This is a genomic window from Pseudomonas sp. 43NM1 (assembly GCF_002836905.1).
GTDB classification, from domain to species: domain Bacteria; phylum Pseudomonadota; class Gammaproteobacteria; order Pseudomonadales; family Pseudomonadaceae; genus Aquipseudomonas; species Aquipseudomonas prosekii.
The window spans coordinates 1-112,987 of sequence record NZ_MKGS01000173.1 but is presented as its reverse complement, the minus strand read 5'-3'; the positions used below and the strand labels follow the sequence as shown (position 1 = coordinate 112,987).

Annotated in this window: 106 protein-coding genes and 1 riboswitch (1 of these 107 cut by a window edge); of the genes, 50 read left to right on the top strand and 56 right to left on the bottom strand. The window is 60.6% G+C overall.

The window, feature by feature from the left end; translation table 11 throughout:
- A protein-coding gene (locus BI292_RS22290; RefSeq protein WP_101209183.1) for an L-cystine transporter crosses the window boundary here: on the bottom strand, positions 1–1,322 show its 5' portion. It extends 70 nt beyond the left edge of the window; 1,322 of the gene's 1,392 nt are visible here — the first part of the coding sequence; the start codon lies at positions 1,320–1,322; its stop codon lies beyond the left edge, outside the window.
- 254 nt (positions 1,323–1,576) lie between these two features.
- Between BI292_RS22290 and BI292_RS22285 the strand changes: the two genes are divergently transcribed.
- Positions 1,577–2,644 carry a phosphorylcholine phosphatase gene (locus tag BI292_RS22285; RefSeq protein ID WP_092276682.1) on the top strand — a complete coding sequence of 356 codons (1,068 nt, stop codon included), beginning with the start codon at positions 1,577–1,579 and terminating at the stop codon, positions 2,642–2,644.
- Between the two features lie 56 nt (positions 2,645–2,700).
- Here BI292_RS22285 and ilvD read toward each other — a convergent pair whose 3' ends face one another.
- The 6 genes from ilvD to BI292_RS22255 form a co-directional block, all read right to left on the bottom strand.
- Entirely contained in the window at positions 2,701–4,542 is a 1,842-nt protein-coding gene (ilvD, locus tag BI292_RS22280; RefSeq protein WP_101209182.1) for a dihydroxy-acid dehydratase, read from the bottom strand.
- Between the two features lie 258 nt (positions 4,543–4,800).
- Complete coding sequence (locus BI292_RS22275) at positions 4,801–6,006, bottom strand: multidrug effflux MFS transporter (protein WP_101209181.1); 1,206 nt, start codon at positions 6,004–6,006, stop codon at positions 4,801–4,803.
- Entirely contained in the window at positions 5,999–6,970 is a 972-nt protein-coding gene (locus BI292_RS22270) for a diiron oxygenase (RefSeq protein WP_101209180.1), read from the bottom strand. Before BI292_RS22270 ends, BI292_RS22275 begins: the two co-directional genes overlap by 8 nt.
- Positions 6,967–8,043: a SagB family peptide dehydrogenase gene (locus BI292_RS22265; protein WP_101209179.1), complete on the bottom strand. Its 1,077-nt coding sequence runs from the start codon at positions 8,041–8,043 to the stop codon at positions 6,967–6,969. Before BI292_RS22265 ends, BI292_RS22270 begins: the two co-directional genes overlap by 4 nt.
- Positions 8,044–8,480: 437 nt before the next feature.
- Positions 8,481–9,677: a class I SAM-dependent rRNA methyltransferase gene (locus BI292_RS22260; protein WP_092276696.1), complete on the bottom strand. Its 1,197-nt coding sequence runs from the start codon at positions 9,675–9,677 to the stop codon at positions 8,481–8,483.
- Between the two features lie 164 nt (positions 9,678–9,841).
- Positions 9,842–10,381 (bottom strand): type 1 glutamine amidotransferase domain-containing protein, encoded by a 540-nt coding sequence (locus BI292_RS22255; protein ID WP_092276699.1) that lies wholly within the window; start codon positions 10,379–10,381, stop codon positions 9,842–9,844.
- 229 nt (positions 10,382–10,610) lie between these two features.
- Here BI292_RS22255 and BI292_RS22250 point away from each other — a divergent pair, with 229 nt between their 5' ends.
- The 3 genes from BI292_RS22250 to BI292_RS22240 are packed head-to-tail and all read left to right on the top strand — an operon-like array spanning position 10,611 to position 12,659.
- Positions 10,611–11,426, top strand: coding sequence for an HDOD domain-containing protein (locus BI292_RS22250; protein WP_167370473.1), 816 nt, complete (start codon positions 10,611–10,613; stop codon positions 11,424–11,426).
- Between the two features lie 42 nt (positions 11,427–11,468).
- Positions 11,469–12,281 (top strand): bifunctional DNA-formamidopyrimidine glycosylase/DNA-(apurinic or apyrimidinic site) lyase, encoded by an 813-nt coding sequence (mutM, locus tag BI292_RS22245; protein ID WP_092276705.1) that lies wholly within the window; start codon positions 11,469–11,471, stop codon positions 12,279–12,281.
- A gap of 54 nt (positions 12,282–12,335) precedes the next feature.
- Complete coding sequence (locus tag BI292_RS22240) at positions 12,336–12,659, top strand: multidrug transporter (protein ID WP_101209178.1); 324 nt, start codon at positions 12,336–12,338, stop codon at positions 12,657–12,659.
- A 123-nt stretch (positions 12,660–12,782) separates the two neighbouring features.
- Here BI292_RS22240 and BI292_RS22235 read toward each other — a convergent pair whose 3' ends face one another.
- From BI292_RS22235 to BI292_RS22215, 5 genes are all read right to left on the bottom strand, one after another.
- Positions 12,783–13,034 carry a YfhL family 4Fe-4S dicluster ferredoxin gene (locus BI292_RS22235; RefSeq protein ID WP_048722619.1) on the bottom strand — a complete coding sequence of 84 codons (252 nt, stop codon included), beginning with the start codon at positions 13,032–13,034 and terminating at the stop codon, positions 12,783–12,785.
- 102 nt (positions 13,035–13,136) lie between these two features.
- On the bottom strand, positions 13,137–13,616 hold the full coding sequence (gene coaD, locus BI292_RS22230) for a pantetheine-phosphate adenylyltransferase (RefSeq protein WP_045059801.1): 480 nt from the start codon (positions 13,614–13,616) through the stop codon (positions 13,137–13,139).
- Between the two features lie 115 nt (positions 13,617–13,731).
- Positions 13,732–15,327, bottom strand: coding sequence for a GMC family oxidoreductase (locus tag BI292_RS22225; protein ID WP_101209177.1), 1,596 nt, complete (start codon positions 15,325–15,327; stop codon positions 13,732–13,734).
- Between the two features lie 159 nt (positions 15,328–15,486).
- Positions 15,487–16,032 carry a twin-arginine translocation pathway signal protein gene (locus BI292_RS22220; protein ID WP_101209176.1) on the bottom strand — a complete coding sequence of 182 codons (546 nt, stop codon included), beginning with the start codon at positions 16,030–16,032 and terminating at the stop codon, positions 15,487–15,489.
- Positions 16,033–16,060: 28 nt separating this feature from the next.
- Positions 16,061–17,491: a coniferyl aldehyde dehydrogenase gene (locus tag BI292_RS22215; protein WP_101209175.1), complete on the bottom strand. Its 1,431-nt coding sequence runs from the start codon at positions 17,489–17,491 to the stop codon at positions 16,061–16,063.
- 148 nt (positions 17,492–17,639) lie between these two features.
- On the opposite strand from BI292_RS22215, the gene BI292_RS22210 reads away from it, so the two are divergent.
- Both BI292_RS22210 and BI292_RS22205 read left to right on the top strand, forming a co-directional pair.
- Positions 17,640–18,311, top strand: a complete 672-nt coding sequence (locus BI292_RS22210) for a TetR/AcrR family transcriptional regulator (RefSeq protein ID WP_092276720.1) — start codon at positions 17,640–17,642, stop codon at positions 18,309–18,311.
- Between the two features lie 33 nt (positions 18,312–18,344).
- Entirely contained in the window at positions 18,345–19,199 is an 855-nt protein-coding gene (locus tag BI292_RS22205) for a sulfurtransferase (protein ID WP_101209174.1), read from the top strand.
- Positions 19,200–19,330: 131 nt separating this feature from the next.
- Here the strand turns inward: BI292_RS22205 and BI292_RS22200 are convergent, their stop codons facing one another.
- The 6 genes from BI292_RS22200 to BI292_RS22175 form a co-directional block, all read right to left on the bottom strand.
- Positions 19,331–20,329, bottom strand: a complete 999-nt coding sequence (locus BI292_RS22200; protein ID WP_101209173.1) for a hydrolase — start codon at positions 20,327–20,329, stop codon at positions 19,331–19,333.
- A 74-nt stretch (positions 20,330–20,403) separates the two neighbouring features.
- Positions 20,404–21,864 carry a pitrilysin family protein gene (locus BI292_RS22195; RefSeq protein ID WP_101209172.1) on the bottom strand — a complete coding sequence of 487 codons (1,461 nt, stop codon included), beginning with the start codon at positions 21,862–21,864 and terminating at the stop codon, positions 20,404–20,406.
- Positions 21,861–23,222, bottom strand: coding sequence for a pitrilysin family protein (locus BI292_RS22190; RefSeq protein WP_101209171.1), 1,362 nt, complete (start codon positions 23,220–23,222; stop codon positions 21,861–21,863). The genes BI292_RS22195 and BI292_RS22190 overlap by 4 nt, the downstream gene beginning before the upstream one ends.
- Before the next feature lie 127 nt (positions 23,223–23,349).
- Positions 23,350–23,964, bottom strand: coding sequence for a 16S rRNA (guanine(966)-N(2))-methyltransferase RsmD (gene rsmD, locus BI292_RS22185; RefSeq protein ID WP_092276733.1), 615 nt, complete (start codon positions 23,962–23,964; stop codon positions 23,350–23,352).
- A complete protein-coding gene (locus BI292_RS22180) occupies positions 23,964–25,454 on the bottom strand; it encodes a pitrilysin family protein (RefSeq protein ID WP_092276736.1) in 1,491 nt (496 codons plus the stop codon). The genes rsmD and BI292_RS22180 overlap by 1 nt, the downstream gene beginning before the upstream one ends.
- On the bottom strand, positions 25,447–26,802 hold the full coding sequence (locus BI292_RS22175) for a pitrilysin family protein (RefSeq protein ID WP_092276739.1): 1,356 nt from the start codon (positions 26,800–26,802) through the stop codon (positions 25,447–25,449). Before BI292_RS22175 ends, BI292_RS22180 begins: the two co-directional genes overlap by 8 nt.
- A gap of 345 nt (positions 26,803–27,147) precedes the next feature.
- Between BI292_RS22175 and ftsY the strand changes: the two genes are divergently transcribed.
- From ftsY to rpoH, 4 genes are all read left to right on the top strand, one after another.
- Positions 27,148–28,773, top strand: a complete 1,626-nt coding sequence (gene ftsY / locus BI292_RS22165) for a signal recognition particle-docking protein FtsY (protein ID WP_101209170.1) — start codon at positions 27,148–27,150, stop codon at positions 28,771–28,773.
- Positions 28,770–29,441, top strand: coding sequence for a cell division ATP-binding protein FtsE (gene ftsE, locus BI292_RS22160; RefSeq protein ID WP_025215982.1), 672 nt, complete (start codon positions 28,770–28,772; stop codon positions 29,439–29,441). Before ftsY ends, ftsE begins: the two co-directional genes overlap by 4 nt.
- A complete protein-coding gene (ftsX, locus tag BI292_RS22155; RefSeq protein ID WP_092276751.1) occupies positions 29,438–30,460 on the top strand; it encodes a permease-like cell division protein FtsX in 1,023 nt (340 codons plus the stop codon). Before ftsE ends, ftsX begins: the two co-directional genes overlap by 4 nt.
- A gap of 112 nt (positions 30,461–30,572) precedes the next feature.
- Positions 30,573–31,427, top strand: coding sequence for an RNA polymerase sigma factor RpoH (rpoH, locus tag BI292_RS22150; RefSeq protein ID WP_007897890.1), 855 nt, complete (start codon positions 30,573–30,575; stop codon positions 31,425–31,427).
- Between the two features lie 184 nt (positions 31,428–31,611).
- Here rpoH and mtgA read toward each other — a convergent pair whose 3' ends face one another.
- On the bottom strand, positions 31,612–32,334 hold the full coding sequence (mtgA, locus tag BI292_RS22140) for a monofunctional biosynthetic peptidoglycan transglycosylase (protein WP_101209169.1): 723 nt from the start codon (positions 32,332–32,334) through the stop codon (positions 31,612–31,614).
- A 74-nt stretch (positions 32,335–32,408) separates the two neighbouring features.
- Between mtgA and BI292_RS22135 the strand changes: the two genes are divergently transcribed.
- The 4 genes from BI292_RS22135 (at position 32,409) to trmB (ending at position 34,651) form a co-directional block, all read left to right on the top strand.
- Positions 32,409–32,789, top strand: coding sequence for a DUF423 domain-containing protein (locus tag BI292_RS22135; RefSeq protein ID WP_101209168.1), 381 nt, complete (start codon positions 32,409–32,411; stop codon positions 32,787–32,789).
- Between the two features lie 71 nt (positions 32,790–32,860).
- Positions 32,861–33,061, top strand: a complete 201-nt coding sequence (gene thiS, locus BI292_RS22130; RefSeq protein WP_167370430.1) for a sulfur carrier protein ThiS — start codon at positions 32,861–32,863, stop codon at positions 33,059–33,061.
- A 60-nt stretch (positions 33,062–33,121) separates the two neighbouring features.
- Entirely contained in the window at positions 33,122–33,916 is a 795-nt protein-coding gene (locus BI292_RS22125) for a thiazole synthase (RefSeq protein ID WP_092276760.1), read from the top strand.
- 9 nt (positions 33,917–33,925) lie between these two features.
- Positions 33,926–34,651, top strand: coding sequence for a tRNA (guanosine(46)-N7)-methyltransferase TrmB (trmB, locus tag BI292_RS22120; RefSeq protein WP_092276763.1), 726 nt, complete (start codon positions 33,926–33,928; stop codon positions 34,649–34,651).
- Positions 34,652–34,775: 124 nt separating this feature from the next.
- Here trmB and BI292_RS22115 read toward each other — a convergent pair whose 3' ends face one another.
- From BI292_RS22115 to BI292_RS22075, 9 genes are all read right to left on the bottom strand, one after another.
- Complete coding sequence (locus BI292_RS22115) at positions 34,776–35,099, bottom strand: DUF3392 domain-containing protein (RefSeq protein ID WP_101209167.1); 324 nt, start codon at positions 35,097–35,099, stop codon at positions 34,776–34,778.
- A gap of 22 nt (positions 35,100–35,121) precedes the next feature.
- On the bottom strand, positions 35,122–36,327 hold the full coding sequence (hemW, locus tag BI292_RS22110; protein WP_101209166.1) for a radical SAM family heme chaperone HemW: 1,206 nt from the start codon (positions 36,325–36,327) through the stop codon (positions 35,122–35,124).
- Positions 36,324–36,920: an RdgB/HAM1 family non-canonical purine NTP pyrophosphatase gene (gene rdgB, locus BI292_RS22105; protein ID WP_101209165.1), complete on the bottom strand. Its 597-nt coding sequence runs from the start codon at positions 36,918–36,920 to the stop codon at positions 36,324–36,326. Before rdgB ends, hemW begins: the two co-directional genes overlap by 4 nt.
- Positions 36,917–37,354, bottom strand: a complete 438-nt coding sequence (locus tag BI292_RS22100; RefSeq protein WP_092276778.1) for a DUF4426 domain-containing protein — start codon at positions 37,352–37,354, stop codon at positions 36,917–36,919. Before BI292_RS22100 ends, rdgB begins: the two co-directional genes overlap by 4 nt.
- Positions 37,355–37,380: 26 nt before the next feature.
- Positions 37,381–38,001, bottom strand: a complete 621-nt coding sequence (gene metW / locus BI292_RS22095; RefSeq protein WP_092276781.1) for a methionine biosynthesis protein MetW — start codon at positions 37,999–38,001, stop codon at positions 37,381–37,383.
- A gap of 7 nt (positions 38,002–38,008) precedes the next feature.
- The gene (locus BI292_RS22090) at positions 38,009–39,148 is read right to left on the bottom strand and encodes a homoserine O-acetyltransferase (protein WP_101209164.1); all 1,140 of its coding nucleotides are present in this window, start codon (positions 39,146–39,148) and stop codon (positions 38,009–38,011) included.
- 635 nt (positions 39,149–39,783) lie between these two features.
- Complete coding sequence (locus tag BI292_RS22085) at positions 39,784–40,371, bottom strand: YggT family protein (protein ID WP_092276787.1); 588 nt, start codon at positions 40,369–40,371, stop codon at positions 39,784–39,786.
- 24 nt (positions 40,372–40,395) lie between these two features.
- Positions 40,396–41,214, bottom strand: coding sequence for a pyrroline-5-carboxylate reductase (proC, locus tag BI292_RS22080; protein ID WP_101209163.1), 819 nt, complete (start codon positions 41,212–41,214; stop codon positions 40,396–40,398).
- A gap of 34 nt (positions 41,215–41,248) precedes the next feature.
- On the bottom strand, positions 41,249–41,959 hold the full coding sequence (locus BI292_RS22075) for a YggS family pyridoxal phosphate-dependent enzyme (protein WP_092276793.1): 711 nt from the start codon (positions 41,957–41,959) through the stop codon (positions 41,249–41,251).
- Between the two features lie 57 nt (positions 41,960–42,016).
- On the opposite strand from BI292_RS22075, the gene BI292_RS22070 reads away from it, so the two are divergent.
- Complete coding sequence (locus BI292_RS22070; protein ID WP_092276796.1) at positions 42,017–43,051, top strand: type IV pilus twitching motility protein PilT; 1,035 nt, start codon at positions 42,017–42,019, stop codon at positions 43,049–43,051.
- A 129-nt stretch (positions 43,052–43,180) separates the two neighbouring features.
- Here the strand turns inward: BI292_RS22070 and BI292_RS22065 are convergent, their stop codons facing one another.
- The gene (locus tag BI292_RS22065) at positions 43,181–43,801 is read right to left on the bottom strand and encodes a C40 family peptidase (RefSeq protein ID WP_092276799.1); all 621 of its coding nucleotides are present in this window, start codon (positions 43,799–43,801) and stop codon (positions 43,181–43,183) included.
- Between the two features lie 250 nt (positions 43,802–44,051).
- Here BI292_RS22065 and BI292_RS22060 point away from each other — a divergent pair, with 250 nt between their 5' ends.
- Entirely contained in the window at positions 44,052–44,486 is a 435-nt protein-coding gene (locus tag BI292_RS22060) for a TM2 domain-containing protein (protein WP_092276802.1), read from the top strand.
- A gap of 140 nt (positions 44,487–44,626) precedes the next feature.
- Here BI292_RS22060 and BI292_RS22055 read toward each other — a convergent pair whose 3' ends face one another.
- The 7 genes from BI292_RS22055 to gshB form a co-directional block, all read right to left on the bottom strand.
- The gene (locus tag BI292_RS22055) at positions 44,627–45,898 is read right to left on the bottom strand and encodes a dihydroorotase (protein ID WP_101209162.1); all 1,272 of its coding nucleotides are present in this window, start codon (positions 45,896–45,898) and stop codon (positions 44,627–44,629) included.
- Positions 45,895–46,899, bottom strand: coding sequence for an aspartate carbamoyltransferase catalytic subunit (locus BI292_RS22050; RefSeq protein WP_101209161.1), 1,005 nt, complete (start codon positions 46,897–46,899; stop codon positions 45,895–45,897). Before BI292_RS22050 ends, BI292_RS22055 begins: the two co-directional genes overlap by 4 nt.
- Positions 46,900–46,926: 27 nt before the next feature.
- Complete coding sequence (gene pyrR, locus BI292_RS22045; protein WP_101209160.1) at positions 46,927–47,430, bottom strand: bifunctional pyr operon transcriptional regulator/uracil phosphoribosyltransferase PyrR; 504 nt, start codon at positions 47,428–47,430, stop codon at positions 46,927–46,929.
- 82 nt (positions 47,431–47,512) lie between these two features.
- The gene (gene ruvX / locus BI292_RS22040; protein ID WP_005792259.1) at positions 47,513–47,950 is read right to left on the bottom strand and encodes a Holliday junction resolvase RuvX; all 438 of its coding nucleotides are present in this window, start codon (positions 47,948–47,950) and stop codon (positions 47,513–47,515) included.
- Positions 47,950–48,522: a YqgE/AlgH family protein gene (locus tag BI292_RS22035; RefSeq protein WP_092276814.1), complete on the bottom strand. Its 573-nt coding sequence runs from the start codon at positions 48,520–48,522 to the stop codon at positions 47,950–47,952. The genes ruvX and BI292_RS22035 overlap by 1 nt, the downstream gene beginning before the upstream one ends.
- A 219-nt stretch (positions 48,523–48,741) precedes the next feature.
- Entirely contained in the window at positions 48,742–49,641 is a 900-nt protein-coding gene (locus tag BI292_RS22030) for an energy transducer TonB (RefSeq protein ID WP_101209159.1), read from the bottom strand.
- A 105-nt stretch (positions 49,642–49,746) separates the two neighbouring features.
- Complete coding sequence (gshB, locus tag BI292_RS22025) at positions 49,747–50,718, bottom strand: glutathione synthase (protein WP_092276821.1); 972 nt, start codon at positions 50,716–50,718, stop codon at positions 49,747–49,749.
- Between the two features lie 225 nt (positions 50,719–50,943).
- On the opposite strand from gshB, the gene pilG reads away from it, so the two are divergent.
- From pilG to BI292_RS21995, 6 genes are all read left to right on the top strand, one after another.
- On the top strand, positions 50,944–51,348 hold the full coding sequence (gene pilG, locus BI292_RS22020) for a twitching motility response regulator PilG (RefSeq protein ID WP_008152601.1): 405 nt from the start codon (positions 50,944–50,946) through the stop codon (positions 51,346–51,348).
- Between the two features lie 60 nt (positions 51,349–51,408).
- Positions 51,409–51,774, top strand: coding sequence for a twitching motility response regulator PilH (gene pilH, locus BI292_RS22015; RefSeq protein ID WP_101209186.1), 366 nt, complete (start codon positions 51,409–51,411; stop codon positions 51,772–51,774).
- A gap of 10 nt (positions 51,775–51,784) precedes the next feature.
- Positions 51,785–52,339: a chemotaxis protein CheW gene (locus tag BI292_RS22010; protein WP_092276824.1), complete on the top strand. Its 555-nt coding sequence runs from the start codon at positions 51,785–51,787 to the stop codon at positions 52,337–52,339.
- Positions 52,340–52,472: 133 nt separating this feature from the next.
- Positions 52,473–54,530, top strand: a complete 2,058-nt coding sequence (locus tag BI292_RS22005; RefSeq protein ID WP_101209158.1) for a methyl-accepting chemotaxis protein — start codon at positions 52,473–52,475, stop codon at positions 54,528–54,530.
- Between the two features lie 38 nt (positions 54,531–54,568).
- The gene (locus BI292_RS22000; protein WP_101209157.1) at positions 54,569–60,544 is read left to right on the top strand and encodes an Hpt domain-containing protein; all 5,976 of its coding nucleotides are present in this window, start codon (positions 54,569–54,571) and stop codon (positions 60,542–60,544) included.
- Complete coding sequence (locus tag BI292_RS21995; RefSeq protein ID WP_092276833.1) at positions 60,537–60,992, top strand: chemotaxis protein CheW; 456 nt, start codon at positions 60,537–60,539, stop codon at positions 60,990–60,992. Before BI292_RS22000 ends, BI292_RS21995 begins: the two co-directional genes overlap by 8 nt.
- A 169-nt stretch (positions 60,993–61,161) precedes the next feature.
- On the opposite strand, the gene BI292_RS21990 is transcribed toward BI292_RS21995, so the two are convergent.
- A complete protein-coding gene (locus tag BI292_RS21990; RefSeq protein ID WP_101209156.1) occupies positions 61,162–61,542 on the bottom strand; it encodes a DUF6124 family protein in 381 nt (126 codons plus the stop codon).
- A gap of 445 nt (positions 61,543–61,987) precedes the next feature.
- On the opposite strand from BI292_RS21990, the gene mdcA reads away from it, so the two are divergent.
- From mdcA to madM, 9 genes are all read left to right on the top strand, one after another.
- A complete protein-coding gene (mdcA, locus tag BI292_RS21985; protein ID WP_101209155.1) occupies positions 61,988–63,658 on the top strand; it encodes a malonate decarboxylase subunit alpha in 1,671 nt (556 codons plus the stop codon).
- The gene (locus BI292_RS21980) at positions 63,659–64,510 is read left to right on the top strand and encodes a triphosphoribosyl-dephospho-CoA synthase (protein ID WP_101209154.1); all 852 of its coding nucleotides are present in this window, start codon (positions 63,659–63,661) and stop codon (positions 64,508–64,510) included. It abuts the gene before it with no gap.
- Positions 64,510–64,809, top strand: a complete 300-nt coding sequence (locus BI292_RS21975) for a malonate decarboxylase subunit delta (protein WP_101209153.1) — start codon at positions 64,510–64,512, stop codon at positions 64,807–64,809. Before BI292_RS21980 ends, BI292_RS21975 begins: the two co-directional genes overlap by 1 nt.
- Positions 64,802–65,656 carry a biotin-independent malonate decarboxylase subunit beta gene (locus BI292_RS21970; protein ID WP_101209152.1) on the top strand — a complete coding sequence of 285 codons (855 nt, stop codon included), beginning with the start codon at positions 64,802–64,804 and terminating at the stop codon, positions 65,654–65,656. The genes BI292_RS21975 and BI292_RS21970 overlap by 8 nt, the downstream gene beginning before the upstream one ends.
- Positions 65,653–66,441: a biotin-independent malonate decarboxylase subunit gamma gene (gene mdcE / locus BI292_RS21965; RefSeq protein WP_101209151.1), complete on the top strand. Its 789-nt coding sequence runs from the start codon at positions 65,653–65,655 to the stop codon at positions 66,439–66,441. Before BI292_RS21970 ends, mdcE begins: the two co-directional genes overlap by 4 nt.
- Entirely contained in the window at positions 66,435–67,055 is a 621-nt protein-coding gene (locus tag BI292_RS21960) for a malonate decarboxylase holo-ACP synthase (protein ID WP_101209150.1), read from the top strand. Before mdcE ends, BI292_RS21960 begins: the two co-directional genes overlap by 7 nt.
- Complete coding sequence (mdcH, locus tag BI292_RS21955; protein ID WP_101209149.1) at positions 67,052–67,963, top strand: malonate decarboxylase subunit epsilon; 912 nt, start codon at positions 67,052–67,054, stop codon at positions 67,961–67,963. The genes BI292_RS21960 and mdcH overlap by 4 nt, the downstream gene beginning before the upstream one ends.
- Positions 67,964–68,029: 66 nt before the next feature.
- The gene (madL, locus tag BI292_RS21950; RefSeq protein ID WP_092276860.1) at positions 68,030–68,446 is read left to right on the top strand and encodes a malonate transporter subunit MadL; all 417 of its coding nucleotides are present in this window, start codon (positions 68,030–68,032) and stop codon (positions 68,444–68,446) included.
- Position 68,447: 1 nt separating this feature from the next.
- On the top strand, positions 68,448–69,212 hold the full coding sequence (gene madM / locus BI292_RS21945) for a malonate transporter subunit MadM (protein WP_092276863.1): 765 nt from the start codon (positions 68,448–68,450) through the stop codon (positions 69,210–69,212).
- Positions 69,213–69,590: 378 nt separating this feature from the next.
- Here madM and BI292_RS21940 read toward each other — a convergent pair whose 3' ends face one another.
- Complete coding sequence (locus BI292_RS21940; RefSeq protein ID WP_101209148.1) at positions 69,591–70,511, bottom strand: LysR substrate-binding domain-containing protein; 921 nt, start codon at positions 70,509–70,511, stop codon at positions 69,591–69,593.
- A gap of 137 nt (positions 70,512–70,648) precedes the next feature.
- On the opposite strand from BI292_RS21940, the gene BI292_RS21935 reads away from it, so the two are divergent.
- Positions 70,649–71,266: a hemolysin III family protein gene (locus tag BI292_RS21935; protein WP_101209147.1), complete on the top strand. Its 618-nt coding sequence runs from the start codon at positions 70,649–70,651 to the stop codon at positions 71,264–71,266.
- Positions 71,267–71,376: 110 nt separating this feature from the next.
- Here the strand turns inward: BI292_RS21935 and BI292_RS21930 are convergent, their stop codons facing one another.
- Entirely contained in the window at positions 71,377–72,096 is a 720-nt protein-coding gene (locus BI292_RS21930; protein ID WP_101209146.1) for a 16S rRNA (uracil(1498)-N(3))-methyltransferase, read from the bottom strand.
- Between the two features lie 63 nt (positions 72,097–72,159).
- Positions 72,160–73,566, bottom strand: coding sequence for an adenosylmethionine--8-amino-7-oxononanoate transaminase (locus BI292_RS21925; protein ID WP_101209145.1), 1,407 nt, complete (start codon positions 73,564–73,566; stop codon positions 72,160–72,162).
- A gap of 237 nt (positions 73,567–73,803) precedes the next feature.
- Here BI292_RS21925 and BI292_RS21920 point away from each other — a divergent pair, with 237 nt between their 5' ends.
- The 3 genes from BI292_RS21920 (at position 73,804) to BI292_RS21910 (ending at position 77,079) form a co-directional block, all read left to right on the top strand.
- Positions 73,804–75,579: a flavin monoamine oxidase family protein gene (locus BI292_RS21920; protein ID WP_092276878.1), complete on the top strand. Its 1,776-nt coding sequence runs from the start codon at positions 73,804–73,806 to the stop codon at positions 75,577–75,579.
- 322 nt (positions 75,580–75,901) lie between these two features.
- Positions 75,902–76,453 (top strand): cytochrome b, encoded by a 552-nt coding sequence (locus BI292_RS21915; protein WP_092276881.1) that lies wholly within the window; start codon positions 75,902–75,904, stop codon positions 76,451–76,453.
- A gap of 32 nt (positions 76,454–76,485) precedes the next feature.
- The gene (locus BI292_RS21910) at positions 76,486–77,079 is read left to right on the top strand and encodes a YceI family protein (RefSeq protein ID WP_101209144.1); all 594 of its coding nucleotides are present in this window, start codon (positions 76,486–76,488) and stop codon (positions 77,077–77,079) included.
- Between the two features lie 657 nt (positions 77,080–77,736).
- On the opposite strand, the gene BI292_RS21895 is transcribed toward BI292_RS21910, so the two are convergent.
- The 4 genes from BI292_RS21895 to ahcY all read right to left on the bottom strand — a co-directional run bounded on the left by BI292_RS21895 (position 77,737) and on the right by ahcY (position 83,260).
- Complete coding sequence (locus BI292_RS21895) at positions 77,737–79,617, bottom strand: DEAD/DEAH box helicase (RefSeq protein WP_092276886.1); 1,881 nt, start codon at positions 79,615–79,617, stop codon at positions 77,737–77,739.
- Positions 79,618–79,840: 223 nt separating this feature from the next.
- Positions 79,841–80,656 (bottom strand): ABC transporter substrate-binding protein, encoded by an 816-nt coding sequence (locus BI292_RS21890; protein ID WP_101209143.1) that lies wholly within the window; start codon positions 80,654–80,656, stop codon positions 79,841–79,843.
- Positions 80,657–80,825: 169 nt separating this feature from the next.
- The gene (gene metF, locus BI292_RS21885; protein WP_101209142.1) at positions 80,826–81,671 is read right to left on the bottom strand and encodes a methylenetetrahydrofolate reductase [NAD(P)H]; all 846 of its coding nucleotides are present in this window, start codon (positions 81,669–81,671) and stop codon (positions 80,826–80,828) included.
- 179 nt (positions 81,672–81,850) lie between these two features.
- Positions 81,851–83,260 carry an adenosylhomocysteinase gene (gene ahcY / locus BI292_RS21880; protein WP_101209141.1) on the bottom strand — a complete coding sequence of 470 codons (1,410 nt, stop codon included), beginning with the start codon at positions 83,258–83,260 and terminating at the stop codon, positions 81,851–81,853.
- Between the two features lie 23 nt (positions 83,261–83,283).
- Positions 83,284–83,384: riboswitch (S-adenosyl-L-homocysteine riboswitch) on the bottom strand.
- Positions 83,385–83,583: 199 nt separating this feature from the next.
- On the opposite strand from ahcY, the gene BI292_RS21875 reads away from it, so the two are divergent.
- Positions 83,584–83,988, top strand: coding sequence for an acyl-CoA thioesterase (locus BI292_RS21875; RefSeq protein ID WP_092276898.1), 405 nt, complete (start codon positions 83,584–83,586; stop codon positions 83,986–83,988).
- Positions 83,989–84,171: 183 nt separating this feature from the next.
- The gene (locus BI292_RS21870) at positions 84,172–85,059 is read left to right on the top strand and encodes a formate/nitrite transporter family protein (RefSeq protein ID WP_092276901.1); all 888 of its coding nucleotides are present in this window, start codon (positions 84,172–84,174) and stop codon (positions 85,057–85,059) included.
- 64 nt (positions 85,060–85,123) lie between these two features.
- Here the strand turns inward: BI292_RS21870 and BI292_RS21865 are convergent, their stop codons facing one another.
- Together BI292_RS21865 and BI292_RS21860 are read right to left on the bottom strand one after the other, a co-directional pair.
- Positions 85,124–86,389 (bottom strand): sodium:proton antiporter, encoded by a 1,266-nt coding sequence (locus tag BI292_RS21865; RefSeq protein WP_101209140.1) that lies wholly within the window; start codon positions 86,387–86,389, stop codon positions 85,124–85,126.
- A 531-nt stretch (positions 86,390–86,920) separates the two neighbouring features.
- The gene (locus BI292_RS21860) at positions 86,921–88,090 is read right to left on the bottom strand and encodes an MFS transporter (RefSeq protein WP_101209139.1); all 1,170 of its coding nucleotides are present in this window, start codon (positions 88,088–88,090) and stop codon (positions 86,921–86,923) included.
- 409 nt (positions 88,091–88,499) lie between these two features.
- On the opposite strand from BI292_RS21860, the gene BI292_RS21855 reads away from it, so the two are divergent.
- A complete protein-coding gene (locus BI292_RS21855; protein ID WP_101209138.1) occupies positions 88,500–89,333 on the top strand; it encodes an EamA family transporter in 834 nt (277 codons plus the stop codon).
- Positions 89,334–89,373: 40 nt separating this feature from the next.
- On the top strand, positions 89,374–89,757 hold the full coding sequence (locus tag BI292_RS21850) for an MAPEG family protein (protein ID WP_092276924.1): 384 nt from the start codon (positions 89,374–89,376) through the stop codon (positions 89,755–89,757).
- Positions 89,758–89,912: 155 nt separating this feature from the next.
- Here the strand turns inward: BI292_RS21850 and BI292_RS21845 are convergent, their stop codons facing one another.
- Positions 89,913–91,091: a murein transglycosylase A gene (locus tag BI292_RS21845; protein ID WP_101209137.1), complete on the bottom strand. Its 1,179-nt coding sequence runs from the start codon at positions 91,089–91,091 to the stop codon at positions 89,913–89,915.
- A gap of 128 nt (positions 91,092–91,219) precedes the next feature.
- Between BI292_RS21845 and BI292_RS21840 the strand changes: the two genes are divergently transcribed.
- Entirely contained in the window at positions 91,220–91,669 is a 450-nt protein-coding gene (locus tag BI292_RS21840; RefSeq protein ID WP_101209136.1) for a cytochrome c, read from the top strand.
- Positions 91,670–91,845: 176 nt separating this feature from the next.
- Here BI292_RS21840 and BI292_RS21835 read toward each other — a convergent pair whose 3' ends face one another.
- From BI292_RS21835 to BI292_RS21820, 4 genes are all read right to left on the bottom strand, one after another.
- Positions 91,846–92,241 (bottom strand): DUF1090 domain-containing protein, encoded by a 396-nt coding sequence (locus tag BI292_RS21835; protein WP_092276933.1) that lies wholly within the window; start codon positions 92,239–92,241, stop codon positions 91,846–91,848.
- Positions 92,242–92,338: 97 nt separating this feature from the next.
- Positions 92,339–94,018, bottom strand: coding sequence for an NAD-dependent DNA ligase LigB (ligB, locus tag BI292_RS21830; protein ID WP_101209135.1), 1,680 nt, complete (start codon positions 94,016–94,018; stop codon positions 92,339–92,341).
- 262 nt (positions 94,019–94,280) lie between these two features.
- Entirely contained in the window at positions 94,281–95,471 is a 1,191-nt protein-coding gene (metK, locus tag BI292_RS21825; protein WP_092276939.1) for a methionine adenosyltransferase, read from the bottom strand.
- An 18-nt stretch (positions 95,472–95,489) separates the two neighbouring features.
- Positions 95,490–96,485, bottom strand: coding sequence for a metalloregulator ArsR/SmtB family transcription factor (locus tag BI292_RS21820; RefSeq protein WP_101209134.1), 996 nt, complete (start codon positions 96,483–96,485; stop codon positions 95,490–95,492).
- Between the two features lie 261 nt (positions 96,486–96,746).
- Between BI292_RS21820 and tkt the strand changes: the two genes are divergently transcribed.
- The 6 genes from tkt (at position 96,747) to fba (ending at position 103,125) form a co-directional block, all read left to right on the top strand.
- Positions 96,747–98,744, top strand: coding sequence for a transketolase (tkt, locus tag BI292_RS21815; RefSeq protein WP_101209133.1), 1,998 nt, complete (start codon positions 96,747–96,749; stop codon positions 98,742–98,744).
- Positions 98,745–98,916: 172 nt separating this feature from the next.
- A complete protein-coding gene (gene epd / locus BI292_RS21810; protein WP_101209132.1) occupies positions 98,917–99,984 on the top strand; it encodes an erythrose-4-phosphate dehydrogenase in 1,068 nt (355 codons plus the stop codon).
- Positions 99,985–99,996: 12 nt separating this feature from the next.
- Positions 99,997–101,160 carry a phosphoglycerate kinase gene (locus BI292_RS21805; protein WP_092276951.1) on the top strand — a complete coding sequence of 388 codons (1,164 nt, stop codon included), beginning with the start codon at positions 99,997–99,999 and terminating at the stop codon, positions 101,158–101,160.
- Between the two features lie 34 nt (positions 101,161–101,194).
- Complete coding sequence (locus BI292_RS21800) at positions 101,195–101,419, top strand: hypothetical protein (protein WP_101209131.1); 225 nt, start codon at positions 101,195–101,197, stop codon at positions 101,417–101,419.
- 56 nt (positions 101,420–101,475) lie between these two features.
- A complete protein-coding gene (locus BI292_RS21795; RefSeq protein ID WP_092276957.1) occupies positions 101,476–101,808 on the top strand; it encodes an MliC family protein in 333 nt (110 codons plus the stop codon).
- Positions 101,809–102,060: 252 nt separating this feature from the next.
- Positions 102,061–103,125 (top strand): class II fructose-bisphosphate aldolase, encoded by a 1,065-nt coding sequence (gene fba, locus BI292_RS21790; protein ID WP_054044249.1) that lies wholly within the window; start codon positions 102,061–102,063, stop codon positions 103,123–103,125.
- A 173-nt stretch (positions 103,126–103,298) separates the two neighbouring features.
- Here the strand turns inward: fba and BI292_RS28820 are convergent, their stop codons facing one another.
- The 3 genes from BI292_RS28820 to BI292_RS21775 all read right to left on the bottom strand — a co-directional run bounded on the left by BI292_RS28820 (position 103,299) and on the right by BI292_RS21775 (position 105,565).
- On the bottom strand, positions 103,299–103,589 hold the full coding sequence (locus tag BI292_RS28820; protein ID WP_146198988.1) for a hypothetical protein: 291 nt from the start codon (positions 103,587–103,589) through the stop codon (positions 103,299–103,301).
- Between the two features lie 300 nt (positions 103,590–103,889).
- Positions 103,890–104,183 (bottom strand): fructose-bisphosphate aldolase, encoded by a 294-nt coding sequence (locus BI292_RS21785; protein WP_101209130.1) that lies wholly within the window; start codon positions 104,181–104,183, stop codon positions 103,890–103,892.
- A gap of 713 nt (positions 104,184–104,896) precedes the next feature.
- Positions 104,897–105,565, bottom strand: coding sequence for a polysaccharide lyase family 7 protein (locus tag BI292_RS21775; RefSeq protein WP_092276969.1), 669 nt, complete (start codon positions 105,563–105,565; stop codon positions 104,897–104,899).
- Positions 105,566–105,887: 322 nt separating this feature from the next.
- Here BI292_RS21775 and BI292_RS21770 point away from each other — a divergent pair, with 322 nt between their 5' ends.
- Genes BI292_RS21770 through BI292_RS21760 form a run of 3 tightly spaced genes read left to right on the top strand, consistent with a single transcriptional unit; the run spans position 105,888 to position 108,863 of the window.
- Entirely contained in the window at positions 105,888–108,011 is a 2,124-nt protein-coding gene (locus BI292_RS21770) for a bifunctional diguanylate cyclase/phosphodiesterase (RefSeq protein ID WP_101209129.1), read from the top strand.
- Positions 108,012–108,055: 44 nt separating this feature from the next.
- The gene (locus BI292_RS21765; protein WP_101209128.1) at positions 108,056–108,553 is read left to right on the top strand and encodes a M48 family metallopeptidase; all 498 of its coding nucleotides are present in this window, start codon (positions 108,056–108,058) and stop codon (positions 108,551–108,553) included.
- A gap of 13 nt (positions 108,554–108,566) precedes the next feature.
- Positions 108,567–108,863 carry a helix-turn-helix domain-containing protein gene (locus BI292_RS21760; RefSeq protein WP_101209127.1) on the top strand — a complete coding sequence of 99 codons (297 nt, stop codon included), beginning with the start codon at positions 108,567–108,569 and terminating at the stop codon, positions 108,861–108,863.
- Between the two features lie 126 nt (positions 108,864–108,989).
- Here the strand turns inward: BI292_RS21760 and BI292_RS21755 are convergent, their stop codons facing one another.
- Entirely contained in the window at positions 108,990–109,442 is a 453-nt protein-coding gene (locus tag BI292_RS21755; protein ID WP_092276982.1) for a GNAT family N-acetyltransferase, read from the bottom strand.
- A gap of 257 nt (positions 109,443–109,699) precedes the next feature.
- Here BI292_RS21755 and BI292_RS21750 point away from each other — a divergent pair, with 257 nt between their 5' ends.
- Positions 109,700–110,437, top strand: coding sequence for an ABC transporter substrate-binding protein (locus BI292_RS21750; RefSeq protein WP_101209126.1), 738 nt, complete (start codon positions 109,700–109,702; stop codon positions 110,435–110,437).
- Between the two features lie 155 nt (positions 110,438–110,592).
- Here the strand turns inward: BI292_RS21750 and yccS are convergent, their stop codons facing one another.
- Complete coding sequence (yccS, locus tag BI292_RS21745) at positions 110,593–112,776, bottom strand: YccS family putative transporter (protein ID WP_101209125.1); 2,184 nt, start codon at positions 112,774–112,776, stop codon at positions 110,593–110,595.
- Between the last annotated feature and the right edge of the window lie 211 nt (positions 112,777–112,987).

The following is a 112,987-nucleotide window of genomic DNA, read 5'->3' as shown; positions in this document are numbered from 1 at the left end:
CTGGTAATCGCCCCGGCGGTAATCGAACCGCTGACGTTCAACGCCGTGCGGCCCATGTCGATCAGCGGCTCGACCGAAATCAGCAACGCCACCAGTGACACCGGCAAACCCATCGCCGGCAGCACGATCAACGCGGCAAACGTCGCGCCGCCACCCACGCCCGCCACACCGGCCGAACTCAAGGTCACAATCGCCACCAGCGTCGCGATCCACAGCGGATCCAGCGGGTTGATGCCAACCGTCGGCGCGACCATCACCGCCAACATTGCCGGGTACAAACCGGCGCAACCGTTCTGGCCAATCGTGGCGCCAAACGAGGCAGCGAAACTGGCGATCGATTGCGGGATGCCCAGACGCGTGGTCTGCGCTTCGATGCTCAGCGGAATGCTCGCCGCGCTGGAACGGCTGGTGAACGCAAACGTCAGCACCGGCCAGATCTTGCGGAAGAAGCGCAGCGGGTTGATCCCGGCCGCCGACACCAGCAAACCGTGGACCACGAACATCAGGCCCAGACCGATGTACGACACCACGACAAAACTGCCGAGCTTGATGATGTCTTGCAGGTTGGAGCCGGCGACCACTTTGGTCATCAGCGCCAGCACGCCGTACGGGGTCAGCTTCATCACCAGACGCACCAGACGCATCACCCAGGCTTGCAGGGTGTCGATGGCGTTGATCACTTTCTGACCTTTTTCGACGTCATCCTTGAGCAATTGCAGCGCCGCGACCCCGAGGAAAGCGGCGAAGATCACCACGCTGATGATCGACGTCGGTTTGGCCCGCGCGAGGTCGGCGAACGGGTTCTGCGGGATGAACGACAGCAGCAACTGCGGCACATTCAGGTCAGCAACCTTGCCCGCGTAATCGCTTTGAATGATTTGCAGGCGGGCCATTTCCTGGGTGCCGGCGACCAGGCCTTCAGCGGTCAGGCCAAAGAGGTTGGTCAAACCGATACCGATCAGCGCCGCGATGGCGGTGGTGAACAGCAGCGTGCCGATGGTCAGGAAACTGATCTTGCCCAGCGACGAAGCGTTGTGCAGACGGGCCACGGCGCTGAGGATGGAAGCGAACACCAGCGGGATCACGATCATTTGCAGCAACTGCACGTAACCGTTGCCGACTAGATCGAACCAACTGATCGAGGCTTTGAGCACCGGGTTGCCGGCGCCATAAATCGTGTGCAGCGCCACACCGAACGCGACGCCGAGCGCCAGCGCGAGCAGGACTTTTTTCGCCAGGCTCCACGAGGTGTGACGGGTTTGTGCCAAGCCAAAGAGCAGGGCGAGGAACACCAGCAAGTTGAGAATCAGTGGCAGATTCATAAAAACTCCGAAAGCGACTTGTGCCAGCTACCTTCCGGGGCAGCTGCGAACCGGCAAGCCTAACAGCTTGATATCTAATGAATTAATACCGAAATCGGAGGTTGACTGTCGTTTTTGGAATAAGCGCATGTCGCTGTCAGGGATGCAGCTGGCGCGATGGGGACGCAAGCGGTCGCGGGCAGGCGAGAACTGTCACGGTTTTTTGCTAGCGTCGATGTCTTTGAATCAGCGTCTCTTCACAAGGAAGCACGCACATGAAGTTCGCACCGAAAATGCTGGCTGTCGCGCTGGGACTTGGTTTGGGCTTGAGCCTGGCCGCGCAGGTCTCCGCCACTGATCTGAAACACTGGCCGCTCGATCAGGCCAAGGCGCTGGACGCGATGATCGCGGCCAACGCCAACAAGGGTAACTTCGCGGTGTTCGACATGGACAACACCAGTTACCGCTACGACCTCGAAGAGTCGTTGCTGCCGTTCATGGAAAACAAGGGCCTGATCACCCGCGACACCCTCGACCCGTCGCTGAAACTGATCCCGTTCAAGGACACCGCCGAGCACAAGGAAAGCCTGTTCAGTTACTACTATCGCCTCTGCGAAATCGACGACATGGTTTGTTATCCGTGGGTCGCCCAGGTGTTTTCCGGCTTCACGCTCAAAGAGCTCAAGGGTTATGTCGATGAGCTGATGGCCTCCGGCAAACCGGTGCCGAGCACGTATTACGAGGGCGATGTGGTCAAGACCATCGAGGTCCAGCCACCGAAAGTCTTTACCGGCCAGGCCGAGCTGTACAACAAGTTGATGGAAAACGGCATCGAGGTTTACGTGATGACCGCCGCGTCCGAGGAACTGGTGCGCATGGTCGCGGCCGATCCGAAGTACGGCTACAACGTCAAACCGCAGAACGTCATTGGTGTGACCACACTGCTCAAGGACCGCAAGACCGGCGAATTGACCACCGCGCGCAAGCAGATCACCGCCGGCAAATATGACGAGAAAGCCAACCTCGATCTCGAATTGACCCCGTACCTGTGGACCCCGGCCACCTGGATGGCCGGCAAGCAAGCGGCGATCCTGACTTACATCGACGAGTGGAAAAAACCGATTCTGGTCGGCGGCGATACTCCGACCAGCGACGGTTTCATGCTGTTCCACGGCGTGGACGTGGCCAAGGGCGGCATCCATTTGTGGATCAACCGCAAGGACAAATACATGACCCAGATAAACGGCATGATGGCCAAACACGCGGCGGCGCAAGCGAAAGAAGGCTTGCCGGTGACGGCGGACAAGAATTGGGTGATCGTCAAACCGGAAGAGATTCAGTAACAGGCAAAAAAATACCCCGCACTGGGCGGGGTATTTTTTTGTTCGACGGTTAAGCGTTACAGGCCGTCGAGCATGGCTTTGTTACGCACCGCGCCCTTGTCGGCGCTGGTGGCCAGCAGGGCGTAGGCTTTCAGCGCGGTAGTGACTTTGCGTGGGCGTTTTTCCACTGGTTTCCAGCCTTTCTGATCCTGCTCGACCCGGCGTGCGGCCAGTTCTTCGTCGCTGATCAACAGGTTGATCGAGCGGTTCGGAATGTCGATCAGCACCTTGTCGCCGTCCTGCACCAGACCAATCGCGCCGCCGGCAGCGGCTTCCGGCGATGCGTGACCGATGGACAGGCCCGAGGTGCCGCCAGAGAATCGGCCGTCGGTGAGCAGGGCGCAGGCTTTGCCCAGGCCTTTGGATTTCAGGTACGACGTCGGGTAAAGCATTTCCTGCATGCCCGGGCCGCCCTTCGGACCTTCGTAACGGATGATCACGATGTCGCCGGCCTTCACTTCGTCAGCGAGGATGCCGCGTACGGCGCTGTCCTGGCTTTCGAAGATTTTCGCGTTGCCTTCGAACACGTGGATCGACTCGTCGACGCCGGCGGTTTTCACCACGCAACCGTCCAGCGCGATGTTGCCGTACAGCACGGCGAGGCCGCCCTCTTGCGAGTAGGCGTGCTCGACGCTGCGAATGCAGCCGTTTTCACGGTCGTCGTCGAGGGTTTCCCAGCGGGTCGACTGGCTGAACGCAGTTTGCGTCGGGATGCCCGCCGGACCAGCCTTGAAGAAATGGTGCACGGCTTCGTCGGTGGTCTGGGTGATGTCCCACTTGGCGATGCCTTCGGCCATGGACGTGCTGTGCACGGTCGGCAGGTCGGTGTGCAGCAAACCGCCGCGCGCCAGCGAACCGAGGATGCTGAAGATCCCGCCGGCGCGGTGCACGTCTTCCATGTGGTACTTCTGGATGTTCGGCGCGACTTTGCACAGTTGCGGTACGTGGCGCGAGAGGCGGTCGATGTCCTTCAGGTCGAAGTCGATCTCGGCTTCCTGGGCGGCGGCCAGCAAGTGCAGGATGGTGTTGGTGGAACCGCCCATGGCGATGTCCAGGGTCATGGCGTTCTCGAACGCCTTGAAGTTGGCGATGTTGCGCGGCAATACCGACTCGTCGTTGTCGGTGTAGTAGCGCTTGCACAGCTCGACGATGGTGCGGCCGGCTTGCAGGAACAGTTGCTCGCGGTCGCTGTGGGTGGCCAATGTCGAACCGTTGCCCGGCAACGCCAGGCCCAGGGCTTCAACCAGGCAGTTCATCGAGTTGGCGGTGAACATGCCGGAGCACGAACCGCACGTCGGGCAAGCGCTGCGCTCGTACTCGGCGACTTTCTCGTCAGAAGCGCTGGAGTCGGCGGCGATGACCATGGCATCGACCAGATCGAGGCCGTGGCTGGCCAGTTTGGTCTTGCCGGCTTCCATTGGGCCGCCGGAAACGAAGATCACCGGGATGTTCAGGCGCAGGGACGCCATCAGCATGCCAGGGGTGATCTTGTCGCAGTTGGAGATGCAGACGATGGCGTCGGCGCAGTGGGCGTTGACCATGTACTCGACGGAGTCGGCGATGATCTCGCGGCTCGGCAGCGAATACAGCATGCCGTCGTGGCCCATGGCGATGCCGTCATCCACGGCGATGGTGTTGAATTCTTTGGCGACGCCGCCGGCGCGTTCGATTTCGCGGGCGACCAGTTGGCCGAGGTCCTTGAGGTGGACGTGGCCCGGTACGAACTGGGTGAACGAGTTGGCAATGGCGATGATCGGCTTTTTGAAGTCGTCATCTTTCATCCCCGTGGCGCGCCACAGTGCGCGCGCGCCGGCCATGTTGCGACCGTGGGTGGATGTTTTCGAGCGGTAATCAGGCATGGAACACTCCGGGCGGCTAATCAGGTGCTAAAGGGGAAGTGAGCTTCTATGAACGTCTGGAACACTCAGAAATGGCCGTGTGTCCGGAAGTTGCCGATGACTTTGCGGGATCGCCGCTTGCCTCAGCCTGAACTCATAAACCCGCCGGGGGATGAATGGCGATGAATCCCGCGATTCTACACCGCTGGCGTCAGGAGGGAATGCCGGAAAGTACCGATCCAGCGCTGACGCCGTGTGTGGAATGACGACCGGCAGTGTTCACCCGGCCGTCAGCGCCCGATACCGCCGGGTGATCAGCGCATTCAAGATGATCGCGCTAGCGCTCAATAGCAGAAAGCTCACCGCCAGAGTGGTCTGCAAATCAGTCGCGCTGAGGTTGATCAACGCGCTGATCAGTCCGCCGAAGATGAACACCAGTGTGTTGCCCGCCGACGCCGACGTGCCGGCCCTGCCCGGGAATATCTCCATGGCTTTCGAGGTCGCGACCGGCCGCGCAATGGTGGTGCCGGCAGTGCAGATGATCATCGGAACCAGCACCGTCGGCGTCGACAACCCGAGCAGTTTCGACAATATCAGCATGACCAGCCCCGAAAAGAAGATCAGGCCAAGGCCGACGATGATCAGCGTGTTCGGCGCGATCCGGCCGCCGAGGATCCGCGCGATGATCCCGCCAATGATGTACGCCAGCCCGTAAAGCAGCAGCGTCAGCGAGAATTCGTAGGGCGAGAGCTGCAATTGATCCATGAAAATCAGCGGCGAGATGACGATGAAGGAGAAATGGCAGGCGAATGCAATGGCGGCAATCAACCAGTAACCGGTGAAACCGACGTCGCGGTAAACCACCCGGTATGACTGGACGATACCTCGGTGCATAACGTTGGTCGGGCGCTGGTTCTCAAGGAAGAAGCAGGCTTTGAGGAACACCGCGCCGGCCAGCGCGATGAACACGACAAAACTTCCAGGCCAGTCGAGCGCTTGTTGCAGCAACGTGCCGGCCAGCGGCGATATGGAAATGAAAATTCCGCTGGCGGTGACCATGAGGATTCTCAGCCGATCGCGCTCCTTGCCCGCGAACAAGTCCTGAACCAGCGCCTGGGTCAGCACAAAACATCCGCAACCGATGGCCTGGATCATCCGGAACAGCAGGAACCAGGAATAATCGGTGGCTAACAGGCAGCCTGTCGCGCCGATTATCGATACCGCCATGCCCGCCAACAGCAAGCCCTTGCGCCCCATGCGGTCCGACAGCGGCCCGATCAGCAGTTGCGACAACGAAATGCCGACGGCGAACAGGCTGATGGAAAACGCGATGTCGGCGGGGCTGGTGCGGAAGTGTTCAGCCAATGCCGGAAATGAAGGCAGCAGCACGTCCAGCGGAAAGACCCCGAGCAACACCATGGTCATCAGCAGAATGACCGCGACACGGCGTTTTTTAACACTCACAGCGGCGTTGTCTTCATTCATCAATGAGCCCTGCCTGCGCGAAAAGTTGTCGATTGCCGGGCAGGTCAAAAAATCCCGCCGTGTGCAGTGCCTTAAGCGTGGCGCCCGCCCCTGAACGCGCACGCGCCACAACGGCGTTCATGCCCGTCAGGCCACCGAGGATGTCGGTGATGCAAACGGCATCCAGTTCGGCGCTGAGCAGGCTTTCTCTGAGCCATCGATCATCGATTTCAAAAAACAGCAGGATGATTTCCACCAGCCAATGGGCGGCGAGGGTGCGCCGGGTGCCGGGCAGGTTCAGCCACACGTAATGGAACACTTGCGCAAAATAGCGACTGTGCCGAGCCTCGTCCGTGAGGTGATCCCTGAGCATTTCCTGGACGCCGGACACCAGCAGGTCGCGGCACAGATCAAGCAGTTCGCGGGCGATGATCGTTTCCGAGACGAAACCGACCAGGAACAGCGCCAGCGCTTTGTGTTCGTCAGGGGCTCGGGCGAGCAGGTCGTTGAGCCGGGTGATTCGCCGTGGCATCAACGGCCGCGAGGTGATCCGGTACAGGTCGGCAATCTGCTCGGCGACGCTGTTGGAGAACAGCGCATGAAAACCTTCGTCGGTGTAGAGCTGCAACCCGGCGGTTTTCATCTGCTGCGGGATAGCGACACCGAGTTCGTCGTGGACGATGGTTTCCACCGCGCGATTGACGATGCGGTGTTCCAGCAACGTGGTGTAGTCGAGGAAATACACCAAGTGATTGGCCGTCAGGCGATGAACCACCGCTGGGCCGGCAGCCTGGATACTCGGGTGATCGAGATAGGGCAGAAAACCCGGCGGAAACCAGTGCCGGTTTAGCAATTGCCGCTCCAGTTCCGGCGGTGATGGCAATAGATAGGTGTTGCCGCTCGTGCGCACTGACGCGCGGTTGTTCCAGTCGCCAAGGGTAAAGTGCCCGACCGGGAACTCCGCCGCCGCAGGGTTGGTGGTCATTGTTGCTGTCTCTGGTTCAGCAACGCTTTCAGTTCCCTGCACATCACTTGCCCGTCGCTGCGGCCACAACCGACGAAAAACAACGGTTGTTCAGCATTGTCTTCAAGTCCGAGCAGCGCTTCGACCTGATCGTCTTTCAGCGCGCCGGTCAGCCAGGTCCCCAAACCGAGGGAAGTGGCGACCAGTTGAAAGGTCTGGGAGATATGCCCGGCCTCGACGTAGGCCATTCGGTAGGCGCGCGAGTGTTGGTACTTCCACCACAACTTGTCGAAACGCGCGCTGATAAACAGACCCACCGGCAAGTTGTTGATGAAGTGTTGTCCGCACAAGAGTTGGCCGAGCGGCGCGACCGGCAAGGGATTGACGAAGCTCAGGGCGTGATCGGCTGCGTGGTAGGCGTAGAGTCCGGGTTCCAGGCACTCGACGTTTTGCACGTGCACAAACCCTTCGCAGGCATTCAGTCCTCCACCCGAAGGGCTGCTGCGGCGTGCACCGAGGCCGTCGGCGACTGAGTCGTCGAGATCGTCTTCACGCTCTTTCAGATGGCCGAGCGACAGATAGAGCAGGGTGCTGAGGTGGTCGAGCGATACCGCGTCTCCAGTGAAAGAGCGGCAGGTTTTCCGATTGACCAGGGCATCGGCCAGATAACCTTCCGGCAGGCGAGCAGGGGCGGGCAGGGCAATCAGCTTGCCGGTCGCGTGGCGGGTGTTATCCGCACCTGAGCCGCTGGAGGCCAATACTTCGTTGCAATGGTCCAGATAATGTCTCGACCATTCATGAATGTTCTTGGGTGTATATTCGCAAGGTATGTTTTTAGTGCCGATATGAAATATCTTTGATAGTTCATCCCAGCCCCATTCGATTGCTCGCTGGGTGGACGTTATCAATATTCCAGTATTGAGAAACTGTGTGTCGATTATATTGTTGGTGTCGAACGCTCGGGGGTTGTCGATAAGTTGCGCGAGTCGCGTCGAGTATTCGAGGTTGAGTTCAAATTGCTTGTGGTTGCGGTAATCCCAGACTATTTGACCGGGCGTGCGGGGAAGCATGAAGAGATGTGGGTTTATCTGCATGAAGGGCTGTTCGCTCTGGCGGGGCCATAGAAAACGCTGGGTAAGCCGGCACTCCCCAGCGTCTCATTTACTTATCGGGCTTTCGGTGCAACCAGAAAAGCCAGGTTAGCGATTTTGTTGGTTTCCAGAGTAACTGCTTTCATGTTGTGAACTCCTTGTAAGTAATAGTGAGTGCCACTCCTTGGTGACAACTCAATCATAGTTTGTAATGAGTTCTTATCAAGGAGAATATCAGTAGGAAATATCCAGTAATTTTGTGGGAGCTATCTTATGGGAGGTAAGTGCGTGTAAGTCTAATTCTTCAATTTGGAAGATATAGCGAAACTTCCTGCACGTTAGTAGGACGGCAAGTGTAAGACGCAGAGGATAACTGGAAGGGGATTTCGATGGCGGCGAATGAGCGGGGAGCCTGCTGGCCCCCCGTCAAACCCGCGTAATCAGCTGTTTGGCAGCAGGCGGCAGGTGATGCTTTTGATGTAGCGGGTTTCGGCGATGGCTGGGTGAACCGGGTGGTCCGGACCCTGGCCGCCACGTTCGAGCATCTGGATGTTGCGATCCAGGTGACGGGCGCTGGTCAGCAGGATGTTCTGCAGGTCATCTTCCGGCAGGTGCATCGAGCACGAAGCGCTGACGAGAATGCCGTCCTTGGTCAGCAGGCGCATGGCTTGCTCGTTCAGGCGACGGTAAGCGCCTTCGCCGTTCTTCATGTCTTTCTTGCGTTTGATGAAGGCCGGCGGATCGGCAACGATCACGTCGAAACGTTCTTCGCTGGCCTTCAGCTCTTTCAGGGCTTCGAACACGTCGCCTTCGATGCAGGTCATTTTCTCGGCGAAGCCGTTCAGCGCAGCGTTGCGCTCGACGCCGTCGAGAGCGAAGGCCGATGCATCGACGCAGAACACTTCGTTGGCGCCGAAAGCGGCAGCCTGCACGCCCCAGCCACCGATGTAGCTATAGAGGTCGAGGACGCGTTTGCCTTTGACATACGGTGCCAGGCGCGCGCGGTTCATGCGGTGGTCGTAGAACCAGCCGGTTTTCTGGCCCTGAATGACCGGCGCTTCGAACTTCACGCCGTTCTCTTCCAGCGCAACCCATTCCGGCACCAGGCCGAACACGGTTTCGACGTAGCGGTTGAGGCCTTCGGCGTCGCGCGCGGCGGAATCGTTCTTGAACAGAATGCCGCTTGGCTTGAGCACTTGGGTCAACGCGGCGATCACGTCTTCTTTATGCGCTTCCATGGTCGCCGAAGCGATTTGCACCACGAGGATGTCGCCGAAACGGTCGACTACCAGGCCCGGCAACAGGTCGGAATCACCGTAGACCAGACGATAGAACGGCTTGTCGAACAGGCGATCGCGCAGCGACAACGCGACGTTGATGCGGTGCACCAGCAGCGATTTGTCCAGCGGCAACTTGATGTCGCGCGACAGCAGGCGCGCACAAATCAGATTGTTCGGGCTCATGGCGACGATGCCCAGCGGCTTGCCGCCGGCAGCTTCGAGGATCGCCTGATCGCCGGCCTTGAAGCCGTGCAAAGGAGTCGCGGCTACATCGATTTCGTTGCTGTAGACCCACAAGTGGCCGTTTCGCAGGCGACGGTCGGCGTTGGCTTTGAGGCGCAGGCTAGGCAGGGACATGACGTCGCTCCGGAAAAAAGAGCGGGAGTATAGCGTGTTGTGCCGGGCGGGTGGCCGGGTGGCGATGAAACGCTGATGACGCCGTCGCCGGCAAATCTCACCCCTACAGGGAAATGCATTCCAAATGTAGGAGCGAGGCTTGCCCGCGAAAGCGATTCAGGAGGTTACGCCGACAGCGCGCCGATCAACTCGCGGTTGAACGCCGGGATGTCATCCGGCTGGCGGCTGCTGATCAGGTTGCCGTCCTTGACCACTTCCTGATCAACCCAATGCGCGCCGGCATTGACCAAATCGTCCTTGAGGGTTTTGAAACTGGTCATGGTTTTGCCATTGACCAGCCCGGCCGAGATCAGCAGCCAGCCACCGTGGCAAATCACTGCGATTGGCTTGCCCGCCGAGGCACCGGTCTTGACCAAGTGCTGGGCATCTTGATCGATACGAATTGTGTCGGAATTTTGCACGCCGCCGGGCAGCACCACGGCATCGTATTGCTCGATATGGGCAGCCTTGAAGGTCAGATCAACCTTGAAATCGTCCGCCGGTTTGTCGTGGTTCCAGCCTTTGACCTGGCCTTCCTCGGCCGAGAGGATGTCCACTTTGGCGCCCGCCTGCTCCAGCGCCTGCTTGGGTCCGGTCAGTTCGACTTGCTCGAAACCGTCGGTGACCAGAATCGCGACGCGCTTGCCATTCAGGGAATTGGACATTGGGTAAGCTCCTGACTTGAGTGGGAATTTGTCGCTGGCCGAAGCGCAATCGCCTCGCCGGCATTACAAACTCCGAAGCCTTATCGCAAATGAAAGTTCCGACGATGTGCCCACCGGTGTGTCGGGTGGTGGTTTTTAAAGGTTAGAATCCCCGCCTGTCCAAGAGTGTGTACTTATGTCCCAAGAGCTGACGTCCGAACAGATCCAACAGTCCCTGCAAGGGATCAGCGTGCCGGCCCAGCCGCAGATCATGGTGGATCTGCAGATGGAGCAGTACATGCCCGATCCGGACCTGGAAGTGATCGCGAAGTTGATCGCCCAGGACCCGGGCCTCTCCGGGGCGTTGCTGAAAATCGTCAACTCGCCGTATTACGGCTTGAGCAACAAGATCGCCTCGATCCAGCGTGCGGTGAACCTGCTGGGCAGCCGTTCGATCATCAACCTGATCAACGCGCAATCGATCAAAGGCGAGATGAACGACGACACCATCGTCACGCTCAACCGCTTCTGGGACACCGCGCAAGATGTGGCGATGACCTGCCTGACGCTGGCCAAACGCATTGGCTCGCAGGCCGGCGACGAGGCGTATGCGCTGGGCCTGTTCCACGATTGCGGCGTGCCGCTGATGCTCAAGCGCTTCCCCGAATACATGAAAACCCTGGAAGAGGCCTACGCCAACGCGAGCCCTGAGTGCCGGGTGGTCGACACCGAAAACCGCGTGTTCAACACCAACCACGCCGTGGTCGGGTACTACACGGCCAAATCCTGGCGCCTGCCGGAACACATCACCGCCGCCATCGCCAATCACCACAACGCGCTGGCGATTTTCAGCGACGAGTCGGCGCGCAACACGCAACTGAAAAACCTGCTGGCGATCCTGAAAATGGCCGAGCACATTTGCGCGTCGTACCGGGTGCTGGGCAACCAGAACGAAGACCACGAATGGAACAGCATCGGCCCGCTGGTGCTCGATTACGTCGGCCTCTCGGACTACGATTTCGAAACCCTCAAGCAAACCATTCGCGACCTCGGTGCTCATCACTGAGGCGCAGCATTTTTGCTCAAAAGCGTCTGATCCGAGAGCCCCATGCCTGAATTGCCGGAAGTCGAAACCACCCGCCGCGGCATCGCCCCGCACCTCGAAGGCCAGCGCGTCAGCCGGGTGATCGTGCGTGATCGACGCCTGCGCTGGCCGATCCCCGAAGACCTCGACGTGCGCCTGTCTGGCCAGCGCATCGTGCTGGTGGAGCGCCGCGCCAAATACCTGTTGATCAACGCCGAAGTCGGCACGTTGATCAGCCATTTGGGCATGTCGGGCAATTTGCGTCTGGTGGAAGTCGGCTCGCCGGCGGCCAAGCATGAGCACGTCGACATCGAACTCGAATCCGGCCTGGCCCTGCGCTACACCGACCCGCGCCGGTTTGGCGCGATGCTTTGGAGCCTCGACCCGCTCAACCACGAATTACTGATTCGCCTGGGCCCGGAGCCGTTGACCGAGCTGTTCGACGGCGAGCGCCTGTTCCAGCAATCGCGCGGGCGCTCGATGGCGGTCAAGCCGTTCATCATGGACAACGCGGTGGTGGTCGGCGTCGGCAATATTTACGCGACGGAAGCGTTGTTCGCCGCCGGCATCGATCCGCGTCGCGAAGCCAAGAGCATTTCCCGCGCGCGTTATCTGAAACTGGCAATCGAGATCAAACGCATCCTCGCCCACGCCATCGAACGTGGCGGCACAACGCTGCGCGACTTTATCGGCGGCGACGGTCAGCCGGGGTATTTTCAGCAGGAGCTGTTTGCTTACGGGCGCGGCAGCGAACCGTGCAAAGTCTGCGGCACGCTGCTGCGCGAGGTGAAGCTCGGCCAGCGCGCCAGCGTGTTTTGCCCGCGCTGCCAGAGCTGATTCGCCCGACGGTCTATAGTCAGTGTTCTCACTGCCTAGCCGAAGGACCGTGCCATGATTTCGTTTCGCACCTTTTTCGTTGCCCTGCTGCTGAGCGTCGGCCCGCCCGCGCTGGCGGCTGAACACGGCAGCGGCGACCCGCGCTACACCATCCAGAACCCTCCGGCGTTTGCCATGATCGGCGACTTGCTGATCGCCCGACCCTTGCTGGTCGCGGCGACGGTGATTGGCGCGGGGGTGTTTGTGGTGTCGCTGCCATTTACCGCGCTGGGCGGCGGCGTGGGGGATGCGGGGCAGGCGTTGGTGGTCGATCCGGCGAGAGCGGCGTTTGTCAGGTGCCTGGGGTGTATCGGGGAAGGGTTCGAGCAGCGCGAGTGAAGGCAGTTGGATTTCAGGTGTGGCGGATGGCCTCATCGCGAGCAAGCTCGCTCCCACAGGTATAGCGCGGTCCATGTGGGAGCGAGCTTGCTCGCGATGGCGCCCTGACAGACGCCAAAAGCCTCAAGCCTTACCGGTAATCACCCGATATTTCGCCATCAACTGTTCTTCAGTCTCCGGATGCGCTTCATCCAGCGGGATGCAATCCACCGGGCAGACTTGCTGGCACTGTGGCTCGTCATAGTGGCCGACGCACTGTGTGCACAGGTTCGGGTCGATGACATAGATTTCTTCGCCCTGGGAAATGGCGGCGTTCGGGCACTCGGGTTCGCAGACGTCGCAATTGATGCAATCGTCGGTGATGATCAGGGACATGCTAACTCCAGCCGGGGCGGCAGGCCCGGGCGCAATAAACCAATGCGCGCAATTGTGCCGCATTGGCGCCCGCAGTGCACGCGGGCGCCGCTTGAGCGGTCGTTACTTCTTGAAGCGTTCGGTGAGGGCGTCGGCCACCGCAGGGTGGACAAACTTGGTGATGTCGCCGCCCAGCGCTGCAATTTCACGCACCAGCGTCGAGGAAATGAACGAATAACGCTCCGAAGGCGTGAGAAACAGACTTTCCACATCCGGCGCCAATTGGCGGTTCATGTTGGCCAGCTGAAATTCGTACTCGAAGTCCGAAACCGCACGCAAACCACGCAGGAACACGTTGGCGTTCTTTTCTTTGGCAAAGTGCGCGAGCAGTGTCGAGAAGCCGACGACTTCAACGTTGGGCAGATGTTTAGTGACCTCGCGGGCCAGCTCCACACGCTGTTCCAGGGGAAACAACGGGTTTTTCTTCGGGCTGGCAGCGACGGCAATGATCACGTGATCGAACAGGCGCGAGGCGCGTTCGACCAAGTCGCCATGGCCCTTGGTAATAGGGTCGAAGGTACCTGGGTACAACACTCGGTTCATCGCGTCGTCCTGGCGGGAGTCCGTTGGGGACTCGGATGGTATCGCAGCCTTCCCGGTCGGGAAAGCCGCCTGTTCAGTAAGAAAGCACTATAGACGACGGCCAACTTTGGTTTTTTCACGGGTTTTTCAGGCGTTCGGCCAGCGCTGTGGCCAGTTGCGCGGTCAGGCCGTAGACCGACAATTGCGGGTTCGCGCCAATGCTGGTGGGGAACAGCGAGCCATCGTGGATCGACAGATTGCCGAGCTGATGATGGCGGCCAAGACTGTCGGTTACCGCGTACTTGGGGTCTTCGCCCATCGCGCAACCGCCCATCACGTGCGCGCTGCCGAGGCGTGTGCGGTACAACTCAAGGCCCAAGCCGTCGATCAAACTGCGCGCCTCGGCAAACGTTTTCACGTAGCGCGCATCGGTGTGCATTGGCATCACCGCTTTCGCGCCACCGGCGAACTGGATCTCGGCCATGCTGTGAAACGCCCGGCGCAAACCGTCCCAGGTGTAGGGCGAGACCTGATAGTCGAGCACTGGCGTGCCGTCGCCGCGCAGCTCGACGCTGCCGCCGACGCTGTCCGGGTGGAAGCCGTCGCGCAGCAAGGCGAGCATGGCGTGGGTGTGCGGCAGGTTCTCCATGTGTTGCGAATTTTCCTGGCCGAAGCCGCCAAGCAACGTCGCCGCCAATGCCGGTTGCAGCGGCGGCACTTCGAGCTTGTAAGACATTTTGCCGGTGGTGCCGTCCTGCCATTGAAAGTGGTCGGTATAAATTGACTGCGGCGCGCCGTAAAACGGGTTGATCACCTCATCGAACAGCCCGGCCGACATATTCACCAAGTGCAGAAACGTGCGTTTGCCGAGCCGCTCGTGCGGGTCCGGCGCCTCGGAACGCCGCAGCAGCGCCGGGCTGTTGATCCCGCCGCCGGCCAGCACGTAATGCCGCGCCTTGACCGTGATGGTGCGCCCGGTTGGCGCGACGCAGCGCTCATCCATCGCCGCGCATTCGAGGCCAGTGACCTTGCCGTTGTTGATCGACAACTTCTCGGCGCGCGCCAGGTACAGCAGCTCGCCGCCGTTTTCCAGGGTCGCCGGAATTGTCGTCACCAGCATTGATTGCTTGGCGTTGGTCGGGCAACCCATGCCGCAATAACCGAGGTTCCAGCAGCCGCGCACATTGCGCGGGATCACGTGCCAGCTATAGCCGAGTTGCTCGCAACCTTTGCGGATCACATCGTTATTGGCGTTGGGCGGGACTAGCCACGGGGCGACGCCGAGGCGCTGTTCCATTTTCTCGAACCACGGCGCCATTTCGGCGGGGCTGTGTCCTTTGACCTGGTGTTCGCGCGCCCAGTGTTCGAGGGTCGGCTGCGGGGTGCGGAAGCTCGATGTCCAGTTGATCAGCGTGGTGCCGCCGACTGCGCGACCCTGGAGGATGGTGATCGCGCCGTCCTTGCTCATGCGGCCGATGCCTTCCTGATACAGGCTGGCGTAGGACTGGTCTTCGAGCATCTTGAAATCGCTGCTGGTGCGCAGCGGGCCTTCTTCGATCAGCAAGACTTTGTAGCCAGCGGCGCTGAGGATTTCTGCGGTGGTGCCGCCGCCGGCACCGCTGCCGATGATTGCCACGTCCGCTTCCAGCGTCAGGTCGCCGGTCAGTTGCGCGCCGTTATAGGTTTTCCAGCCACGGGCCAGGCCTTCGCGAAACGGATCGGGTACGGGCATGTTCGGCTTCTCTTTTTATTTTGGATTCTGTGGTGAGGCGGCGGACGTCATCGCGAGCAAGCTCGCTCCCACATTGGAATTGCTGTGTTCACACAATCTGATTAGCAACCCACAACCCCTGTGGGAGCGAGCTTGCTCGCGATGGGGGCGACACAATTTTCAAACCGTCGGCGGCCCCGGATAACCGCAATGCGCCCACGACTCCTTGCGGCTGTACCACGCCATCATCACCAGTTGCAGCAACGAGCTGTGGCCCATGCGCAGCAGGTTCAACGAGCTGTTTTCCCAGCGCTCGAGGAAATGCCGGATCGCCTGCGCCGAGGCATTTTCCCAACTGCCCCAAACCCCGGTCAGCGGCCCACGGGTCACGGTCATCCCGAGCACGTCGAACAATTGGCGAGTCAGCTTGAGCATTTCCGGCGACAGGTGATCGAGGCTGTTATCCAGATTTTGCAACGTGCCATCGACGGCGCTCGGCAGGTTATCGACCGCCACGGCGCCGTCGAGCATCACCGGAACCAACGCGCGCAGAAACAGCAGATCGCTCCTGCGCAGCGTGGCGAAACCGTCCGCAGCAACGCTCGACGAACAGCCGCTGAGGCTGGCGCCGAGTCCGGCGGTGGCCAGAAAAGCACTGGCGCCGAGGCTGAATTTGAGCAAGTCGCGGCGGGACAGCGCGGGGGAATCGGACAGGTTTGGGCTCATTATTGTTATTACCCGACGGTCTGCAGCGTTAGCGGATAAACAGCTTTTGAATCAGTTTCTGAATCGATTTGCCATACGGCGGATAGATCAGCTTCGCCGCGTTGAAGCGCTGTTTGATCAGCACACCTTTGGCTTTGCTGAACGTCAGGAAACCTTCGTGGCCGTGGTAATGGCCCATCCCCGAAGCGCCGATGCCGCCGAATGGCATGTCGTCCTGAGCGACGTGCAGCAACGTGTCGTTGAGGCACACGCCGCCGGAATGAGTCTCGTGGAGCACGCGTTGTTGTTCGCGTTTGTCGTAGCCGAAGTAGTACAGCGCCAGTGGCCGAGGTCGCTGATTGATGTAGGCAAACGCCTGATCAAGGTCGGTGTACGGCACGATCGGCAGCAGCGGGCCGAAGATTTCGTCCTGCATCACGGTCATCTCATCGCTGACATTCAGCAGCAGACTGTGAGCCATGCGCCGGCCCTGACCTTGCTCGAACAACGGAATCAGCAATGCGCCCTTGCTGGTGGCATCGCTGACATAACCGTTGAGCCGCGCCAGTTGTCGGTCATTGATGATCGCGGTGTAGTCCGGGTTGTCGGCGAGTGTCGGATAAAACCCGCGAACCGCTTGGCGATAGGCTTCGACGAACGAGCCGACGCGGTCCTCGGGGACCAGCACGTAATCGGGCGCGACACAGGTTTGCCCGGCGTTGAGAGTCTTGCCGAACGCGATGCGCTCGGCGGCGTCCTTGAGCGGCACGTCGCGGGAGACGATGGCGGGGGATTTGCCGCCCAGTTCCAGGGTCACCGGCGTGAGGTTTTCCGCCGCCGCGCGCATTACGTGTTTGCCAATGCTGGTGGCGCCGGTGAACAACAAATGATCAAAGCGCAGCCGCGAGAACGCGACGCCGATGTCCGCTTCGCCGAGGACCACGCACACCAAGTCTTCAGGGAAGATCCGCGCCAGTAACGCTTTGAGCAGCAAGCCGGTGGCCGGGGTCGATTCGCTGAGTTTGAGCATCACCCGATTGCCCGCCGACAACGCGCCCACCAACGGCCCGATGGCCAGGTACAGCGGATAATTCCACGGCACGATCACGCCGACCACGCCCAATGGCTGATAAACCACTTTGGCCGAGGCCGGTTGAAATGCGAGGCCGACTTTACGCCGCGAGGCTTTCATCCAGCCCTTGAGGTGCTGGCTGGCGTAGTGAATGCCGTGCAGGCTCGGCATCAGTTCGGCGAGCAGGGTTTCATCGGCGCTGCGATGGCTGAAATCCTTGCTGATCGCCTCGATCAACGCCTGGCGCTCATCGCTCAACAAGTCGCGCAATGCCTTGAGCCATTGCTGGCGCTGGGCGGCGGGCGGCATCGGGTTGGCGGCGTACGCGGCGCGCTGTGAATTAAACAAGGTCTGGAGCTCGTCCAACGGCTGCTGTAAGTTCTGCAAATAAGCGATGTCGGCAGTCATGGAAGGCTCCGGATTTTTATTCTGATAAGAGGCTTTTTAGAGTCTAAGCTCTAGAAAGTCAAACGACTTCCTGACGCAGCTTTGTTTTATCCGTTTACGGATAGGCCGTAAGATGCGCGTCACCGCACTCTGAATTAAAGCTCAAGCCATGGCCCCCAGGATCAAAACCAGCGAGCGCATCGTGCAGAACAGCTTGGAGCTGTTCAATCAGCAGGGTGAGCGCAGCATCAGCACCAACCACATTGCCGCCCACATGGAAATTTCCCCGGGCAATCTGTACTACCACTTCCCGAACAAGCAGGCGATTATCGCGGTGCTGTTCAGTGAGTACGAAACCCTGGTGGACAGCTTTTTGCGTCCGCCGCAGGGGCGAGGTGCCACGGTTGAAGACAAGCGCTATTACCTCAAAGAGCTGCTGTCGGCGATGTGGCGTTATCGGTTCCTGCACCGCGACCTCGAACATTTGCTCGAGAGCGACCCGGATCTGGCCGCGCGTTACCGGCGGTTTTCCCAGCGCTGCGTGATTCAGGGCTCGGCGATTTACCAAGGGTTTGTCGAGGCCGGGATCCTCAAAATGGACCGCGTGCAGATTGAATCCCTGACCATCAATGCCTGGATCATCCTCACCTCGTGGGTGCGTTTCCTGTGCACCACGCGCGAAAACTCCAACCACTTGAGCGAGCAGGCGATCAAACGCGGCGTGTATCAGGTGCTGGTGCTCGAAGCCGGATTTGTTACCGATGAGGCGCGCCACGAGGTCAACACGCTGTTTGAAGAGTTTTACGTGCCACTCGCCCAGGCTCTGGAAGAAGTGCAGTAGGATCAGCCATCGACTCAAGCACAGGAGCCCGTTATGCCCATTGCGCAACTGATCAGCCCGCAAGCGTTGGACCTGAAAAAGGAGCAGCCTGGGCTGGTGATCCTGGATTGTCGTTTTGCCCTCGAAGACCCGGACTACGGTCAGCGCAGTTATGCCGAAGGGCACATCGCCGGTTCGAGTTTCGCCGATCTTGAGCGGGATCTCAGCGGACCAGTGATCCGCGGCGTCACCGGGCGCCATCCGTTGCCGGCACCCGAAGACTTTATCGAGCGTCTGCAAGCCTGGGGCGTCAACGCCGACAGCGACGTGGTTTTGTACGATGATGGCCCTGGCGCTTTCGCCGCGCGGGCCTGGTGGTTGCTGGCGTGGCTGGGCAAACGCGACGGCGTGTTTATTCTCGATGGCGGGCTCAAGGCCTGGCACGCGGCGGGGCTGCCGCTGAGTCTGGACGCGCCGTCGATTGTCCGTGGCACGTTCAGCGGCACGCCGGATGAAGCGTTGCTGCTCAGCGCCGAACAACTCCAGCAACGTCTCGGCCAACCTCAACTGACCTTGCTCGATGCCCGCGCCTTACCGCGTTTCAAGGGTGAAGTGGAACCGATCGACCCGATCGCCGGGCACATTCCCGGCGCGCAGTGCGCGGCGTTCACCGACAACCTTGGCAGCGATGGACGTTTCCTGCCGGCCGAGCAACTCAAGCAGCGTTTCGCCGCGAAACTCGAGGATCGTTCACCGACAGAGTTGGTCGCGTATTGCGGCTCGGGCGTGACGGCTTGCCACAATTTGTTCGCGTTGTGCCTGGCGGGTTATCCGTTGGCGGCGTTGTATGCCGGGTCGTGGAGCGAATGGATCAATCAGCCCGCGCGGGGCATCGCCACCGGCGAATAACCCGATCCCCCAATCCCCTGCAGGAGCGAGCCTGCTCGCGATCGCGGTAGGTCATTCAGCACAAATGTTGACTGCCCCGGCGCTATCGCGAGCAGGCTCACTCCTACATTGGGTTTCGTGTCTGACGCGGATTATTGGCGATGTGCGGCAGTCAGCCATTGCGGGATACGCCGTTCCAGGTAGTAGCCCGGCTGGCGAAGCGATCCGTCGACGAAGCCGACGTGCCCACCCTTTGGCTGCAACTCGAATTGCGTTGACGCCGACAATTCCTCTGCGAGCGGCAAGCTGTGGGGGAACACAAACGGGTCGTCAGCCGCCTGGATGATCAGCGTCGGCGTGCGAATTTCGCCGAGGAAATAGCGGCTCGAGGCGCGGCGGTAGTAATCGTCGGCATCGACAAAACCATGCAGCGGCGCGGTGATCCGGCCGTCGAAATCCCAGAACGTGCGCATGTTCTCCAGCGAACCCAGCGCGGCCAGTGCGGCCAATCCATCCTCGCGCCCGTCATGCTGAAACTGACGCTGCTTGTTCTTGATGTAGGCGACCATCTCGCGCATGAAGTGCGCCTGATAGACCTTGGAAAATCCCTTGCCGATACGGTCGGCGCACTGATCGAGGCGAAACGGCACCGACACCGCGACGGCGCCGCGCACGCCGCTGTCGCTGCCGGTTTCGCCCAAGTATTTGAGCAACACATTGCCGCCCAGCGAATAGCCGACCGCGTACAACGGCGCGAGCGGGCGCTTGGCTTTCAGGTGTTTGATCGCTTCGGCGAGGTCTTCACTGGCGCCGGAATGGTAGCTGCGCGGCAACAGGTTCGGCTCGCCCGAGCAGCCGCGCCAGTTCAGCGCGACGCTGGCCCAACCCTGCGCCGCCAGGACTTTTTGCAGGCCGGCGACGTAGGGCGAATTGGATGAGCCGGTCAACCCGTGCAACACCAGAACCAACGGTGCGTCGGCGCTGTGCGGGCCGTGCCAGTCGAGGTCGAGGAAGTCGCCGTCCTCCAGCCACAGGCGTTCACGATCTCGCTGGATATGCGTGGTTTTGCGCCATAGCGGGCCCCACAAGGTTTGCAAGTGCGGATTGCCCAGGCCAAAGGCCGGGGTGAAACGTTCGTCAGGCTGGTACAAGTTGGTTCTCTGCAAGGTAAAACAGTCGGCGGCAGGGCGGAAACGCGCTGCCCTACAGCCTGTATTCATGGCGCTTAACTTGCCACAGTCGCGGTGTCGGCGCGACACATACTCTGCGGCGCAACCTCTGCCGGGGCTGGCAAAGGCAACTGCGCGACGTTCGGGCCGACGCTCACCACCGACCATTTGCCGGGATCAACATGGCGGTTCAGCGCCGCTTTGATTTCAGCGAGGGTCAGATCGCGCGCCTGCAAGGTCGAATAGTCCAGATCGAGCGGCAAGTCGCGCTCATTGATCTCGACCAGACGCGACAGGATGTGCGTGTTGCTGGCGCTGGTCAGCGCACTGTTGCTGCGCAAATAACCCTTGGCGTCATCCAGTTCCTGCTGCGTCGGACCTTGCACCAGGAACTCGCGATAAAGCTCTTTGACCAACGCCACCGTGCCGTCGCGGTACTGCGGCTGCGTGTTGAATTCGATCACCGCCAGACCGGCTGCATGCAGCGGCGGCGACTTGAGTTGCGCGGTGTAGGTGAGGCCACGTTTTTCACGCAGTTCGGTCATCAATCGGGAGCTGACACGCTGCCCGCCGAAGATTGCATGCGCCACCCGCAGCGCTGCGTAGTCCGGGTGCTGGCGCGGCACGCTCAGTTGGCCGAGAACGATGTGCGTCTGGTTCGATGCGCGTTCGATATGCCGCGCGGCGGCGGTTTCGATTGGCTGTGGAGGCGGCGTCGCCGGCATCACGAGCGCATTCGCCGGCAAGGCATTGATGATCTGCAAACTGATCGTCTGCGCCTGCTCCAGTGTCAGGTCGCCGACCAGCGTGATCAGCACATTCGCCGCGCTGTAGGCCTGACGATGAAAGGCCTGAACCTGAGCAATCGACAACTTGCCGAGACTTTCCGCGGTGCCAAACACCGGTTGTGCATAAGGATGACCGGCCAGCAGTGCCTCTTTGAGGGCCTGATGGATTTGCAGGTCGGGGTTCTGCTGTTGGACTTTGAGCAACTCGGTTATCTGGGTTTTCACCCGAGCTAGGGATTTTTCGCTGATCACTGGCTGGCCGAGCATCTGCGTAAACAATTGCAGCGCCGGTTCGCGTTTGTCGTCGGCGGCGAGGCTGCGCAGTGACAGCGAAGCGCGGTCGTAGTGGATGTTCATGTCGAGCTTCGCGCCCAAGCCATCAAAACTTTCGAGGATCGCCGCCAGGTCTTTGCCCGCGACACCTTGGTTGATCGAGTTGAAGGCTGCAGCAGCGAGCCCCGGGTGTTCGCCGTCCTGCGCGCTGCCGGCGGCGAAGCTGACATGTACGTCGAGGATCGGCAGTTCCGGGGTGCGGATAAACAGCACTTTGCCGCCGGCAGGGGATTTCCAGCCGTGAATGTTCAGGCTGCGCGTGGCGATCGGTTGCTGGTCCAGTTCTGCCAGCGATTGCAGACGCGAAGAGGCGGGTTGGTCGGCGGCAAACACTGGCGCGGCAGCCAGGCAATTGAGCAACAGCAAACCCAGCGCCGTTACGGTGAACGTATTCATGGTTGTGCTCCAACGAGGACGTGGGCGGTACTCAGGCGTTGCCGGGTGAAATAGGTCGCGGCGGCTTGCTGGATATCTTCGGGCGTCACTAGTCTCAGTTGATTGACCTCGTCGTCCATCTCGCGCCACGACACGCCGATGCTTTCGAAGGAACCCAAACGGTCAGCCTGATCCTCGATGGCGTCGCGGCCGTAAAGCCGTTTGGCGATCAGTTGCGTGCGCGCGCGTTCCAGTTCTTCTGCGCCGGGAGGGTTTGTCTTGAATTCGTCGAGCAACTGCCAGATGCGTTTTTCCGCCTCGTCGAGGCTTATGGTTTGCCGGGTGTGTAGTTCGGCGTCGAGGGTTAACAGGCTGTCGCCGCGAAACAGCGCGTTGTATTCGGAGGTAGTCGCCGAAAACAGCCGTTCGCCGAATTGCAGGCGTTTGCGCACACGCGAACTGTCGGAGCCGGCCAGCAGGGTGCTGAGCAGGGTCAGCGCATGCACGGTTCGCTGGTTTTGCGCGGTGCCAAGGCTCGGTACGTTGAACGCCATCAGCAGCCGTGGTGCGGCAATCGGCTGATGCAGGATGATCCTGCGTTCGCCCGGTTCGGCGAGTTCGAGGGAGGTTCGGGTGGTGACAAAAGATTTGCTCGGCAGCACGCCGAAATAGCGTTCGACCAGCGGTTTTACCCGTTCCAGCGTTACGTCTCCGACGATCACCAACGTCGCGTTCCCCGGCGCATAACGTGCCTGATACCAGTCGCGCAGTTCGGCGGCATTCATGCGTTGCAGGTCGTGCATCCAGCCGATGATCGGCGCGCCATAGCTGCTGGCCGGGTAGGCGAGGCTGTTGAGATGATGTTGCGCGGTGGCGTTGAAATCATCGTCGACGCGTAAACGGCGTTCAGCCTGAATCACGGCCAGCTCCGGGACGAAATCCTCGGCGCGCAAGTGTGCGGTCGACATCATGTCCGCCAGCACCTCGAAGGAAACGCCCAGTTGGTGCGGCAGCAGGGTCTGGTAATAAGTGGTGATGTCTTTATCGGTGAAGGCGTTTTGCGCAATGCCCAGCGTGTCGAAAATGCTCGATGCTTCGCCCGCGCAGAGTTTGCTGCTGCCCTTGAAGAGCATGTGTTCGAGCGCGTGAGACAGGCCGGACTGGCCCGGGGGTTCGTCGGCGGAGCCGACCTTGAACCAGAGCTGCGAGGTCACGACCGGCGCGCGATGGTCTTCGCGCACGACGACTTTCAAGCCGTTGCTCAGGGTGAATTCATGCGTGGGTTGTACGGTGGATAGCGCGGATTGCGCGGGTTCGGCGAGGGCCGAGAAGGGCAGTAGCCAGGCAAAAAGCAGCATCCTGCTGCATAAGATGTTCATCCGTGTTCATCCCAGTGGTTGGCCGAAATTGGCTAAACCACTGTGAGGAACCGGAGGGCACCGCGTGCGGTAACTATGTACCGCACGCGCCAGGCACGTTCATGCCTGGCGAATCGGTTTGGACAGCTCAGTTAGCAGGCGCGCTACGCTGCCACAGCGCGTAATACACGCGACCGGATTTCTGCTCGCGGTGCAGGCGCCAGTTGCCCGGCAAGCCCAGCGACGACGGGGCGTTTTCGCTTTCGGTGTAGACCCACGCGTCATCGGCCAGCCATTGGCGTTCTTCGAGCAAGGCGCACACACCCGGCAACAAGTCCTGATTGAACGGCGGGTCGAGGAACACCACGTCATACGCAGTTGCAGTTTGGGTTTCCAGGTAGCGCAAGGCATCGGCGGTTTGCACCTGGCCGGTGGTGCAGCGCAGGGTGCCCAAGTGCTCCTTGATGCTCGAAACCGCGATGTTGCTGGCGTCCAGCGCCTGGCCCATGGCCGCGCCGCGCGACAGCGCTTCGAGGAACAATGCGCCGCTGCCGGCGAACGGATCCAGCACCTTGGCCCCGGCGATGTATGGCGCGAGCCAGTTGAACAGGGTTTCACGCACCCGGTCCGGGGTCGGACGCAGGCCCGGCGCGTCGGGGAAGCTGAGCTTGCGGCTGCCCCATTCGCCACCAATGATGCGCAATTGATTCACGCCGTTATGCACGTTGTGAACAGGTTTTTTTGGACGCGATGGACTGGCCATTAATGCTCCGGAACCCCGAGCGGCTGCTCGGCAGGTTTATCAGATGGGGCCGGTAACGGCTTTTGCGGCACGGTCGGGCCAGCGCTGACGATGACCATTTTGTCCGTGCTCAAGTGTTTGTTCAGTGCAGTTTTGACTTGCTCGACGGTCAGGCTCTGGGACTGTTGCATGAAGTCTTCCAGATAACTCAGCGGCAAATTGTAGAAACCCATGGCGCCGAGCTGGCCGACGATATCGGCGTTGCTGGCGGTCGACAGCGGGAAGCTGCCGGCCAGTTCACGCTTGGCGTCGTCGAGTTCTTTTTGCGTCGGACCGGTTTTAAGGTAGTCGGCGAGCACGTCTTGCACCAGTTTCAAAGTGCCTTCGCTCATTTCCGCGCGCGTCTGCAAATTGATCATGAACGGGCCGCGCGCCTGCATCGGGCTGAAACCCGAATACACGCCGTAGGCCAGACCGCGCTTCTCGCGCACTTCGCTCATCAGGCGCGTACCGAAACCGCCGCCACCGAGGATCTGGTTGCCCAGCGACAGTGCCGCGTAGTCCGGGTCATCACGGTCGATGCCCAATTGCGCGAGCATCAAATTGGTCTGCTTCGACGGAAACTCGATGTGACCGATGCTAGCCTTGGGTTCGGTCGGCTGCGCAATCTTCGCCAGCGCCGGGCCTTTTGGCAGGGTGCTGGAGACTTGCGCGGCAATCGCTTCGGCCTCGGCGCGCGACAGATCACCGACCAGCGCAATCACCACGTTGCCGCCAGCGTAGGCTTTCTCATGGAACGCGCGCAGCTGGGCGAGGGTGATCGCCGGAATGGTTTTCGCCGTGCCGTCGCTGGAGCTGGCGTACGGGTGGTCGCCGTACAGGCGCTTCATCAACTCGATGCCGGCGAGTTTGCCGGGGTTCTGCTTCTGGTATTCGAAACCGGCGAGCAGTTGGTTTTTGATCCGCGCGAACGAGTCGGCAGGGAAGGTCGGTTTGCCGACCACTTCCGAGAACAGCTTCAGGGCAGGTTCACGTTTGTCCGCTGCGCTCAAACTGCGCAACGACGCCACGGCCATGTCCTTGTAGGCACCGTTGCCGAAATCCGCGCCGAGGCCTTCAAAGCCCTGCGCGATGGCGCCGACGTCTTTGCCGGCCACGCCTTCGTTGAGCATGGCATTGGTCAGCATCGCGAGGCCCGGCGCATCGCCGTCCTGGCTGCTGCCGGCAGCGAAGATCAGGCGCATGTCGAACATCGGCAGTTCGCGCGCTTCAACGAACAGCACTTTCGCGCCTTCGGCAGTGGTCCAGTTCTGCACGTCGAGGTTACGGTGGCTCGGGGCCTTGCCGTCGAGTTCGGCCAGCGACTGCAATTTCTGGCTGGACTTGGCGTTGTCGAGCGCTTCGCTGGCGGTCGACTCGTCGGGGCGCAACAGGTAAACGGTGGCCGAGCCGATCAACGCAACGAGGATCAGCCCGATCAGCGCCAGGCGCGGTTTTTTACGCTCACTCATGAGTCGTCTCCTCTGGCAGTACATGGGCGACGCTGAGACGTTCGCGGGTGAAATACAGCTTGGCGGCTTTCTGGATGTCTTCCGGGGTCACGCTTTCGAGATCGGCGAGTTCGGTGTCCATCAATTTCCACGACAGGCCGACGGTTTCCAGTTGGCCGATAGCGGTGGCCTGGCTGGTGATCGAATCACGCTCGTAGACCAGGCCGGCAATCACTTGGGCACGCACGCGTTCCAGTTCTGCAGCGGACGGCGCGGTAGTTTTCAGTTGATCGAGCAACTTCCACAACCCGGCCTCGGCTTGCGCAATGGTTTTGTTCATTTGCGTGTTCGGCGTTGCCGACAACGTGAACAGGCTGTCGCCGCGGGTGTAGGCGTCGTAGCTCGACGAACCGCCGGACACCAGCTCTTCGCCGCGCTCCAGTTGTGTCGGGATGCGACCGCTGTAGCCGCCATCCAGCAGCGCCGAGATCAGGCGCAAGGCGTTGACCGAACGTTTGTCCTCGGCGGTGGCGATGCTCGGCACGTTGAAGGCGAGCATCAGGCTCGGCAGCTGAGTCTGCACGTGCAAGGTCATCAAGCGTTCACCGGGCTCGGCGAGCTCCAGCGGAATTTTCGCTGGCGGAACGTCGCGCTTGGCGATCGGGCCGAAATAGCGCTGGGCGAGGGTTTTGACTTCGTCCGGGGTGACGTCGCCGACTACCACCAGCGTCGCGTTATTCGGCACGTACCAGGATTGATACCAGTGGCGCAGCTCTTCGACCTTCATGCGGTCAAGGTCAGCCATCCAGCCGATGGTCGGCGTGTGATAGCCGCTGGCCGGGTAAGCCATGGCTTTGAAGCGTTCGTAAGCCTTGGCCATTGGCTTGTCGTCGGTGCGCAAGCGACGTTCTTCTTTAATTACCTCGATCTCGCGGCTGAATTCGTCGGCCGGCAAGCGCAGATTGGCCATGCGGTCGGCTTCCAGTTCGAACGCCACGCCGAGGCGGTCGCGGGCCAGGACCTGGTAGTACGCGGTGAAGTCATCGCTGGTGAAGGCGTTTTCTTCGGCACCGAGGTCGCGCAGGATCAGCGACGCTTCACCGGGGCCGACTTTGTCGCTGCCCTTGAACATCATGTGTTCCAGCGCGTGGGACAAACCGGTCTGGCCCGGCGTCTCATAGCTTGAGCCGACCTTGTACCAGACTTGGGACACCACCACCGGCGCACGATGGTCTTCGCGCACGACGACCTTCAAGCCGTTGTCGAGGGTGAATTCATGAGTGGGTTGTGGATCGGCAGCCAGGGCCGAGAGGGGCAGACAAACTGTGCTGAGCAGCAGGCCTGCGGCGCGGCGGGCTAGAGCATTCATACGTTTTTAAACCTTTGGGGCTGCCTGCTTGTTCTTAGCGTCAGCGGGCGAGAGGGTGCTAGGATACTGGTCCGTTTTACTGGCGGCCACGCCTGTGAGCCCTTTTATCGGGCGACAGGTTGTATGGGTTCCCGGCAGAAGCTTTGAGTTTGTCCGCTAAACTCAACGTTTTCGCCGACGATGCCGGTCCAGTCCTTCGTGTTAGTCGACCTTTGAGGTGCCCTTGGCACTTCGACAAATTGTTGCGCGTGAACAAGCTGGGTGAATCGCAGTCTGTTCTGCATCGAATATTTATTTGCCGGGGCGCCCCTTGGGCGCTTCGCTACCGTGAGATAGCCGTCCTCCATGTTTGGTTCCAACGACGACAAGAAGACTCCAGCTGCGGCTGGCGAGAAGAAAGGCCTGTTCGGATGGCTGCGCAAAAAGCCGCAGGAACCCGTGGTCGAACAGCCGCAGCCGATTCCTGAGCCCGCTCCCGAGCCGGTGATAGAACCCGAGCCGCTTATACCCGAGCCGCTTATAAAAGAAGAACCGGCGCCGATTGTTCTGCCAATCGCCGAACCGGTGTTGCAACCGGCTGCCGAGGCTGAAGCAGAATCTTTGCCGCCAGAACCTGAACGTAAGTCTGAACGTGAGCCTGGGCGCGAGCCGCAGGCGGAAATCGCCGCCGCGCTGCCATTGACGCCGGTCGCCGAGCCTTGGCTGACCTTGCCGGTGGCGGAAGAACCAGTGGCGCTGGTTGAAGACGAGCAGGCCGCGCACATCGCGCCGCCGATTCCTGCGCCGATTGCGTTTACCCCTGAACCGGTTCAAGTGCCAGTCATCGAGCTGGCTCCCGCGCTGATGCAGATCTCCGAACCTGCACCTGTTGCGCCAGAACCGGAAGCGCCGGTATTCGTCGCGCCGGCTGCCCCGATTGTGGTGACGCCAGAACCAGTGCCTGCGCCAGCACCAGCACCCGTTATCGCCCCGGTGATTGCTGACGCACCGGTCGCCATCATCGAAACCCCTGCCGAAGCGCCGCGCACCGAAGAAACCAAAGCCGGTTTCTTCGCCCGCCTCAAGCAAGGTCTGTCCAAGACCAGCGCCAGCATCGGCGAGGGCATGGCCAGCCTGTTCCTCGGCAAGAAGATCATCGATGACGAGCTGCTCGAAGACATCGAAACCCGTCTGCTGACCGCCGACGTTGGCGTCGAAGCGACCTCGGTAATCATTCAGCGCCTGACCCAGAAAGTCGCGCGCAAAGAGTTGGCCGATGCCGACGCGCTGTACAAATCCCTGCAAGCGGAACTGGCAGCGATGCTCAAGCCGGTTGAACAGCCGCTGAAAATCAATGCGCAAAACAAGCCTTTCGTGATTCTGGTGGTTGGCGTCAACGGCGCCGGCAAAACCACGACCATCGGCAAACTGGCGAAGAAGCTGCAACTGGAAGGCAAGAAAGTCATGCTCGCCGCCGGCGACACCTTCCGCGCCGCTGCCGTCGAGCAATTGCAGGTCTGGGGTGAGCGCAACAAGATTCCGGTGATCGCCCAGCACACGGGCGCCGATTCGGCTTCAGTGATCTTCGACGCCGTGCAGGCCGCCAAGGCGCGCGGCATTGATGTGTTGATCGCTGACACCGCCGGCCGTCTGCACACCAAAGACAATCTGATGGAAGAGTTGAAGAAGGTTCGCCGGGTTATCGGCAAACTCGACGCCGACGCGCCACACGAAGTCTTGTTGGTGCTCGACGCCGGGACCGGGCAGAACGCCATCAATCAGGCCAAGCAGTTCAACCAGACCGTGCAACTGACCGGCCTGGCGCTGACCAAACTCGACGGCACCGCCAAGGGCGGGGTGATTTTCGCCCTGGCCAAACAGTTTGGTTTGCCTATCCGCTACATCGGTGTCGGTGAAGGCATCGATGACTTGCGCACTTTTGAAGCAGAACCCTTTGTCCAGGCATTGTTTGCCGAGCGGGAGCGTTCATGATTCGTTTCGAACAGGTCGGTAAACGCTACCCGAACGGTCACGTCGGCTTGCATGAGCTGAGCTTTCGAGTCCGTCGAGGCGAATTCTTGTTTGTTACCGGCCATTCCGGCGCCGGTAAAAGCACCTTGTTGCGGCTGCTGCTGGCCATGGAGCGTCCGAGCACCGGCAAACTGCTGTTGGCCGGGCAAGACCTGAGCACCATCAGCAACGCGCAGATTCCTTACCTGCGGCGGCAGATTGGCGTGGTGTTCCAGAATCACCAGTTGCTGTTCGATCGCACGGTGTTCAATAACGTCGCGTTGCCGTTGCAGATTCTCGGTTTGTCCAAAGCCGAGATCGTCAAACGCGTGGATTCAGCGCTTGAGCGCGTGGCGCTGTCGGATAAAACCGATCTGTACCCCGGCGACCTGTCGACCGGTCAGCAACAGCGCGTCGGCATTGCCCGCGCCATCGTCCATCGCCCGGCCCTGCTGCTGGCGGACGAACCGACCGGTAACCTCGACCCGCGTCTGGCGGCAGAAATCATGGGCGTGTTCGAAGACATCAACCGTCTGGGCACCAGCGTATTGATCGCCAGCCACGACTTGGCACTGATCGCGCGCATGCGTCACCGCATGCTCACCTTGCAACGCGGCCGCTTGATCGGCGACGGGGAGGCCGGCGTATGAGTGCGACGCGCAGCAACAAGCTGTCCGAGCGCGTGGCGCCGAAAGCCGCCGACCCGCAGCCGCAGAAGAAAAAACGCGACGATGACGACGGCCCGGATTTCGCCACGCTGTTTCGCGCCTGGATCGAAAGCCATCGCGCCAGCCTGCTGGACAGTCTGCGTCGATTGGGCAAGCAGCCAATCGGCAGTTTCTTCACCTGCATGGTGATGGCGGTGGCCCTGAGTTTGCCGATGGGGCTGTCACTTCTGCTGAATAACGTCGAACGTCTCGGCGGTTCGTGGCAGCGTGCGGCGCAGATTTCGCTGTATCTGCAACTCGACGCCAGCACTGAGCAGGGCGAGGCGTTGCGCGAGCAGATCAAGGGCATCCCCGGGGTTGCCGAGGCTGAATATGTCGGCCGCGATCAGGCGCTGGAAGAATTCCAGCAACAGTCCGGTCTGGGCGAGGCGCTTAAAGAGCTGCCGGAAAACCCGCTGCCGGGCGTTGTGCTGGTGACGCCGAACGAAGTCGACAAGCCTGCGCTTGAAGCATTGAGACAAAAACTTTCCGAATTGCCCAAGGTACAACAGGCGCAACTTGATCTAGTCTGGGTCGAACGTCTGGCCGCCATCCTCAAGCTCGGCGACCGTTTTGTCTTCGGGCTGACCGTGTTACTGGTTTCTGCATTACTTTTGGTGATAGGCAATACCATTCGTCTTCATATTGAAAACCGCCGCACAGAGATAGAAGTGATTAAACTCGTCGGCGGCACGGACAGCTATGTACGCAGGCCTTTTCTGTACATGGGCGCGCTATATGGCTTGGGTGCCGGGTTTCTTTCGTGGGGCGTCCTGGCGTTTGGCCTGAACTGGCTGAACGACGCGGTGGTTGGACTGGCCGGCTTGTACGGCAGTAATTTTGCGCTGGCCGGAGTGCCAGTCGCCGATGGTCTGTCGCTCTTGCTTGGCGCTGTGCTGTTGGGTTATATCGGTGCATGGATTGCAGTCGCACGTCATCTCAGGGAGTTGGCGCCGAAGTAGTAAATTTTTGCGCGTATTGACCTTTCGGTTTTAATGGGAACTTGTCCCTTGGTTTCCGGTCAATTTTCGCAGTGCTGAACTGCATGAGTTTGTAAGTCGGAGGTTTTTTCGTATGACCAATTCTTTGCAACCTGCATATGCTCTGGTCCCGGGTGCGAACCTGGAGGCCTATGTGCACACCGTCAACAGCATTCCATTGCTGACGCCGGAGCAGGAGCGTGAACTGGCCGAGAGTCTCTATTATGAGCAGGATTTGGGGGCGGCTCGGCAGATGGTGCTCGCCCACCTGCGTTTTGTTGTACACATTGCCCGTAGCTATTCCGGCTACGGTCTGGCTCAGGCTGACCTGATCCAGGAAGGCAACGTCGGCCTGATGAAGGCCGTCAAGCGCTTCAACCCGGAAATGGGTGTGCGCCTGGTATCGTTCGCGGTGCACTGGATCAAGGCTGAGATTCACGAGTTCATCCTGCGCAACTGGCGCATTGTGAAAGTCGCGACCACCAAGGCCCAGCGCAAGCTGTTCTTCAACCTGCGCAGCCAGAAGAAGCGTCTGGCGTGGTTGAACAACGAGGAAGTCCACCGTGTGGCGGAAAGCCTCGGTGTCGAGCCGCGTGAAGTGCGCGAGATGGAAAGTCGCCTGACCGGCCATGACATGGCGTTCGACCCGGCTGCGGAAGCGGACGACGACAGTGCTTTCCAATCGCCGGCCAACTATCTGGAAGACCACCGGTACGACCCGGCCCGTCAACTGGAAGATGCCGACTGGAGCGACAACTCCAATCACAACCTGCACGAAGCACTGGAAGTACTGGACGACCGCAGCCGTGACATCCTCTACCAGCGCTGGCTGGCAGAAGAGAAAGCCACGCTGCACGACCTGGCGCAGAAGTACAACGTGTCGGCCGAGCGAATTCGTCAGCTAGAGAAAAGCGCGATGAACAAGCTCAAGTTGTCGATCGCCGCGTAACGCAGCGAGCAGGCAATAAAAAACGCCCCGATCAGCAATGATCGGGGCGTTTTTGTTGGTTTGTCCTGCACACAAATCCCTGTAGGAGTGAGCCTGCTCGCGATCACTATCTATCAGTCGACATTTATTGCGACTGACCTGACGCTATCGCGAGCAGGCTCACTCCTACAGGGGATCTTCAGCGTTACTGAGCCCAAGGCGCCCGGCGTGAATCGTTGATACCGACCAGATAACTGTCGCCACCCAACTGGCTCATCTGCTGCCGAATCCACCCGGCACGCCGTGCGACGTAATTGGTCGGATGGCTCGCGCTCCATACGCGCGGGTTGGGCAGAACCGCAGCGAGCAAGCTCGATTGCTGGCGGCTCAGGCCTTTGGCGCTTACGCCGAAGTGATGGCGGGCGGCGGCTTCAGCGCCGAACACGTCGTCATCCCACTCGACACTGTTCAGGTACACCTCAAGAATCCGCTGCTTGGGCCACAAAACCTCGATCAGCCCGGTAAACCAGGCTTCCAGGCCTTTGCGCAGCCAACTGCGGCCGGACCACAAAAACAGATTTTTCGAGACTTGCTGGCTCAGCGTACTGGCGCCGCGAATCGAACCGCCAAGCTCGTTATGCGCCAGGGCTTTCTGGATCGCGCCGAAGTCGAAACCCCAGTGCTCGGGGAATTTCTGATCTTCCCCGGCAATCACCGCGACTTTCAGGTCGTCAGAGATTTCATCCCAGGGTTTCCAGGTCCGTTGCAGGTCGATGGGTTCGCCATCGATCCAGGATTCGACCTTGCGCTCGACCATCAACGCCGTGCCCGGTGGCGGCACCACGCGAAAAATCAGCACCAGCAATACGCTGCCGCCCGCGAACCACAGCAGGGCCTTGATGAATCGTCGCAAAAATAAACGCAGCATAGAGATGGCTTGGCCGAACCCGTTGAGCGGGCCATTATACAGACCCTGTTGAATGAGTCTGACTGGAGTTCTACATGCTGCGTGGCTTTCTGATGCTGGCCGCTTTCTTCGGCTTCACTGGCGTTGTCCTAGGCGCGTTCGCCGCGCATGGCTTGAAAAACCGCCTGAGCGCGGAATACCTGACAATTTTCCACACCGGCGTCACCTATCAACTGGTGCACACCCTGGCGCTGCTGGGCGTGGCGCTGCTGGCGACGCAGATTCCCGGCCGTCTGGTCACCTGGGCCGGCGCATCGTTTGCGCTTGGCATCCTGCTGTTTTCCGGCAGTTTGTACCTGCTGACGATGACCGGCATCAGCAAGCTCGGGATCATCACCCCGTTCGGCGGCCTGGCCTTTCTGGTCGGTTGGTTCTGTCTGGGCCTCGCCGCGTGGCGCTTGCCGCTGACCGCTTGACGCTTGGTGCTGACCTTTGGGTCATGATCGGGCTAGAATGCCTGCCCCAAAAAATGATGGCGGCTTGCAACATGCGCATTCAGTTGAACGGCGAATCCCTTGAACTGCCCGACGGTGAAACCGTTGCGGCCCTGCTGACCCGTCTGGACCTGACCGGACGCCGGGTGGCGGTCGAACTCAATCTGGATATCGTCCCGCGCAGCCAGCATGCCGACACCGCATTGAACGACGGCGACACGGTCGAAGTGGTTCATGCGATTGGCGGCGGCTGACAGCCCGGCGCGCCACGGCCCAGAATTCTGCAAGAACCTCACCCCTACAGAGGATTTCCCATGAGCATCGTTCGTAACGACAAGCCCTTCGTCCTGGCCGGTCGTACTTACCAGTCGCGTTTGCTGGTAGGTACCGGCAAGTACCGCGACATGGAAGAAACCCGCCTGGCCATCGAAGCCTCGGGTGCCGAGATCGTCACTTTCGCCGTGCGCCGCACCAACCTCGGGCAGAACCCGGGCGAACCGAACCTGCTCGAAGTGCTGTCGCCGGATCGCTACACGTTCCTGCCGAACACCGCCGGTTGCTTCGACGCGACCGAGGCTGTGCGCACCTGTCGCCTGGCCCGTGAGCTGCTCGGCGGGCACAATCTGGTGAAACTGGAAGTGCTGGCCGACCAGAAAACCCTGTTCCCCAACGTGATCGAAACCCTCAAGGCTGCCGAAGTGCTGGTCAAGGAAGGCTTCGACGTGATGGTTTACACCAGCGATGACCCGATCATTGCCCGGCAACTGGCGGAAATCGGCGTGATCGCAGTGATGCCGCTGGCCGGCCTGATCGGCACGGGCCTGGGGATCTGCAACCCGTACAACCTGCAGATCATCCTCGAAGAAGCAAAAATCCCGGTGTTGGTTGATGCCGGTGTCGGTACTGCTTCCGACGCCACCATCGCCATGGAACTGGGTTGCGAGGCGGTGCTGATGAACTCGGCAATCGCCCACGCCCAGCAGCCGGTGCTGATGGCCGAAGCCATGAAACATGCGATCGTCGCGGGTCGCCTGGCCTACCTCGCCGGCCGCATGCCGAAAAAACTCTATGCCAGCGCCTCCTCGCCGCTGGATGGTCTGATCAAGTAAGAGCCATTGATGACTGAATCGAACGAAACGCCGAACACCGTGGAAGAAGGCGACGAGTCCAAGCACCGCCGCATCAAGAGTTTTGTGATGCGCGCCGGCCGCATGACCGAGGGCCAGCAAAAAGGCCTGGAGCAGGGCACGCCGCTGTTCGTCCTGCCGCTGGCTGATGCGCCGGTGGATTTTGATCAGGTGTTCGGCCGTTCGGCGCCGCGCTCACTGGAAATCGGTTTTGGCATGGGCCATTCGCTGCTGGAAATGGCGGCGGCTGCGCCGGAACAGGATTTCATCGGCGTGGAAGTGCACCGTCCGGGTGTCGGCGCGCTGCTCAATGGCGTGCTGACGCAAGGCCTGACCAACCTGCGGGTCTACGATTGCGACGCAATCGAAGTGCTGAACAATTGCGTGGCCGACAACAGCCTCGATCGCCTGATGCTGTTTTTCCCGGACCCGTGGCACAAGAGCCGTCACCACAAGCGCCGCATCGTCCAGGCATCGTTCGCTGAACTGGTGCGCAGCAAGTTGAAGGTTGGCGGCATTCTGCACATGGCCACCGATTGGGAACCGTATGCCGAATACATGCTGGAAGTGATGAATGTCGCGCCGGGTTACCGCAACCTCGCCGAAGACGGCAAGTGCGTACCACGCCCGACCGAACGCCCGATCACCAAGTTCGAACGCCGCGGCGAACGTCTTGGGCACGGCGTGTGGGACCTGAAGTTCGAAAAACAGTCCTGACCGCCACAAGCCTGTGGGAGCAAAGCTTGCTCGCGATGGCGGCCTGACAGTCAACCAGGATGTTGAATGTTATGGCCTCATCGCGGGCAAGCCTCGCTCCTACGGGTTTTTTTGTGTCTGGGATTCAGCGGCGGTCGGCGACGACGCCGATCAGCACCAGGACCACCAACAGCACCGGCGCCAGGCTGTAGTTGTTGAACTGGCTCAGGCCTTTGACGATCCACGGTGTCGCGTAGATCAGCGCGGCGCCGCTGCCGACCATGCACACCAGCGCCATCATCGGCACGCGCAGTGCGCCGGCAATGCTGCCCAGGCGTTGTTCGACCCAGCCTTTGATGTCCGCGCCGAACAGCACCAGCAAACAGCCCACCAGCGCCAGAGCGATTTCCGACAGGTTGCTGCGGCTCCAGCGAGACGCGGTGGCGAGCAGGTCGAGGATCAAATCCATTGGTTTTCCCTTAAGGCTGAAATCAGCTCAGAAATGTCTGCAGCAAGTCATTGAGAAACAGTTGTCCGCGCTCGGTGGCCGCCAGACGTGACGGTTCGACCTGCAACAAGCCGCTTTGTTCGGCTTCGCGGCGACCCTCGGCGAGGCTTTCCAGTGGCAGCCCGGTGCGCTCCGGGTACAGCCGCGATTCCACGCCAGCGGTCAGGCGCAAGGCGTTCATCAGGAAATCGAACGGCAACTCGTCATTGCTCAGGGCTTTCTCGCCAGCCTTGAAGCTCTTCGCCGGGTTGAGATAGTCCTTGGGCAGCCGCGTCTTCCAGGTGCGCACGATGCGCCCGTCGGGGTGGCTGAGCTTGCCGTGGGCGCCAGCGCCGATGCCGATGAAGTCGCCGAAACTCCAATAATTGAGGTTATGCCGCGCCGGTTTGCCGGGCTGCGCGTAGGCCGACACTTCGTATTGCGCGTAACCGTGCTCGGCCAACAGCGCCTGCCCGGCTTCCTGAATGTCCCATAGCGTGTCGTCCTCCGGCAGCACCGGCGGCTGATTCCAGAACACCGTGTTCGGCTCCAGCGTCAGCTGATACCAGGACAAATGCGTCGGCTTCAGGGCGATGGCCGTGCGCAGGTCGTTCAGTGCATCGTCCAGCGACTGATCGGGCAAACCGTGCATCAAGTCCAGATTGAAGTTATCAAACCCGGCCTGACGCGCCATGCCGGCAGCGCGCACCGCTTCGTCACCGTTGTGAATGCGCCCGAGCGCCTTGAGTTTTTCTTCCTGAAAACTCTGGATGCCGATCGACAGGCGATTAATCCCCAACGCACGGTAAGCGACAAACTTGTCCTGCTCGAACGTCCCCGGATTGGCTTCCAGGGTGATTTCGATGTCGCTGGCAAAGGCAATCCGCTGTTCCACCCCTTTGAGCAAACGGCCCAGCGCCTCAGCGCTGAACAGGCTCGGCGTGCCGCCACCAAAGAAGATCGAACTCAGCTCGCGGCCATAAACCGCGTGCAAGTCCTGATCGAGGTCGGCCAGCAGGGCGTCGACGTACTCTTCTTCCGGCAGCACCGGGCTGGCGGTGTGGGAGTTGAAGTCGCAATAAGGGCATTTGCGCACACACCACGGAATATGGATGTACAGCGCCAGGGGCGGCAGCACGGGCAGCGCCGCGCGGGGCGATTGGGCGGCGCCGCCGAAGATCAGCGGCGACGCGGATGAGTCGTGGGTCATTTCAAGCCCAGACGCTGGCGCAGCAGATCCATTGCACGGGCGCGGTGGCTGATCAGGTTCTTTTCGCTGGGGCTCAAATCAGCGCTGGAGCATTCGCGTTCCGGCACCCAGAACAACGGGTCGTAGCCAAAACCGTGCTCGCCGCTGGCCGCCGGCAGAATGCGCCCGTGCCACAAGCCTTCGCACAGGATCGGCAGCGGATCGTCGGCATGCCGCACCAGCGCCAATACACAAACGAACTGCGCGCCGCGCTCGGCTTCGGGCACGTCTTTCAAGGCGTCGAGCAGCTTGGCGTTGTTCGCCGCATCGCCCTTGCCATCGGCGTAACGCGCGGAATAAATCCCCGGCGCACCGCCAAGGAAATCCACCGCCAGCCCCGAATCGTCGGCCAATGCCGGCAGACCGGAGATGCGCGCCGCGTTACGCGCCTTAAGGATCGCGTTCTCGACGAACGACAGGCCGGTTTCTTCCGGCTCGATGCTGCTGAACTCGCCGATTGAGCGCAATTGCACGGACGCGCCGAGCATGGCTTGCAGTTCTTTGAGTTTGCCGGCGTTATGGCTGGCCAATACGAGTTGCGTGAAGTTGATCATTCGCCGGGGAAGAGCTCTTGGTTGAAGTTGATAGTTCTGGTTTCATCGCCGACCTTGACCGTTATGTCGAAGGTGCGGGTTTCCTGCTGGTCCACCGGGTATTGCGCGATGTAGTAGACCGCGCCTTGCTCGGTGATCTGGCGGAACGTCAAGGGTACGCTTTTGCTGGTCAGGTCTTTGACTGTGCCGCTCACCTGGGCGATCAGCGGTTTGCGATCCTTGACCACCGAGACGTTGATCACGCCTTGGTTTTTGCTGCGAATCAGCTCGGCAGCCTTGGCGATATCCGGCGTCAAGAAGGTCGAGTTGAAGGTGTTGTAATGCACGACCGCGCCGCTGCCCAATTTTTCCTGGCGCTCGCCTTTGATCGCATCGGCAGCCATCGCCGTCACGCTGAGGCAGGCAGTAAGTACAAACAGTGCTAGACGACCCATGATCGTTCTCCTTGGAATAGCGTGGCTCAAATCGCGACTTTGTGGTCCGGCAACCCTGGGCTGCTGACGCGGTAGATGCCGATCTCACCTAACAGATTAGGCCAAAGCTTACTGGCCCACCCGTGGCGGTGCTGTTGATCCACGGCAAGCCGATCAATGACCTTGGCTGCACGTTCGCGGCACAACTCTTCAAAGTCGCCGAAGGTGCAGAAGTGAATGTTCGGCGTGTTGTACCAGGTGTACGGCAGGAACTCGGAAACCGGCATCCGGCCCTTGCTCGCCAGGTACCAGCGGCAGCGCCAGTGACCGAAATTCGGGAAGGTGATGATGCACTGGCGGCCGACGCGAAGCATTTCGTCGAGGATCCGGTCGGGGTAATGCACGGCTTGCAGCGCCTGCGTCATGACCACGATGTCGAAACTGTTGCTGGCAAAGTTGCCGAGGCCTTTGTCCAGGTCCTGCTCGATGACGTTGATGCCTTTGGCCACGCATTCGGCGATGTTGTCGGCGTCGTTTTCCAGGCCATAACCGGTGACTTGCTTGTTGTCGCGCAGCCAGGTCAGCAGCTCGCCGTCGCCGCAACCGAGGTCGAGCACGCGGCTACCGGCGGGGATCCATTCCTGGATGATTTCCAGATCGGCTCTCATGGCTTACTCACAATTGGATTCTGTTCATGTAATTGCTGAACGCCTGCAGGTAACGCGGGATCGGAATCAGGAAGGCGTCGTGGCCTTGCGGAGCATCGATCTCGAGGTAGCAGACGTCTTTCTTGGCGGCCATCAGCGCGTCGACCAGTTCCCGCGACCGGGCCGGGGAGAAGCGCCAGTCGGTGGTGAACGACATCACGCAGAACTTGGAGGTGGCGCCGGCGAAGGTTTTCGCCAGGTCATCGTCGAAGTTCGCCGCTGGGTCGAAGTAGTCCAGGGCTTTGGTCATCAGCAGATAAGTGTTGGCGTCGAAACGTCCGGAGAACTCTTCGCCCTGATAACGCAGGTAGCTTTCGACCTGGAACTCGACGCTGTGGAAGTCGTAGTTGAGCTTTTCGCTCTTCAGGCCCCGGCCGAATTTCTCGCCCATGGAGTCGTCGGACAGGTAAGTGATGTGCCCGACCATCCGCGCCAGCATCAAGCCACGCTTGGGGATCACGCCTGCTTCCTGGAACGAACCGCCGTGGAATTCGGGGTCTGTGAGGATCGCCTGGCGCGCCACTTCGTTGAACGCGATGTTCTGCGCCGACAGCTTCGGTGCCGAGGCGATGGCCAGGCAGTGGCGCACGCGGTCAGGGTAGGTGATGGTCCACTGCAACGCCTGCATGCCGCCGAGGCTGCCGCCGATCACCGCGGCCCATTGGCTGATGCCGAGCACATCGGACAGGCGCGCCTGGCTGTGCACCCAGTCTTCGACGGTCAACACCGGGAAATCGGCGCCGAACGGCTTGCCGGTGTCCGGGTTGAGGCTGCTCGGGCCGGTCGAACCGTTGCAGCCGCCGAGGTTGTTGAGGCTGACGACGAAGAATTTAGTGGTGTCGATCGGCTTGCCGGGGCCGATGCAGCTGTCCCACCAACCGGGTTTGCGGTCGTCGGGGCGGTGGAAACCAGCCGCGTGATGGTGGCCGGACAAGGCGTGGCAGATCAGCACGGCGTTGCTCGCCGTGGCGTTCAGCGTGCCGTAGGTTTCGTAAATGAGGTCATAAGCTGGGAGCGAACGACCGCAGGCCAGGGCCAGGGGTTCACTGAAGTGCGCCACTTGCGGCGTCACCAGACCAACAGAATCGGCGGGAAAGGCAGTTGGCATCGACCCTGCTCTCGTTGAAATGAGGCGTAAGTCTAAAGACCGGTGTGCCTAGCGGCAAGCAATGGGCGGGGTGTTTGGGAAATAGGTGATCGGCTTTGGATCGCCCCCTCACCCTAACCCTCTCCCCAAAGGGGCGAGGGGACTGACCGAGTTGTTTTTCGAATTACGTCGACCTGTAATACCGAGCCGAACTCAGGTTCTGAATGTCCCCGATCAGCTCGCTTTCCCCCTCTCCCTAAAGGAGTGAGGGGACTGAGCGAGTGGTTTTTCGAATTACGTCGACCTGAAATACCGAGCCGAACTCAGGTTCAGAAAAGCCCCCGATCAGCTCCCTTTCCCCTCTCCCCAAAGGGGCGAGGGGACTGAGCGAGTGGTTTTTCGAATTACGTCGACCTGAAATACCGAGCCGAACTCAGGTTCAGAAAAGTCCCCGATCAGCTCCCTTTCCCCCTCTCCCCAAAGGGGCGAGGGGACTGACCGAGTGGTTTTTCGAATTACGTCGACCTGAAATACCGAGCCGAACTCAGGTTCAGAAAAGTCCCCGATCAGCTCCCTTTCCCCCTCTCCCCCATGGGGAGAGGGCTGGGGTGAGGGGTGGCTCTTGGAAGTGCCACCTGTTCAGAGCGAGTAGCCGATCAGATCAAGCCGAGCAATCCGGTCGGCATCAGCGCGTAGTAGGCCAGTCGCGGGATCAGCCAGCTCTGCAGCAGTTGGATAACGATAAACGCGAAGATCGGCGAGATATCCAGGCCACCGAGATTCGGAATGATCCGGCGGAACGGTGCCAGCACCGGCTCAGTGATCTGCGCTACCAGCTCGGCGCCCGGATTGTGGCTGCCCGGTGCGACCCACGAGAGAATCACGCTGATGATCATCGCGTAGAAAATGATGTTCAAGAACAGCGAGAACAGCGCAATCAGCGCCCACGGCAGCAGGAACAGCCAGTTCACCATGAAGCCTTTGAGCAACAGGATCACCGCGATCAGCAGCATTTGCAGGATCAGCGCCAGCACCAGCGACGACATGTCCAGGCCGAACATGCTCGGGATCACCCGGCGCAGCGGTTTGAGCAGCGGTTGCGTGGCTTTGACGATGAACTGGCAGAGCGGGTTGTAGAAGTTCGCGCGAACCAGTTGCAGGATGAAACGCAAGAGCACGATCAGCAGGTACAGGCTGCCCAAGGTCTTGATGATGAAAATGGCAGCGTCATTGAGTCCGAGCATCATTGATTCCTTTGTAAGAGCTGATTAACGCCCAAGTTGCTCGGCCATCTCGGCCGAGCGCTGTGCGGCGGCGCCGAGTGCTTTTTCGACCAGGGCTTCGAAGCCATTGGCCTGGAACGACTTGATCGCGGCTTCCGTGGTGCCCGCAGGCGAGGTCACACGGCGACGCAATTCTGCGGCGTCGACGTCACTGGCGACCGCCATGTGCGCGGCGCCCAAGGCGGTTTGCACGGTCAACTGGGCGGCGATGTCTGCCGGCAAACCGAGTTTGACCCCGGCCGCCGTCATCGCTTCGATCAGCAAAAAGAAGTACGCCGGGCCGCTGCCGGAAACAGCGGTGACCGCGTCCAGTTGCTGCTCTTCGTCCAGCCACAACGCCAAACCGACGGCGGACAACAGCTCCTGCGCCTGTTGGCGTTGCTCGGCGTCGACTTCGGCGGTCGCGTACAAACCGCTCACGCCCTGACGCAGCAGCGCCGGGGTGTTGGGCATGCACCGCACAATCGGTTGCGCGCCGAGCCAGTTTTTCATGCTCGCGCAGGTAATACCGGCGGCAATCGACACCACCAGTTGATGCGGTTTGAGGCTTGGGCGGATCGCTTCGCACACGGCTTTCATCGCTTGCGGCTTGACCGCCAGGACCACGACGTCGGCGCCTTCAATCGCTTCGGCGTTGTCGGCGAACACTTCGATGCCGTGTTCCGCACTCACGCGAGCGCGGGTGTCGGCGCCGGGATCGCTGGCGCGGATGTGCGCCGCGTCCAGACCCTTGGCGCGCATGCCGCCGATAAGGCTGGCGGCCATGTTGCCGGCACCGATAAATGCAGTACGGGTTTTGCTCATGTCAGGTCCTTATAAAGAGAAGCGTGAGCCATGTTCATGGTCGAGCGTAGTCGCGGGCACCGAACAGGGCCGTACCGATACGCACGCAAGTCGCGCCTTGGGCGATGGCCGATTCGAGATCGTGGCTCATGCCCATGGACAGTGTGTCGAGTGGCTGACTCAAAGTGGATTGCAGGCTGGTTTGCAGACTGTCGCGCAAGTCGCGCACGGCAGCAAAAGCGGCGTCCTGGGCGGCGCGATCGTCAGTCGGCTCGGGAATCGCCATCAACCCGCGCAATTGCAGGCGCGGCAATTCGCTGATGGCTTTGGCCAAGGCTGGCAGATCGGCGGGGGCACAGCCGGATTTGCTCGCTTCGCCGCTGACATTCACTTGAATGCAGATATTCAGCGCCGGCATATCGGCAGGACGTTGTTCGGACAGGCGTTGTGCGATTTTCAATCGATCCACTGAATGCACCCAAGCGAAGTGCTCGGCGATAGCGCGAGTCTTGTTCGATTGAATGGGGCCGATGAAGTGCCAGATCAAGGGCAAGTCGGCCAATTCGAGCTGTTTGCTCAAGGCTTCCTGCAGATAGTTCTCGCCGAAGTCGCGCAGCCCGGCGGCATACGCCTCGCGTAGCGCCTCGGCGGGTTTGGTCTTGCTCACGGCCAGCAACTGGACGCTGTGCTCGTCGCGCTTGGCGGCAAGGGCGGCGGCGTGGATGCGCGAACTAACCTGAAGGATGTTGTCTGCTATCGTGGACATTCAAGAGGCGCCAGCGGGTCTGAGGTTCGCGGCATTCTACTGGAATTGAGGAGCGCTATGGATATCACTGAGCTGCTGGCATTCAGCGCCAAACAAGGCGCGTCCGACCTGCACCTGTCCGCCGGCCTGCCACCGATGATCCGCGTCGATGGCGATGTGCGGCGCATCAACCTGCCGGCCCTGGACCACAAACAGGTGCACGAGCTGATCTACGACATCATGAACGACACCCAACGGGTCGACTTCGAGAAACACCTGGAAACCGATTTTTCCTTTGAAGTGCCCGGCGTGGCGCGTTTTCGGGTCAATGCCTTCCACCAGAATCGCGGCGCCGGCGCGGTGTTCCGGACCATTCCGTCGAAGGTCCTGAGCATGGACGATCTGGGCATGGGCGATGTGTTTCGCAAGATTACCGAAGCGCCGCGTGGGCTGGTGTTGGTGACGGGGCCGACCGGTTCCGGCAAATCGACCACGCTGGCGGCGATGATCGATTACCTGAACAACCATCGCCATCACCACATTCTCACCATTGAAGACCCGATCGAGTTTGTTCACGAATCCCGCAAATGCCTGATCAATCAGCGCGAAGTCCACCGCGATACCCGCAGCTTCGCCACCGCGTTGCGCTCGGCGTTGCGTGAAGACCCGGACGTGATCCTGGTCGGCGAGATGCGCGATCTGGAAACCATTCGCCTGGCGCTGACCGCTGCGGAGACCGGGCATCTGGTGTTCGGCACCTTGCACACGACGTCGGCGGCCAAGACCATCGACCGTGTGGTCGACGTGTTTCCGGGGGATGAGAAATCGATGGTGCGCTCGATGTTGTCCGAATCGCTGCTGGCGGTGGTCTCGCAAACGCTGGTGAAGAAGGTCGGCGGCGGGCGCATTGCGGCGCACGAGATCATGCTCGGCACCTCGGCGATTCGTAACCTGATCCGCGAAGACAAGGTTGCGCAGATGTACTCGTCGATTCAGACCGGGGGCAATCTGGGGATGCAGACGCTGGACATGTGCCTGAAGGAATTGGTCGGCAAAGGCTTGATCAGCCGCGACCACGCGCGCGAGAAGGCGCGGTCACCGGATAACTTTTGAGGGGCCGGAAACGCCTTCGCGGGCAAGCCTCGCTCTTACAGGATTGATATGTGCCGCGAAACTGGCGCATGACCTGTAGGCGCGAGGCTTGCCCGCGAAGGGGACCTCAAGAACGACGCAAGTGTCGGATCAGCGCTGCACGACGCGCAGCTGATTCGGCTCTTTGGGCAGAACCCGCTTGGCAACCACGTAGTTCTTGGCCCAATACGGCTTCTTCAACGTATCAATGCTCACCGATTTGCCACGACGCGGTGCGTGGATAAAACGGTCGTTGCCCAGATAAATCGCAACGTGATTGACCCGACGGCTCTTGAGGTTGAAGAAAATCAGGTCGCCGGGCTTCAAATCCTTGCGATCGACTTTCTCGCCATGACCGCTGGCCATCGCATTCGAGGTGCGCGGCAGGTCAAATGTCGCGTCGTTGAACGCGTATTTCACCAGGCCGCTGCAATCGAAGCCTTTACTTGGGCTGCTGCCGCCCCAACGGTATGGAGTACCGAGGACGTTTACCGCACGGCTCAACACATTGCTGCTCTGCTTGGTGGCCATTGGCGGCACCAGCTTGCTGTTGGCGCTGGCCAACGTTGCAGTTTGTTTAGCGTTTTTCTTGTTTTTGCTCGAAGGAGCAGAAACATGGGATTTCGGTGTGTAACCATTAACGTTTGGAAGACGTTGCTCACGATTGGTGGCGTGGGCGGCCAGTGGCAATAATAGGCAAATGGTTAGCCATGTCTTGAAAAATGGACGCATTAGGCAGGGCTCATATGGGTTAGCGCGCAACTTTATAACAGCTTTTTTGAGCGTTTCGGGGCCGTTGGTCGATTCAACCTTGCGGTCAACGGAACCAAATGCGCGGTTAATGGACGCAATTGTCTGACAGAACTCAAGAGCTACAAGGCTTTGACGGCAGTGAAGGTAGCATTTGCCATACGTCGGACGCCTGTAAAAAAGTCACAAAGAATTCAACAATATTTATCTATCGCGTGAATCGAGGTCCTCCATGAACAGCTATCGACCGCCTGCAATCCAGCAAGGCACCCACAGCAAACTGATCGGTTATTTGCTGTGGATTCTCGGATTTACCGGCGCTCACCGCTTTTATTTCGGCAAACCGGTCACCGGGACGATCTGGTTTTTCACCTTTGGTTTGCTGGGCATTGGCTGGCTGATCGACCTGTTCCTGATCCCGGCGATGGACCGTGAGGCGGATCTGCGTTTCACCCCCGGGCCAATCGAATACACCGTGGCGTGGGTGCTGCTGACGTTTCTCGGGGTGTTTGGCGTACACCGGATGTATCAGGGGAAATGGATCAGCGGATTGCTGTATCTGGTGACAGGCGGGTTGTTCTTTCTGGGGGTTTTGTATGACTTCTGGACGCTGAATTCCCAAGTGTCTGAGGTGAACAACATCAGTAGCCGGGCGGGCTCGCGCTAATTGTAGCGAGGGGGCAAGTCCCCGTCGGGCTGCGCAGCGGCCGCAAAAATCAGCAAGCGCGGTGGCTCAGAGAGACCGCATTTACCGTTTTTACGACTGCTGCGCAGCCGAACGGGGGCAAGCCCCCTCGCCACAGGGTCTTACGCCTGGTGGCTGATCCGCCCATCCACCAGCGTATAACGCACCACGCCCGGCAGGCTGTGGCCGATGAACGGGCAGTTTTCACCTTTGGACAACCAGCGTTCGCCGGCCACGGTAGAAGTGGCCGGGTCGAACAGCACGATGTCCGCCGCGCCACCCACCGCCAACTTGCCCGCCGGCAGGCGCAATGCTTCGGCCGGTCCGGTGCTCAGGCGCGACAGCAGGGTCGGCAGATCAAGCAAACCGTCTTCCACCAACGTCATCGCCAAGGGCAGCAACAGCTCAACGCTGCTGATTCCCGGCTCGGTGGCGCCGAACGGCGCCAGTTTGGCATCGCGTTCGTGCGGCTGGTGATGGCTGGATATCGTTGAAACCACCCCGGACTTCACCGCCGCACGCAAACCGTCGCGGTCGGCGCGGGTTCGCAGCGGCGGCTGGACGTGATAGAGGCTGCTGAAGTCGATCAGCGCTTCGTCGGTCAGGATCAACTGATACAGCGCGACATCGGCGGTCACCGGCAGTCCGCGCGCCTGCGCCTGGGCGATCAACGCCACGCCGCGTGCACTGGTGAGTTGGCTGAAGTGCGCGCGCACGCCGCTTTGCTCGACCAGCAACAGATCGCGAGCCAAGGCCACGGTTTCCGCGGTTTCCGGAATGCCCGGCAAACCAAGGAAACTCGCGGTCGGGCCTTCGTGGGCCAAACCACCTTCGGCGAGGTCATGATCCTGCGAGTTGAAAATCACCGTCAGGTCAAACGTCGCCGCGTATTCCAGCGCCCGGCACAGGGTGCGGGTGTTGCGAAAACTCTCCAGGCCATTGCCGAACGCCACGCAACCGGCGTCGCGCAGCGCAACCAGCTCTGCCAGTTGTTCGCCGTCGAGGCCTTTGCTCAGCGCGCCGATCGGGAACACTTTGGTGTTGCCGGCCTCGCGGGCGCGGTCGAGGATCAATTCGGCGACGGCCGAAGTGTCGAGCACCGGTTTGGTCTTCGGCGGGCAGCACAGGCTGGTGACGCCGCCGGCCGCGGCCGCGCGGGTTTCGCTGGCAATCGAACCTTTGCGGCTGTAACCCGGCTCACGCAGGGCGACGTTGAGGTCAACCAGCCCTGGCGCGGCCACCAGGCCTTTGGCATCAATGGTTTCCAAAGCGGTGAAACCGGCCGGTGCCGCGCCGAGGGCGACGATCTTGCAGGCTTCGACATGAATGTCGGTAACTTGATCCAGGCCACTGCTTGGATCGATGACGCGGGCGCCGAGAATGCTGAGCTTCACTGGGCGTTCTCCTGCTCGAATTGACGTTGCGCAGTCTGTCCACTCATGGCCATGGACAACACAGCCATGCGAATAGCGATGCCGTAGGTGACCTGATTGAGAATCACCGAATGCGGACCGTCGGCCACTGCCGACTCAATCTCCACGCCACGGTTGATCGGCCCCGGGTGCATGACGATGCAATCCGGTTTGGCCCCGGCGAGGCGCGCGGTGGTCAGGCCGAACAAGCGGTAGAACTCGCCTTCGCTCGGCAGCAGGCCGCCGGTCATGCGTTCGCGTTGCAGACGCAACATGATCACCACGTCGACGTCTTTCAGGCCTTCGGTCATGTCGGTGTAGACCTTCACGCCGTATTGCTCGATGCCGATCGGCAGCAGGGTTTTCGGCGCGATCACGCGGATGTCCGGGCAACCGAGGGTTTTCAGCGCGAGCATGTTCGAGCGCGCCACCCGCGAGTGCAGGATGTCGCCGACGATCGCCACCGAGAGATTCTCGAAACCGCCCTTGTGCCGACGAATCGTCAGCATGTCGAGCATGCCTTGGGTCGGGTGCGCGTGACGGCCGTCGCCACCGTTGATGATCGCCACTTGCGGGCACACGTGCTCGGCGATGAAGTGTGCGGCGCCGGAATCACCGTGGCGCACAACGAACATGTCGGCGGCCATGGCTTCGAGATTGCGCAAAGTGTCGAGCAGGGTTTCGCCCTTGCTCGCCGACGATGTCGACACGTTCAGCGTAATCACATCCGCCGACAGCCGCTGGGCCGCCAGTTCGAAGGTGGTGCGGGTGCGCGTGGAGTTCTCGAAGAACACGTTGCACACGGTTTTGCCGCGCAGCAACGGGACTTTTTTCACGGCCCGGGCGCCGACTTCGAGGAACGAGTCAGCGGTGTCGAGGATTTCCGTCAGCAACTCGCGGCGCAAGCCGTCGAGCGAGAGGAAGTGGCGCAGCTGGCCCTTATCATTGAGCTGCAGCGGGCGCTTGGTGTCTAGAGGCGTCATCGCGAGGGGGACTCTCAATAGGGCGGATTAATTGGCAAGGTCTTGCAGTTCGAGCTTGAGTTCCGGGCCCGATAGCTTGACGCGCTCGTGGGCGGCCAGCGCCAGCGTCGCGCCAACCACGTTCGGGCGGATCGGCAGTTCGCCAGCGTCGAGGTCCAGCAGGCACACCAGCGTCACGCTGGCCGGGCGGCCGTAGTCGAACAATTCGTTCATCGCTGCGCGGATAGTCCGGCCGCTCATCAGTACGTCGTCGATCAGCACCAGATGCTGGCCTTCGATCTCGAATGGCAGCGCCGAAGGGCGGACTTGCGGGTGCAGGCCGTTCTGGCTGAAATCGTCGCGGTAGAAGGAAACGTCCAGCGTGCCGAGCGGCGAATCGCTGCCCAGGGCTTCGAGCAACGCCTGGGCGACCCAGATGCCACCACTGCGAATGCCGATGAAACGCGGTTCGCTGATGCCTCGTTTGGCCAGATAGGTGTCCAGCTCGGTGGCCATCTGGCTGATCAGTTCGGCGGGATTGGGCAGGCTCATGGTTGCTCCTTCTTGGGCCCGAGCCGGTTGTTGCCGCAGGTGGCTCGGGGTGTCGCTATAGAGAGTCGCTTATTGCAGCTCTTCAGGATTCAAACAGCGCGGTGTTTTCGTCGAGCCAGCCTTGCAGCAGCAGGGCGGCCGCGATGGCGTCGACCGGGTTGTCGCGGTAACTGCCTTTCTGGCCGCCGCGATCACGCCGTTCACCCTTGGCTTCGAAGGTGGTCAGGCGTTCATCGTGGGTATAGAAGGGCAGGTTGTAGCGGCCATTGAGGCGGCGGGCGAATTTCTCGGCGCGCAGGCACATGTCGCTCGGCGTGCCGTCCATGTTCAGCGGCAGGCCGACCACCACGGCGTCGGGTTTCCATTCCTTGATCAGCGCTTCGACCTGATTCCAGTCGGGAATGCCGTTTTGCGCCTTCAACGTACAGAGCTCGCGGGCCTGGCCCGTAATGACCTGGCCGACCGCTACGCCGATCTGTTTGGTGCCGTAGTCAAAACCCAGAATCAGTCGCAGGGCCATCAGGCGTGGCCCGCCTGGCTGGTCAGCAGGCTGAGGTTGATCCCCAGGTGCCGGGCCGCCGCTTCAAGGCGCAATTCGCTGCTGGTGTTGAACAGGATGTCGGCCTCGTACGGGCAGGTCAGCCAGGCGTTGTCGGCCATTTCGGCTTCCAGTTGCCCGGCTTCCCAACCGGCGTAGCCGAGGGCGATCACGCTTTTCGCCGGGCCGACGCCGTCAGCGATGGCGAACAAGACGTCCTGGGAGGTCGACAACGACAGCTCGCCTTGCAGCTCGACGGTGGCCTGAAAGGTCTTGCCGGACGGGTGCAGGACGAAGCCGCGATCGGTTTGCACCGGGCCGCCCATGAAGATCGGCACATGCTGACAGAGCACGGGCGGCTCGATGTCAGGGCGCAATTGCTCGAGGATGTCGGCCAGGTTCAGGTCTTGCGGACGGTTGACCACCAGCCCCATGGCCCCATTGGCCGTGTGCTCGACGATGTAGGTCAAGGTGTGCGCAAAGTTCGGGTCGGCCATGTGTGGCATGGCGATCAGGAAGTGATGCTTGAGGTAGCTGGGGCTGACGTTTTTCATGAGCGCTAGTGTGGCGTTGGAGGGGCGAACTGACAAGCTGGGGATGCACAGGAAATGCTGTCGTGCGCCCCTGTAGCAGCTGGCGAAGCCTGCGTTCGGCTGCGAAGCAGTCGTAAATAGCCATACATCATTTCTTCAGAACGACCCCGTTTTGCCGGATTGCGAGGACTGCGTCCTCGAACGCAGGCTTCGCCAGCTGCTACACAGACGGCGTAGGCCCTAATTACTGGAGAGCTTGTCACCGCGCGCAAACTTCCAGGTGCGGATGATTTCCAGTCGGTCGATGTCCGACAAATCCCCGGTGAACGGCGCGAACGGGGCGGCCAGCCGTACGATCCGCTGCGCAGCCTGATCGAGCAGCGGTTGCCCGGACGACTCCAGCACCAGGACTTCGTACAGCGAGCCGTCGCGGTTGATCGAGACCATCAGGCGCAAATTGCCGTAGATCTGCTTGCGGCGTGCTTCGTCGGGGTAATTCAGGTTGCCGATGCGCTCGACCTTCTTGCGCCACTCGTCCTTGTACCAGGCACCCTTGTCGCGCATGGTCGACGCCGCGCTCAAACGGTGAATGCGCGGGCGCTTGGCGTACAACTGCTGTTCCTTGGCCAGTTCCGCTTCAAGGCTGGCGATGTCGCTGGACAGCTGCGAGCTGTCGAACGTCGGCGCGGCCACGGCAGGTTTGGTTTTGGGTTTCGGCTCTTCGGTTTTGGTCGGGGCTTTTTTCGGTTTCGGCGCGACGGTGGTCACGGCAGCCTTGGGTGCCGCTTCCTGCACTTCAGGTTTGGCGGCGGGCGGTGGCGTGACTTTCTGCACCTTGTTGTCCTGGAACGGCGCGACCTCGGTGGTCTTGGGAATCGCCTTTTTATCCAGAGTGCCGCTGCCCTGCTGATTGTCCTGCGCGAGGAAATCAGCCTTTTTCGGCTTGGTTTCGCTTTTGAACGTGGCGAGGGTGATTTCCAGGGTTTTGCTGATTTGCTTGGGTTCGACCATCGTGAAGCCGACGCCCAACAGCAAAGCCAGGTGAATCAACGCCGCCAGAAACAGGGTAAAACCGAGGCGATCGGCCGGGCGCACGCCACGGTGGGCGAATTCAGCAGGCAGATCGGACGGGAGCGTCATAACAGAAAAACCAACATCGCGTTTTTACGGGCTCGGCATGATAACGCAATGTTGGTTTTTAGCTTCAAGGTTCAAGCTTCAAGCGACAAGCTGTAAGCGCGCGCTTCAAACTTGCGGCTTGGAGCTTGTAGCTTTCAGCTGCTTCTCTATGGCATCCATCAGCAGGCCGCCGATGTCGGTGCCGAAGGCGTTGTCGATCTCGCGGATGCAGGTCGGGCTGGTGACGTTGATTTCAGTCAGGCTCTCGCCGATCACGTCCAGGCCAACAAACAACAAGCCTTTTTCACGCAGCGTCGGGCCGACCTGGGCGGCGATCCAGCGATCCTTGTCGCTCAATGGCCGCGCTTCGCCACGACCACCGGCCGCCAGGTTGCCACGGGTTTCGCCGGCAGCGGGGATGCGCGCCAGGCAGTAATCCACCGGTTCGCCGTCAATCATCAGAATGCGTTTGTCGCCGTCCTTGATCGCCGGCAGGTAAGCCTGGCCCATGATCTGCTGGGTGCCCAGCGCGGTCAGGGTTTCGAGAATCACTGAGAGGTTCGGGTCGCCGGCGCGATGGCGGAAGATCGACGTGCCGCCCATGCCGTCCAGCGGCTTGAGGATCACGTCGCCGTGCTTGGCGGCAAATTCACGCAACACGTCGGCGCGGCGGCTGACCACGGTCGGCGGCGTGCACTGCGGGAACAGCGTGGCGAAGAGCTTTTCATTGCAGTCGCGCAGGCTCTGCGGCTTGTTGACGATCAGCACGCCAGCGCGCTCGGCTTGCTCCAACAGATAAGTGGAGTAGACGAATTCCATGTCGAACGGCGGATCCTTGCGCATCAGGATCACATCCAGATCGCTCAGCAGCGCGTCGGTCTCGGCTTCCAGTTCGAACCACTTCTCAGGGTTGGCGAAGACTTTCAGCGGACGCATCCGCGCCCGTGCTTCACCTTCGCCCTGGTACAAATCGCGCTGTTCCATATAGAACAGTTCCCAGCCGCGCTTCTGCGCAGCCAGCAGCATGGCCAGCGAGCTATCCTTTTTATAGGAAATGCTGGCGATTGGGTCCATGACAATCCCGACGCGAACGCTCATGGGTTTTTCCTCGAATTGGGGTGGTCCGGGTGGACGCGAAAAAGTGGCGTCAGAGTGGCGCTGAGTGTGTTCCCGGTCAAGGAAAAACCACCGCGAAGGCCGGCCGATAGATTGGTGTTGGAGACTGTGCTAAAAAGGCTGCCAAGTGCTGTCGGCCCTTGAGCATCAAGGGTTTCGAGCCATCAAACGGACAATTTGTTTCGCAAAGGCGACGGTAGAGCATTTATGGAACAGCATTCCAGCGCCTTGAAGGTGATGGTCATCGATGATTCGAAGACGATTCGCCGCACCGCCGAAACGCTGCTGAAAAACGTTGGCTGTGAAGTCATCACGGCCATCGACGGTTTCGATGCGCTGGCCAAGATTGCCGACAATCATCCGGGCATTATCTTTGTCGACATCATGATGCCGCGTCTGGATGGTTATCAGACCTGCGCTTTAATCAAGAACAACAGTGCGTTCAAGTCCACGCCAGTGATTATGCTGTCGTCCAAGGATGGGCTGTTCGACAAGGCCAAGGGGCGCATCGTCGGCTCCGATCAGTTTTTGACCAAGCCTTTCAGCAAGGAAGAACTGCTGAACGCGATCCAGGCCCATGTTCCGGGCTTCGCCGCCGTTTTGCCGCAGTAGGACACGAACAGAGACGCTCGGCCAACGGGCCCGGCGTCGACAAGAAGAATGGGGAAAACCATGGCACGAATTCTGATCGTCGATGATTCGCCGACCGAAATGTACAAACTCACTGGCATGCTCGAAAAGCACGGCCATGAAGTGTTGAAAGCCGAAAACGGTGCCGACGGCGTGGCGCTGGCCCGTCAGGAAAAACCCGACGCCGTGCTGATGGACATCGTCATGCCCGGCCTCAACGGTTTTCAGGCCACCCGGCAACTGACCAAAGACCCGGAAACCGGGCACATCCCGGTGATCATCATCACCACCAAGGATCAGGACACCGACAAGGTTTGGGGAACCCGCCAGGGCGCCAAGGACTACCTGACCAAACCGGTCGACGAAGACACCCTGATCAAAACCCTGAACAACGTGCTGGCCGGTTGATCGCCCGCTCATGAGCGAATCGCTGACGGCTTTCGAACTGCTGCTGCAGATCGACCAGCGTTGCCGGGTGCTGGCGGCGGATTTGCCGTCGCAGCCAATCCGCCAGGACCGTTGGAGCGGCATCGGTTTTCGCCTCGGCGAACACTGGTACGTGGCGCCGATGGGCGAAGTCAGCGAAGTCCTGCATGAACCGCGCTTCACCCAATTGCCGGGGGTAAAACCCTGGGTCAAGGGTGTCGCCAACCTGCGCGGGCGGTTGCTGCCGATCATGGATTTGTCCGGTTTTTTTGCGGATCAGGAGCCGGGCCATGAGCCATCGGCGGTGCGCAAGCAGCGGCGGGTGCTGGTGGTGGAATATAAAGAGGTGTTTGCCGGGTTGATGGTCGATGAAGTCTACGGTTTGCAGCATTTCGCCCAGGACAGCCTGCAAGCACTGCCGGCCAATGCACTGAGCGCGACGATGGCCGGGTTCGTCAGCGGCCACTTTCAGCGCGAGCAGAGCTGGCAAGTGTTCAGCCCGTTTGCGTTGGCGCAGTCCCAGGACTTCATGCATGTCGCGGTTTGATCCTCTGTAGGAGCGAGGCTTGCCCGCGAAGGCGGTTATTCATTCAACATTAATGTCGACTGACACGACGCCTTCGCGGGCAAGCCTCGCTCCTACAGGGGTGGGTTGAATTGGGCAGTACAGGCGAGGACCGATGACAAAAGCAAAAACAGGCAAGCCAGAAGGGTCGCGCAGTCGTTCGCAGATCATCGTGCTGTTTATCGCGCTGATCATCTTCATCATGCTGCTGTTCGCCAACTTCGCTTACCTCAACACCCAGGCCACCTACGACAAACAGTACATCGGCCACGCCGGTGAGCTGCGCGTGCTCTCGCAACGCATTGCCAAAAACGCCACCGAGGCCGCCGCCGGCAAGGCTGCCGCGTTCAAGTTGCTCAGCGATGCGCGCAACGACTTTGCCCAGCGCTGGGGTTACCTGAAGAAGGGCGACCCGAACACCGGCCTGCCGCCCGCGCCATCCATCGTGCGCCCGCAAATGCGCGCGGTGCAGCTGGATTGGGAGCACTTGCTGAAAAACACCGACGCGATTCTCTCCAGCGAACAAACCGTCTTGTCGCTGCACCAGGTCGCCGCGACCCTGGCCGAAACCGTGCCGCAGTTGCAGGTCGAGTACGAAAAAGTCGTCGAAATACTCCTGCAACGCGGCGCCCCGGCTGCGCAAGTGGCGATGGCCCAACGTCAGTCGCTGCTGGCCGAACGCATCCTCGGCGCGGTCAACACCGTATTGTCCGGCGACGAAAACTCGCAGCAAGCCGCCGACGCCTTTGGCCGCGATGCCGCGCGTTTCGGCCAGGTGCTCAACGGCATGTTGCAGGGCGACCCGGCGCTGCGCGTCAGCCAGGTGGAAGACAAGGACGCCCGCGCGCGCCTGACGGAAATTTCCGAGCTGTTCGAATTCGTCTCCGGCTCGGTGGATGAAATCCTCGAAACCTCGCCCGAACTGTTCAAGGTTCGCGAAGCGGCCACCAGCATTTTCACCCTCTCGCAAACCCTGCTCGACGAAGCCTCGCACCTGGCCAGTGGTTTCGAAAACCTCGCGGGCGGGCGCAACACCGACACCATCGGCGGTTATGTATTGGGCCTGTTGGCGCTGATGTCGATCATCCTCATCGGCCTGGTGATGGTTCGGGAAACCAACCGCCAGTTGCAGGAAACCGCCGAGAAAAATGAGCGCAACCAGAACGCGATCATGCGTTTGCTCGACGAGATCGAAGATCTTGCCGACGGCGACCTCACCGTGACGGCCTCGGTCACCGAAGACTTCACCGGGACCATCGCCGACTCGATCAACTATTCCGTCGACCAACTGCGCGATCTGGTGGCGACCATCAACCTCACCGCCGGCCAGGTCGCCGCCGCCGTGCAGGAAACCCAGGCCACCGCGATGCATCTGGCGCAGGCTTCCGAGCATCAGGCGCAACAGATCAGCGAAGCGTCCACGGCGATCAACGACATGGCGCAATCGATCGATCAGGTCTCGGCCAACGCCGCCGAATCCTCTGCGGTGGCCGAGCGTTCGGTGGAAATTGCCAACAAGGGTAACGAGGTGGTGCACAACACCATCCACGGCATGGACAACATTCGCGAACAGATTCAGGACACCGCCAAACGCATCAAGCGGCTGGGCGAGTCGTCGCAGGAAATCGGCGACATCGTCAGCCTGATCGACGACATTGCCGACCAGACCAACATTCTTGCGCTCAACGCGGCGATCCAGGCCTCGATGGCCGGTGATGCCGGGCGCGGTTTTGCCGTGGTCGCCGATGAAGTGCAGCGCCTGGCCGAGCGCTCATCCGCCGCGACCCGCCAAATTGAAACGCTGGTCCGGGCGATCCAGACTGACACCAATGAAGCGGTGATTTCGATGGAGCAGACCACCACCGAAGTGGTGCGTGGCGCGCGACTGGCGCAGGATGCCGGGGTGGCGCTGGAAGAGATCGAAGGGGTTTCGAAAACCCTCGCGGCGCTGATCCAGAGCATTTCCAACGCGGCGCAGCAACAGACGTCGTCGGCCGGGCAGATTTCCCTGACCATGAACGTGATCCAGCAGATCACCTCGCAGACGTCGTCCGGCTCCACGGCGACCGCCGAAAGCATCGGCAACCTGGCGAAAATGGCCAGTCAACTGCGCCGCTCGGTGTCGGGTTTCACCTTGCCGGCCGAGCCCAGGCCGGCCACGGACAACGCTTGAACCGCCTGCGGGCGTAAGCAGAACAGATTGGAGTGGTTATGGGTGATCGGCACGACTATGTGGCCCTCGAATGGGTCAAAGGCGAGATTGCCGAAACGCTGAAGCAGGCTCATCAGGCACTGGAACTGTTGCTTGATGACCCGCAGGCGACGCAAGCGCTGGACGATTGCCTGGCGTGCATCCATCAGGTTCACGGCAGTTTGCAGATGGTCGAATTCTACGGCGCGGCGCTGCTCGCCGAAGAAATGGAACAACTGACCGCAGCCTTGCAACACGACCGCGTCAATCATCGCGAGGAAGCCATTCACCTGTTACGCCAGGCGCTCGGCCAGTTGCCGAATTACCTCGACCGGGTGCAAAGCGCGCGCCGTGACTTGCCGCTGGTGGTGCTGCCGTTGATCAACGATCTGCGCAGTGCGCGCGGTGAAAGCCTGCTGTCGGAGACCAGCCTGTTCAGCCCGCAACTGCCGGAATTGCCGGCGCTGGATGACGATGAACTGGCGCTGCTGGAACCGGAAAAGTTCGCCGATGTGCTGCGCAAGTTGCGGCAAATGCTGCAAATGGCCCTGGTCGGTTTGCTCCGTGAACAGGACGGCGAAACCAATCTGGATTACCTGAGCAAAGTCTTCGCCAGGCTTGAAGCGCTGTGCGCCGATGCGCCGCTGAGCCCGTTGTGGCAAGTCGCTTCGGCGTTGGTCGAAGGCCTGCGCAACGGCGCGATTGCCAACAGCCCGGCGCTGCGCAGCTTGTTCAAGGACGCCGACAAGGAGCTCAAGCGTCTGCTCGAACAAGGCATGCCCGGCGTCAATCAGGCGCCGCCGCCGGAGCTGTTGAAAAGTCTATTGTTCTACATTGCCAAAGCCGAACATCCCACCGGGCAGATGCTGACCATGAAAGATCGCTACGGACTGGACGATGCGCTGCCCGACAGCGCGATGCTCGACGAAGAACGCGCGCGCCTCGCCGGCTCTGACCGCGACGCGATGCGCTCGGTGCTCGCCGCGCTGTGCGAAGAGCTGGTGCGGGTCAAGGAACGCCTCGACCTGTTCGTGCGCAGCGACCGCCAGCACACCTCCGACCTCGACAGCCTGCTGTCGCCCCTGCGGCAAATCGCCGACACCTTGGCGGTGCTCGGTTTTGGCCAGCCACGCAAGGTCATCATTGACCAATTGGCGGTGGTGTTGAGCCTGGTCCAGGGTCAGCGCGAACCCAACGACGCGATCCTGATGGACGTTGCCGGCGCCTTGCTTTACGTCGAAGCGACGCTGGCCGGAATGGTCGGCACCGTCGAGCCGGAGAGCCAGGAAGACAGCCGTCTGCCGACCACCGACCTGACGCAGATTCACCAGATTGTCATTCGTGAAGCGCGGATTTGCCTGCAACAAGCCAAGGACATCATCGTTGACTACATCGACGCTGACTGGGACCGCGCGCAACTGCAACCGCTGCCGGACTTGCTCACGCAGGTACGGGGCGCGCTGGCGATGATTCCGCTGAGCCGCGCCGCGAGCCTGATCGAGGCCTGCAACGACTTCATCCGCGAACACCTGCTGGTCGACACCGACCACCCCGGCTGGCAGCAACTCGACCACCTCGCCGACGTCATCACCAGCATCGAGTATTACCTCGAACGCCTGAACGACGACCCGCAAGCGCCGGGCGAACAGTTGCTGGATGTCGGCGAAAACGGTCTGGCGTTGCTCGGGTTTTTTCCCAGTGAAAAACGTGGGCCGGGGCCAACTGTGCCGCTGCTCGAAGACGTGCTCAGTGCCGATGACGCGCAGGCGCTGCAGGACATGCAGGACCTGCAGCAAATCGACGACCCCACCGTAGCGCAGTCGCTGGCGGCAGTGCTGGCGAGCCCGATGTCGGCGGTCAATCCGCCCGCGCTGAACACGCCTGGCAGCCTGTTGCCGCCGCCCGCTGGCGAAGAACCGGTGGACGATGAGCTGCGCGAAGTGTTCCTCGAAGAGACCGACGAAGTCCTCGACGTGCTGCGCGAATACCTGCCGCGCTGGGCGGCCGATACCGCCGACAAACCGGCCTTGAGCGAACTGCGCCGGGCTTTCCACACGTTGAAGGGCAGTGGCCGCATGGTCCGCGCGCTGGTTCTCGGCGAACTGGCCTGGGCCGTGGAAAACCTGCTCAATCGCGTGCTCGAACACAGCGTCGCGCCCGGCCCGGCGGTCGAGCAATTGCTCGGCGATGCGCTGCAATTGCTGCCGGAACTGGTCAGCGAATTCGCCGCCAACGCGCAACGTCAGCGCAACGATGTCGACCGTTTGGCCGCGCGCGCACATGCCTTGGCCAAGGGCGATGCGCCGCTCGCCGATGAAGACAGCCAAGACGTCGCGGCGCTGGATCCGTTGCTGCTGGAGATCTTCCGCAACGAGGCTGAAACCCACCTCGCCAGCCTTAACCGTTTCCTCGATCAAGCCGCCGAGCACGTGCCGTTGCAGGCCAGCGATGAATTGCAGCGCGCACTGCACACGCTCAAGGGCAGCGCGTCGATGGCCGGCGTGTTGCCCATTGCCGAACTCGCCGGGCCGCTCGACCAACTGGCGCGTGAATACAAGGCGCATTTGATCGCGCTGGACCTCGACGAAGTTGAATTGCTGCTCGAAGCAGAAGGCTTGTTCCGCCTCGGTTTGCGCCAACTCAAAACGGATCCGCTGGCGCAGATTCCCGGCGCGCGCTCGTTGATCGAGCGCACTCACGCGTTGTTCGATCAACGCCTCGAAGCGCTGCTCAGCGCGCCGAACCGTGGCTTGCGGGTCAAGCGCGATCCGCAACTGATCAACAACTTTCTCGCCCAGGGCATGGACATCCTGCTCGACGCCGAAAGCCTGCTGCGCCGCTGGCAAGAACACCCCGGCGAGCGCCAGGAACTCAGCGCGTTGCTCGACGAATTGACCACCCTCGGCGAAGGCGCGCACCTCGCCGATCTGCACCCGGTGGACGAACTCTGCGAAGCCTTGCTCGACCTTTATGGCGCGGTGGAAGAGAGCAGCCTGGCGGTCAGCGACGGCTTTTTTCATGAGGCGCAAAGTGCCCATGAAGCGCTGATCAACATGCTCGACGAACTGGCCGCCGGCCAGGAAGTCAGCCCGCAACCGGAGCGGGTCCGGGCCTTGCGCGGTTTGCTCGATACCAGCCTCGACCCGTCGGCCATGGGCCTGATTCGCAGCGACGGCAGCCGCACGCTGAGCATTCGTGAACTCGGCAATGCCACCGCCGAGCTGTCGCACACCGCGACGCAAATCGAGCACGACGACGAGATCGTTGCGATCTTCCTCGAAGAAGCCGCGGATATTCTCGAAAGCGCCGGCCAGGCTTTGCAGCGCTGGCTCGGCGACCCGGACAACGCCGCGCCGCTGTCATCCTTGCAGCGCGATTTGCACACGCTCAAGGGTGGCGCGCGGATGGCCGAGATCGAGGCGGTCGGTGACCTCGCGCACGAACTGGAGAACCTTTACGAAGGCCTGGTCGACCGCCGCTACAACCACAGCGCGGCGCTGGCGCAGTTGCTGCAAACCAGTCATGACCGCTTGGCGCTGCTGCTTGAGCAGCTGCAACAGCAGCAACAGCAGCAACCGTTGGGCGATCCCGACGAAGTGATCGAAGCGATTCGGCAGTTCCGCCAAAGCCATTCGAGCAGCGTCGAAACGGCAGAACCGCCCGCCGCGGCGGATTCCCCGGGGCATGATCCGGAGCTGCTGGAGATCTTCCTCGAAGAAGGTTTCGACATCATCGAAAACTCCGGCGCGGCGTTATTGCGCTGGCAGGCCGAGCCGTCCAATCGCCAAGAAGTGGAAACCCTGCTGCGCGATCTGCACACGCTGAAGGGCGGCGCGCGGATGGTCGAAATCGCGCCGATTGGTGACTTGGCGCATGAACTGGAATTCCTCTACGAAGGCTTGTCGGCGGGCATGCTGCAACCGACGGCGGCGCTGTTCACCTTGCTGCAAAGCAGCCAGGACCGCTTGGCGCAGATGCTCGACGCGATCCGCGCCGGGCAAGCGTGTCCGCCCGCGGATCGGTTGATCGAGGCGATCAAGAACTTCAACCATCAGGCTGAGCCGCCAGCGCCGGTTGTTGCTGCTGTTGTTGCTCCGGTGGTAGCGCCGATCAGCGTGCCGACAGCCGCGCCGATCGTTGTAAAACCCGAAGCACCGGCGCCGGACGCGGGCGCCGATATGGTCAAGGTCTCGGCCGAATTGCTCGACGATCTGGTCAATCTGGCCGGCGAAACGTCGATCTTCCGTGGCCGCATCGAGCAACAGGTCAACGATGCGCGCGTAGCGCTGAACGAGATGGAAACCACCATCGAGCGCATGCGCGATCAGTTACGGCGGATCGACACCGAAACCCAGGGGCGGATTCTCAGCCGCCAGCAAGTCGAGGCCGAACGCCTCGGTTACGAAGAATTCGATCCGCTGGAAATGGACCGTCATTCGCAGTTGCAGCAACTGTCGCGCGCGTTGTTCGAATCCGCCTCGGACCTGCTCGACCTCAAGGAAACTCTCGACCGGCGCAATCAGGATGCCGACAACCTGCTGCAACAGCAGGGCCGGATCAACACCGAATTGCAGGAAGGCCTGATGCGCACGCGCATGGTGCCGTTCGAACGAATGCTGCCGCGCTTGAAACGCATCGTCCGTCAGGTCGCCAGCGAGCTCGGTAAAGACGTCGAGTTCGTCGTCGGCAATGCCGAGGGCGAGATGGATCGCAATGTACTGGAGCGCATGGCCGCGCCGCTCGAACACATGCTGCGCAACGCCGTGGATCACGGTTTGGAGTCAACCGAAGTGCGGCTCGCGGCGGGCAAACCGGCGCAGGGACGGATCACTCTCGATCTGGCGCGGGAGGGCGGCGACATCATTTTCGACATCCGCGACGACGGCGCCGGTGTGCCGCTGGACGCGGTGCGGCGCAAGGCAATCAAGCGCGGTTTGCTCGCGCCGGACAGCGATATCAGCGACCGCGACGTGCTGCAATTCATCCTGCAACCGGGGTTTTCCACTGCCGAGAAAATCACCCAGATTTCCGGGCGCGGGGTCGGCATGGACGTGGTTCACGAGGAAGTGCGGCAGCTCGGCGGCAGCATGGTCATCGACTCGGTGCCGGGGCAGGGCGTGCACTTCCGCATTCGGCTGCCGTTCACCGTGTCGGTCAACCGCGCGCTGATGGTGCAGTGCGGTGAGGATCAATACGCGATCCCGCTGAACACCATCGACGGCATCGTCCGCGTGCTGCCCAGCGAACTCGAAGGGCATTACCGACTCGATCCGCCGACCTACAAATATGCCGGGCAGGACTACGAACTGTGCTACCTCGGCGAACTGCTGAAAACCAGCACACGCCCGAAACTGTTGGGCCAGAGCCTGCCATTGCCGGTGTTGCTGGTGCAATGCAACGAGCGGCACATCGCCGTGCAAGTGGATTCGATGGCGGGCACGCGGGAGATTGTGGTGAAGAGTCTCGGCGCGCAATTCGCGGCGGTGCAGGGCTTATCCGGGGCGACCATTCTGGGTGACGGGCGGGTGGTGCTGATCATCGATTTGCTCGCGCCGATCCGCGCCATGCAGACGCGCGTACCGCAACGGCGGGTGACTCAGGAACCGGAAGCCGAGCCGCATAAGCCGTTGCTGGTGTTGGTGGTGGATGACTCGGTGACCGTGCGCAAGGTCACCAGCCGTTTGCTCGAGCGCCACGGCATGAACGTGCTGACCGCCAAGGACGGCGTCGACGCCATGCTGCTGCTCGAAGATCACCTGCCCGACGTGATGCTGCTGGACATCGAAATGCCGCGCATGGATGGCTTCGAGGTCGCCACCCAAGTGCGCGCCGACGAGCGTCTGCAGCACTTGCCGATCATCATGATCACCTCGCGCACCGGCCAGAAACACCGCGACCGCGCGATGGCCATCGGCGTCAATGACTACCTCGGCAAGCCGTATCAGGAAACCGTGCTGCTCGAAAGCATCGCGCTGTGGAGCAAAACCCATGCATGAACATCGCACCAGCAACCTCACCGGGCTGTTGCTGCCATTGGCGGATCGCAATTTGATCCTGCCGAACGTCGCGGTCGCCGAGTTGATCGACTATCAACCGGCGGCGTTCGACCTCGACACACCGCCGTGGTATTTGGGCTTGGTGACGTGGCGCAATCGGCAGATTCCGTTGCTGAGTTTCGAGTCGGCGTGCGGCAGCAAAGTGGTGATCGGCGAGCGTGTGAGAATCGTCATCCTCAACGCCCTCGGCGGGCGCCCGGAGTTGAAATTCATCGCGCTGCTGGTGCAGGGGATTCCGCGCTCTTACAAGCTCGATAGTCAGTTGAGCTATGTGGATGTGCCGTTGTGTCCGCTGGAACAAGCGGCGGTGCAGATTGGGGAGCAAGTGGCGAAGGTGCCGGATTTGTTGGCGCTGGAGGAGTTGCTTGTAAGTGCGGGTCTGGTCTGACCGGATCCCTGTGGCGAGGGGGCTTGCCCCCGTTGGGTCGCGAAGCCGCCCCAAATCCTGTAACCGAGGTGTATCAGGTACACCCCACGCAATGATTTTACGACTGCTGCGCAGCCGAACGGGGCGATGCGGCGTTCCGACAAGCCCCCTCGCCACAAGGGGTTCTGCGCTAAACCCCGGCCTGAGCGTTCATCTGCAACGCCTCGTTATGATCCAACGCCCGTTCCACCAACAACTGCACCCCATCGGCCATGCGGCTGAGCGCCAAGGCTACCGAGCGGCGTGATCCTTCTACATCGTCCGCCAGATCGGCAGCAATGGCGCTGATGGACAGCAGGTCTTCGGAGGCATTGGCCAGAAGGGCTTCGGTGTCGATATCGGGGGAGACTGTGAAGAGGGGGTGTTTGCGGCGCTTGCCCGGTTTTTCTTGGGCGGGCGGGAAGTAATGGGCGAAGACGCGGTCGGCGGCTTCCTTGAGTTTTTCGGCTTCGAGGGAGGCTTGGGAACTGGTGTCAGTGTGATCTGCTGAGTCGGGCGTTACCTTGGACATAATGAGTTTCCGCTTACAGATTGGAGTTGGCCCATTCGTTATGAATGGCGCTTTTGCGCCCTTTTTTGTTTCAACACAAAAACCAGGTGTGTTCAAAATCCACCCCTCACCCCAGCCCTCTCCCCAGAGGGGAGAGGGGGAAAGGGAGCCGATCTTCAAGCTTTTCAAAACTTGAGTTCGACCCGGACTTTCAAGTCGATTTAGCCCCACGCCTTTCAAATCGTGAGTTCAACTCAGTTTTTCAGGTCGATGTATAGCGTAAGACACCTCGGTCAGTCCCCTCGCCCCTCTGGGGAGAGGGTTAGGGTGAGGGGGTGGATCTAACAGCCACCCAATATTCCAAACCATTACCCTAACCGTAACAATCCAACACTCTGCTTGATTGATACCCCCCACCCAACGCTCCTAAGGTGGCTCCCACGACAGCGAACCCCGTGGAGTGGTCATGACAACAACAATTTCCCCCAACGCGCGATGGACGCGGCGGCGCAGCGAGAAGCAGCGGCGGCTTGAGTTGGTGAAAGGTTTGGCCGACGGCGTGGTGTTGCCGACCGACAAGATTGTCGCGGCGCTGGAGGCGTTGATCTTGCCCGGCGACCGCGTGGTGCTCGAAGGCAATAACCAGAAACAGGCGGATTTCCTCTCGCGCTCGCTGGCCAAGGCCGATCCGGCCAAGCTTCACGACTTGCACATGATCATGCCCAGCGTCGGGCGATCCGAGCACCTCGACCTGTTCGAACGCGGCATCGCCCGCAAGCTCGATTTCTCCTTCGCCGGCACCCAGAGCCTGCGCATCAGCCAGTTGCTTGAAGACGGTTTGCTGGAAATCGGCGCGATCCACACTTACATCGAACTCTACGCGCGACTGGTGGTGGACCTGATCCCCAACGTCGTGCTCTCGGCCGGTTTCATGGCCGACCGCGCCGGCAATATCTACACCGGCCCGAGCACTGAAGACACTCCAGCGCTCATCGAACCAGCCGCCTTCAGCGACGGCATCGTCATCGTCCAGGTCAACCAATTGGTCGACGACGTCAGCGACCTGCCTCGCGTCGACATCCCGGCATCCTGGGTCGATTTCGTGGTGGTGGCCGACAAGCCGTTCTACATCGAGCCACTGTTCACCCGCGATCCACGGCACATCAAGCCTGTGCACGTGTTGATGGCGATGATGGCGATTCGCGGGATTTACGAAAAACACAACGTGCAGTCGCTGAACCACGGCATCGGTTTCAACACCGCCGCCATCGAATTGATCCTGCCGACCTACGGCGAATCCCTCGGCCTCAAAGGCAAAATCTGCCGCAACTGGACGCTCAATCCGCACCCGACGCTGATCCCGGCGATCGAAAGTGGCTGGGTCGAAAGCGTGCATTGCTTCGGCACCGAACTGGGCATGGAAAACTACATTGCCGCGCGGCCCGACGTGTTCTTCACCGGCCGCGACGGCTCGCTGCGTTCCAACCGGATGTTCTGCCAACTCGCCGGGCAATACGCGGTGGACTTGTTCATCGGCGCGACCCTGCAAGTCGATGGCGATGGCCATTCCTCCACCGTCACTCGCGGGCGCCTCGCCGGTTTCGGTGGTGCGCCGAACATGGGCCACGACCCGCGCGGTCGCCGCCACGGCACCCCGGCCTGGCTCGACATGCGCCACGACGATGCGCCGGAAGCCTTGCTCGAACGCGGTAAAAAACTCGTGGTGCAAATGGTCGAGACGTTCCAGGAGGGCGGCAAACCGACCTTTGTCGACACCCTCGACGCGGTCGAAGTCGCGCGCAAAAGCGGCATGCCGCTGGCGCCGATCATGATTTACGGCGACGACGTCACTCACTTGCTGACCGAAGAAGGCATCGCCTATCTGTACAAGGCGCGCTCGCTGGAGGAACGCCAAGCCATGATTGCCGCAGTCGCCGGCGTCACCGCCATCGGCCTGCGCCACAACCCGAAAGACACCGCCCGTATGCGCCGCGAAGGCTTGATCGCCTTGCCCGAAGACCTCGGCATCCGCCGCACCGACGCCACCCGTGAACTGCTTGCGGCGAAAAGTGTGGCTGATCTGGTCGAGTGGTCTGGCGGCCTCTACAACCCGCCCGCCAAGTTCAGGAGTTGGTAAATGCACGCACTTAATCTGCAATCCAAACCGCTGACCCTGGCTGATCGGTTGGCCGATCTGGCGGTGGACGCGTTGATCGACGAAGCGGACCTGTCGCCGAAACCGGCACTGGTTGACCGTCGCGGCAATGGCGCACACAGCGATTTGCACCTCGGTTTGATGCACGCCTCGGCGCTGTCACTGTGGCCGGCGTTCAAGGAAATGGCCGAGGCGGCGATCCAGTTCGGCGCCGTCGGTTTGCCGCTGCGCGAAGCCCTCGGGCGCATTGGTCGCGAAGGCGAGCAAGCGATGCTCGCCACCACCAACGGCGTGAATACCCATCGCGGGGCGATTTGGGCCTTGGGCCTGCTGATCGCCGCCGCCGCACTGGAAAACACCAACGCCAGTGCCGTCACGTTGTGCGCCGCACGTCTAGCCTTGCTCGATGACCGTTACGCCCCACGCCCACTCAGCCACGGCGCCCAAGTCGCCCAGCGCTACGGCGCGCGCGGTGCCCGCGAAGAAGCGCAGCTTGGTTTTCCGGCAGTGTTGCAACGCGCATTGCCGCAACTCAAACGCAGCCGCGCGCTCGGCCACGGCGAACAAAACGCGCGCCTCGACGCCTTGCTCGCAATCATGACCCGACTGGCCGACACCTGTGTGCTCTACCGCGCCGGCGAAACCGGTCTGCAAACCATGCAACTCGGCGCGCAAGCGGTGCTCGACGCGGGCGGCAGTGCCAGCCTTGGCGGGCGTCGGCGTTTGCATGAGCTGGACCAACAATTAATCGCGTTGAACGCCTCGCCCGGCGGCGCTGCTGACTTGCTCGCCGCTTGCCTGTTCATCGACCGTATCGAGTCCGGAGCTTTCTGATGGAAACCTTATCCTTTGAATTCCCCGCCGGGCAGCCGCCGCGCGGTCGGACGCTGGTGGGCTGTGTCGGCTCGGGCGATCTGGAAGTGCTGATCGAACCGAGGCAGGCCGGCAAACTGACGATTCAGGTGCAGACCTCGGTCAACGGTGCCGAACAACGCTGGCAGCATCTGTTTGCGCGGATGTTCGACGGGCAAACGCCGCCAGCGATGGCCATCGATATCCACGACTTCGGCGCGACCCCAGGCGTGGTGCGTCTGCGTCTGGAGCAAGGCTTTGAGGAGATTGGCCATGACTGATCTCCTCCAGCCGTCCCTGCAAAGACGCAGCTTCGTAGAACTCGGCGCCCGGCAACGGGCGAAAGCCTTGCTCGACGCCGGGACCTTTCGCGAATTGCTCGACCCGTTTCAACGAATCATGTCGCCATGGCTGTCGCGCCAGGGCGTGGTGCCGCAAGCCGACGACGGCGTGGTCATCGCCAAGGGTAGCATCGGCGGTTTGCCGGTGGTGATCGCCGCGATTGAAGGTGCATTTCAGGGCGGCAGCCTCGGCGAAGTCGGCGGCGCGAAGATCGCCGGTGCGCTGCAACTGGCCGCCGAAGACAACCGCAAAGGCATTCCAACCCGCGCCGTGCTGTTGCTGGAAACCGGCGGCGTGCGGTTGCAGGAAGCCAATCTCGGGCTCGCGGCGATTGCCGATATTCACGCGGCGATTGTCGATCTGCGCCAGTACCAACCGGTGATTGGCGTGGTGGCCGGCAGTGTCGGTTGTTTTGGCGGGATGTCGATTGCGGCCGGGTTATGCAGTTATCTGCTGGTGACCCAGGAAGCGCGGCTTGGCTTGAATGGTCCGCAGGTGATCGAGCAGGAAGCCGGGCTTGAGGAATACGACTCGCGGGATCGCCCGTTTATCTGGAGCCTGACCGGTGGCGAGCAGCGGTTTGCCAGTGGTTTGGCGGATCGTTATGTCGCCGATGATGTGGCGCAGATTCAGCAGCAGGTCAGTGATTTGCTCAAGCAAGGTTTGCCGGACCTACAACGTAGCCAGCAATCCGAGTTGTTCCTGCAGCGTTTGGCGCGCCTCGACGCTGAACCGCAAATCGAACCTTCAGTGGTTCGCGATCTGTATCAAGGAGAGCGCTCATGAGAGGTTTGAACTGGTTTAACGCTTTGAGCAGCGGCGCCAAACCTGTTGAAGGTTTGCCCGCCTCGCTGAAAGTCGCCGACGGTGTTTTGGGCGACCAAACCGTGCGATTTATCGCGGTGGTGACCGATCCCGACAACCGCTTCGCCCGTGCTCGTAATGGCGAAGTTGGATTGCTTGAAGGTTGGGGGTTGGCCAAAGCCGTGGAGGAAGTCATCGTTGCGGATAAAGACAAATCGCAGAAGCGCGCTTTGATCGCCATCGTCGACGTACCAAGCCAAGCCTACGGTCGCCGCGAAGAAGCCCTCGGTATTCACCAAGCCTTGGCCGGTGCCGCAGACAGTTACGCGCGCGCTCGATTGGCCGGCCATGCCGTGATCGGTCTGCTGGTCGGCAAAGCAATGTCCGGCGCATTTCTCGCTCACGGTTATCAAGCCAACCGGCTGATTGCGCTGCGCGATCCGGGCGTCATGGTCCACGCGATGGGCAAGGCTTCGGCAGCGCGAGTGACCTTGCGCAGTGTCGAGGAACTCGAAGCGCTGGCCGCCAGCGTGCCGCCGATGGCCTATGACATTGAAAGTTACGCCAGCCTCGGTTTGCTCTGGGAAACCTTGTCAGTGGAGCAGATTGAACAACCGACGGCGCAGGATCTTACCTGCGTGACTGAATGCCTGAGCCTGGCGATCAGTGATGTCGCCGCGAAGGGTCGCGATCTGAGCAGCCGCCTCGGCGCGAGCAACCGCGCGGCGTCGAGCCAGGTGCGTGAACTGCTGAGAGCGCAGTGGTGAAGACGTTTCTGGCGCATGACTTGCTCTGGGGCATGACCCCGCAGCAGTTGCCTGCGGACGCGCCGACGTGGGTGAGTGAAACGCTGAGTGCCAGTCATCCGGTGGTGGTTCGGCGAGCGTTGAGCGCGCCGGGTCAGATAGCGGTTGGCGTGCGCGGGCCGTTGCGTGAGCAGCGTTTTGCCACGCTGATGGCGGTCGAAGCGATTCAGCGTCGGGTCAAACCGGAAGACCTTTGCCACGTTCTGATTGATCGGGATTTGCCGGCGTTGCTTGCGCTAAATCAGCTTCGGCCGATGCTCGATGGCTGTGGTTTTGTCTGGGGCATCAGCGGCAGCGCCGGGTTTGAGTTGGCCAGCGGTGTTCAAGCGCTGCATGAGCGCAGCGATCTCGATTTGATTCTGCGCACGCCGCAGCCCTTGAGCCGCACTCAGGCTCGGGCGCTGCTGAAGATTGTCGACAGCGCCGCCTGCCAGGTCGACCTGCAATTGCAGACACCTTGCGGCGCTGTCGCCCTGCGCGAATGGGCCGGGCCAGCGCGCCGGGTCCTGTTGAAAAACGCTCATCAGGCCTGTCTGGTGATGGATCCGTGGAACCCGCAGGAGCAAGCGGCGTGAGCAGTTTGCTGGTGTTCCCCGGTCAGGGCGCGCAGCAGCCGGGCATGCTCCATCGGTTGCCTCGGGAAACGCTCGATGAGGCGAGTGAAGTGCTCGGCGAAGACGTCTTGCTGCTGGATTCTGCCGATGCGTTGCGGTCGACCAGGGCGGTTCAACTGTGCCTGCTGATCGCGGGTGTCGCGGCTTCACGGCAACTGGCGATGGCCGCAGAGTATGTCGCCGGGCTGTCCATCGGCGCCTATCCGGCAGCGGTGGTCGCCGGTGCTTTGCGCTTCAGCGACGCGCTGCATCTGGTCAGCCTGCGCGGCGAGCTGATGCAGCAGGCTTATCCACAGGGCTACGGCATGACCGCGATTATCGGCCTGGATTTATCCACCGTCGAAACGCTGCTGGCGCAGGTTCACAGCAAAGAAACGCCGGTGTATCTGGCCAATATCAACGCCGATAACCAAGTGGTGATTGCCGGCAGCGATGAAGCGATGAACGCCGTGGCGCAGTTGGCCAGACAACGCGGCGCAGGCCTGGCTAAACGCTTGGCCGTCAGCGTGCCGTCGCACTGCCCGCTGCTGGATGCGCCGGCGCAAACCCTTGCCGAAGCCTTCGCCAAGGTCCGTTTGCAAACCCCGGCGACAGGCTACCTGAGCGGCAGCCGCGCCCGGCCGATCAGCAATGTTGAAGCCTTGCGTGACGACCTGGCGTTCAACATGTGCCGCGTCGTCGATTGGCGCGGCACGGTGCAAAGCGCTTACGAGCGCGGCGTGCGGCTGCAGATCGAACTGCCGCCCGGCGCCGTGCTGACCGGGCTGGCGCGCCGGGTGTTCGAGCAGGGCAGCGTGATCGCCTTCGACGGTGCGCGGCTCGACACCTTGCAAGCGCTGTTGCGTGAGGAGGGAAACCGCCAACTCTAGATCACCCGACTCAGGCTTCGAACAACAAAAACAACATTCGACGACGCAACTTGAGGGACTACAACAATGATTATTTACGGTGTGGCGCTGTTGGCGATCTGTACGCTGGCAGGGGTGATCATGGGTGACGCGCTGGGCGTGTTGCTGGGCGTGAAGTCCAACGTCGGCGGGGTCGGGATCGCGATGATCCTGTTGATCTGCGCGCGGCTGTGGATGCAGAAACGCGGCGGCATGACCAAGGATTGCGAGATGGGCGTCGGCTTCTGGGGCGCAATGTACATTCCGGTGGTGGTGGCGATGGCGGCGCAGCAAAACGTCGTCACCGCGCTGCACGGCGGCCCGGTGGCGGTGCTGGCGGCGATCGCTTCGGTGGTGATTTGCGGCGGCACGATTGCGCTGATCAGCCGCACGCACAAGGGCGAACCGTTGCCCGACGAACCGCAGGAAATCTCCCCGGTTGGCACGCCGGTAGGGGGGCGCTGATATGTGGGATCTCATCGAGAAAGGCCTGGAACATAACGGTCTGGTCACGGCGTTCGCGTTCGTCGGCGTGATCATGTGGGTGTCGGTGGTGTTGTCGAAACGCCTGACGTTCGGGCGGATTCACGGCTCGGCGATTGCCATTGTCATCGGCCTGGTGCTGGCGTGGGTCGGCGGCACCATGACCGGCGGGCAAAAAGGCCTGGCGGACCTGACGCTGTTCTCCGGCATCGGTTTGATGGGCGGCGCGATGCTGCGCGACTTTGCGATTGTCGCGACGGCGTTTGAGGTGCAGGCCACCGAGGCGAAGAAGGCTGGAATGATCGGGGTGATTGCGCTGCTGCTGGGCACGATCCTGCCGTTTATTGTCGGCGCGAGCATTGCCTGGGCGTTCGGCTATCGCGATGCGGTGAGCATGACCACCATCGGCGCGGGCGCGGTGACTTACATCGTCGGGCCGGTGACCGGGGCGGCGATTGGCGCGAGTTCGGATGTGGTGGCGCTGTCGATTGCCACCGGGTTGATCAAGGCGATTCTGGTGATGGTCGGCACGCCGATGGCGGCGAAATGGATGGGCCTGGACAACCCGCGCTCGGCGATGGTTTTTGGTGGCTTGGCCGGAACCGTGAGCGGCGTGACGGCGGGGCTGGCGGCGACGGATCGGCGGTTGGTGCCTTATGGGGCGTTGACGGCGACGTTCCATACCGGGCTGGGGTGTTTGTTGGGGCCTTCGTTGTTGTACTTCATTGTTCGTGGGATTGTGGGGTAGGGCTCAAGATCCACCCCTCACCCTAACCCTCTCCCCAGAGGGGCGAGGGGACTGACCGAGTTGTTCTTTCGAGCTACATCGACCTGAAATATCGCGCCGAACTCAGGTTTTGAAAAGCAGATCCATTGCGATTAGAAGTTGAACTCAGGTTTGAAAAGCCCCCTATCGGCTCCCTTTCCCCCTCTCCCCAGGGGGGGCGAGGGGACTGACCGAGTTGTTCTTTCGAGCTACATCGACCTGAAATATCGCGCCGAACTCAGGTTCTGAAAAGCAGAACCATTGTGATTAGAAGTTGAACTCAGGTTTGAAAAGCCCTCGATCGGCTCCCTTCCCCCTCTCCCCTATGGGGAGAGGGCTGGGGTGAGGGGTGGCTCTCAGTCATACCACCACATTCCGATTGGCATACGTCCGGCACTCCGCCAGCAACGCCAATAAATTCGGATCACGCTCCTTGGCTTTCAGAAACACCACGCCGATGTGCTGCTGCAATCGATACTTTTCCTGCAGCGGAATCAGCTTCACCCGGTTCTCATACACCGCCGCAATCCGCCCCGGCAGCAGCGCATAACCGACGCCCGAGCTGACCATGCTCAGCAGGGTGAAGATGTCGTTGACCTGCATCGCCACTTTCGGCTCGAACCCCGCCTGCTTGAAAACCCGAATCCCGTCCTGATGCGTGGCAAAGCCTTGCGTCAGCGTGATGAATGTCTCGTCGCGCACTTCCGCGAGGTCGACTTCGGCGCGCTGGGCGAACTTCGAATCTGCCGGCGTAGCGAGGAAGATGTCGTCGGAGAACAGCGCAATATGCTCGCAATCCGCGTCGTGGATGCTGTCGTCCAGCGACACCAGAATGGCGTCGACTTCCATGTTTTTCAGCTTGTACAACAGGTCGATATTGGAGCCGAGGATCAGGTCGATATTCAGTTCGCTGCGGCGGATCTTCAGGCCCATGATCAGCTGCGGCACGGTCTTCACCGTCAGCGAATACAGCGAGCCAAGTTTGAAACGTTCCGCCGAGAACCCGGCCGCTTCGCGGGTCAGGCGCACACTTTCGACGACGTCCTGAATCAGCTTTTGCGCGCGTTCTTCCAGCACGTAAGCGCTTTCCAGCGGCGTCAGGTTGCGTCCTTCGTGCTTGAACAACGGGCAGCGCAGGGCGCTTTCGAGGGAATGAATCGCGCGGTGCACGCTGACGTTGCTGGTCTGCAATTCGGCAGCGGCACGCGCCAGGTTGCCGGTGCGCATGAAGGCGAGGAACACCTCGAGTTTTTTCAGGGTCAACTCTTCGTCGATCAGCATGGGCCGGACTCTTGTTCGAATGGCTCGATTGTGCACGATGCAAGTTGCAAGGGGATATGTGTCTTGAAACATTGCGCTTTTAGTCTCAAGGGCTGAGCCTTGCGCCATGTTGTAACGAATTTTGAGGTGAGTAACAGATGTATCACGGGGAAAGATTGAACGCCTGGACGCACTTGGTCGGGGCCGTCGCGGCAGGGATTGGCGCGGTGTGGATGCTGGTGATTGCAAGCATGGACGGCAGTCCGTGGAAGATTGTCAGCGTGGCGATTTACGGATTTACCTTGATGGTGCTCTACAGCGCCTCGACCGTTTACCACAGCGTGCGCGGGCGCAAGAAAGAGATCATGCAGAAGGTTGATCACTTTTCGATCTACCTGCTGATCGCCGGCAGCTACACGCCGTTTTGCCTGGTGACGTTACGCGGGCCGTGGGGCTGGACGTTGTTCGGGATTGTCTGGGGGTTGGCGCTGATCGGGATTTTGCAGGAGATCAAACCGCGGTCGGAGGCGCGGATTCTGTCGATCGTGATTTACGCGGTGATGGGCTGGATTGTCTTGGTGGCGGTCAAGCCTTTGCTCGCGGCGCTGGGCGCTACGGGGTTCGCGTGGCTGGCGTCGGGCGGGGTTTTATATACCGTGGGGATTATCTTTTTCGCGCTGGATCACCGGTTGCGGCATGCGCATGGGATCTGGCATCTGTTCGTGATCGCCGGGAGTCTGCTGCACTTTGTGGCGATATTGTTTTATGTCCTGTAGGTCGAGGTAAGCCCATCGCGGGCAAGCCTTGCTCCCACAGGTCGGTGGCCGTCGAAAGCTCGGTGGCAAGCCCTGACCCTGTGGGAGCAAAGCTTGCTCGCGATAGCGGTTTAGAAATCCCCCCACAATTGCTGGGCAACCGCCAACGCCACCACCGGCGCGGTCTCGGTGCGCAGCACTCGCGGGCCGAGGCGGGCGGCGTGGAAACCGGCACTTTTAGCCTGATCCACTTCCGCATCCGACAACCCGCCCTCCGGCCCGATCAGAAACGCCAACGTCGCAGGTTTGGCATGGCTCACCAGCGGTTCCGCGACCGGGTGCAGCACCAGCTTCAATTCGGCCTCGGTCTGCTTCAACCAATCCGCCAACAACAGCGGCGGATGAATCACCGGCACTGTTGAGCATCCGCACTGTTCGCACGCGCTGATCGCCACTTGGCGCCAGTGCAGCCGACGTTTGTCGGCGCGTTCGTCCTTGAGGCGGACTTCGCAGCGGTCGGTGAAAATCGGGGTGATTTCAGTCACGCCCAGCTCGGTGGCTTTCTGGATTGCCCAGTCCATCCGCTCGCCACGGGACAGGCCCTGGCCGAGGTGGATCTGCAGCGGCGATTCGATCTGGCCGCGAAAGCTTTCATCGATCCGCACCACCACGCGTTTCTTCCCGACGTCCACCAGCGAGCCGCGAAACTCATGGCCCGAGCCGTCGAACAATTGCACCGCATCCCCCTCGGCCATGCGCAGCACCCGGCTGATGTAATGGGCCTGCGCCTCGGGCAACTCGTGCTCGCCGGTACTCAGGGGGGCGTCGATAAAGAAGCGGGAGAGTCTCATCTGGGTTCTCTGAAAAATTGGCTCGGAATCGCTTTTGTGGCTGCTGACGATTTGCGGTGACTGTCAGCCCGGATCACGGAAGTCCGGGTGAAATTCTTTCGGCACGGACACGCTGACGCTGTCGCGCGTGGCGATGTCGATGCCTTCGCTGGCCACTTCGGCGAGGAAGTCGATCTGCTCTGGGGTAATCACGTACGGCGGCAGGAAATACACCACGCTGCCCAGCGGTCGCAACAAGGCACCGCGCTCCAGCGCATGCTTGAACACCTTCAAACCGCGCCGTTCCTGCCACGGATAGGCTTGCTTGGTCGCCTTGTCCTTGACCATCTCGATGGCCAGGACCATGCCGGTCTGCCGCACTTCGGCGACGTTCGGATGATCGACCAGATGCGCGGTGGACGTCGCCATGCGCTGGGCCAGGGCCTTGTTGTTCTCGATGACGTTGTCTTCTTCGAAGATATCCAGCGTCGCCAACGCGGCGGCGCACGCCAGCGGGTTGCCGGTGTAGCTGTGGGAGTGCAGGAAGGCGCGCAGGGTCGGGTAATCGTCGTAGAACGCGCTGTAGACGTCGTCGGTGGTCAACACCGCCGCCAACGGCAGATAACCGCCGGTCAACGCTTTCGACAAACACAGGAAGTCCGGACGGATACCGGCCTGCTCGCAGGCAAACATGGTCCCGGTGCGGCCAAAACCGACGGCGATTTCATCGTGGATCAGGTGCACGCCATAACGGTCGCACGCCTCGCGCAGCAACTTCAGGTAAACCGGGTGATACATGCGCATGCCGCCCGCGCCCTGGATCAACGGCTCGAGAATGACCGCGGCGACCGTTTCGTGGTTGTCCGCGAGGGTCTGCTCCATGGCAACGAACATGTTGCGCGAGTGTTCTTCCCAGCTCATGCCTTCGGGACGCAAGTAGCAATCCGGGCTCGGCACTTTGATGGTGTCAATCAGCAGCGCTTTGTAGGTTTCGGTAAACAACGGCACGTCGCCGACCGCCATCGCCGCCATGGTCTCGCCGTGGTAGCCGTTGGTCAGGGTGACGAAGCGCTTCTTGTTCGGCTGGCCGTGATTGAGCCAATAGTGAAAGCTCATTTTCAACGCGACTTCGATGCACGACGAACCGTTATCGGCGTAGAAGCACCGGGTCAGGCCTTCCGGGGTCATCTTCAACAGACGCTCGGACAGTTCGATGACCGGCTGATGGCTGAAACCGGCGAGGATCACGTGTTCCAGTTGATCGACCTGGTCCTTGATGCGCTGGTTGATGCGCGGGTTGGCGTGGCCGAACACGTTGACCCACCAGGAACTGACGGCGTCGAGGTAGCGTTTGCCTTCGAAGTCCTCCAGCCAGATGCCTTCACCGCGCTTGATCGGGATCAGCGGCAGCTGTTCGTGGTCTTTCATCTGGGTGCACGGGTGCCATAAAACGGCCAGATCCCGTTGCATCCACTGATTATTCAGGCCCATTTACAGTCTCCTCGAGGCGCTCCGCGGCAGGCGCGGACATACAATCGCGCAAGCCTATGCAATGCATCGCGCCGGAACAACCCCGCCCGAGCAACCCATTGTGTCGATTGAGCTACTTTGTGTGGGGCGATAGACGTCGCTGGCGGCGTTTTGATGGCTGACGTATTCTTCGCGATTCTTTGAGTCGTCTGACTCGCAAAACTGATTTTTCCTACGCTTATTTCCGGAGTTCGCTGAATGTCTGCTGGTTGGCTGCGCGCCTGTGCGCTGGTGATGTTGGGGCTGTTCAGCGTTTCGGCGCTGGCCAAGGATAAAACAGCGATCGTGATCGGCGGTGGGCTTTCGGGCCTCACGGCGGCGTACGAACTGCAAAACAAAGGCTGGCAGGTCACGCTGCTGGAAGCCAAACCAAGCCTGGGCGGTCGCTCCGGCATGGCCACCAGCGAGTGGATCGGCAACGACAAGGCCCAACCGGTGCTGAACAAGTACGTTTCGGCGTTCAAACTCAGCACCACGCCAGCGCCTGAATTCGTGCGCACACCCGGCTACCTGGTTGATGGTGTTTATTTCACCGCCGCCGATCTGGCCACCAAAGACCCGGTGACTGCCGAAGCGCTGAAGCGCTACGAAAAAACCGTCGATGATCTTGCGCGTTCGATCGAAGACCCGCAAAACCCGGCTGCCAACAACACGCTGCATGCGCTGGATCAGATCAACGTGTCCAATTGGCTCGACCGTCTGTCGCTGCCAGCAACGGCGCGTCAGTTGATCAATCAGCAGATTCGTACGCGTTACGACGAACCTTCGCGCCTGTCGCTGCTGTATTTCGCACAGCAGAACCGAGTCTACAGCGGTGTTTCCGACCGTGACCTGCGGGCTTCGCGCCTGCTCGGCGGCAGTCCGGTGTTGGCTCAGGCCTTCGTCAAACAACTGAAAACCATCAAGACCAGCTCACCGGTGTCGGCGATTGTCCAGGACAAGGACGGCGTGACCGTCAAAGTCGGCAGCGTTGGTTATCAGGCGGATTATGTGGTGGTCGCAGTGCCATTGCGCGCCCTCAACAAGATCAGCATGACCCCGGCGCTGGACGCTCAGCACCTCGGCGCGATCAAGGGCACCAACTACGGCTGGCGCGACCAGATCATGCTGAAGTTCAAGACGCCAGTGTGGGAAAGCAAGGCGCGCATGTCCGGCGAGATCTACAGCAACGCCGGCCTCGGCATGTTGTGGATTGAACCGGCGCTGAAGGGCGGCGCCAATGTGGTGATCAACCTGTCCGGCGACAATGCGCGGGTGATGCAGGCCTTCGGCGACAAGCAGATGGTCGATCAGGTGTTGATTCGCCTGCACGCGTTTTACCCACAGGCGCGCGGTTCGTTCACCGGTTATGAAATCCGCCGTTACAGCACCGACCCGTCGATGGGCGGCGCTTACCTGGCCTTCGGCCCAGGCCAGATCAGCAAATACTGGCGCTTGTGGGAGCGTCCGCTGCAGCGCGTAGCGTTTGCCGGCGAACACACCGACACCTTGTACCCGGGCACTCTGGAAGGCGCCTTGCGCACCGGCCAGCGCGCGGCCAGTCAGGTTGAAGACCTGGCGGCGGGCAAGTCGTTTGAACCGGCGAAAGTGGTTCCGGCAGCGACCGCAGTAGCGGCGGGCGCGGCAGCGCAGAAGAAAGGCAACGTCTTCAGCAATTTCTTCGGCAATCTGTTCGGTGGTTCTGCGGACGAAGAGAAGAAAGCGCAACCAGTGAAGGCGCCTGAGCCAGTAACGCCGCCAGCCCCGACGCCAGCTCCAGTGGTCGCCCCGGCCCCGGCGCCAGTGGAAGCACCGAAGCCTGCGGCACCGGTCAAAGCCGAGCCAGCGAAGAAAGCGGCCAAGCCTGCGGCGAAGAAACCTGCGGCAAAAACCGAGACTAAAAAAGCCCCGGCCAAACCGGCGGCGAAGAAAGCTGAACCGGCGAAAAAGCCTGCGGCAAAACCGGCTGCAGCGACTGAGACCAAAGCGCAGTAAGGCGTTGCGGTGAATGAAAGCGCGGCCTGAGGGCCGCGCTTTTTTTTGCCTGGCAGATGGCTTTCGCGAGCAGGCTCGCTCCTGCATCTGACGCCACGCTGTTCTCTGTAGGAGTGAGCCTGCTCGCGATAGCGTCGTCCGCGCCAACACCTATTTCTCGACATTCGCCTCACAGCCCGACACAAAGTCGCCTTTAATCTTTCCTTAACTCACCACTTGGAGACTCTTGATCGTATTTCTCGATATTTCAAAGCGAAATTTTCCGCTTTAATTCGATAGATAACTCGTTAGTCTTGTTCGCAGTTCTCACAGGATTTGAGCAATGCCGCTACGTAACTCTTCTTCTCGTTATGGCTGGGTCAGCGTGTTCCTGCATTGGGGCGTGGCGCTGGCGGTCTTCGGGCTGTTCGCGTTGGGCCTGTGGATGGTCGGGCTGGATTACTACAGCACCTGGCGCAAAGACGCGCCGGACCTGCACAAAAGCATCGGCCTGACGCTGTTCGCGATCATGTTGCTGCGTGTGCTGTGGCGCTTTATCAGCCCACCGCCGCCGACGTTGCAGAGCTACAGCCGGATGACGCGCATCGGCGCCAAGTTCGGTCATTCGTTCCTGTACATCAGCCTGTTCGCTGTGATGATTGCCGGTTACCTGATTTCCACCGCAGACGGTGTCGGGATTCCGGTGTTTGGCCTGTTTGAGATTCCTGCTCTGGTTTCCGGACTACCGGACCAGGCAGACACCGCTGGGGTGGTTCATTTTTACCTGGCGTGGATATTGGTAATTTTTTCCGGTCTCCATGCGTTGGCAGCATTGAAGCACCACTTTATCGACCGTGATGCGACGCTGACGCGAATGCTCGGCCGCAAAGCTTGAAGTTCAACCTCAACTCCAAAGGAATAGAAAGCATGTTGAAAAAGACTCTCGCCGCTCTGGCAATCGGTTCCGCTCTGCTGTCCGCTAACGTGATGGCTGCTGACTACACCGTCGACAAGGAAGGCCAGCACGCCTTCGTCGACTTCAAGATCAGCCACTTGGGCTACAGCTACATCACCGGTACTTTCAAGGACATCGACGGCAAGTTCAGCTTCGACGCTGCCAAGCCAGAAGACAGCAAGATCGAGTTCAACGTGAATACCGCCAGCGTGTTCACTAACCACGCCGAGCGCGACAAGCACATCGCCAGCGCTGATTTCCTGAACGTCAGCAAGTTCGCCAAGGCCACTTTCGTTTCCACCAGCGTCAAATCCACCGGCAAAAACGCCGCTGGCAAAGACACTGCTGATGTAGCCGGCGACCTGACTCTGCTGGGCGTGACCAAGCCAGTTGTGGTCAAAGTCACCTTCCTGGGTGAAGGCAAGGATCCATGGGGCGGCTACCGTGCCGGCTTCGAAGGCACCACCAGCATCAAGCGCTCCGACTTCGGCAAGCAAAAAGATCTGGGCCCAACCTCCGACGCGGTTGAGTTGTACATCACGTTTGAAGGTGTCAAAGCGAAGTAACCTTCGCGCCTGACAAAAAAACGCCCCCGGCCTCACGGTCGGGGGCGTTTTTTATTGCCCACAAAATCTCCATGACCTCCGCATATACCCTGTGGGAGTGAGCTTGCTCGCGATGGGGCCTTCACATTCAAAATATCTGCTGACTGATCCACCGCTTTCGCGGGCAAGCCTCGCTCCTACAGTTGAGCGTTGTCGTACACGAAACCCGCGTTCACTGAAGATCCCCTGTGGGAGTGAGCTTGCTCGCGATGGGGCCAATGCATTCAACATCTTCGCTGGCTGATCCACCGCTTTCGCGGGCAAGCCTCGCTCCTACAGTTGAGCGTTGTCGTACACGAAACCCGCGTCCACTGGAAATCCCCTGTGGGAGTGAGCCTGCTCGCGATGGGGCCAATGCATTCAACATCTTCGCTGACTGACCCACCGCTTTCGCGGGCAAGCCTCGCTCCTACAGTTGAGCGCTGTCGTACGCAAAACCTGTATGCACTGAAGATCCCCTGTGGGAGCGAGCTTGCTCGCGATGGGGCCAATACATTCAACATCTTCGCTGGCTGATCCACCGCTATCGCGGGCGAGCCTCGTTCCTACAGGTTTGTGGCGTGCATAAAAAATGCCCCGGATCGTGAGATCCGGGGCATTTTGGGTTACTTCAAAAACTCAGCGGTTGCGGGTCAGCAGCGCTGGTTTTTCGCCGCGCGGGCGACCTGGCAGTTGATCCAGTTGCTCAGGAGTCGGGAACCGATCGGTTTTCGACTCTTTATGGATAATCTTCGGTGCCGGGCCACGCGGGTTTTGCACGGCCGGTTCCGAACGAGGCTGATCGTCGGTGCGGGCCGGGCGGCGGTTGCGTGACTCTTCGCGACGGGCTTGACCGTCACGTGGAGCGCCGTTGCGTGGGCCGCTGCGCTTGGCTGGCGGGGTGCCGGTGGTGGCGCCGTCGCTGCTGCGCGGGCCGCTTTGGCGACCCTGAGGCTTGCCGCCGGTGCGCGGAGCACCTGCGCCAGTTGCCGCGCCTTGTGCCGGAGCACCTGGACGACGACCACGGCCCTGGGCCGGTTTGGCTTGAGGCACGTAGTCAACGCGGTTACCGAAGTTATCCACGTCATCGTCGAGGAACTCATCCGGAGCACGATCAGCCGCCGCTGCGCGTGGCGCCGGACGCTGTTGTTCGCGGGCCGGGGTGCCTTCGCGCGGCTTGTGCTCACGCGCCGGACGATCGCCACGGCCAGTGGCTGCAGGTTTTTCCTTGCCGCCCTTGTCCTTGCCTTTGTCCTTACGACCGCCGCCACCACCAGTGCCGTTCGGACCGTCGCCGCGCGGGCCACGTGGGTTGCGCGGGTTACGCACATCCGGACGCTCGCGAACTTCAGGCTTCTCGGCCTCTACAGCGCTCGAATCGAAGCCCATCAGGTCGCCATCGGCGATTTTCTGCTTGGTCATGCGCTCGATGCTTTTCAGCAGTTTTTCTTCGTCCGGAGCAACCAGCGATATCGCCTCGCCCGAACGACCGGCACGGCCAGTACGGCCGATACGGTGCACGTAGTCTTCATCGACGTTCGGCAGTTCGAAGTTGACCACGTGTGGCAACTGATCGATGTCGAGGCCGCGAGCGGCGATGTCGGTGGCGACCAGGATCCGCACTTCGCCGGCCTTGAAATCGGCCAGGGCTTTGGTGCGCGCGTTCTGGCTCTTGTTACCGTGGATCGCGACGGCGGTGAGGCCGTGTTTGTCCAGGTATTCGGCCAGACGGTTAGCGCCGTGCTTGGTGCGGGTGAACACCAGCACCTGTTCCCAGGCGCCAGCGGTAATCAGGTGCGCAAGCAGCGAGCGCTTGTGGCTGGCGGCGAGGCGGAATACACGCTGTTCGATACGCTCGACCGTGGTGTTCGGCGGCGTGACTTCGATGCGTTCCGGGTTGTGCAGCAGCTTGCCGGCGAGGTCGGTGATGTCTTTGGAGAACGTCGCCGAGAACAGCAGGTTCTGGCGTTTGCTCGGCAGACGCGCGAGGACCTTTTTCACGTCATGGACAAAACCCATGTCGAGCATGCGGTCGGCTTCGTCGAGCACGAGGATTTCCACGTGGGACAAATCGACGCTGCCTTGGCCGGCGAGGTCGAGCAGGCGGCCAGGGCAGGCGACCAGCACGTCAACGCCACGGGACATGGCCTGAACCTGTGGGTTCATGCCAACGCCGCCGAAGATGCAGGCACTGACAAACTTCAGGTCACGGGCATAGACCTTGAAGCTTTCGTGCACTTGAGCCGCGAGTTCGCGGGTAGGGGTCAGGACCAGTACGCGCGGTTGGCGTGGGCCGTGACGCTGGGATTTGTCCGGGTGACCGTTAGGGAACAACCGCTCCAGAATCGGAAGGGCGAAGCCGCCGGTTTTACCAGTACCTGTCTGTGCCGCGACCATCAGGTCGCGACCTTGCAACACGGCGGGAATGGCCCGCTGTTGCACCGGAGTAGGCTCGGTATAGCCCGCCGCCTCGATGGCGCGGACTAAAGCCTCGGAGAGACCGAGGGAAGCAAAGGACATGAGTAATCCTGTTTTAGTTAGGGCTTGGCCCAATGGGAGTCTTGCCTGGCGCGAATGGCGTTTAAGAGGAACGCAATCCCGTCCGGTCCTGCTGGGTTTCGAAGGCTCGTCTGGAGCGCTCGCGCGGGCTGAAAAGCTGCGCTGTAGCGGGGTCGAGATGCCTTGAACGATTCCGAGCGTCCGGGCGTGAGCCTGGCGGGAAGGCCGGAGTATAACAGAGCAATCACTGCGCGCCGCTTTCCTGCTGCTCAACGGTTTTACTGGGGACGGTTGAAGTGCTTTTTGCCTGCACCACCGGGTCCGGATTCGCCCCGTAACGGGCGCTCAGCTCAGCATAGGCGGGCTCGCGCTTGAATCGCTTGAGCTCGGCGCCGAAGCGCTGCACCAGCAAATCCATCCCGGCATTGCGCCGCACGGCCAGAAACTGGCTCTGATGGCTGATGATTGTCGGGTTTTCAGTGATCTGGTCGCGGATGTTCAGCTCATCAAGCAGATGCTGGCCGACTCGGCGATCAGTGATTAACAGGTCGATGCGCCCGCGCACCAGTTTGCCGAAGTTGGCTTCATGGGTCGGCGCCGGTTCGCGGGTAAACAGCGTCGAGCTGCTGAAATCCTCGCTGTACAGATAACCCGGCGAGGTGCCGATGGTCAGGCCTTTGAGTGCTTCGAGCGTGCTGAACGGGTGTGGGCGCTGGTTGGCATAGAACATCACGAACTCGACTTCCGAGAGCGGTTCGCTGGGGTAGAGCAGGGTGGCGTCGCGTTCGGCGCTGTGGAAGATGTCCAGCGCGCCGTCGGCCTGGCCGGTTTCGAGCATCGACAGGCAGCGCTTCCACGGCAGGAATTGCCATTCCACTTCGATGCCCAGGCGTTTGAAGACGATGGCGGTGGTTTCGTAGTCCAGACCCAGCGGTTTGCCGTCCTGTTCATAGACGTAAGGTGCCCACGGCTCGGTGACAATGCGCAATTTCTCGCCCCGAGCGGTGAAGCTCAGGCAAGTGAAAAGTAGCAGGGTCAGTAATTGCGCGATCAAAGGCATGGCTTGAGATTACGACGAGAAACCGTAAAGAGCCAGAAACTGCCTGCACAAGCTCTAACTCCGTGTGTTGGCGCACAAAAAAAGCGCGCTGAACGCAAAAATCGCAGCCCCGGAAGGCTGCGATCTTTTGGTTTTGCTTGGAGCTTGGAGCTTGAAGCTTGGAGCTGCGTCAGCGCGGCAACTTCAGGTTGTTCCACACTGCCAGGCTCGGTTCAGCCTGGTTCAGCGTGTAGAAGTGCAACCCTGGAGCGCCACCCTGCAGCAGGCGTTCGCACATTTCGGTGATGACTTGCTCACCAAAGCGTTGAATGCTCTGGGTGTCATCGCCGTAGGCTTCCAGCTGCTTGCGAATCCAGCGCGGGATTTCCGCACCGCAGGCATCGGAGAAGCGCGCGAGTTTGCTGTAGTTGGTGATCGGCATGATCCCCGGCACGATCGGGATGTTCACGCCCATCGCCCGTACACGCTCGACGAAGTAGAAATAGCTGTCGGCGTTGAAGAAGTACTGGGTGATCGCACTGTCGGCACCGGCGTTGGCCTTGCGCACGAAGTTCTGCAGATCGTCTTCAAAGTTGCGCGCTTGCGGATGCATTTCCGGGTAAGCGGCAACTTCGACGTGGAAATGATTGCCGGTTTCTTCACGAATGAATTCAACCAGGTCATTGGCGTGGCGCAATTCACCGCTGGCCATGCCCATGCCAGAAGGCAGGTCACCGCGCAGGGCGACGATGCGGGTAATGCCGGCCGCCTTGTATTGCGTCAGCAGGCCGCGCAGGTCGTCCTTGCTGTCGCCGACGCAAGACAGATGCGGGGCGGCCGGGACTTTGACTTCGCTTTCGAGCTGCAACACGGTGTTGATCGTGCGATCACGGGTCGAACCGCCAGCGCCGTACGTGCAGGAAAAGAAATCGGGATTGTAAGTCGCCAACTGACGGGCAGTGGCGAGCAGTTTTTCATGCCCAGCATCGGTCTTGGTAGGGAAGAACTCGAAGCTGTAGCGACGGTCTTGGGACATGGTCATATCCTTGGAAACGCGTAAGCCTTGCTTTTGTAGGAGCAAAGCTTGCTCGCGATGAACGCGCCGCGGTATCCAGGGGAAACCGTGATGATGCTATCGCGAGCAAGCTTTGCTCCTACAGATTTGCGTGTTCTGCATGAGTCCGCCCCTGCGAAAGGGGCGGACAGCAGGACCAATCAGTAGCGGTAAGCGTGCGGCTTGAACGGGCCTTCGACGGTGACGCCGATGTAGTCAGCCTGTTGCTTGGTCAGTTGCGTGACCACGCCGCCGAAACCGCGGACCATTTCCAGGGCCACTTCTTCGTCGAGTTTCTTCGGCAGTACTTCAACGGTCAGACGCTCGGCTTTCTGCGCTGGCGACAGGTCGGCGTACTTCTGGCCGAACAGGAAGATCTGCGCCAGCACCTGGTTGGCGAACGAACCGTCCATGATGCGGCTCGGGTGGCCAGTGGCGTTACCCAGGTTCACCAGACGGCCTTCGGCCAGCAGGATCAGGTAGTCGTCGTTCTGCGCATCGAAGCTGCCAGCGCCGGTACGGTGAATCTTGTGCACCTGTGGCTTCACTTCTTCCCATGCCCAGTTCTTGCGCATGAAAGCCGTGTCGATTTCGTTGTCGAAGTGGCCGATGTTGCAGACAACAGCGCGCTTCTTCAGGGCTTTGAGCATGTTCGAGTCGCAAACATTGACGTTGCCGGTGGTGGTCACGATCAGGTCGATCTTGCCCAGCAGTGCTTTGTCGATGCTGGCTTCGGTGCCGTCGTTGATGCCGTCGATGAATGGCGAAACCAGTTCAAAGCCGTCCATGCACGCTTGCATGGCGCAGATCGGGTCCACTTCGGAGACTTTGACGATCATGCCTTCCTGACGCAGGGACTGCGACGAGCCCTTGCCCACGTCACCGTAACCGATGACCAGCGCTTGCTTGCCGGACAGCAGGTGGTCGGTGCCGCGCTTGATCGCGTCGTTGAGGCTGTGACGGCAGCCGTACTTGTTGTCGTTCTTGGACTTGGTCACTGAGTCGTTGACGTTGATGGCCGGGATTTTCAGCTCGCCCTTGGCCAGCATGTCCAGCAGACGGTGAACGCCAGTGGTGGTTTCTTCGGTCACGCCGTGGACGCGGTCGAGGATCTGCGGGTATTTCTTGTGCAGCAGCTCGGTCAGGTCGCCGCCGTCGTCGAGGATCATGTTGGCATCCCAAGGCGCGCCGTCCTTGAGGATGGTTTGCTCCAGGCACCACTCGTACTCTTCTTCGGTCTCGCCTTTCCAGGCATAAACCGCGATACCGGCAGCGGCGATAGCAGCAGCGGCCTGGTCTTGAGTCGAGAAAATGTTGCAGGACGACCAGCGCACTTCGGCACCCAGGGCAACCAGGGTTTCGATCAGCACGGCAGTCTGAATGGTCATGTGGATGCAGCCGAGAATCTTCGCGCCTTTGAGCGGCTGCTCAGCGGCGTACTTGCGGCGCAGACCCATCAGGGCTGGCATTTCGGATTCGGCGATGATGGTTTCGCGACGACCCCAGGCAGCCAGGGACATGTCGGCGACTTTGTAATCGGTAAAATCTGCAGGCGTGATAACAGCGCTCATGAAGAGCCTCCATTCGTAATGTATGCGAATGGGCGCCGTTGTGCGTTTAGTGTCGGGTCATACGACCTGGCAACGCCCCATCCGAGCCTGACAGGTTTGACCTGCTGCAGCGCCCCTCGGACAGGTGGCGGGAAAACGGTAGCAGAGCAAACGTTACCGTTTTGAAACGGAGGCGATTATAGCGGGCTAAGCTGATCTTCCAAAGCGTTTATGTGGGTCAATGTCTGAACGGTAATCGAGGCCATAGTCGATGCTTGATAGAGCGCAACGGCGCGCTCTGCCATGATGGCGCCCATCATTCGGCAAGACGCTCAGGAGTGAACATGAACTTCCACACCCGCAAATGGGTAAAACCCGAAGACCTCAACCCCAACGGCACGCTGTTCGGCGGCAGCCTGTTGCGCTGGATCGACGAAGAAGCGGCGATCTATGCGATCGTCCAGCTCGGCAATCAGCGCGTGGTCACCAAGTACATTTCCGAAATCAACTTCGTCAGCGCCTCGCGCCAGGGCGACATCATCGAGCTGGGCATCACCGCCACCGAGTTCGGCCGCACCTCGATCACCCTGACCTGCGAAGTGCGCAACAAAATCACCCGCAAAAGCATCCTTACCGTTGAGCGCATGGTTTTCGTCAACCTCGGCGAAGACGGCCTGCCGGCACCGCACGGCCGCACCGAGATCAAATACGTCAAAGACCAGTTCCAGGACGAACTCGCCAGCGAGTAACTCGAGTCCTGTAGGAGCGAAGCTTGCTCGCGAAGGCGCCATTCGCGTCACCCCAAAAACCGAGGTGAACCCCTTCGCGGGCAAGCCTCGCTCCTACAAGAGCGGTTTCGTTTGGGTGGTCACTGAACAGCGCTGAGCGCCGCGTGTCGTACTTACATCACACGCCACCGGTTCGCAGCTCCAATGGACACCCAAAAAGACGGCAAGACCCCGAATCTCTCGGCGGAAGAAAAACACGAAGCCCATCGCAACCAGCCGCCACGCGCGGCGGTGCTGCATGAAATCATCAGAACCCAGGGCGATCAGGAGCTGGAGCGTAGCGTCGCGGCGCTCTGGTGGTCGGCGCTCGCCGCCGGCCTGACCATGGGCCTGTCGCTGATGGCCATGGGATTGCTCAACTCGCGACTGCCCGACGGCGAAGGCTTCAAAGTCATCGCCAGTTTCGGTTACTGCGCGGGGTTCCTCGCGGTGATTCTGGCGCGCCAGCAACTGTTCACCGAAAACACCCTGACGGCCGTGCTGCCGATCATGACCAAACCCACACTGAGCAACTTCGGTCGGTTGTTGCGGCTGTGGAGCGTGGTGCTGGTCGGCAACCTGTGCGGCACATTGCTGGTGGCTTACGTGATGTTGCACTTGCCGATTTTCGACGCGAAGACTGATCTGGCCTTCCTCGACATCGGGCGCAAGATCATGGAAAACGACGCCGGGAATATGTTCGCCAAAGGCATCATCAGCGGCTGGATGATCGCCACCATGGTCTGGATGATTCCGTCCATGGAGAGCGCGAAGATGTGGATCATCATCCTCATCACCTACCTGATGGCGCTCGGCGATTTCACGCACATCGTCGTCGGTTCGGCGGAGGTTTCGTATCTGGTGTTTGCTGGCGAGTTGCCGTGGAAGGATTTCTGGCTGGTATTTGCCGGGCCGACGCTGGCGGGCAACATCATTGGCGGCAGTTTCATCTTCGCCCTGATCAGCCATGCGCAGGTGCGCAGCGAAAGCAGTGCGCCGAAAGAAGAGGCGGATCAGGAGCCAAGCCCTGATCCGCAAAAGGACAAAAAGTAATCAATGACGCTGTTTAGTCAGTGATGCTTTCTATCAGTGATGCTTTCTTTAGTGATGCTTTCTGTCAGTGATGCTCTGCCTGCGCCGTTGGCGCAGGCTCATCCTTGGTGACGTGTTTGACCAGTTTGCCGATGCTCAAACCCTGCAACAGGATCGACGACAGCACCACGATGTAAGTGATGCTCAGGATCAGATCGCGCTCCGGGCCCAGCGGCAACGCCAGGGCCAGGGCCACCGAAACACCGCCGCGCAAACCACCCCACGTCAAAATCCGGATCGTCCCGCGCGGCACTGTGCGCCAGCGTCGCAGCAACATAATGGCCGGGGCCACGGTCAGCAGGCGCGACAGCAGAATCGCCAACGCGAGCAAACTCGCCGCCAGCACGTGCAGCCAGTTGAACGGCAGCAGCAACAGTTCCATGCCGATCAGCGCGAACAGCAGCGCGTTGAGCATGTCATCGAGCAATTCCCAAAAACCGTCGAGGTACTTTCGGGTCATGTCGTTCATCGCCAGGTTGCGGCCCAGGTTCCCGATGATCAGACCGGCGACGACCATGGCGATCGGCGCGGAAACGTGCAGCTCCGAGGCCATGGCCGAGCCGCCGATCACCAGCGCCAGGGTCAGCATCACTTCGATCTGATGTTGCTCGATGCTCTTGATCATCAGGTACACGAGGTAACCGATCAGCCCGCCGAACACCACGCCGCCAATCGCTTCGTGGGCGAACAGCATGGCGGTGGCGCCAACCGTCGGCGTTTCACCCAGCTGGGCGATGCCGAGCAACACGGTAAACACCACGACTGCCGTGCCGTCATTGAACAGCGACTCGCCGACGATGGTGGTTTTCAGCGGTTTGGAGGCGTTGGCGGTACGCAGCACGCCGAGCACCGCGATTGGGTCGGTCGGCGAAATCAGCGCGCCGAACAGCAGGCAATAGAGGAAGCTCACGTGCCAGCCGAACAGGGCAAAAATGTAATACGCGAGGCTGCCGATCACCGCCGTGGCGATCAACACACCGAAGGTCGCGAGCAAACCGATTGGCCAGCGGTAACTGCGCAGGTCGTTCAGGTTGACGTGCAGGGCGCCGGCGAACAGCAGGAAGGACAGCATCCAGTTCATCAGCAAATCGCCGAAATCGATCTGGCCGATCAACTGCTGCACGCGCTCTTCGAGACCGGGGTAACCGATGAAACTCAGGCCTTGCAATAACAGGGAAAACATCAGCGCCGTGACCATCACACCGATGGTCGGCGGCAGGCCGATGAAGCGGAAATTCACGTAGGTGAGCAGGGACGTAAGGCAAATAAACGCAGCGACAAGTTCAAGCATCCGGGGTCCTTTGGATGGGGGATGAGTTAGGCACGATGCGGGCCGTGCATGGGTTTGATGTGCCGGGCGAGGGTGAGGGCACAGGTTGGGTGGATTGAAATGGGTGATGAGATCAAGAGCCACCCCTCACCCCAGCCCTCTCCCCAAAGGGGAGAGGGGGAAAGGGAGCAGACCTTTGTGCCGTTCAAAACCTGAGTTCGACTCAGAATTTTCAGGTCGATGTAACTCGAAAGAACACCTCCGTCAGTCCCTCTCCCCAAAGGGTGGAGGGGGAAAGGGAGCAGACCTTTGTGCCGTTCAAAACATGAGTTCGACTCAGAACTTTCAGGTCGATGTAACTCGACAGAACACCTCGGTCAGTCCCTCTCCCCAAATGGTAGAGGGGAAAGGGAGCGGACCTTTGTGCCGTTCAAACCTGAGTTCGACTCAGAATTTTCAGGTCGATGTAACTCGACAGAACACCTCGGTCAGTCCCCTCTCCCCTCTGGGGAGAGGGTTAGGGTGAGGGGTGGATCCCCTGACACCCACCCATCAGCCGGACACATTGACCGCCGTCGCGCCCCGGCGTTGCAGGTAGATGTAGAAAAGCGCGGTCAGCACCGTCAACCCGCTGACCAGTGCGCCGGTCCACGGCAAGTCGGCCAGGTCCGCGCCGCTGGCAACCACCAGCCCGCCAATCCACGCGCCGGCGGCGTTGCCCAGGTTGAACGCGCTCTGGTTCAGCGTCGAACCGAGATTCGGCGCTTCATGCGCCTGATCGATGATCAGCAACTGCAGAATCGGGCACAGCGCGAAAGCGAAAATCCCCCACAGCACCAGCGTGATCGCCGCCGGAATCACCGATTGACTGGTCTGGCTGAACGCCGCCAGCACCACCAAACACGCCAGCGCCATACCCACCAGCGACGGCAACAGACGACTGTCAGCCAAGCGCCCGCCGATCATGCTGCCGGCGGTCAAACCGACGCCGAACAACAGCAGCATGACAGTCACGCCGTGTGGGCTGACGCCGGTGATGTCCTGCAGGATGGGCGCGATGTAAGTGAACACGCTGAACAGACTGGTCGACGCCAGCACGCTCATGCCCAGCGCCAGCAGCACATTGACCTTGCCCAGCACTTTGAATTCGCTGGCCAGGTTAGCCTTGTCCAGGGTGATGTCTTTGGGCAGCCACAACCACTGAGCAATGGCCGCGATCACGCCGATTACCGACACTGCCCAGAACGTCGAGCGCCAACCGGCGTATTGGCCGAGCGCCGTGCCCAGCGGCACGCCGAGCACGTTGGCCAGGGTCAGGCCGGTGAACATCAGGGCAATCGCCTGCGCGCGTTTGTTCGGCGCGACCAGTCCTGCCGCCACCACCGAACCGATGCCGAAGAACGCGCCGTGGCACAACGCGGTGACGACTCGCGCGGCCATCAGCGTCGCGTAATTCGGCGCCAACGCGCAGAGGATGTTGCCGAGGATGAACATCAGCGTCATCCCCAGCAGTGTGGCTTTGCGCGGCATGTTGGCGGTGGCGATCGCCAGGATCGGCGCGCCAAACACCACGCCCAGGGCGTAGCCGGTAATCAGCAGACCGGCGTGAGGAATGCTGACGGCGAGGTCGCGGGCGACATCGGGCAGCAGGCCCATGATGACGAATTCAGTGGTGCCGATGCCGAAAGCGGCAACAGCGAGGGCAAGCAAGGCGAGTGGCATGCGCAAGGTCTCTGTCGGTAGTCTTGACGCTGTGATCAGGCATACGCAGGCCTACGACCGATCTCGAAGAGTGCGGGCGGGGGCGTGAATTATTGGAATTAGTCTGTGCGCAACTGAGTGCGGCGTGGTCGCTTGCAGTATAAACAGCTGCGGACATATCGCGAATCAATTCTCCCGCGCTATCGCGTAGGAGCGAGGCTTGCTGTGGGGGCAAGGCTTGCTGTGGGAGCAAGGCTTGCTGTGGGAGCAAGGCTTGCCCGCGATGGCGGTCTCAAGGGCGTCATCGCGAGCAAGCTATGCTCCCACAGCAAGCCTTGCACCCACAGCAAGCTATGCACCCACAGCAAAATATGCTCCCACTCAAGCCTCGCTCCTACAGGGGCGGGGTGGACAACAAGAGGAGTCGGCCGTGCTTGCAACAGCACTGGTGTTGGTGGCGGCGCTGTTGCACGCGGCGTGGAATACCCTGATCAAGTTCAGCGCCGAGCGGCTGTTGGTGGTCGCGTGCATGGACTCGGTGGCGATGCTGTTTGTCGCGATCATGCTGCCGTTCGTGAGCGCGCCGCCGCTGGAAATCTGGCCGTGGATTCTGGCGTCGGCAGCGTTCGAATTGCTTTACCGCTATCTGCTGATTCAGGCGTATCGAGTCGGCGACCTCGGGTTGGTCTATCCGTTGATGCGCGGGTTATCGCCACTGGTAGTGCTGGCTTTGACGCTGATCTTTGCCGGCGAAGTGCTGACCGATCAACAGATCTTCGGCATTTTGCTGATCCCGCTGGGCATGCTCTGCCTGCTCTGGCAGGGCGGTGGCGGCGCGCGATTGCCGTGGTCTATGTTGCCGGTGGTGGCGCTGATCGGCCTGTGCATCGGTTGTTACACCTTCATCGATGGCCAGGCGCTGCGGCGCTGGTCGCATCCGCTCGACTATCTGGTGTGGGTCACGCTACTCAGCACCTGGCCATTCCCGTTGCTGGCGCTGGTGCGCAAACGGCCGGCGTTCAAGCTGTTCTGGCGCGAGCAGTGGCGGCTCGGGCTGACGGTCGGGTTTTGTGTGTTGTTCAGCTACGCTCTGGTGTTATGGGCGATGCAATTGGGCTCGATTGCCGAAGCGGCGGCGCTGCGCGAGATCAGTGTGATTCTGGTGGTGCTGTTCGGCATGCGCTACTTGAAAGAACCTTTCGGCCGGCCGCGGCTCTTAGCCTGTGGGTTGGTATTGGTCGGCATGCTGGTGATGAAGTTTTGACCGGCGCTCGAATTTCAAAAACTGAAGAAAGGATTGCTCTATGACGGTTGCTCTGTGGTGCGTTTTGATCGCGATTTTCCTGCCGTACCTGTGCACGGGGATCGCCAAGTTCGGCAATGGCTTCAGGCTGCAAGACAACCATGATCCGCGAGACTTTCTCGAATCGCTGAACGGGTTCGGACGACGCGCGCATGCGGCGCAGTTGAACAGTTTTGAAGTGACCCCGGCGTTCGCCGCAGCGGTGCTGGTTGCGCATCTGGTCGGCACGGCGCAGTTGGTCACGGTCAACGTGTTGGCGGTGCTGTTTATCACCAGTCGGCTGCTTTACATCATTTGCTACCTGGCGGACTGGGCGATGTTGCGGTCGCTGGTGTGGTTTGTCGGGATGGCGTTGATTGCGAGTTTCTTTTTTGTGTCGATGTGAGTCGGCGTAGCCAGGATATTTGTCGGTTGTAAGGGCCTCATCGCGAGCAGGCTCGCTCCTACAGGGTTTCGGGTGGACACAGCATTTATGTTCACCGCAGATCCACTGTGGGAGCGAGCTTGCTCGCGATAGCTATCTGACCAACGACAGATGATTCAAGGCTTCACCGCATCCGCCACCTGCGGCACTTGCGGCAGCGCTGCACCTTTTGGCCACAGCATCCAGATCTGCCCTTGCTGCTTCATGTCGCCAGCCAGTTGCCCGGCTGCTTCGCCGGTGCCCCAGAACAAATCGGCGCGGACTTCGCCGGCAATCGCGCCGCCGGTATCTTGCGCCGCGACCGGCCGCACCAGTGCGCTGCCATCCGGTTTGGTCGTCGATAACCACAACAGGCTGCCCAGCGGAATCACCTTGCGATCCACCGCCGCGCTGTAACCGGCCGTCAATGGCACGTTGAGCGAGCCGCGTGGCCCTTCGTTGCTGTCCGGGTTTTGCGTGAAGAACACATAGCTGGGGTTGCTCGCCAGCAGTTGCGGAATGCGCTCGGGATTGGCTTTTGCCCACGCGCTGATGGCGCCCATGGTCACTTCTTCTTTCTTCAGTTCACCCTGTTCGACCAACCAGCGACCGATCGGCCGATAGGGGTGGCCGTTCTGGTCGGCATAGGCGATGCGCAACTGGCGACCGCTGTCGAGCGGGATGCGTCCCGAGCCCTGGATTTGCAGGAATTGCAGGTTCATCGGATCCGTCAGCCAGGCAACCACCGGCGCCTTGACGCCGTTGTTCTCGATGGTGGCAGCGTCGTCATAAGGCTTGAGCACCCGACCTTCGAGGCGTCCGCGCAGGCGTTTGCCCTTGAGTTCCGGATAAATGCTGTCCAGTGAGACAACGATCATGTCTTCGGGCACGCCGTAGACCGGAATGTTCGCCACTTCGGTCTGGGTCAGGCTGCCGGGGTAGACCGGTTCGTAGTAACCGGTGATCAAGCCATTCGGGTTGTCGTTGGCGGCGCGCAGGCCATAGACGTCGAGGTTTTGTTTGAGGAAACCGCGGATTGCATCGGCGCTGGCCGGCACATTGGCGGACGCGGCGCAGGTCTGGCCCCAGATCGGATCAGCCTTGAGGCGTGTGCAGGCGCTGCGCCAGGAACCGAAACCGGCCACCAGGTCAGCGTCGGACACAGCTGGCAATGCTTCCCACGTGGCGCTGGTGTAAGTCGCCAATGCGTGGGTTTTGGGGGCGTTGTTTTCGCCGCCGGTGCAGCCTGCGAGCACGGCTACCATCGGCAGGGTCCAGGTCAGGCGGGGGCGCCAGGCCTTGAAACGGCTGTTCATGGAGTAATTCCTTTGACGGTCGCCCGAGTGCTCCATGCGCTCAAACAACCCTTATTGATAATAGGGCTATTGGTGTTTGCCGATGACGCGAGGATACTGGCCGCCGTTTCCCGTAACCTGAAGCCACCATGACTCTTAAAAGACTTTCCGTTGTATTGCTGGCCTGCCTGACGTTGTCCGCTTGCGGGGGGGTCGACCCCAATTCTCCGTTGGGTCAGCGCAAGGCGATTTTCAAGCAAATGCTCAAGACCGGCGAAGATCTGGGTGGCATGTTGCGTGGACGCATCCCGTTCGATGGGCCGAAATTTGCCGACGGTGCGGTGAAGCTTGATGCGTTGTCTCACGAGCCGTGGAAACATTTCCCGCAGGTGCGCGAAGAAGATCACACCAGCGCCAAGGACGATGTCTGGCAGCAACAGGCACGCTTCCAGGAAATGGCCCGCAACCTCGAAACCGCCACCGGTGAATTGGTGGTGGCCAGCAAGGTCCAGCCGTACAAGGCCAGCAACCTTGGGCCGGCGGTGCAGAAAGTCGAAGATGCCTGCAGTGCGTGCCATAAACAGTTTCGGGATCATTGATCTAGCGGTGTGTATTCCCTGTGGCGAGGGGGCTTGCCCCCGTTCGGCTGCGAAGCGGTCGTCAATTCGGCCCGCGCGGTCGATCTGATTATCCGCGTCTGCTGATTTGGGGTCGCTCCGCGAGCCAGCGGGGGCAAGCCCCCCCGCCACAAAAGCTCCCTCGCAACGCCTAGGTCCTACTTATCCAGTTCATCCAGCGCTTCCTGCAATTCCTTGCGGGATTCGGCGAGTTTGTCTTTGCGTTTGTTGATCTTCTCGGCGTCGCCCTTGCTCATGGCTTTGTCGAGGTCGGCCTGGCGTTTGCTGACGTCATGCTTGGCTTCAAGCACCTTGTTTTCGCGTTCCTTTTTCAGCGAAGCGTCGGTGCAGTGTTCGGTGACTTCGCGCAGGGCGGTTTCCAGACCTGCTTGTTGATCGGCATTGCCATGGCTCTTGGCCAATTCGATCTGGTTGACGATGCCTTGTTTCTTGGCTGCGCAGCCGGACAGGCCGGGGGCGTCTTCTGCCGCCATCACTGGCGCGGCCATCACGCCGCATAGGGTCAGCAGGGCGAGCGGTGTGAAAAATTTCATAAAAGCTCCATGCGAAAAAAATGATCGAGTCGATGTGGCAATGGGCTGTTTGAGCGCAGCGCCAGCATTGGGTTCCCGGGCCGCCGGGCATTGTTGGTCACTGGAAACCGTCAATCCCCGCCACGCGTAACGTTTCACTCAAGGCCAATACCTGCGGGTCGCGGAAAAATGCGCTCAACTGCGCTGCGCGTCCCGGGCCAATGCCTGCTTCGGCCTGCCATTGTTCATTGCTTCGTTGCGCCAGTGCCTGCCATGAATCGGCGAGAACGGCCTGGCCCGTCGGGGGTAATCCCAGTGCTTTGAGCCAGCTTGCAAACGGGCGCTGGCGGGCACTTTCGAAACTGCCAAAAAGACGAGCGCTGCTGCGCTCGCCGAAGCCGTTAATGTTAGCAAGCTCTTGCGCATCGAGTGTCAACCAATCCAGCAGGCTATTCAGGCGGCCTGTTTCGAAAAGTTTCTCCCAGGTGCCCGGCCCGACATGCGGCAGGGCCAGGCCTTTTTTACCGCTGAGCCAAGCCAGGCGCGCAAGAAATTGGCTCTCGCAACCCGGCGTCGGCTGCCAGCAGCTCAAGTGATGAAAGTCAGCCGCCAGCGGCGCGTTGACTTCGATGCGTTCGGCGCTGCGCAATACCACTTCGTCGAGCCGGGGAATGGTCAGCCCCGCGAGGCTGATGGCGACCTGATCACCGGGGCGAATGTCCATCTGCTCCCAGCGCTGCAACGAGCTGACGCTCACCCGCTTGATCTGCCGGTCATCGAGCTGCACCGGCACCAGTTCCAGCACCGGCGTGATCCGCCCGGTGCGGCCGATCTTGAAATTGACTTTGCGCACCTCGGCCAACGCTTGGGCGAAAGGATATTTCCACGCCACGCTCCAATACGGCGGCCGCGCCTGCCAGCGTTCGGCGACGGGCCGTTGATCCTGGCGCAGGACCACGCCGTCACTGGCGAAGGGCAGTGGCGAGCGATACCAGTGATCGCGCCAGCGCTGCGCATCGGCGATTGAGTCGATCGGCTGGCTGTACAGCGCGGTAATCGGGAAACCCAATTGCGCCAATGCCGCCACCCGTTCCGGCAAATTCTCCGGACCTTGCGGCCAGTCCCAGACAAACAAGCCAATGCCACCCGCTTGCTCGGCACTCAGCACTTTGCGCGCCATCAGGCCGGCCACGGTCGAGCGCGCATTGAGGCTGCCGGCCTGCGCTTGCACGTGGTCGGCCAGGCGCCAATAGAGCTCGCCTTGCACCAGTAAATCTTGCGCCTGCGGCAGGCGCTGGGGAATCGCGCGGATCTGCCGCGCGGAGGCAGTCCAGTCCTGGCCGTTGACGCCATCACCACGACTGATCGCCTGATGCAGCAGGCCGTTGCGGTAGATCAGCGACACCGCGACACCATCGACTTTGGGTTGAATCCACACCTGCTTGCGGTCGCGCAGCCAATCCTCCACGGCGCGTTGATCGTGGAGTTTTTGCAGGCCGGTGTGAGCGATCGGGTGGGCGACTTTGCCCGCGGCGGTTTGCAATGGTTGGTCGGCGGAGACGAGGTTGAAGCAGTGGCGCCATTGCGTGAGGCGGGCGCGGGACTGGTCGTAGAGTTCGTCGGCGATCAGCGAGCGGCCGTTGCGGTGGTAACTGTCGTCCCACTGGTCGATCTGTTTTTGTGCGGCGTCGATTTCGACTGTCGCGCGGGCGGGTGTCCAGTCGGGGCAGGTGTCCGCGTTGACGGTGAGTGAGGTCAGGAGAAAAGCCAACAGCAGGTAGCGCAGCATCGAGAGCATCCTTGCTCGGGTAGATGCTGGAAGGCTAGGTCAGTATTGGGAAGTGCGAGGGCGGGTTGTTTTGCAGGATGTGGCGGGGTGATGCGGATGACGCCATCGCGGGCAAGCCTCGCTCCTACGGGGTGAGCGTTGTTTTGAGTATTCACGAGCCCCTGTAGGAGCGAGGCTTGCCCGCGAAGGCAGCAACTCGGTCCCGAGCGCCAGCCAATAAAAAGCCCCGCACGGCGCGAACCGTGCGGGGCTGGGTGCAGCAGGAAAAGTCTTACAAGCCAGCCGCCAGACGCAGGTCGTCGGCGCGGTCGGTTTTTTCCCAAGTGAACGTGGTGAAGGTGTCGTCGCCCACGGTCTTGGTTTGCGGCGTGCGGCCGAAGTGGCCGTAGGCTGCGGTTTCCTGGTACATCGGGTGCAGCAGGTCGAGCATGGTGGTGATTGCGTATGGACGCAGGTCAAACACTTCGCGAACCAGTTTGACGATCTTGTCGTCGCTGATTTTGCCAGTGCCGAAGGTGTTCAACGAGATCGACGTAGGCTGGGCCACACCAATCGCGTAGGAAACCTGAATCTCGCAACGCTCGGCCAGGCCGGCAGCGACGATGTTCTTCGCCACATAACGACCGGCATAAGCGGCCGAACGGTCAACCTTCGATGGATCCTTGCCGGAGAACGCGCCGCCGCCGTGACGGGCCATGCCGCCATAGCTGTCGACGATGATCTTGCGACCAGTCAGGCCGCAGTCGCCCACCGGGCCACCGATGATGAACTGGCCAGTCGGGTTGATGTGGAACTGGGTGTCTTTGCTCAGCAATTCGGCAGGCAACACGTGCTTGACGATCAGCTCCATCACGCCTTCGCGCAGGTCTTTGTACGACACTTCCGGGTTGTGCTGGGTCGACAGAACAACAGCGTCGATACCGACAACCTTGCCGCCTTCGTAACGGCAAGTTACTTGCGACTTGGCGTCCGGGCGCAGCCATGGCAGCAGGCCGGATTTACGCGCTTCGGCCTGACGCTGCACCAGTTGGTGCGAGAAAGTGATCGGTGCAGGCATCAGCACGTCGGTTTCGTTGCTGGCGTAGCCGAACATCAGACCCTGGTCGCCGGCGCCCTGATCTTCAGGTTTGGCACGGTCGACACCCTGGTTGATGTCAGGGGACTGCTTGCCGATGATGTTCATCACGCCGCAGGTCGCGCCGTCGAAGCCGACGTCGGAGCTGTTGTAGCCGATATCGAGAATCACGTTACGGACGATATCTTCCAGGTCGACCCAGGCCGACGTGGTGACTTCACCTGCGATGATGGCTACGCCGGTCTTGACCATGGTTTCGCACGCAACGCGAGCGAACTTGTCTTCAGCAATGATGGCGTCCAGCACCGCATCGGAAATCTGGTCGGCGATTTTGTCCGGATGCCCTTCGGACACGGACTCGGAGGTGAAGAGGGAGTATTCGCTCATCTCGATTTTTTCCTGAATTTACCGATGGTGAGTGTCGCCAGTCGGCCGCTGAAAATGGCGGACCTGAATCTGGAAACCATTACGTAAGCCTACATAGAGGCTTTCCCCGGGAACGAGTCCCGCAGCGGTGGCCCAACGGGCCAAATCGTCCTGTTCAAACCCCAACCACAGATCACCGCAGGCCTCCCTGGCCCAACTCTGGTTGTGGCTACATAACTCTGTCACTAACAGGCTACCGCCCGGTTTCAGCAGGCCGGCCATGTGTTTGAGTGCCTCGGCCGGCGCGGCGAAATGGTGCAGCACCATGTTCAGTACAACGCAATCGGCGGTCAGGCTGACGCCATTCAATGCATCGGCCAATTGCAGGCTGACGTTAGTCAGCGCATCGCGCACGCACACCTGGCGCGCCAGTTCGAGCATCGCCGCGCTGTTGTCCAGCGCCGTCACCTGCGTGAAGCGGCGCGCCAGTTCCGGCAGAAAGCTGCCATCGCCGGGGCCGACTTCGATGGCCGTTGCGCCATCGCTGAAACTCAACTTGTCGAGCAGCGCCACCACGCTTTCGCGGTACTGCGGCAGGCCGGCGATCAAGTCTTGCTGGGCGCGAAATTTCTCCGCCACCCGTGAGAAAAAGTCCTGGCTGGCCGCCGCCCGTTGCCCGTGAACCTGGGCGATGCGCGATTGCACATCGGCCGGCAGGGTCAGGTTGTCCACTTCTTCGAGCAGGGCCGCGTGCAGCTTGCCGCCCAGCAGGTCGGTGTGGGGCAGGGCGCGACGGTAGAAAATCGCATTGCCTTCACGGCGAGTCGCCACCAGATCGGCCTGGGCCAATACCTTGAGGTGATGACTCATGCCCGACTGACCCATGCCAAAGATCTGCGCCAGTTCCAGCACGCCAAACGAATCGTTGGCCAACGCGCGCAATACATTCAGGCGCAGAGGATCGCCGCCGGCCTTGCACAGGGCCGCCAGCTCATCGCAATCGTCATGTTGAATGGAAGGCACGCGTAAATTCATAAGGCCAGCAGTCTAGTGACGGTCAGAAAACCCCGCAAGGGCAATATCAAAAAGTTTTGATATTGCTCGATAGATGGCACTTCTCGACGAGGTGTTCACTCTACAAACCAAGAGCGGAAAGGTTTCACCTGCAGAAACCGCCGTTATCCATGGGAAAAACGTCTCCAGATGACTATCTGTCATTGCCCCGAGGCGGCCCGGTGAGGGAAAATGCTCGCCTTTTTTCCGATTCGTTTTATTCAATCCCCCAGGAGATCAGCGATGCCAAGCCGTCGTGAGCGTGCCAACGCCATTCGTGCCCTCAGCATGGATGCCGTGCAAAAAGCCAACAGCGGCCATCCCGGTGCCCCTATGGGTATGGCGGATATCGCCGAAGTACTTTGGCGTGACTACCTGAAGCACAACCCGAGCAATCCATCGTTCGCCGACCGTGACCGCTTCGTGCTGTCCAACGGCCACGGCTCGATGCTGATCTACTCGCTGCTGCACCTGACCGGCTATGACCTGTCGATCGATGACCTGAAAAACTTCCGCCAACTGCACAGCCGCACCCCGGGCCACCCGGAATTCGGCTACACGCCTGGCGTTGAAACCACCACCGGTCCACTGGGCCAGGGCCTGGCGAACGCCGTGGGTTTCGCCCTCGCGGAAAAAGTCATGGCGGCGCAGTTCAACCGTCCTGGCCACAACATCGTTGATCACCACACCTACGTGTTCCTCGGTGATGGCTGCATGATGGAAGGCATTTCCCACGAAGTCGGCTCGCTGGCCGGTACGTTGGGCCTGGGCAAACTGATCGCCTTCTACGATGACAACGGCATCTCTATCGATGGCGAAGTCGAAGGCTGGTTCACCGACGACACGCCGAAGCGTTTCGAAGCCTACAACTGGCAGGTGATCCGCAACGTTGACGGTCACGACCCGGAAGAAATCAAGACCGCCATCGAAACTGCGCGCAAAAGCGAGCGGCCGACGCTGATCTGCTGCAAGACCACCATCGGTTTCGGTTCGCCGAACAAGCAGGGCAAAGAAGACTGCCACGGCGCCCCGCTGGGTGACGCGGAAATCACGTTGACCCGCGCTGCGCTGAACTGGAACCACGGCCCGTTCGACATCCCGGCTGACATCTACGCCGAGTGGGACGCCAAGGAATCCGGTCGCGCCGTTGAAGCCGAGTGGGACCAGCGTTTCGCTGCTTACTCCGCTGCATTCCCGACCGAAGCCAACGAACTGATCCGTCGTCTGAGCGGCGAACTGCCGGCCGACTTCGCCGAAAAAGCCTCGGCTTATATCGCTGAAGTCGCGGCCAAGGGCGAGACCATCGCCAGCCGTAAAGCCAGCCAGAACGCACTGAATGCCTACGGCCCGCTGTTGCCGGAACTGCTGGGCGGCTCCGCTGACCTCGCTGGTTCCAACCTGACCTTGTGGAAAGGTTGCAAAGGCGTAACGGCTGAAGACGCCAGCGGCAACTACATGTACTACGGCGTTCGCGAGTTCGGCATGAGCGCGATCATGAACGGCGTGTCCCTGCACGGCGGTCTGGTGCCTTACGGCGCAACCTTCCTGATGTTCATGGAATACGCGCGCAACGCCGTCCGCATGGCCTCGTTGATGAAGAAGCGCGTGGTGTTCGTCTACACCCACGACTCCATCGGTCTGGGCGAAGACGGCCCGACGCACCAGGCAGTCGAGCAATTGACCAGCCTGCGCACCACGCCAAACCTCGACACCTGGCGTCCAGCCGATGCCGTTGAATCGGCGGTGTGCTGGAAGTACGCAATCGAACGCAAGGACGGCCCTTCGGCGCTGATCTTCTCGCGTCAGAACCTGCAGCATCAGGAACGTGATGCCGGCCAGATCGCCGACATTGCCCGTGGCGGTTACGTGTTGAAGGACTGCGCAGGCGAGCCTGAGCTGATCCTGATCTCCACCGGTTCGGAAGTGGGCCTGGCGGTTCAGGCTTACGACAAACTGACCGCGCAAGGTCGCAACGTGCGTGTGGTTTCGATGCCTTGCACCAGCGTGTTCGATGCTCAGGACGCCGGTTACAAGCAAGCAGTCCTGCCGTTGCAAGTCAGCGCGCGTATCGCCATCGAAGCCGCGCACGCGGACTACTGGTACAAGTACGTGGGCCTGGAAGGTCGCGTGATCGGCATGACCACCTACGGCGAGTCGGCGCCTGCGCCAGCCTTGTTCGAAGAGTTCGGCTTCACTCTGGAAAACATCCTGGGTCAGGCTGAAGAGCTGCTGGAAGACTAAGTCTGAAGGATGCGTTGTCCGGGCTGGCCTCTTCGCGGGCAAGCCTCGCTCCTACAAGGGATCGTGTTGTTTTTCATGACAACCGAAAACCTGTAGGAGCGAGGCTTGCCCGCGAAGGCGTCGGCCCTGCCACCACTGCAACAACGGATTCACCACGGTAATCGAGAACCCCATGCCTCAACCGCGTCCTTACAAAGTTGCACTCAACGGCTACGGCCGCATTGGTCGTTGCGTCTTGCGTGCGTTGTTTGAGCGAGGCGAGAAAGCCGGGTTTGAAATTGTCGCGATCAACGATCTGGCGGATATGGCCAGCATCGAATACCTGACACGCTTTGACTCCACTCACGGGCGATTCCCCGGCGAAGTGCGCGTTGAAGACGATTGTCTGCATATTAATGGCGACTGCGTGAAGGTCCTGCGCAGTGCCACCCCCGAAGGCATCGATTGGGCGTCACTGGGCGTCGATCTGGTGCTGGAATGCTCCGGCGCTTACCACACGCGCGCCGATGGCCAGCGCTTTCTCGACGCTGGCGCGCCGCGTGTGCTGTTTTCCCAGCCGATGGCCAGCGAGGCGGATGTCGACGCCACCATCGTCTACGGCGTGAACCAGGATTGCCTGACCGGCGGCGAACTGCTGGTGTCCAACGCATCCTGCACCACCAACTGCGGCGTGCCGCTGTTGCGCTTGCTGGATCAGGCCATTGGTCTGGAATACGTGTCGATCACCACCATTCACTCGGCGATGAACGATCAACCGGTCATCGATGCTTATCACCACGAAGACCTGCGCCGCACCCGTTCGGCGTTCCAATCGGTGATCCCGGTGTCCACTGGTCTGGCGCGTGGCATCGAACGGCTGCTGCCGGAACTTGCCGGGCGAATTCAGGCCAAAGCCGTACGCGTGCCGACCGTCAACGTGTCGTGCCTCGACATTACGATGCAAACCGTCAGCGACACCGACGCCACCGAGGTCAACCGGATCCTGCGCGAGGCCGCCACCACTGGCCCGCTCAAAGGCCTGTTGGCCTACACCGAGTTGCCGCACGCCAGTTGTGATTTCAATCATGACCCTCATTCGGCCATCGTCGATGCCAGTCAGACCCGTGTTTCCGGCCCACGGCTGGTGAACATCCTGGCTTGGTTCGACAACGAATGGGGGTTTGCCAATCGAATGCTGGATGTTGCGGAACACTATCTGCAGGCAGCCGGCTCTCCAAAACACTGCACCCCAAAACAGTAGGAAATGCGACCCATGACCGTGTTGAAGATGACCGACCTCGATCTGCAAGGTAAGCGCGTATTGATCCGCGAAGACCTCAACGTCCCGGTCAAGGACGGAGTTGTCACCAGCGATGCGCGAATCCTGGCTTCGCTGCCGACCATCAAGCTGGCCCTGGAAAAAGGCGCGGCGGTGATGGTTTGCTCGCACCTTGGGCGTCCGACCGAAGGCGAATTCTCGGCCGAGAACAGCCTCAAGCCTGTCGCCGACTACCTGAGCAAGGCGCTGGGCCGCGACGTGCCGCTGGTGGCCGACTACCTGAACGGCGTTGACGTGAAGGCCGGCGACATCGTTTTGTTCGAGAACGTGCGCTTCAACAAAGGTGAGAAAAAGAACGCTGACGAACTGGCCCAGCAATACGCCGCCCTGTGCGACGTGTTCGTGATGGACGCCTTCGGCACCGCTCACCGCGCCGAGGGTTCGACCCACGGCGTCGCCAAGTTCGCCAAAGTCGCCGCTGCTGGCCCGTTGCTGGCCGCTGAACTGGACGCACTGGGCAAAGCCCTCGGCGCCCCGGCGCAACCGATGGCCGCCATCGTTGCCGGCTCCAAGGTCTCGACCAAACTCGACGTGCTCAACAGCCTGAGCCAGATCTGCAACCAGTTGATCGTCGGCGGCGGCATTGCCAACACCTTCCTCGCGGCGGCCGGTCACCCGGTCGGCAAATCCCTGTACGAGCCAGACCTCCTGGACACCGCGCGCGAAATCGCCGGCAAAGTCAGCGTGCCGTTGCCGGTCGACGTCGTGGTTGCCAAGGAATTCGCGGAAAGCGCCACTGCCACCGTCAAGCTGATCGCCGATGTGGCCGCAGACGACATGATTCTGGACATCGGCCCGCAGACCGCAGCCCATTTCGCCGAGCTGCTGAAGTCGTCGAAAACCATTCTGTGGAACGGCCCGGTCGGCGTGTTCGAATTCGACCAGTTCGGCAACGGCACCAAAGTGCTGGCCCAGGCCATCGCAGAAAGTTCGGCGTTCTCCATCGCTGGCGGCGGCGACACCTTGGCCGCCATCGACAAATATGGCGTTGCTGACAAGATCTCCTACATTTCCACTGGCGGCGGTGCGTTCCTCGAGTTCGTCGAAGGCAAGGTGCTGCCAGCGGTTGAAGTTCTGGAAAGCCGGGCCAAGGCCTGAGTCCAATCCTGTGACCAGGCAAAGGAGTGTTGACATGGTCAGGCACATAGCGCTGTTGATCATCGCGGTTTCGCTGGCAGCTTGCGGGAGTAATCCCAATGCCCAGCCTGAACCTGCGCCGACTGCGCCGGATGAAAAAGGCTGTTATCAGGCCGATTGGCAAGCGGAAACCAATCCGGTGCTCAACAAGCGTTCCGGGCCTGACGGCCTGGACAAATACGAGACCCAGACCCCGGCCAAGGAACATGGCTGCCCTTGATGGGTCTGACTCATTACTCAAGGCTGGCGGCGTGCGCCGTCGGTCGAGGAACACGGATGAAAGGCTTTATCGCCATCATGGCGCTGGCACTGCTGGCAGGTTGCTCCACGTTCAACCTGTTCGACGCGTCGGCACCTGCGGACAACTGGACCACCTGGACCTGCGACAGCGAGGCCAAAGTGCTCTGGCGCTACACCGATGACAGTCGCAAGGAAGTCGACGTGCGCCTCGGCGGGGCCGATCAGGTCTACCGCTTGAAGCTTGAACCGGGCGCCGAAGGTTCGCTGTACAGCGACGACATGCTGGCGTTTCACGTAAAAGGTGAGGAAGGCCTGGTGTACTGGGTCGCCACCAACGATTTGATTGGCCGCGGTTGTAAAGCCGAGTAATCGTAGGCTCGCGCCAAACCTGTAGGAGCGAAGCTTGCTCGCGATGAGGCCAGCACATTCAACACATGTGTTGGCGGTTAAACCGCTTTCGCGAGCAAGCTTCGCTCCTACAGGTAATCGATGGCTCGTAGAGATTTAGGCAATACCGAATGAGCGGACCGGCCTCACCCCCGATCTGCAATAACTTGAATAGCCGCCGCCGCTACGGCAGGCTGGCACGATTAACGACCCAAACCGGGAGAGACACACACAATGGCACTTATCAGCATGCGCCAGATGTTGGACCACGCAGCCGAATTCGGCTACGGCGTTCCAGCCTTCAACGTCAACAACCTTGAGCAGATGCGCGCCATCATGGAAGCCGCTGACAAGACTGACTCCCCGGTGATCGTCCAGGCCTCGGCCGGTGCGCGCAAATACGCAGGCGCGCCGTTCCTGCGTCACCTGATCCTGGCGGCAATCGAAGAATTCCCGCACATCCCGGTGTGCATGCACCAGGATCACGGCACCAGCCCTGACGTCTGCCAGCGCTCGATCCAACTGGGCTTCAGCTCGGTGATGATGGACGGCTCCCTTGGCGAAGACGGCAAGACCCCGACCGACTACGACTACAACATCCGCGTTACCCAACAAACCGTGGCCATGGCTCACGCCTGCGGCGTTTCGGTAGAAGGCGAGCTGGGCTGCCTGGGTTCGCTGGAAACCGGCATGGCCGGTGAAGAAGACGGCATCGGCGCAGAAGGCGTGCTCGATCACAGCCAAATGCTCACCGACCCGGAAGAAGCCGCTGACTTCGTCAAACGCACCCAGGTCGACGCCTTGGCCATCGCCATCGGCACCAGCCACGGCGCCTACAAATTCACCAAGCCACCTACCGGCGACGTGTTGGCCATCGACCGCATCAAAGAAATCCACAAACGCATCCCGAACACCCACCTGGTGATGCACGGCTCGTCCTCCGTGCCACAAGACTGGCTGGCGATCATCAACCAGTACGGCGGCGACATCAAAGAAACCTACGGCGTGCCGGTTGAAGAAATCGTCGAAGGCATCAAGCACGGCGTGCGCAAGGTCAACATCGACACCGACCTGCGCCTGGCGTCCACCGGTGCGATGCGTCGCCTGATGGCTACCAACCCGAGCGAATTCGACCCACGTAAATTCTTCGGCGCCACCGTGACCGCCATGCGTGATGTGTGTATCGCTCGTTACGAAGCGTTTGGTACTGCCGGTAATGCTTCGAAGATCAAGCCGATCTCGTTGGAAGCGATGTATCAGCGTTATCTGAAGGGTGAGTTGAACGCTAAGGTTAACTAAGCCTGGGCGTTAAACAGCGTTGATGAAAAACCCGCCGAGAGGCGGGTTTTTTTGTGGGCGCTAATTCTAACTATTGATAGCGGCAGAAGGTGCCTGAAATGTCCCTGTGAAAGACAGCAGTAGTTTGAACGTTGAAAGAAACGGCCGGTATGAATGACGTTTATATTGTTCAATCAAGTTACAGTGACGTATAACTTTTCGCTCCAATAGGAAGTCGTAGTGTTGTCCGTTTGCCGTACCTGAACTTCATAGGTTCCTTTGAGTTTGTCCTCCAGCAAAATTTTATAGTTTGCAGCAAATGCAAAAGTGCCGTCGGAATTAACGGGGCCGGCTCCCAGGTAAGCTCCCGTTCCTGCTTGGCATACATCAATTCTCCAGCCTGCGATTCCTCCGTATCCTTGAATGCTTATCTGACCGGAACCGCCGGTTGCTCCCTGTAATACGGGTGCACTAACGTTTGTCATGATTTAAAACTCCATTTTTTCGATTCGTTAGTAATGCTAAGGGAGAGCATTCGCTATCTCCGTTAGATATGTTTTCATGTTTCGTCGTTAGGATAGGTTGGGCGTAGTTGTACGTAACCTGTAAGAATTGACAGTTATTTATATTTATTTGTAATAAAAAAAAGGATTGGGTGGTGATTGTTAAATCGAGGTGTCAATAGGTAATGATTGCTCCGTGTGCTGGAGGGGTTGGCAAATCGGTTTGTACTACTTTGGAAATAAAAACCCCCATATGTGCGGGTTTTTATTGTTGGAAATTTATTAAGGCTTGTTGGGCGTATCAAACCCACGCTGCTCAATCACCTTAAACACATCACTGACATCCCGGAGCAGGATCAAGGCGATGTTGGTGACGGTGTTGATGTCGTTCTCGGCGTAGTCGGGCAGGCTGGTGCAGGCCATCAGGTTGAGGTATTTGAGGACGGCGTTGAGGCGTTCGCTGACGCAGTTGTGTAATTCGCGGATCGGCGCGTCGCTGTCGATGACGAGGACGGGATAGTCGGTGGCGAGTTGGGACATGGGGGTGAAGCGGCGCGGCGGATTGCTCATGGTCATTAGTAAATCTTCCTTGTGCTTAATAAAGAAGAGCTACTGCCGTTCGCTGCGAATCGAATGGGTGGTAGCTGCGTGCGGGTTCGCAGACCGAGGCACAAGGAACCCGGCAGACCCGAAGGTCTCCCACACGCAGCCACCATAAAACGAACTGCGGGCGTTAAAACGACCATCGTTTGTTATGGAGCTTGGTTGCCATTGCGCTGTAGGGCTGCGAAACCCTATCGCCGACTGCTGTCAGCGACGGGGCGAACTATAAGCCGCGACTTTGATGGCTGCAACCGCACCGTAGGACGCCGGATAACCCTTGTGGCGAGGGGGCTTGCCCCCGTCCGGCGGCGCAGCCGTCGTAAAACCGGGCACTAAGGTGCGGCTGTAGGAAACAGGTGGCAGGGTTTGGGGCCGCTTCGCAGCCCGACGGGGGCAAGCCCCCTCGCCACAAGAGGTCATTTCCTACGAGATTTTCGGACGGTAATGGAATTGATTGGGGCCGCTGCGCAGCCCGACGGGGGCAAGCCCCCTCGCCACAAAAGGTAATTTCCTACGAGATTTTCGGCGGGTAATGGAATTGATTGGGGCCGCTTCGCAGCCCGACGGGGGCAAGCCCCCTCGCCACAAGAGGGAATTTCCTACGAGATTTTCGGACGGTAATGGAATTGATTGGGGCCGCTGCGCAGCCCGACGGGGGCAAGCCCCCTCGCCACAGGGCAGATGGCTTACTTGTCGTGATCAATATCCAGTTTGCTGAAGGTCACTTTGCCGCCCTCGCTGGTGTAACCGGTGTTGTCCTGCACGTACACGCCAGCCTTGAAATACAGCGGCTTCACGCGCCAAGTGGCGCTGATGTTCGAATCCCACTGATAACCCGCCGCGCTGATACCCAGTTGCCCGCCGGGGCTCAGGTGGATCAGGTAGGAAAACTCCTGATCGAGTTTCACCCCGGTGGCGATGATAATCACCCGGCCTTCGCCGTCGTCCGGGTGCATGCGCACTTTGGCGACGATGTTGCCAGTCTCGGTTTTGGTCTTGTATTGATACTCGACCTTGACCATCGGCTTCTGACTTTCATACGCGTGGATCTGCCCGATCACAATCTTGCCGGAGCTGGGCACCTGATTGACCGCCAGCGTTGCGCGCAAGGTGTTGTCCGCGTCCGGATAAAGCCAATTACGCAACGTACCGTTGCTGTAGGTTTCGCGAAGTTCGGTGCGCGGGTACTTGGCGTTTTCGGTTTTGGAGCCCGTGACCGGTGACCAGAAAAACAGCGTGCCGGTATTGGAATGGAAGTATTGGTCCTTGAAGCCGTTCACCAGTTTGGACGTTTCGACGGTGTATGGCGGATTGCCGACAGGAACACTGAGGTTCCATGTTGCGAGATCGATCATAGACAAAGCTTCCACAAATTCAGGCTGCACGCCCGTGCCAGAAGCTCTGGCACGGGCCTTGGAGGGCGCTCTTTATAAGCGTAGCGGGGGTTTTTGTTAATGCCCGCCCGGCAGATGATTGGCGTCAACATCCTGTCGAAATGCCATCTTTCCCGGTTTCAGGGGGCTGTAGCGCCGACCGTTAGTCGGCTTATAGAAGCTTTGAATCAACGATGGCGAGATGACACCTACTGCTTTTGCCGTTCCGGGTCTAGAGTGAAGGCTCAGTACGTGTCCGGTTTTCACAAGAAATCGGCCTGAATGTCCAGACAAGAGAAGCAGCATGGAATGCGCTCAACCAACGCCAGGTGATGGTAGCTCTGTCCTTTTAATCGTTGATGATTACCCTGAAAACCTGATCAGCATGCGCGCATTGTTGCAGCGCCAGGATTGGCAGGTCATGACCGCCGCCTCGGGTTTCGAGGCGCTCAGTTTGCTCCTCGAACACGATATCGACCTGGTGCTGCTGGATGTGCAGATGCCCGGCATGGACGGTTTTGAAGTCGCGCGCCTGATGCGCGGCAGTCAACGCACGCGCCTCACGCCGATCATTTTCCTCACCGCCAACGAGCAGTCCCAAGACGCCGTGATCAAGGGTTACGCCAGTGGCGCGGTGGATTACCTGTTCAAACCGTTCGACCCGCAAATCCTCAAACCGAAAGTCCAGGCCTTGCTTGAGCATCAGCGCAATCGCCGCGCGTTGCAGCGCTTGAGCCACGATTTGGAGCTGGCTCGCGCCTTCAACGCCTCGGTGCTGGACAACGCCGCCGAGGGCATTCTGGTGGTGGGCGAGGACGGCTTGATTCGTTTTGCCAACCCAGCGATGTCGCGGTTGCTCAATGCTACGGTGACGGAGTTGCAGGGGCGGGAGTTTCTCGATTTCCTGCAAAAACCGCACATTCCGGTGTGGGCCGATTCCGACCTTTATGTCGGATACACGCGCGGCGAAACCTTGCGTTTGCACGATGCGCTGCTGCGCACGGCGCCGGGCCAGCAAGTGCCAGTGGCGTTGTCCTGCGCGCCGTTGCCGGCCGAGCAGCACGCGATGGTGGTGACGGTGCTGGACATGTCGGTGGTGCGGCATCTGCATCAGCAACTCGAATTTCAAGCGGTGACCGACCCGCTGACCGGGCTGCTCAATCGCCGCGGTTTTCACCAGACTGTGGATAACTTGCTGCTGCGCGGCGAGCGGTCCGACGGCGCCTGGGTGCTGTTGTACCTCGACCTCGATGGTTTCAAACGGGTCAACGATTCCCTCGGCCACGATGCCGGCGACCGCGTGTTGCGTTGGGTGTCCGAACAACTGAAGGCGTGCCTGCGACCGTTCGACATTCTCGCGCGCATGGGCGGCGACGAGTTCACCGCGTTGCTCGATCTGGAATTCCCCGAGCAAGCGGCGAAGATTGCTGAAAAGCTGATCGAGCGCGTGTCCATTTGTCAGCAGATTGAAGGCCTGGACATCGCCCTCGGCGCCAGTATCGGCATCGCCACCTACCCGGACTGCGGCTCGAACCTCGACGGCTTGCTGCGTGCGTCCGACATCGCGATGTATGAAGCCAAGCGCGCCGGGCGGCAGCAATATCGCTTTTACGATCATGAAATGAACGGCCGCGCGCGCTCGCGTCTGATGCTGGAAGAGAGCGTGCGCACGGCCATCGAAAACCGCGATTTCAATCTGGTTTATCAGCCGCAAGTGGCGATTGATGGCGGCCAAGTGCGCGGCTTCGAAGCGTTGCTGCGCTGGCAGCACCCGAGTGTTGGCGATGTGCCGCCGGGGCTGTTTTTACCGTTGCTCGAAGAGGCTCGGCTGATCAGCCGTCTCGGCAGCTGGATTTATCACCGCAGCGCCCAGCAACGCAAAGCCTGGGAAACCCTGTTCGCCGAGGATCTGGTGCTCGGTGTGAGTTTGAGCAGCACGCAATTTGGCATGCCGAACCTAGTCACGGAGTTGCGGCAAACCCTGGAACGGCATGACCTCAAGCCGTGGCAAATCGAAGTCGAAGTGACCGAAGACGCACTGATGCTCAACCCTGACGAAACCCGCAAGCAGCTGCGCTTGCTGCGCAATCTCGGGGTGCGCGTAGCGTTGGATGACTTTGGCTCGGGGCCGTGTTCGCTGACGCATTTGCGCGACCTGGAACTGGACACGCTCAAGCTTGATCGGCACCTGATCGCGCGGCTGCCGGAGTCGGCGCGCGATGCGTCGCTGGTGCGCACGGTGATCGATTTGTGCAAGCAATACGGTTTGCTGGTGATCGCCGAAGGCGTGGAAACCGTGGCGCAATACGAGTGGCTGCAAGCCAATGGCTGCGAGTACGTGCAGGGGTTTCTGGTGGCGCGGCCACTGATGGCCGAGGATGCCGACGACTTTGTGCGCCCGTTTGACTGGAGCGCGCTGAGCGGCTGAATTCGCTACACTGGCGACCTTTTGATGATCGTGTTGCCCGCCCAATGACCGCGTTGAAATACCTCCAGGCCTATCCCGCCGCGTTGCAGGATCAAGTGCGCCAGCTGATCGCCGACGGTCGGCTGGGTGATTACTTGAGCCAGCGTTACCCGCAAAAACACGCCGTGCAAAGTGACAAGGCGTTGTACACCTACGCGTTGGAGTTGAAGCAGGAATACCTGCGCAACGCGCCGGGCATTGACAAGGTCTTGTTCGACAACCGCCTCGACCTGACCCACCGCGCCTTGGGCCTGCACACCACGATTTCGCGGGTGCAGGGCGGCAAGCTCAAGTCCAAGAAGGAAATCCGCGTGGCGTCGCTGTTCAAGGAAGCGCCGTCGGCCTTTCTGAAAATGATCGTGGTGCACGAGTTGGCGCACTTCAAAGAGTCGGATCACAACAAGGCGTTCTACAAACTGTGCGAACACATGTTGCCGGGGTATCACCAGGTCGAGTTCGATTTGCGCGTGTACCTGACGTGGCGCGACATGCAATCGGAATAAAAGGAAGGCCTGGATGGATGTCAGCAAAACCAAAAGCAGCTTCTACCGCCGGTTGTACGTGGCGTACCTGATCGATAGCGGGTTGGCCAGCAGCGTGCCGACGCTCACCGAAGTCACCGGTATGCCCCGGCGCACGGCGCAAGACACCATCGCGGCGCTGGCCGATCTGGACATCGTCTGCGAGTTCGAGCAGGAGGATGGCGCGCGCAATCACGCCGGGTGCTACCGGATTCGTGATTGGGGGGCGATTGATCGGCGGTGGATTGAGGGTAATTTGCGCCAGATAAAGGAAGTGTTGGGGTATCCCTGAAGTAGGTGGCGCCAGTCTTGACGCCATCGCGAGCAAGCTCGCTCCCACAGGGGATTTATGGTTTGCCGGCGATCTACGACACGACATATTTCCCCTGTGGGAGCGAGCTTGCTCGCGATGGGGCCCTCAGAGACGCCGCATCCCGATATGCGGAATATCATCCTCCAGATATTCCTCACCCACCGCGACAAACCCGTATCGCCCGTAATACCCCTGCAAATGCGCCTGCGCCGACAGGTAAATCGGCACGTCCGGCCAGCGTTTCTCAGCCTGCTTCAACGCCTGTTCCATCATCTGATGGCCCAGCCCCTGGCCCCGACCTTGCGGCGCGGTCAGCACCCGACCGATCACGACGTCGCCGCCCTGCGACTCCGGGTCGAGCAAGCGCAGGTACGCGACCAGCACATCACCATTCCAGCCCATCAAATGGCAGGTATCACCTTCCAGGTCCTGGCCGTCGACGTCCTGATAAGCACAGCGCTGCTCGACCACAAACACTTCGGCGCGCAATTTCAAAATGGCGTACAGCTGCTCTTTACCCAGATCGTTGTGATGTTTGCAGACCCACTCGATAGTCATCTTCTTATTCCTTGAACAACGTCCTGCCGATACTAGGCGACCTGACGAAAGATGTCTCGGTGGCTGATAAATCTGTGACAAAGGCCAAAATGCCATCATTCATTTCGCGCGGCCGCTGCTGCTTTGTGTACTCTGCAAGTCAGCACTGTGCGCCGGCTTCAATGAGCTAAAGTTGAGTACCGGTTCACCGGTCTCCGCGTTTCGGAGTCTTCGCTGAAAAACATCCCGGGCAGCCCGCCCGCCAAGGATTTTCTAGCATGCCGCGATTGCATCGAGCCTTTGCTTTGATTGGATTGCTGTTGCTGACTCAGAACGCGGCGGCGGAAAAGCTGCGTCTGGTGGCCGATAACTGGCCGCCGTTCACCGATGCCACGTTGATCAACGGCGGCCTGGCCACCGACATCGTCAGCACCGCGCTGGCCCGCGCCGGGTATGCCAGCGAGTTCGAGCAAGTGCCGTGGGCGCGGGCGTTGCTGGGTGTCGGCGAGGGCCGCTATGACGTGTTGGTCAACGCCTGGTACAACGACGAGCGGACCCAACTTGGGCAGTTTTCCGCCGAATACCTGCTCAATCGCGTGCGCTTCATCAAGCGCAAAGACGCGCCCATCGAATACAACAATTTGCAGCAATTGCACACGTACCCGATTGCGGTGGTGCGCGGTTACGCCTATTCGCCGGAATTCGATGACGACGCCGCGTTGCAGAAAATCCCTGTGCATAACTTCGCGATGGCCGTGCGCATGCTTGCCGCGGACCGGGTGCAACTGACGCTGGAAGATGAGTTTGTCGCGCGTTATTACCTGTCGCGCGAATCGGCGAAGGTGCGCAACTCGGTGGAGTTTCTGCCCAAGCCGTTGAGTGAGAACAGCCTGCATATTCTGGTCAGCCTGAAAAACCCCAGGCATCAGCAGATCGTTGCCGGGTTTGATCGGGAGATTGCGGCGATGAAGGCGGATGGCAGTTATGAGCGATTGATGAAGCAGCATGGGATGTGAAGGGCTGCGGCAAGTTCTGAGCGGCGAGCCGCAAGTTGCTCGGCGGTGTTGCCGATGACGCCTTCGCGGGCAAGCCTCGCTCCTACATTGGAAATGCGTTGCCCTTGTAGGAGCGAGGCTTGCCCGCGAAGAGGCCCGCCCAGTCACTGCAAATCTCAATCCTGGCGGGTGTCCTTGATCAAATGCGCCGCCAACGTGCGCAACGGCCCCAATTGCCGGCAGATCAGCGCCAGTTGCGTCTGCACCAATCGCTGCCCTTCATCGATCTCGTCCGGCATCTGCTCCAGCGCATTGGCCAGCGCTTCCTCTTCATCGCTCTGAATCGCAATCGGTGTTTTGCTCGCCAGCCCTTGGGCGATTTCGTCGATGCTCGCGGCCAGGCTCACGCCGGCGCCGTCGATCAAATGCTCGCGCACGTCCGGCGGCAATTGTGTTTCCCGGTGTGCGCCGAGGCCTGACAAGTAACTCAGCAGCGTGTGCGACAACACCAGAAAACGGAAACCGACGTCCGCTTCCTTCCGGAAATGCCCCGGCTCCATCAGCATGTTCGCCAACGTGGTCGACAGCGCCGCGTCGGCGTTGTGCGCGTTGCGGCGGGCTAGTCGATAAGCAAGGTCATCACTTTTGCCGGCGGCGTATTGCTGCATGATCTGGCGCAGGTAAATGCTGTTGCAGGTCAGGGTGTTGGCCAGCACTTTGTTCAGGCGTCGGCCCTGCCAGTCGGGCAGGAACAGGAACACCGCGAGCCCGGCGATCAGGCTGCCGAGCAAGGTATCGAACAGGCGTGGCAGGAACAGTCCGTAACCGTCGCCAACCTGATTGAAGCAGAACAGCACCATGATCGTGATCGCGGCGGTGGCCAAGGTGTAGCGCGTGGTGCGGCTGATAAAGAACACCACCCCGGCGGCGATCGCGAAACACGATTGCACCAGCGGATTGGGGAACAGATCGAACAATGCCCAGGCGATGGTCAGGCCGATCGCCGTGCCGATGATCCGCTGGCCGAGTTTGCGTCGCGTGGCGCCGTAGTTCGGTTGGCAGACGAACAGCGTGGTGAGGATGATCCAGTAGCCTTGCGACGGGTGAATCAAATGCACCATCGCGTAGCCGATGCTCAGCGCCAGCGGCAGGCGCAGGGCGTGGCGGAACAGCAACGAGGTCGGCGTCAGTTGCGTGCGCAAGCGCAGCCAGACGTCTTTGAAGTTGCGCGGCGAGCGGTCGAGCAGGCTGCTGTCGGTGGCGTCGGCGAGGGCGTCGGGGTTGCTCGCGTCGCTGAGCAAACGGTCGAGCGTGCCGAGGTTGGCCGCCAATGCGCGCAACGAGCGCAGGAGCCCGCGCCACGCTGGGTTGCTTTGCACGCGCAGGTGTTCGAGGGAGGCGTGCAGGTCGCCCAGCGCTTCGGCGAAACTGGCGTCATAGACGAACGGCTGGCGCATCTGGATGGATTCGGCGAGCGCCCGGCAGGCCTTGCCTTGCTGGCGCAGCAGGCGTTGGCAGCGGAACATCACGTCGCTGTGAAAGAACGCCTCGGCCAGCGCGTTGTACGGATAGTGCGACGAACTGGCGCGCTCGTGGATGTCCTGGGCGAGGAAGTACAGTTTGAGGTAACGGCTGACTTTCGACCCCGGCCGACCGTTGCCGACCCGGTGCAGGATGATCTCTTTGGCGACGTTCAGCGCCGCGACCACACGCCCGTTTTGCTGCGCCAGTTCGAGGCGCCGCGCCTCGGTGTCCATCTGCCGGATCGGTTCGAACAGCGACGATTTGAGCTTCAGGTACAGGCCCAATTCGCGGAACAGCCGCGCCAGGCTTTGCTGCACCGGCTGATTGGAAAACAACGCCTGCCACAGCACCGAGAGCACGCCGTACCACGCGGCGCCGGCCACCAGCAGCAGCGGCTCGTGCCAGAAATCGGTGACCGCGCCGCCGCGCTGGTCGACGCCGATCATGGTGTAGACCGCGAGGATCAACGTCGCCGAGGCAATCGCGCCATAGCGTTCGCCGAGGGCGCCGAGCATGGTCAGGCCGAAACTGGCCAGCGCCAGGGCGACGATGAAAATGATCGGGTAGGGGAAGAGTAATTCGACCGCTAGCGCGGCGACGCTGAAACACACCAGCGTCACGGCCAGCGCGTTGAGGCGGCCCTGCCAACTGTCGTCGGTTTCAGCGAGGGCGCTGGCGATGATGCCCAGGAACAACGGGATCAGCAGCGCCATTTCGTCCTGATACCAGCACACGGCCATGCTGCCGGTCAGGGCGATGAACACCCGCACGCTGTAGCTGAATTTATCCAGCGCCCAGAGGCGACGCAGAGACTGAGTAAAAGAAGTCGATGACATGAAGTGCGAAGGCCTTCCGAGGCAATGCCGCTAAATTGAGCCAGTAATGACGTCGACGCAATGGCGCCGATCACATCTGACAGCAAAATCTGTTCCCTGATATCACAAGCGACCCCCCTGTAGGAGTGAGCCTGCTCGCGATGAGGGCGTGTCAGTCAGAAATTATTTGCCTGACCCGGCGCTATCGCGAGCAGGCTCACTCCTACAGGGG

Bases quoted from the DNA above. Each gene is read 5' to 3' on its own strand.
- BI292_RS22285 (WP_092276682.1), top strand. From the start codon at position 1,577: ATGAAGTTCGCACCGAAAATGCTGGCTGTCGCGCTGGGACTTGGTTTG.
- ilvD (WP_101209182.1), bottom strand. From the start codon at position 4,542: ATGCCTGATTACCGCTCGAAAACATCCACCCACGGTCGCAACATGGCC.
- BI292_RS22275 (WP_101209181.1), bottom strand. From the start codon at position 6,006: ATGAATGAAGACAACGCCGCTGTGAGTGTTAAAAAACGCCGTGTCGCG.
- BI292_RS22270 (WP_101209180.1), bottom strand. From the start codon at position 6,970: ATGACCACCAACCCTGCGGCGGCGGAGTTCCCGGTCGGGCACTTTACC.
- BI292_RS22265 (WP_101209179.1), bottom strand. From the start codon at position 8,043: ATGCAGATAAACCCACATCTCTTCATGCTTCCCCGCACGCCCGGTCAA.
- BI292_RS22260 (WP_092276696.1), bottom strand. From the start codon at position 9,677: ATGTCCCTGCCTAGCCTGCGCCTCAAAGCCAACGCCGACCGTCGCCTG.
- BI292_RS22255 (WP_092276699.1), bottom strand. From the start codon at position 10,381: ATGTCCAATTCCCTGAATGGCAAGCGCGTCGCGATTCTGGTCACCGAC.
- mutM (WP_092276705.1), top strand. From the start codon at position 11,469: ATGCCTGAATTGCCGGAAGTCGAAACCACCCGCCGCGGCATCGCCCCG.
- BI292_RS22240 (WP_101209178.1), top strand. From the start codon at position 12,336: ATGATTTCGTTTCGCACCTTTTTCGTTGCCCTGCTGCTGAGCGTCGGC.
- BI292_RS22235 (WP_048722619.1), bottom strand. From the start codon at position 13,034: ATGTCCCTGATCATCACCGACGATTGCATCAATTGCGACGTCTGCGAA.
- coaD (WP_045059801.1), bottom strand. From the start codon at position 13,616: ATGAACCGAGTGTTGTACCCAGGTACCTTCGACCCTATTACCAAGGGC.
- BI292_RS22225 (WP_101209177.1), bottom strand. From the start codon at position 15,327: ATGCCCGTACCCGATCCGTTTCGCGAAGGCCTGGCCCGTGGCTGGAAA.
- BI292_RS22220 (WP_101209176.1), bottom strand. From the start codon at position 16,032: ATGAGCCCAAACCTGTCCGATTCCCCCGCGCTGTCCCGCCGCGACTTG.
- BI292_RS22215 (WP_101209175.1), bottom strand. From the start codon at position 17,491: ATGACTGCCGACATCGCTTATTTGCAGAACTTACAGCAGCCGTTGGAC.
- BI292_RS22210 (WP_092276720.1), top strand. From the start codon at position 17,640: ATGGCCCCCAGGATCAAAACCAGCGAGCGCATCGTGCAGAACAGCTTG.
- BI292_RS22205 (WP_101209174.1), top strand. From the start codon at position 18,345: ATGCCCATTGCGCAACTGATCAGCCCGCAAGCGTTGGACCTGAAAAAG.
- BI292_RS22195 (WP_101209172.1), bottom strand. From the start codon at position 21,864: ATGAATACGTTCACCGTAACGGCGCTGGGTTTGCTGTTGCTCAATTGC.
- BI292_RS22190 (WP_101209171.1), bottom strand. From the start codon at position 23,222: ATGAACATCTTATGCAGCAGGATGCTGCTTTTTGCCTGGCTACTGCCC.
- rsmD (WP_092276733.1), bottom strand. From the start codon at position 23,964: ATGGCCAGTCCATCGCGTCCAAAAAAACCTGTTCACAACGTGCATAAC.
- BI292_RS22180 (WP_092276736.1), bottom strand. From the start codon at position 25,454: ATGAGTGAGCGTAAAAAACCGCGCCTGGCGCTGATCGGGCTGATCCTC.
- BI292_RS22175 (WP_092276739.1), bottom strand. From the start codon at position 26,802: ATGAATGCTCTAGCCCGCCGCGCCGCAGGCCTGCTGCTCAGCACAGTT.
- ftsY (WP_101209170.1), top strand. From the start codon at position 27,148: ATGTTTGGTTCCAACGACGACAAGAAGACTCCAGCTGCGGCTGGCGAG.
- ftsE (WP_025215982.1), top strand. From the start codon at position 28,770: ATGATTCGTTTCGAACAGGTCGGTAAACGCTACCCGAACGGTCACGTC.
- ftsX (WP_092276751.1), top strand. From the start codon at position 29,438: ATGAGTGCGACGCGCAGCAACAAGCTGTCCGAGCGCGTGGCGCCGAAA.
- rpoH (WP_007897890.1), top strand. From the start codon at position 30,573: ATGACCAATTCTTTGCAACCTGCATATGCTCTGGTCCCGGGTGCGAAC.
- mtgA (WP_101209169.1), bottom strand. From the start codon at position 32,334: ATGCTGCGTTTATTTTTGCGACGATTCATCAAGGCCCTGCTGTGGTTC.
- BI292_RS22135 (WP_101209168.1), top strand. From the start codon at position 32,409: ATGCTGCGTGGCTTTCTGATGCTGGCCGCTTTCTTCGGCTTCACTGGC.
- thiS (WP_167370430.1), top strand. From the start codon at position 32,861: ATGCGCATTCAGTTGAACGGCGAATCCCTTGAACTGCCCGACGGTGAA.
- BI292_RS22125 (WP_092276760.1), top strand. From the start codon at position 33,122: ATGAGCATCGTTCGTAACGACAAGCCCTTCGTCCTGGCCGGTCGTACT.
- trmB (WP_092276763.1), top strand. From the start codon at position 33,926: ATGACTGAATCGAACGAAACGCCGAACACCGTGGAAGAAGGCGACGAG.
- BI292_RS22115 (WP_101209167.1), bottom strand. From the start codon at position 35,099: ATGGATTTGATCCTCGACCTGCTCGCCACCGCGTCTCGCTGGAGCCGC.
- hemW (WP_101209166.1), bottom strand. From the start codon at position 36,327: ATGACCCACGACTCATCCGCGTCGCCGCTGATCTTCGGCGGCGCCGCC.
- rdgB (WP_101209165.1), bottom strand. From the start codon at position 36,920: ATGATCAACTTCACGCAACTCGTATTGGCCAGCCATAACGCCGGCAAA.
- BI292_RS22100 (WP_092276778.1), bottom strand. From the start codon at position 37,354: ATGGGTCGTCTAGCACTGTTTGTACTTACTGCCTGCCTCAGCGTGACG.
- metW (WP_092276781.1), bottom strand. From the start codon at position 38,001: ATGAGAGCCGATCTGGAAATCATCCAGGAATGGATCCCCGCCGGTAGC.
- BI292_RS22090 (WP_101209164.1), bottom strand. From the start codon at position 39,148: ATGCCAACTGCCTTTCCCGCCGATTCTGTTGGTCTGGTGACGCCGCAA.
- BI292_RS22085 (WP_092276787.1), bottom strand. From the start codon at position 40,371: ATGCTCGGACTCAATGACGCTGCCATTTTCATCATCAAGACCTTGGGC.
- proC (WP_101209163.1), bottom strand. From the start codon at position 41,214: ATGAGCAAAACCCGTACTGCATTTATCGGTGCCGGCAACATGGCCGCC.
- BI292_RS22075 (WP_092276793.1), bottom strand. From the start codon at position 41,959: ATGTCCACGATAGCAGACAACATCCTTCAGGTTAGTTCGCGCATCCAC.
- BI292_RS22070 (WP_092276796.1), top strand. From the start codon at position 42,017: ATGGATATCACTGAGCTGCTGGCATTCAGCGCCAAACAAGGCGCGTCC.
- BI292_RS22065 (WP_092276799.1), bottom strand. From the start codon at position 43,801: ATGCGTCCATTTTTCAAGACATGGCTAACCATTTGCCTATTATTGCCA.
- BI292_RS22060 (WP_092276802.1), top strand. From the start codon at position 44,052: ATGAACAGCTATCGACCGCCTGCAATCCAGCAAGGCACCCACAGCAAA.
- BI292_RS22050 (WP_101209161.1), bottom strand. From the start codon at position 46,899: ATGACGCCTCTAGACACCAAGCGCCCGCTGCAGCTCAATGATAAGGGC.
- pyrR (WP_101209160.1), bottom strand. From the start codon at position 47,430: ATGAGCCTGCCCAATCCCGCCGAACTGATCAGCCAGATGGCCACCGAG.
- ruvX (WP_005792259.1), bottom strand. From the start codon at position 47,950: ATGGCCCTGCGACTGATTCTGGGTTTTGACTACGGCACCAAACAGATC.
- BI292_RS22035 (WP_092276814.1), bottom strand. From the start codon at position 48,522: ATGAAAAACGTCAGCCCCAGCTACCTCAAGCATCACTTCCTGATCGCC.
- BI292_RS22030 (WP_101209159.1), bottom strand. From the start codon at position 49,641: ATGACGCTCCCGTCCGATCTGCCTGCTGAATTCGCCCACCGTGGCGTG.
- gshB (WP_092276821.1), bottom strand. From the start codon at position 50,718: ATGAGCGTTCGCGTCGGGATTGTCATGGACCCAATCGCCAGCATTTCC.
- pilG (WP_008152601.1), top strand. From the start codon at position 50,944: ATGGAACAGCATTCCAGCGCCTTGAAGGTGATGGTCATCGATGATTCG.
- pilH (WP_101209186.1), top strand. From the start codon at position 51,409: ATGGCACGAATTCTGATCGTCGATGATTCGCCGACCGAAATGTACAAA.
- BI292_RS22010 (WP_092276824.1), top strand. From the start codon at position 51,785: ATGAGCGAATCGCTGACGGCTTTCGAACTGCTGCTGCAGATCGACCAG.
- BI292_RS22005 (WP_101209158.1), top strand. From the start codon at position 52,473: ATGACAAAAGCAAAAACAGGCAAGCCAGAAGGGTCGCGCAGTCGTTCG.
- BI292_RS22000 (WP_101209157.1), top strand. From the start codon at position 54,569: ATGGGTGATCGGCACGACTATGTGGCCCTCGAATGGGTCAAAGGCGAG.
- BI292_RS21995 (WP_092276833.1), top strand. From the start codon at position 60,537: ATGCATGAACATCGCACCAGCAACCTCACCGGGCTGTTGCTGCCATTG.
- BI292_RS21990 (WP_101209156.1), bottom strand. From the start codon at position 61,542: ATGTCCAAGGTAACGCCCGACTCAGCAGATCACACTGACACCAGTTCC.
- mdcA (WP_101209155.1), top strand. From the start codon at position 61,988: ATGACAACAACAATTTCCCCCAACGCGCGATGGACGCGGCGGCGCAGC.
- BI292_RS21980 (WP_101209154.1), top strand. From the start codon at position 63,659: ATGCACGCACTTAATCTGCAATCCAAACCGCTGACCCTGGCTGATCGG.
- BI292_RS21975 (WP_101209153.1), top strand. From the start codon at position 64,510: ATGGAAACCTTATCCTTTGAATTCCCCGCCGGGCAGCCGCCGCGCGGT.
- BI292_RS21970 (WP_101209152.1), top strand. From the start codon at position 64,802: ATGACTGATCTCCTCCAGCCGTCCCTGCAAAGACGCAGCTTCGTAGAA.
- mdcE (WP_101209151.1), top strand. From the start codon at position 65,653: ATGAGAGGTTTGAACTGGTTTAACGCTTTGAGCAGCGGCGCCAAACCT.
- madL (WP_092276860.1), top strand. From the start codon at position 68,030: ATGATTATTTACGGTGTGGCGCTGTTGGCGATCTGTACGCTGGCAGGG.
- madM (WP_092276863.1), top strand. From the start codon at position 68,448: ATGTGGGATCTCATCGAGAAAGGCCTGGAACATAACGGTCTGGTCACG.
- BI292_RS21940 (WP_101209148.1), bottom strand. From the start codon at position 70,511: ATGCTGATCGACGAAGAGTTGACCCTGAAAAAACTCGAGGTGTTCCTC.
- BI292_RS21935 (WP_101209147.1), top strand. From the start codon at position 70,649: ATGTATCACGGGGAAAGATTGAACGCCTGGACGCACTTGGTCGGGGCC.
- BI292_RS21930 (WP_101209146.1), bottom strand. From the start codon at position 72,096: ATGAGACTCTCCCGCTTCTTTATCGACGCCCCCCTGAGTACCGGCGAG.
- BI292_RS21925 (WP_101209145.1), bottom strand. From the start codon at position 73,566: ATGGGCCTGAATAATCAGTGGATGCAACGGGATCTGGCCGTTTTATGG.
- BI292_RS21920 (WP_092276878.1), top strand. From the start codon at position 73,804: ATGTCTGCTGGTTGGCTGCGCGCCTGTGCGCTGGTGATGTTGGGGCTG.
- BI292_RS21915 (WP_092276881.1), top strand. From the start codon at position 75,902: ATGCCGCTACGTAACTCTTCTTCTCGTTATGGCTGGGTCAGCGTGTTC.
- BI292_RS21910 (WP_101209144.1), top strand. From the start codon at position 76,486: ATGTTGAAAAAGACTCTCGCCGCTCTGGCAATCGGTTCCGCTCTGCTG.
- BI292_RS21895 (WP_092276886.1), bottom strand. From the start codon at position 79,617: ATGTCCTTTGCTTCCCTCGGTCTCTCCGAGGCTTTAGTCCGCGCCATC.
- BI292_RS21890 (WP_101209143.1), bottom strand. From the start codon at position 80,656: ATGCCTTTGATCGCGCAATTACTGACCCTGCTACTTTTCACTTGCCTG.
- metF (WP_101209142.1), bottom strand. From the start codon at position 81,671: ATGTCCCAAGACCGTCGCTACAGCTTCGAGTTCTTCCCTACCAAGACC.
- ahcY (WP_101209141.1), bottom strand. From the start codon at position 83,260: ATGAGCGCTGTTATCACGCCTGCAGATTTTACCGATTACAAAGTCGCC.
- BI292_RS21875 (WP_092276898.1), top strand. From the start codon at position 83,584: ATGAACTTCCACACCCGCAAATGGGTAAAACCCGAAGACCTCAACCCC.
- BI292_RS21870 (WP_092276901.1), top strand. From the start codon at position 84,172: ATGGACACCCAAAAAGACGGCAAGACCCCGAATCTCTCGGCGGAAGAA.
- BI292_RS21865 (WP_101209140.1), bottom strand. From the start codon at position 86,389: ATGCTTGAACTTGTCGCTGCGTTTATTTGCCTTACGTCCCTGCTCACC.
- BI292_RS21860 (WP_101209139.1), bottom strand. From the start codon at position 88,090: ATGCCACTCGCCTTGCTTGCCCTCGCTGTTGCCGCTTTCGGCATCGGC.
- BI292_RS21850 (WP_092276924.1), top strand. From the start codon at position 89,374: ATGACGGTTGCTCTGTGGTGCGTTTTGATCGCGATTTTCCTGCCGTAC.
- BI292_RS21845 (WP_101209137.1), bottom strand. From the start codon at position 91,091: ATGAACAGCCGTTTCAAGGCCTGGCGCCCCCGCCTGACCTGGACCCTG.
- BI292_RS21840 (WP_101209136.1), top strand. From the start codon at position 91,220: ATGACTCTTAAAAGACTTTCCGTTGTATTGCTGGCCTGCCTGACGTTG.
- BI292_RS21835 (WP_092276933.1), bottom strand. From the start codon at position 92,241: ATGAAATTTTTCACACCGCTCGCCCTGCTGACCCTATGCGGCGTGATG.
- ligB (WP_101209135.1), bottom strand. From the start codon at position 94,018: ATGCTCTCGATGCTGCGCTACCTGCTGTTGGCTTTTCTCCTGACCTCA.
- metK (WP_092276939.1), bottom strand. From the start codon at position 95,471: ATGAGCGAATACTCCCTCTTCACCTCCGAGTCCGTGTCCGAAGGGCAT.
- BI292_RS21820 (WP_101209134.1), bottom strand. From the start codon at position 96,485: ATGAATTTACGCGTGCCTTCCATTCAACATGACGATTGCGATGAGCTG.
- tkt (WP_101209133.1), top strand. From the start codon at position 96,747: ATGCCAAGCCGTCGTGAGCGTGCCAACGCCATTCGTGCCCTCAGCATG.
- epd (WP_101209132.1), top strand. From the start codon at position 98,917: ATGCCTCAACCGCGTCCTTACAAAGTTGCACTCAACGGCTACGGCCGC.
- BI292_RS21805 (WP_092276951.1), top strand. From the start codon at position 99,997: ATGACCGTGTTGAAGATGACCGACCTCGATCTGCAAGGTAAGCGCGTA.
- BI292_RS21800 (WP_101209131.1), top strand. From the start codon at position 101,195: ATGGTCAGGCACATAGCGCTGTTGATCATCGCGGTTTCGCTGGCAGCT.
- BI292_RS21795 (WP_092276957.1), top strand. From the start codon at position 101,476: ATGAAAGGCTTTATCGCCATCATGGCGCTGGCACTGCTGGCAGGTTGC.
- fba (WP_054044249.1), top strand. From the start codon at position 102,061: ATGGCACTTATCAGCATGCGCCAGATGTTGGACCACGCAGCCGAATTC.
- BI292_RS28820 (WP_146198988.1), bottom strand. From the start codon at position 103,589: ATGACAAACGTTAGTGCACCCGTATTACAGGGAGCAACCGGCGGTTCC.
- BI292_RS21785 (WP_101209130.1), bottom strand. From the start codon at position 104,183: ATGACCATGAGCAATCCGCCGCGCCGCTTCACCCCCATGTCCCAACTC.
- BI292_RS21775 (WP_092276969.1), bottom strand. From the start codon at position 105,565: ATGATCGATCTCGCAACATGGAACCTCAGTGTTCCTGTCGGCAATCCG.
- BI292_RS21770 (WP_101209129.1), top strand. From the start codon at position 105,888: ATGGAATGCGCTCAACCAACGCCAGGTGATGGTAGCTCTGTCCTTTTA.
- BI292_RS21765 (WP_101209128.1), top strand. From the start codon at position 108,056: ATGACCGCGTTGAAATACCTCCAGGCCTATCCCGCCGCGTTGCAGGAT.
- BI292_RS21760 (WP_101209127.1), top strand. From the start codon at position 108,567: ATGGATGTCAGCAAAACCAAAAGCAGCTTCTACCGCCGGTTGTACGTG.
- BI292_RS21755 (WP_092276982.1), bottom strand. From the start codon at position 109,442: ATGACTATCGAGTGGGTCTGCAAACATCACAACGATCTGGGTAAAGAG.
- BI292_RS21750 (WP_101209126.1), top strand. From the start codon at position 109,700: ATGCCGCGATTGCATCGAGCCTTTGCTTTGATTGGATTGCTGTTGCTG.
- yccS (WP_101209125.1), bottom strand. From the start codon at position 112,776: ATGTCATCGACTTCTTTTACTCAGTCTCTGCGTCGCCTCTGGGCGCTG.